The 114141-nt window shown below is 64.3% G+C and carries 109 protein-coding genes (2 of these 109 running past the window's edge); 57 read left to right on the forward strand and 52 right to left on the reverse strand.

Annotated features, from left to right (window positions below; all coding sequences use genetic code 11):
- Positions 1-616: the 5' portion of an ABC transporter substrate-binding protein gene (locus P0652_RS00270; protein WP_284176744.1), read on the reverse strand. The gene continues 602 nt to the left of window position 1, outside the view; only the first 616 of its 1218 coding nucleotides appear in the window; it begins with the start codon at positions 614-616; its stop codon lies off the left edge, out of view.
- Between the two features lie 121 nt (positions 617-737).
- Positions 738-1574, reverse strand: a complete 837-nt coding sequence (locus P0652_RS00275) for a GntR family transcriptional regulator (protein ID WP_284176745.1) — start codon at positions 1572-1574, stop codon at positions 738-740.
- 125 nt (positions 1575-1699) lie between these two features.
- On the opposite strand from P0652_RS00275, the gene P0652_RS00280 reads away from it, so the two are divergent.
- Positions 1700-3100, forward strand: coding sequence for an FAD-dependent oxidoreductase (locus P0652_RS00280; RefSeq protein ID WP_284176746.1), 1401 nt, complete (start codon positions 1700-1702; stop codon positions 3098-3100).
- On the opposite strand, the gene P0652_RS00285 is transcribed toward P0652_RS00280, so the two are convergent.
- The 7 genes from P0652_RS00285 to P0652_RS00315 all read right to left on the reverse strand — a co-directional run bounded on the left by P0652_RS00285 (position 3061) and on the right by P0652_RS00315 (position 10097).
- Positions 3061-4572 (reverse strand): tripartite tricarboxylate transporter permease, encoded by a 1512-nt coding sequence (locus P0652_RS00285; RefSeq protein WP_284176747.1) that lies wholly within the window; start codon positions 4570-4572, stop codon positions 3061-3063. The genes P0652_RS00280 and P0652_RS00285 overlap by 40 nt on opposite strands.
- A gap of 10 nt (positions 4573-4582) precedes the next feature.
- Entirely contained in the window at positions 4583-5080 is a 498-nt protein-coding gene (locus P0652_RS00290; RefSeq protein ID WP_284176748.1) for a tripartite tricarboxylate transporter TctB family protein, read from the reverse strand.
- Positions 5081-5171: 91 nt separating this feature from the next.
- Positions 5172-6167 carry a tripartite tricarboxylate transporter substrate binding protein gene (locus P0652_RS00295; RefSeq protein WP_284176749.1) on the reverse strand — a complete coding sequence of 332 codons (996 nt, stop codon included), beginning with the start codon at positions 6165-6167 and terminating at the stop codon, positions 5172-5174.
- Between the two features lie 150 nt (positions 6168-6317).
- Positions 6318-7718 carry a glucuronate isomerase gene (gene uxaC / locus P0652_RS00300; RefSeq protein ID WP_284176750.1) on the reverse strand — a complete coding sequence of 467 codons (1401 nt, stop codon included), beginning with the start codon at positions 7716-7718 and terminating at the stop codon, positions 6318-6320.
- 9 nt (positions 7719-7727) lie between these two features.
- Positions 7728-8489 carry a 2-dehydro-3-deoxy-D-gluconate 5-dehydrogenase KduD gene (kduD, locus tag P0652_RS00305; RefSeq protein WP_284176751.1) on the reverse strand — a complete coding sequence of 254 codons (762 nt, stop codon included), beginning with the start codon at positions 8487-8489 and terminating at the stop codon, positions 7728-7730.
- A 9-nt stretch (positions 8490-8498) separates the two neighbouring features.
- On the reverse strand, positions 8499-9350 hold the full coding sequence (kduI, locus tag P0652_RS00310; RefSeq protein ID WP_284176752.1) for a 5-dehydro-4-deoxy-D-glucuronate isomerase: 852 nt from the start codon (positions 9348-9350) through the stop codon (positions 8499-8501).
- Between the two features lie 54 nt (positions 9351-9404).
- A complete protein-coding gene (locus P0652_RS00315; RefSeq protein WP_284176753.1) occupies positions 9405-10097 on the reverse strand; it encodes a GntR family transcriptional regulator in 693 nt (230 codons plus the stop codon).
- A gap of 109 nt (positions 10098-10206) precedes the next feature.
- On the opposite strand from P0652_RS00315, the gene P0652_RS00320 reads away from it, so the two are divergent.
- The 4 genes from P0652_RS00320 (at position 10207) to P0652_RS00335 (ending at position 13905) form a co-directional block, all read left to right on the forward strand.
- Complete coding sequence (locus P0652_RS00320) at positions 10207-11028, forward strand: 2-keto-4-pentenoate hydratase (protein ID WP_284176754.1); 822 nt, start codon at positions 10207-10209, stop codon at positions 11026-11028.
- Positions 11029-11082: 54 nt separating this feature from the next.
- Complete coding sequence (locus P0652_RS00325; RefSeq protein ID WP_502947431.1) at positions 11083-12063, forward strand: TRAP transporter substrate-binding protein; 981 nt, start codon at positions 11083-11085, stop codon at positions 12061-12063.
- A 64-nt stretch (positions 12064-12127) separates the two neighbouring features.
- Complete coding sequence (locus P0652_RS00330) at positions 12128-12622, forward strand: TRAP transporter small permease (protein WP_284176755.1); 495 nt, start codon at positions 12128-12130, stop codon at positions 12620-12622.
- A gap of 2 nt (positions 12623-12624) precedes the next feature.
- Complete coding sequence (locus P0652_RS00335) at positions 12625-13905, forward strand: TRAP transporter large permease (protein WP_284177404.1); 1281 nt, start codon at positions 12625-12627, stop codon at positions 13903-13905.
- On the opposite strand, the gene P0652_RS00340 is transcribed toward P0652_RS00335, so the two are convergent.
- Genes P0652_RS00340 through P0652_RS00350 form a run of 3 tightly spaced genes read right to left on the reverse strand, consistent with a single transcriptional unit; the run spans position 13902 to position 17757 of the window.
- Positions 13902-14768 (reverse strand): amidohydrolase family protein, encoded by an 867-nt coding sequence (locus P0652_RS00340; RefSeq protein ID WP_284176756.1) that lies wholly within the window; start codon positions 14766-14768, stop codon positions 13902-13904. The two genes, P0652_RS00335 and P0652_RS00340, sit on opposite strands and share 4 nt — an antisense overlap.
- Before the next feature lie 59 nt (positions 14769-14827).
- Positions 14828-16342, reverse strand: coding sequence for a malonate--CoA ligase (locus P0652_RS00345; RefSeq protein WP_284176757.1), 1515 nt, complete (start codon positions 16340-16342; stop codon positions 14828-14830).
- Between the two features lie 41 nt (positions 16343-16383).
- Positions 16384-17757: a malonyl-CoA decarboxylase gene (locus P0652_RS00350; protein ID WP_284176758.1), complete on the reverse strand. Its 1374-nt coding sequence runs from the start codon at positions 17755-17757 to the stop codon at positions 16384-16386.
- Positions 17758-17822: 65 nt separating this feature from the next.
- Here P0652_RS00350 and P0652_RS00355 point away from each other — a divergent pair, with 65 nt between their 5' ends.
- Both P0652_RS00355 and P0652_RS00360 read left to right on the forward strand, forming a co-directional pair.
- Positions 17823-18491, forward strand: a complete 669-nt coding sequence (locus tag P0652_RS00355; protein ID WP_284176759.1) for a GntR family transcriptional regulator — start codon at positions 17823-17825, stop codon at positions 18489-18491.
- An 80-nt stretch (positions 18492-18571) separates the two neighbouring features.
- Positions 18572-19573 carry a Bug family tripartite tricarboxylate transporter substrate binding protein gene (locus tag P0652_RS00360; protein ID WP_284176760.1) on the forward strand — a complete coding sequence of 334 codons (1002 nt, stop codon included), beginning with the start codon at positions 18572-18574 and terminating at the stop codon, positions 19571-19573.
- 45 nt (positions 19574-19618) lie between these two features.
- On the opposite strand, the gene P0652_RS00365 is transcribed toward P0652_RS00360, so the two are convergent.
- The gene (locus tag P0652_RS00365; protein WP_284176761.1) at positions 19619-20287 is read right to left on the reverse strand and encodes a GntR family transcriptional regulator; all 669 of its coding nucleotides are present in this window, start codon (positions 20285-20287) and stop codon (positions 19619-19621) included.
- A 7-nt stretch (positions 20288-20294) separates the two neighbouring features.
- Positions 20295-23183 (reverse strand): FAD-binding and (Fe-S)-binding domain-containing protein, encoded by a 2889-nt coding sequence (locus tag P0652_RS00370; RefSeq protein ID WP_284176762.1) that lies wholly within the window; start codon positions 23181-23183, stop codon positions 20295-20297.
- Positions 23184-23314: 131 nt separating this feature from the next.
- Here P0652_RS00370 and P0652_RS00375 point away from each other — a divergent pair, with 131 nt between their 5' ends.
- Positions 23315-24505 (forward strand): pyridoxal-phosphate-dependent aminotransferase family protein, encoded by a 1191-nt coding sequence (locus P0652_RS00375; RefSeq protein WP_284176763.1) that lies wholly within the window; start codon positions 23315-23317, stop codon positions 24503-24505.
- A gap of 38 nt (positions 24506-24543) precedes the next feature.
- On the forward strand, positions 24544-25761 hold the full coding sequence (locus tag P0652_RS00380; protein ID WP_284176764.1) for a BaiN/RdsA family NAD(P)/FAD-dependent oxidoreductase: 1218 nt from the start codon (positions 24544-24546) through the stop codon (positions 25759-25761).
- On the opposite strand, the gene P0652_RS00385 is transcribed toward P0652_RS00380, so the two are convergent.
- Both P0652_RS00385 and P0652_RS00390 read right to left on the reverse strand, forming a co-directional pair.
- The gene (locus tag P0652_RS00385) at positions 25762-27573 is read right to left on the reverse strand and encodes an ABC-F family ATP-binding cassette domain-containing protein (protein WP_284176765.1); all 1812 of its coding nucleotides are present in this window, start codon (positions 27571-27573) and stop codon (positions 25762-25764) included. It abuts the gene before it with no gap.
- A gap of 63 nt (positions 27574-27636) precedes the next feature.
- Positions 27637-28038, reverse strand: a complete 402-nt coding sequence (locus P0652_RS00390; protein ID WP_284176766.1) for a DUF2177 family protein — start codon at positions 28036-28038, stop codon at positions 27637-27639.
- A gap of 308 nt (positions 28039-28346) precedes the next feature.
- Between P0652_RS00390 and urtA the strand changes: the two genes are divergently transcribed.
- The 18 genes from urtA to P0652_RS00480 all read left to right on the forward strand — a co-directional run bounded on the left by urtA (position 28347) and on the right by P0652_RS00480 (position 43666).
- Complete coding sequence (gene urtA / locus P0652_RS00395; protein ID WP_284177405.1) at positions 28347-29600, forward strand: urea ABC transporter substrate-binding protein; 1254 nt, start codon at positions 28347-28349, stop codon at positions 29598-29600.
- A gap of 116 nt (positions 29601-29716) precedes the next feature.
- Positions 29717-31333, forward strand: coding sequence for an urea ABC transporter permease subunit UrtB (urtB, locus tag P0652_RS00400; protein ID WP_502947449.1), 1617 nt, complete (start codon positions 29717-29719; stop codon positions 31331-31333).
- Positions 31333-32472: an urea ABC transporter permease subunit UrtC gene (gene urtC / locus P0652_RS00405; protein WP_502947450.1), complete on the forward strand. Its 1140-nt coding sequence runs from the start codon at positions 31333-31335 to the stop codon at positions 32470-32472. The genes urtB and urtC overlap by 1 nt, the downstream gene beginning before the upstream one ends.
- Positions 32473-32475: 3 nt before the next feature.
- On the forward strand, positions 32476-33228 hold the full coding sequence (gene urtD, locus P0652_RS00410; RefSeq protein WP_284176768.1) for an urea ABC transporter ATP-binding protein UrtD: 753 nt from the start codon (positions 32476-32478) through the stop codon (positions 33226-33228).
- A gap of 1 nt (position 33229) precedes the next feature.
- Positions 33230-33925 (forward strand): urea ABC transporter ATP-binding subunit UrtE, encoded by a 696-nt coding sequence (urtE, locus tag P0652_RS00415; protein WP_284176769.1) that lies wholly within the window; start codon positions 33230-33232, stop codon positions 33923-33925.
- Positions 33897-34763, forward strand: a complete 867-nt coding sequence (locus P0652_RS00420) for an urease accessory protein UreD (protein WP_284176770.1) — start codon at positions 33897-33899, stop codon at positions 34761-34763. The genes urtE and P0652_RS00420 overlap by 29 nt, the downstream gene beginning before the upstream one ends.
- A 27-nt stretch (positions 34764-34790) precedes the next feature.
- On the forward strand, positions 34791-35093 hold the full coding sequence (locus P0652_RS00425; RefSeq protein WP_284176771.1) for an urease subunit gamma: 303 nt from the start codon (positions 34791-34793) through the stop codon (positions 35091-35093).
- A gap of 33 nt (positions 35094-35126) precedes the next feature.
- Positions 35127-35723: a HupE/UreJ family protein gene (locus tag P0652_RS00430; RefSeq protein ID WP_284176772.1), complete on the forward strand. Its 597-nt coding sequence runs from the start codon at positions 35127-35129 to the stop codon at positions 35721-35723.
- Between the two features lie 7 nt (positions 35724-35730).
- Positions 35731-36036: an urease subunit beta gene (locus tag P0652_RS00435; protein WP_284176773.1), complete on the forward strand. Its 306-nt coding sequence runs from the start codon at positions 35731-35733 to the stop codon at positions 36034-36036.
- A gap of 1 nt (position 36037) precedes the next feature.
- Positions 36038-36367 carry a GIY-YIG nuclease family protein gene (locus tag P0652_RS00440; protein ID WP_284176774.1) on the forward strand — a complete coding sequence of 110 codons (330 nt, stop codon included), beginning with the start codon at positions 36038-36040 and terminating at the stop codon, positions 36365-36367.
- Entirely contained in the window at positions 36368-38074 is a 1707-nt protein-coding gene (gene ureC, locus P0652_RS00445; protein ID WP_284176775.1) for an urease subunit alpha, read from the forward strand.
- 74 nt (positions 38075-38148) lie between these two features.
- The gene (locus P0652_RS00450; RefSeq protein ID WP_284176776.1) at positions 38149-39027 is read left to right on the forward strand and encodes a protein-methionine-sulfoxide reductase heme-binding subunit MsrQ; all 879 of its coding nucleotides are present in this window, start codon (positions 38149-38151) and stop codon (positions 39025-39027) included.
- A complete protein-coding gene (locus tag P0652_RS00455) occupies positions 39024-39641 on the forward strand; it encodes an urease accessory protein UreE (RefSeq protein ID WP_284176777.1) in 618 nt (205 codons plus the stop codon). Before P0652_RS00450 ends, P0652_RS00455 begins: the two co-directional genes overlap by 4 nt.
- Positions 39634-40320 carry an urease accessory protein UreF gene (locus tag P0652_RS00460; RefSeq protein ID WP_284177407.1) on the forward strand — a complete coding sequence of 229 codons (687 nt, stop codon included), beginning with the start codon at positions 39634-39636 and terminating at the stop codon, positions 40318-40320. The genes P0652_RS00455 and P0652_RS00460 overlap by 8 nt, the downstream gene beginning before the upstream one ends.
- Positions 40321-40345: 25 nt before the next feature.
- Entirely contained in the window at positions 40346-40963 is a 618-nt protein-coding gene (ureG, locus tag P0652_RS00465; RefSeq protein ID WP_284176778.1) for an urease accessory protein UreG, read from the forward strand.
- Positions 40964-41239: 276 nt separating this feature from the next.
- Positions 41240-42241 (forward strand): Ppx/GppA phosphatase family protein, encoded by a 1002-nt coding sequence (locus P0652_RS00470; RefSeq protein WP_284176780.1) that lies wholly within the window; start codon positions 41240-41242, stop codon positions 42239-42241.
- A 43-nt stretch (positions 42242-42284) separates the two neighbouring features.
- Entirely contained in the window at positions 42285-43010 is a 726-nt protein-coding gene (locus tag P0652_RS00475; protein WP_284176781.1) for an RlmE family RNA methyltransferase, read from the forward strand.
- Positions 43007-43666: an HAD hydrolase-like protein gene (locus P0652_RS00480; protein WP_284176782.1), complete on the forward strand. Its 660-nt coding sequence runs from the start codon at positions 43007-43009 to the stop codon at positions 43664-43666. Before P0652_RS00475 ends, P0652_RS00480 begins: the two co-directional genes overlap by 4 nt.
- Here the strand turns inward: P0652_RS00480 and P0652_RS00485 are convergent, their stop codons facing one another.
- The 5 genes from P0652_RS00485 to P0652_RS00505 form a co-directional block, all read right to left on the reverse strand.
- Complete coding sequence (locus P0652_RS00485; RefSeq protein ID WP_284176783.1) at positions 43667-43900, reverse strand: hypothetical protein; 234 nt, start codon at positions 43898-43900, stop codon at positions 43667-43669.
- A gap of 185 nt (positions 43901-44085) precedes the next feature.
- Positions 44086-44778: a hypothetical protein gene (locus P0652_RS00490; protein ID WP_284176784.1), complete on the reverse strand. Its 693-nt coding sequence runs from the start codon at positions 44776-44778 to the stop codon at positions 44086-44088.
- Positions 44775-45344 (reverse strand): hypothetical protein, encoded by a 570-nt coding sequence (locus P0652_RS00495; RefSeq protein ID WP_284176785.1) that lies wholly within the window; start codon positions 45342-45344, stop codon positions 44775-44777. Before P0652_RS00495 ends, P0652_RS00490 begins: the two co-directional genes overlap by 4 nt.
- 106 nt (positions 45345-45450) lie before the next feature.
- Positions 45451-47001 carry a glutamine-hydrolyzing GMP synthase gene (gene guaA, locus P0652_RS00500; RefSeq protein ID WP_284176786.1) on the reverse strand — a complete coding sequence of 517 codons (1551 nt, stop codon included), beginning with the start codon at positions 46999-47001 and terminating at the stop codon, positions 45451-45453.
- 11 nt (positions 47002-47012) lie between these two features.
- Entirely contained in the window at positions 47013-48323 is a 1311-nt protein-coding gene (locus tag P0652_RS00505) for an RsmB/NOP family class I SAM-dependent RNA methyltransferase (protein WP_284176787.1), read from the reverse strand.
- 192 nt (positions 48324-48515) lie between these two features.
- Here P0652_RS00505 and P0652_RS00510 point away from each other — a divergent pair, with 192 nt between their 5' ends.
- Positions 48516-48662, forward strand: coding sequence for a hypothetical protein (locus tag P0652_RS00510; RefSeq protein ID WP_284176788.1), 147 nt, complete (start codon positions 48516-48518; stop codon positions 48660-48662).
- Between the two features lie 79 nt (positions 48663-48741).
- Here P0652_RS00510 and guaB read toward each other — a convergent pair whose 3' ends face one another.
- A complete protein-coding gene (gene guaB / locus P0652_RS00515; protein WP_284176789.1) occupies positions 48742-50247 on the reverse strand; it encodes an IMP dehydrogenase in 1506 nt (501 codons plus the stop codon).
- A gap of 191 nt (positions 50248-50438) precedes the next feature.
- Positions 50439-51614, reverse strand: a complete 1176-nt coding sequence (locus P0652_RS00520) for a hypothetical protein (protein ID WP_284176790.1) — start codon at positions 51612-51614, stop codon at positions 50439-50441.
- A gap of 128 nt (positions 51615-51742) precedes the next feature.
- On the opposite strand from P0652_RS00520, the gene P0652_RS00525 reads away from it, so the two are divergent.
- The 3 genes from P0652_RS00525 to der are packed head-to-tail and all read left to right on the forward strand — an operon-like array spanning position 51743 to position 54507.
- Positions 51743-52330: an NnrU family protein gene (locus P0652_RS00525; protein WP_284177408.1), complete on the forward strand. Its 588-nt coding sequence runs from the start codon at positions 51743-51745 to the stop codon at positions 52328-52330.
- A gap of 44 nt (positions 52331-52374) precedes the next feature.
- The gene (locus tag P0652_RS00530) at positions 52375-53049 is read left to right on the forward strand and encodes a tetratricopeptide repeat protein (protein ID WP_284176791.1); all 675 of its coding nucleotides are present in this window, start codon (positions 52375-52377) and stop codon (positions 53047-53049) included.
- Between the two features lie 9 nt (positions 53050-53058).
- Positions 53059-54507 carry a ribosome biogenesis GTPase Der gene (gene der / locus P0652_RS00535; protein WP_284176792.1) on the forward strand — a complete coding sequence of 483 codons (1449 nt, stop codon included), beginning with the start codon at positions 53059-53061 and terminating at the stop codon, positions 54505-54507.
- 6 nt (positions 54508-54513) lie between these two features.
- Here the strand turns inward: der and P0652_RS00540 are convergent, their stop codons facing one another.
- The 5 genes from P0652_RS00540 to radA form a co-directional block, all read right to left on the reverse strand.
- The gene (locus P0652_RS00540; protein WP_284176793.1) at positions 54514-54873 is read right to left on the reverse strand and encodes a hypothetical protein; all 360 of its coding nucleotides are present in this window, start codon (positions 54871-54873) and stop codon (positions 54514-54516) included.
- Between the two features lie 71 nt (positions 54874-54944).
- Positions 54945-55691, reverse strand: a complete 747-nt coding sequence (locus P0652_RS00545; RefSeq protein WP_284176794.1) for an SDR family NAD(P)-dependent oxidoreductase — start codon at positions 55689-55691, stop codon at positions 54945-54947.
- Positions 55692-55701: 10 nt separating this feature from the next.
- Positions 55702-57183 (reverse strand): amidophosphoribosyltransferase, encoded by a 1482-nt coding sequence (gene purF, locus P0652_RS00550; protein WP_284176795.1) that lies wholly within the window; start codon positions 57181-57183, stop codon positions 55702-55704.
- 32 nt (positions 57184-57215) lie between these two features.
- On the reverse strand, positions 57216-57776 hold the full coding sequence (locus tag P0652_RS00555) for a CvpA family protein (protein ID WP_284176796.1): 561 nt from the start codon (positions 57774-57776) through the stop codon (positions 57216-57218).
- A gap of 148 nt (positions 57777-57924) precedes the next feature.
- On the reverse strand, positions 57925-59367 hold the full coding sequence (gene radA, locus P0652_RS00560) for a DNA repair protein RadA (RefSeq protein WP_284176797.1): 1443 nt from the start codon (positions 59365-59367) through the stop codon (positions 57925-57927).
- 130 nt (positions 59368-59497) lie between these two features.
- Here radA and P0652_RS00565 point away from each other — a divergent pair, with 130 nt between their 5' ends.
- On the forward strand, positions 59498-59722 hold the full coding sequence (locus tag P0652_RS00565; protein ID WP_284176798.1) for a hypothetical protein: 225 nt from the start codon (positions 59498-59500) through the stop codon (positions 59720-59722).
- 10 nt (positions 59723-59732) lie between these two features.
- Here P0652_RS00565 and alr read toward each other — a convergent pair whose 3' ends face one another.
- The 6 genes from alr to rpsF form a co-directional block, all read right to left on the reverse strand.
- Positions 59733-60848: an alanine racemase gene (alr, locus tag P0652_RS00570; RefSeq protein WP_284176799.1), complete on the reverse strand. Its 1116-nt coding sequence runs from the start codon at positions 60846-60848 to the stop codon at positions 59733-59735.
- A gap of 70 nt (positions 60849-60918) precedes the next feature.
- The gene (locus tag P0652_RS00575) at positions 60919-62400 is read right to left on the reverse strand and encodes a replicative DNA helicase (RefSeq protein WP_284176800.1); all 1482 of its coding nucleotides are present in this window, start codon (positions 62398-62400) and stop codon (positions 60919-60921) included.
- Between the two features lie 172 nt (positions 62401-62572).
- Positions 62573-63139, reverse strand: a complete 567-nt coding sequence (gene rplI, locus P0652_RS00580) for a 50S ribosomal protein L9 (RefSeq protein ID WP_284176801.1) — start codon at positions 63137-63139, stop codon at positions 62573-62575.
- Positions 63140-63172: 33 nt separating this feature from the next.
- Entirely contained in the window at positions 63173-64117 is a 945-nt protein-coding gene (locus P0652_RS00585) for a DUF2232 domain-containing protein (RefSeq protein ID WP_284176802.1), read from the reverse strand.
- A 153-nt stretch (positions 64118-64270) separates the two neighbouring features.
- The gene (gene rpsR, locus P0652_RS00590) at positions 64271-64510 is read right to left on the reverse strand and encodes a 30S ribosomal protein S18 (RefSeq protein WP_284176803.1); all 240 of its coding nucleotides are present in this window, start codon (positions 64508-64510) and stop codon (positions 64271-64273) included.
- Positions 64510-64947: a 30S ribosomal protein S6 gene (gene rpsF / locus P0652_RS00595; protein ID WP_284176804.1), complete on the reverse strand. Its 438-nt coding sequence runs from the start codon at positions 64945-64947 to the stop codon at positions 64510-64512. Before rpsF ends, rpsR begins: the two co-directional genes overlap by 1 nt.
- Before the next feature lie 226 nt (positions 64948-65173).
- Here rpsF and P0652_RS00600 point away from each other — a divergent pair, with 226 nt between their 5' ends.
- The 7 genes from P0652_RS00600 to gmk all read left to right on the forward strand — a co-directional run bounded on the left by P0652_RS00600 (position 65174) and on the right by gmk (position 71539).
- On the forward strand, positions 65174-65761 hold the full coding sequence (locus P0652_RS00600; RefSeq protein ID WP_284176805.1) for a uracil-DNA glycosylase family protein: 588 nt from the start codon (positions 65174-65176) through the stop codon (positions 65759-65761).
- Between the two features lie 69 nt (positions 65762-65830).
- Positions 65831-66775 (forward strand): ACP S-malonyltransferase, encoded by a 945-nt coding sequence (fabD, locus tag P0652_RS00605; RefSeq protein WP_284176806.1) that lies wholly within the window; start codon positions 65831-65833, stop codon positions 66773-66775.
- Between the two features lie 46 nt (positions 66776-66821).
- Complete coding sequence (fabG, locus tag P0652_RS00610) at positions 66822-67559, forward strand: 3-oxoacyl-[acyl-carrier-protein] reductase (protein WP_284176807.1); 738 nt, start codon at positions 66822-66824, stop codon at positions 67557-67559.
- A 191-nt stretch (positions 67560-67750) separates the two neighbouring features.
- Positions 67751-67987, forward strand: a complete 237-nt coding sequence (locus P0652_RS00615) for an acyl carrier protein (protein ID WP_284176808.1) — start codon at positions 67751-67753, stop codon at positions 67985-67987.
- 23 nt (positions 67988-68010) lie between these two features.
- Positions 68011-69276 (forward strand): beta-ketoacyl-ACP synthase II, encoded by a 1266-nt coding sequence (gene fabF / locus P0652_RS00620; RefSeq protein ID WP_284176809.1) that lies wholly within the window; start codon positions 68011-68013, stop codon positions 69274-69276.
- Positions 69277-69399: 123 nt separating this feature from the next.
- Entirely contained in the window at positions 69400-70800 is a 1401-nt protein-coding gene (gene mltG / locus P0652_RS00625; protein ID WP_284176810.1) for an endolytic transglycosylase MltG, read from the forward strand.
- Positions 70801-70867: 67 nt separating this feature from the next.
- Entirely contained in the window at positions 70868-71539 is a 672-nt protein-coding gene (gmk, locus tag P0652_RS00630; RefSeq protein WP_284176811.1) for a guanylate kinase, read from the forward strand.
- Here gmk and rsmA read toward each other — a convergent pair whose 3' ends face one another.
- Genes rsmA through lptF form a run of 5 tightly spaced genes read right to left on the reverse strand, consistent with a single transcriptional unit; the run spans position 71540 to position 78148 of the window.
- Complete coding sequence (gene rsmA, locus P0652_RS00635; protein ID WP_284176812.1) at positions 71540-72379, reverse strand: 16S rRNA (adenine(1518)-N(6)/adenine(1519)-N(6))-dimethyltransferase RsmA; 840 nt, start codon at positions 72377-72379, stop codon at positions 71540-71542.
- Between the two features lie 3 nt (positions 72380-72382).
- Positions 72383-73327: a SurA N-terminal domain-containing protein gene (locus P0652_RS00640; RefSeq protein WP_284176813.1), complete on the reverse strand. Its 945-nt coding sequence runs from the start codon at positions 73325-73327 to the stop codon at positions 72383-72385.
- Positions 73327-75897 (reverse strand): LPS-assembly protein LptD, encoded by a 2571-nt coding sequence (locus tag P0652_RS00645; RefSeq protein WP_284176814.1) that lies wholly within the window; start codon positions 75895-75897, stop codon positions 73327-73329. The genes P0652_RS00640 and P0652_RS00645 overlap by 1 nt, the downstream gene beginning before the upstream one ends.
- Positions 75897-76979 carry an LPS export ABC transporter permease LptG gene (gene lptG / locus P0652_RS00650; RefSeq protein WP_284176815.1) on the reverse strand — a complete coding sequence of 361 codons (1083 nt, stop codon included), beginning with the start codon at positions 76977-76979 and terminating at the stop codon, positions 75897-75899. The genes P0652_RS00645 and lptG overlap by 1 nt, the downstream gene beginning before the upstream one ends.
- Positions 76976-78148, reverse strand: a complete 1173-nt coding sequence (gene lptF / locus P0652_RS00655; RefSeq protein WP_284176816.1) for an LPS export ABC transporter permease LptF — start codon at positions 78146-78148, stop codon at positions 76976-76978. Before lptF ends, lptG begins: the two co-directional genes overlap by 4 nt.
- A 192-nt stretch (positions 78149-78340) precedes the next feature.
- Between lptF and P0652_RS00660 the strand changes: the two genes are divergently transcribed.
- Positions 78341-79846, forward strand: a complete 1506-nt coding sequence (locus P0652_RS00660) for a leucyl aminopeptidase (protein WP_284176818.1) — start codon at positions 78341-78343, stop codon at positions 79844-79846.
- A gap of 21 nt (positions 79847-79867) precedes the next feature.
- Entirely contained in the window at positions 79868-80314 is a 447-nt protein-coding gene (locus tag P0652_RS00665) for a DNA polymerase III subunit chi (RefSeq protein ID WP_284176819.1), read from the forward strand.
- A 3-nt stretch (positions 80315-80317) separates the two neighbouring features.
- Here P0652_RS00665 and P0652_RS00670 read toward each other — a convergent pair whose 3' ends face one another.
- Complete coding sequence (locus tag P0652_RS00670) at positions 80318-80941, reverse strand: LysE family translocator (protein WP_284176820.1); 624 nt, start codon at positions 80939-80941, stop codon at positions 80318-80320.
- 33 nt (positions 80942-80974) lie between these two features.
- Positions 80975-82852 carry an ABC-F family ATP-binding cassette domain-containing protein gene (locus P0652_RS00675; protein ID WP_284176821.1) on the reverse strand — a complete coding sequence of 626 codons (1878 nt, stop codon included), beginning with the start codon at positions 82850-82852 and terminating at the stop codon, positions 80975-80977.
- 205 nt (positions 82853-83057) lie between these two features.
- Here P0652_RS00675 and ndk point away from each other — a divergent pair, with 205 nt between their 5' ends.
- The 4 genes from ndk to P0652_RS00695 all read left to right on the forward strand — a co-directional run bounded on the left by ndk (position 83058) and on the right by P0652_RS00695 (position 87379).
- On the forward strand, positions 83058-83480 hold the full coding sequence (ndk, locus tag P0652_RS00680) for a nucleoside-diphosphate kinase (protein ID WP_284176822.1): 423 nt from the start codon (positions 83058-83060) through the stop codon (positions 83478-83480).
- 156 nt (positions 83481-83636) lie between these two features.
- Positions 83637-84518: an EamA family transporter gene (locus P0652_RS00685; RefSeq protein ID WP_284176823.1), complete on the forward strand. Its 882-nt coding sequence runs from the start codon at positions 83637-83639 to the stop codon at positions 84516-84518.
- A gap of 4 nt (positions 84519-84522) precedes the next feature.
- Complete coding sequence (locus P0652_RS00690) at positions 84523-86625, forward strand: molybdopterin-containing oxidoreductase family protein (RefSeq protein WP_284176824.1); 2103 nt, start codon at positions 84523-84525, stop codon at positions 86623-86625.
- 34 nt (positions 86626-86659) lie between these two features.
- On the forward strand, positions 86660-87379 hold the full coding sequence (locus P0652_RS00695; RefSeq protein ID WP_284176825.1) for a helix-turn-helix transcriptional regulator: 720 nt from the start codon (positions 86660-86662) through the stop codon (positions 87377-87379).
- Here the strand turns inward: P0652_RS00695 and purN are convergent.
- Together purN and purM are read right to left on the reverse strand one after the other, a co-directional pair.
- Positions 87365-87991, reverse strand: coding sequence for a phosphoribosylglycinamide formyltransferase (purN, locus tag P0652_RS00700; protein ID WP_284176826.1), 627 nt, complete (start codon positions 87989-87991; stop codon positions 87365-87367). The two genes, P0652_RS00695 and purN, sit on opposite strands and share 15 nt — an antisense overlap.
- 1 nt (position 87992) lies before the next feature.
- Positions 87993-89075: a phosphoribosylformylglycinamidine cyclo-ligase gene (gene purM, locus P0652_RS00705; protein ID WP_284176827.1), complete on the reverse strand. Its 1083-nt coding sequence runs from the start codon at positions 89073-89075 to the stop codon at positions 87993-87995.
- A 154-nt stretch (positions 89076-89229) separates the two neighbouring features.
- Between purM and P0652_RS00710 the strand changes: the two genes are divergently transcribed.
- The 6 genes from P0652_RS00710 to P0652_RS00735 all read left to right on the forward strand — a co-directional run bounded on the left by P0652_RS00710 (position 89230) and on the right by P0652_RS00735 (position 97238).
- Entirely contained in the window at positions 89230-89763 is a 534-nt protein-coding gene (locus P0652_RS00710; protein WP_284176828.1) for a CDP-alcohol phosphatidyltransferase family protein, read from the forward strand.
- 16 nt (positions 89764-89779) lie between these two features.
- The gene (locus tag P0652_RS00715; RefSeq protein ID WP_284176829.1) at positions 89780-90880 is read left to right on the forward strand and encodes an AI-2E family transporter; all 1101 of its coding nucleotides are present in this window, start codon (positions 89780-89782) and stop codon (positions 90878-90880) included.
- Complete coding sequence (locus P0652_RS00720) at positions 90877-91575, forward strand: P-loop NTPase family protein (RefSeq protein WP_284176830.1); 699 nt, start codon at positions 90877-90879, stop codon at positions 91573-91575. The genes P0652_RS00715 and P0652_RS00720 overlap by 4 nt, the downstream gene beginning before the upstream one ends.
- Before the next feature lie 132 nt (positions 91576-91707).
- On the forward strand, positions 91708-93879 hold the full coding sequence (locus P0652_RS00725) for an RNA degradosome polyphosphate kinase (RefSeq protein ID WP_284176831.1): 2172 nt from the start codon (positions 91708-91710) through the stop codon (positions 93877-93879).
- Between the two features lie 34 nt (positions 93880-93913).
- Positions 93914-95410, forward strand: a complete 1497-nt coding sequence (locus P0652_RS00730; protein WP_284176832.1) for a Ppx/GppA phosphatase family protein — start codon at positions 93914-93916, stop codon at positions 95408-95410.
- 79 nt (positions 95411-95489) lie between these two features.
- Positions 95490-97238 carry a methyl-accepting chemotaxis protein gene (locus tag P0652_RS00735; RefSeq protein ID WP_284176833.1) on the forward strand — a complete coding sequence of 583 codons (1749 nt, stop codon included), beginning with the start codon at positions 95490-95492 and terminating at the stop codon, positions 97236-97238.
- Between the two features lie 7 nt (positions 97239-97245).
- On the opposite strand, the gene rnd is transcribed toward P0652_RS00735, so the two are convergent.
- On the reverse strand, positions 97246-98421 hold the full coding sequence (rnd, locus tag P0652_RS00740; protein ID WP_284176834.1) for a ribonuclease D: 1176 nt from the start codon (positions 98419-98421) through the stop codon (positions 97246-97248).
- Between the two features lie 164 nt (positions 98422-98585).
- On the opposite strand from rnd, the gene aspS reads away from it, so the two are divergent.
- Genes aspS through P0652_RS00755 form a run of 3 tightly spaced genes read left to right on the forward strand, consistent with a single transcriptional unit; the run spans position 98586 to position 102861 of the window.
- Positions 98586-100358 (forward strand): aspartate--tRNA ligase, encoded by a 1773-nt coding sequence (aspS, locus tag P0652_RS00745; RefSeq protein WP_284176835.1) that lies wholly within the window; start codon positions 98586-98588, stop codon positions 100356-100358.
- Between the two features lie 23 nt (positions 100359-100381).
- Positions 100382-102133, forward strand: a complete 1752-nt coding sequence (locus P0652_RS00750) for an ABC transporter ATP-binding protein (RefSeq protein WP_284176836.1) — start codon at positions 100382-100384, stop codon at positions 102131-102133.
- Positions 102134-102135: 2 nt separating this feature from the next.
- Positions 102136-102861, forward strand: a complete 726-nt coding sequence (locus P0652_RS00755) for a DUF268 domain-containing protein (RefSeq protein WP_284176837.1) — start codon at positions 102136-102138, stop codon at positions 102859-102861.
- A 12-nt stretch (positions 102862-102873) separates the two neighbouring features.
- Here P0652_RS00755 and P0652_RS00760 read toward each other — a convergent pair whose 3' ends face one another.
- Both P0652_RS00760 and P0652_RS00765 read right to left on the reverse strand, forming a co-directional pair.
- Positions 102874-103635, reverse strand: a complete 762-nt coding sequence (locus P0652_RS00760; protein WP_284176838.1) for an FkbM family methyltransferase — start codon at positions 103633-103635, stop codon at positions 102874-102876.
- A 98-nt stretch (positions 103636-103733) separates the two neighbouring features.
- Positions 103734-104702, reverse strand: a complete 969-nt coding sequence (locus P0652_RS00765) for a hypothetical protein (RefSeq protein WP_284176839.1) — start codon at positions 104700-104702, stop codon at positions 103734-103736.
- A 57-nt stretch (positions 104703-104759) separates the two neighbouring features.
- Here P0652_RS00765 and P0652_RS00770 point away from each other — a divergent pair, with 57 nt between their 5' ends.
- Entirely contained in the window at positions 104760-105497 is a 738-nt protein-coding gene (locus P0652_RS00770) for a hypothetical protein (protein WP_284176840.1), read from the forward strand.
- A 12-nt stretch (positions 105498-105509) separates the two neighbouring features.
- Here the strand turns inward: P0652_RS00770 and P0652_RS00775 are convergent, their stop codons facing one another.
- Complete coding sequence (locus P0652_RS00775; protein WP_284176841.1) at positions 105510-106385, reverse strand: alpha-1,2-fucosyltransferase; 876 nt, start codon at positions 106383-106385, stop codon at positions 105510-105512.
- Positions 106386-106389: 4 nt separating this feature from the next.
- Positions 106390-107118, reverse strand: coding sequence for a class I SAM-dependent methyltransferase (locus P0652_RS00780; protein WP_284176842.1), 729 nt, complete (start codon positions 107116-107118; stop codon positions 106390-106392).
- Between the two features lie 151 nt (positions 107119-107269).
- Between P0652_RS00780 and asnB the strand changes: the two genes are divergently transcribed.
- Positions 107270-109225 carry an asparagine synthase (glutamine-hydrolyzing) gene (asnB, locus tag P0652_RS00785; protein WP_284176843.1) on the forward strand — a complete coding sequence of 652 codons (1956 nt, stop codon included), beginning with the start codon at positions 107270-107272 and terminating at the stop codon, positions 109223-109225.
- Positions 109226-109237: 12 nt separating this feature from the next.
- On the opposite strand, the gene P0652_RS00790 is transcribed toward asnB, so the two are convergent.
- From P0652_RS00790 to P0652_RS00800, 3 genes are read right to left on the reverse strand one after another with little or no spacing between them, the layout of a single operon-like run.
- Complete coding sequence (locus P0652_RS00790; RefSeq protein WP_284176844.1) at positions 109238-110179, reverse strand: glycosyltransferase family 2 protein; 942 nt, start codon at positions 110177-110179, stop codon at positions 109238-109240.
- 60 nt (positions 110180-110239) lie between these two features.
- Positions 110240-110962, reverse strand: coding sequence for a protein tyrosine phosphatase family protein (locus tag P0652_RS00795; RefSeq protein WP_284176845.1), 723 nt, complete (start codon positions 110960-110962; stop codon positions 110240-110242).
- A gap of 3 nt (positions 110963-110965) precedes the next feature.
- Positions 110966-111178: an alkylphosphonate utilization protein gene (locus tag P0652_RS00800; protein ID WP_284176846.1), complete on the reverse strand. Its 213-nt coding sequence runs from the start codon at positions 111176-111178 to the stop codon at positions 110966-110968.
- Between the two features lie 183 nt (positions 111179-111361).
- Here P0652_RS00800 and P0652_RS00805 point away from each other — a divergent pair, with 183 nt between their 5' ends.
- Complete coding sequence (locus P0652_RS00805; protein ID WP_284176847.1) at positions 111362-113647, forward strand: NADP-dependent malic enzyme; 2286 nt, start codon at positions 111362-111364, stop codon at positions 113645-113647.
- A 78-nt stretch (positions 113648-113725) separates the two neighbouring features.
- Here P0652_RS00805 and P0652_RS00810 read toward each other — a convergent pair whose 3' ends face one another.
- Positions 113726-114141 carry the 3' end of an aq_1923 C-terminal domain gene (locus tag P0652_RS00810; protein ID WP_284176848.1) on the reverse strand. The gene runs 1471 nt beyond the window's last position, so only the last 416 of its 1887 coding nucleotides appear in the window; the start codon falls outside the window, past its right edge; its stop codon occupies positions 113726-113728.

Here is a 114141-nt window from a genome sequence, read left to right on the forward strand (position 1 = left end):
TCGGCAACTCGGCCTGGAGCAGCTTCGCCATGCCCGAGCCGAACAGCCCGTCCTCATGAACGATGACAACCGTCTTCGCCGGCTTGCCGGCAGCGTCGTTGAGCTTCACGAGGTTGTCGAGTGCGGAGGCCGTCACCGAGCCGAAGCCCGGGCCGAAGCGGAAGGTGTTCTTCAGGCCACGCTTCACGATCTGGTCTGAAACGCCGACATCGACGAGATAGGGGATGTCATAGCGCGAGGCGGCCTGGCTGGCGGCCAGGCAGATCGGCGAGGCAAAGCCGCCGACAATGGCCGCAACGCCTTCGGCCTGCATCCGCTCGACTTCCTGCGTGCCGCCTTCCGGGTTCGAACGGGCATCGCCGAACACCATTTCCAGCTTTGCGCCGCCCATCGACTTGATGCCGCCGGCAGCATTGAGTTCCTTGAGGGCGATTTCTGCGCCGAGACGGCCGTATTCGCCATCTTGTGCAAGCGCGCCGGTCACCGGTTGGAGGATGCCGATCTTGATGGCCGGCGCCTGCGCCCGCAGCACGGCAGGCATGCTGATTGTGGCAATCGAACCGAGCGCAGCGGTCTTCAGAAGCGACCGGCGGTCAAAGCCGGAAAGTTTCGTCATGGCACGTTCTCCTCTTGGCGGTCCGGCACAGCCGGTTGGGGTTGTCGCGCGGTCAACGGGACCGGTTTCGATCCGGACAGGCCCGAGGGCCTGCCCCGAAGGTGCATGCCCGGCACGCGCGCTAGAGCGGCGTGATGGACGGACGGCGCAGGTTGCCCCGGCCGGGAATTGGCTTGGCCTCGGCCCCGGGCCGGGTCAGGCTCGAGACGGGGGACCAGCGCCGCTCGGCGCCGATACCGGTCCGGGTCATCTCCATCTGGAAGCTGTGCAGGTCCGGCCGGTACAGGGCGGAGAGATACTCGACGCCTCGGCCGTGATCGTCATAGACCACACGGGTCATGCTGAGCAGCGGCGAGCCGATCTCGACCTGGAGAAGTTCGGCGATTTCCGGCCCGGCAAGGGTGGCGGTCACGGTCTGGCTGGCACGGTCCGCCACGACGCCTGACCGCTCCAGCAGCGTCAACAGCGGCGTGCTGGCCAGATCGGCTTCCGAGTAGGTGACGCCGATCCGCTCCGGCACATAGGTCGTCAGATGCGAGAACGGCGTGTCATCAATGTAGCGGACACGGATAGAATGCTGCACGCGCTCGCCATCAGCAAGTTTCAGCGCCACCGAAACAGCCGGCGGCGATGGCTGGTAGCTGAAGGAGAGCAGCTTGGCCCGGGTGGCCCGACCCATCGCCACGAGATGGGCGAGCATGTTCGAGAGATCACCCACCACGCCCTTGCGCGGCCGCGCATCGAGCACGAAAGTTCCGGCCCCCGGCTGGCGGCGGATCAGCCCGTCCTGCTCAAGCCCTTCGAGCGCACGGCGGATGGTCACACGGGAAAGGCGATGCTGGGCCGCGAGTTGCGGCTCCGAGGGCAGGCGATGCCCGGGAGACAGCACGCCCTTCAGGATCTGCTCCTTCAACAGCAGATACAGGCGTTGCGTCTTGGACGGTTCGATAGCAACCACGACCCGACGGCTCCCTGCTGGATTGTCAGATTTCCAGCTTGTATTTGTATTAGATATAGAACATTTTGCTGTCGTCAAGAGCAGACAGCTCAAAGGCTGAAAACAGATTGCGGGAGCAGGACGCCATGGCCAATATCCGGATGATGGAGCCGACGCCCTTCGATGTCGAGACCGGAATTCTGGTCATCGGCGCCGGGGCAGGTGGCCTTGTCACGGCACTGCGTGCGCGCGCCGCCGGAGCGGAGGTGCTGGTCCTCGAACGCGACCCGCTGCCGCGCGGCTCGACAGCCCTGTCTGCCGGGCTGATCCCCGCAGCCGGCACGCGGTTCCAGGCCGCTTCCGGCATCAAGGACAGCCAGGCGGGTTTTGCCGCCGATATCCGGCGCAAGGCCAAGGACAAGGGCGATCCCCGCCGCGTCGAAATGGCCGTCAACGCGATCGGACCCGCGCTTGAATGGCTGGCGGATGCGCATGGTCTGCCCTTCTCGGTGATCGACAATTTCACCTATCCCGGTCATTCGGCCTACCGGATGCATGGCCTGCCCTCACGCTCCGGAGCCGAGCTGATGGACCATCTGCGCGAAGCTGCAGAACGAGCGGGAGTTGATATCGTCACCGAGGCCCGCGCCGAGACATTGCTGGTGGAGCGGGGAGGCAACCGCATCCTCGGTGTCGAGATCGTGCGGCCAGACGGCACGCGGGATCAGGTCGGATGTCATGCGCTGGTTCTCGCCTGCAATGGCTATGGCGGCAACCGCGCGCTGGTTGCGGAACACATTCCCGGGTTGAAGGATGCGCTGTATTTCGGCCATCCCGGCAATCAGGGCGAGGCCGTGCTCTGGGGAAGGCAGCTCGGCGCGCAGCTGGTTGACCTGTCCGGCCATCAGGGTCATGGCTCGGTGGCCGAACCGCATGGCATCCTGTTGACTTGGGCGACTATGACCGAGGGCGGCTTTCAGGTGAATATCCGCGGCGAGCGCTTCTCGGATGAATCCCGCGGCTATTCCGAACAGGCAGCCGCGGTTCTGGCCCAGCCCGAGCGGCTGGCCTATTCGTTCTTCGATACCCGCATTGCCGCTATCGCGCGGCAATTCGAGGATTTCCGCAACATCGAGGCTGCCGGGGCGCTGATCGAGGCGCCGGACCTCGCGGCTCTGGCCCGCCGCCTCGGGCTGCCGGAGACGGCTCTGGCTGCGACGGCCGCCGCCATCGACGAGGCCAGGCGAACCGGCACGCCAGATGCCCTTGGACGGATCTGGACGGAAACAAAGCCCCTGGCCGCGCCCTTCTGCGCGGTCAAGATCACCGGGGCGCTATTCCATACGCAGGGCGGCCTCGGCATCGATGCCGAGGCGCGCGTTCTGGCTGAGGACGGTACGCGCTTAGCGAACCTCTTCGCGGTCGGCGGGGCAGCAGCCGGCGTCTCAGGGCCGGAAGCCTCCGGCTACCTCTCTGGCAACGGCCTGCTGACGGCCGTCGCCTTCGGCTATCTCGCCGGTGACGCCGCGTCGAGGCTCGCCTTGTAGCGCCGCAGCCAGGCGATCAGCGGCCAGAACAGGGCGATGAAGGTCAGGAAGGCCAGACCGGCCGCAATCGGCCGGCTGAGGAAGGGCAGGATCGACCCGTCCGATTTGATCAGCGAGGTCACGAAATTCTGCTCGACCATCGTTCCCATGACGATGCCGAGCACCATGGCCGCTACGGGGAACCCGTTCTCCTCCATCAGGTAGCCGGCAATCCCGAAAAAGGCGACGATCAGCACGGCATAGAGGTTGTTGCCGGCGGCGCTGAAAGCCCCGACCGCGCAGAACACCATGATAACAGGCATGATCAGCGAACGAGGCGCCTTGAGCACATGTTTCGACATGCGGATCATGGCGATGCCGAGCGGGATCATCAGCAGGTTGGCCAGCAGGAAGATGATGTAGAGCGCATACATGCTCGACGCCTTTTCCGTGAAAAGCGTCGGGCCGGGATTGAGGCCCTTCATGTAAAGCACGCCGATGGCGATGGCGGTGATCGTGTCGCCGGGAATGCCGAAGAGCAAGGCAGGGATCCAGCCGCCGGCAAGGGCCGCATTGTTGCTCGCGCCGGCCTCGACCAGCCCCTCGGGATGGCCCGTCCCGAATTTTTCGCGCTCCTTGGAGAAGCGCTTCGACAGGGAATAGGAAACCCAGGCCGCCATGTCGGCCCCGGCGCCGGGCAGGGCGCCGATCAGCGTGCCGACGATATTGCCGCGGATCTGCTGCTTGGGATATCGCTTGGTCAACGCGATCTGCCCCTTGAGGATCGATCCGAGCTTGCGGTCCGGAATGGCCGGTGGGTCCTTCTGGGTCAGCGCGCGCATCACCTCGGCAAGTGCGAACACGCCCACCAGCGCGGCGATCGCATCGATGCCGCCCAGCAGGTCGGTCGAGCCGAAGGTGAAGCGCGGCGTCCCGGCCGGGTTCTCGATGCCGATGCAGGAAACGAGCAGCCCGAGCAGCATGGCCGCGATTGCCTTGACGGGCGACGACCGCGCAACCAGCGTCGAACACATCAGACCAAGGATGGCGAGCCAGAAATATTCGAAGGTCGAGAACGAAAGCGCCACTTCCGCGAGCGCAGGGGCAATCAGAAGCAATGCGATTGTACCGACAATGCCGCCGAGCGCCGAAAACCACAGGCAGATGCCGAGCGCGGTCTCTGCCTGGCCCTTCAGCGTCATCTTGTAGGCTTCGTCTGTATAGGCGGCCGAGGCCGGCGTGCCGGGAATGCGGACAAGGCAACCGGGGATGTCCCCGGCGAAGATCGCCATGGCCGACGACGTGATGATCGTGGCAATGGCGGCGATCGGCGAAAGATAGAATGTCACGGGGACGAGGAGGGCCGTGGCCATGGTGGCGGTCAGCCCGGGCAGGGCGCCGACGACCATCCCGTAGATCGCCGAGGCGATCATCGCGATCATGACGTCCTGCGTGAAGACCAGCGGAAAGGCGGCGAGGAAGCTGCTGCTCATGGGTCGACCTTCACCAGGGCATGGGCAGAGGCCCCGGCGGCAGAGGCACGCGCAGGAGCTTCACGAAGACCAGGTGGATGCCCAGCGCGCCGAAGATCGAAACAGGCAGGATCAGTTGCCGCTTCGCATTGAGCGCGAAGGCGAGGATGGCAATCATCACCGCAGCGACGGGGACGAACCCGACCCGCTCCGACAGGAGGTAATACGCGACCATCAGAGCCGGTGGCAGGAAGGCGAACCAGCGTCGGCGGCGCTGGAAGGCCTCGGCCTCCGGATCGGGCTGTCTGTGCTTCGCGAGTTCCGCCTCGGCCTGTTCCTCGAAGCTGCGGCCGATATGCAGCGCGATCAGGATCCCGACGATCATCAGGCCCGCCCCCACAACCATGGGAAAGGCACTCGGCCCAACCTGCTGCCCGGGCACCGGCGGCAAACGCGAGCCACCCCAGAAGGCGGCCAGCCCGAGCAGTGCAAGGAACACGCCGGAAATCCGGTCGGAGATCCGCATCATCCAGTCCTTTCAGAGGAAGGAAAACTCCGGCAGGGCAGACCGCCGGAGTTCGTATCGCCCTGCTGCGGCAGGGACAGCCGGTGTGCCGGCGTCAGGCCTTCTTGGCGAGGCCGGCCGCCTTCATCGCTTCGGCCATCATCTTGTCGCCATTGGCCATGAAGCTCGTGAAACCGGCGGGATCGGCGAATTTCGTGCCGAAGCCGCGTGCCGCCATGAAGTCCTGGAATTCCTTGGACTCATAGGCCGATTTCAGCGCTGCCACGAGGCGTGTCTGGACAGCGGCCGGCAGGCCTTTCGGCCCCGCGATACCACGCCATGCGCCAACCGAGTACTTGATCCCGAGCGATTCATTGAGCGTCGGCACATCCTTGAACTGCGGGTTGCGTTGATCCGCCATGATGGCGAGGGAACGCGCCTTGCCCGCATCGATCATCGCCCGGGCCTCCGGCACCGAGCAGGTGACGAGGTCGATGCCACCGGCCGCGAGATCCTGCATCGCCGGGGCCGCACCGTTCGAGGGCACCCACGCCACATGGTCCGGCTTCAGGCCCATGGCGCCGAGCCAGCCGATCAGCGCGAGATGCCAGATGCCGCCCTGGCCAGTGCCGGAAGCCTTGAACTTGCCGGCCGGCGCGGCCTTGATCGCATCCGCCAGTTCCTTGACGGTCTTGTAGGGCGAATTGGCCGGAACCTGCACGCCCGGCGGGTCCTCGTTCATCAGGGCAAGAGGGGTGTAGCTGGTCGGGTTGAGATCGGTCAGGCCCTGATGGTGCATCATGGTGATTTCCACTGTGATCATCCCGATCGTGTAGCCATCCGGCGCCGCGGTCGCGATCGCCGAATGCCCCACGACGCCCGAGCCACCGGTACGGTTGACGACGCTGACCGGCTGCTTGAGGTCACGCTCGAGGATCGAGGCGACAATGCGCGCCGTCTGGTCGGTGCCGCCACCGGCACCCCACGGGCAGACCATGGTGATCGGTCGGGCCGGCCAGGCCTGCGCCCGCGCCGGGGCGACCCCGAGGCCGGCAGCAGCGCCGATGGCAGCGCCACCAGCCAGAATCGAACGGCGTGAAATCGGATCCATCGTTTCCTCCTTGAAAAGGCTCCCGGGCCCCGGTTCCAGCCGGAATCCCATCGAGTTCCTGGTGTTTCGTTCCCGCGAGGCCGGATCTTTCGTCCGGCTCTCAAGTGTGATCACAGCATACTGCATTCACGGTTTTGGGTGTCAACCGGCTCAGAGACGGTAAGCCTCCTTGGCGAGCCGGTAGGCCAGATCATGCGCCAGGCCAAAGGCCTCGTCCTCGTCGAGCCGGTGCGTCACGACGCGTTCGGCGAGGAAGGCGCAATCGACGCGCCGGGCCACATCGTGCCGGGCCGGGATCGACGGGAAGGCGCGGGTATCGTCATTGAACCCGACCGTATTGTAGAAACCGGCCGTTTCCGTCGTCAGGTCGCGGAAGCGCCGCATGCCATCGGGTGCATCGAAGAACCACCAGGCCGGCCCGAGCTTCAGGCAGGGATAATGCCCGGCCAGAGGCGCGAGTTCGCGCGAGTAGCTTGTCTCGTCGAGCGTGAAAAGGATGACCGACAGGCGCGGATCATTGCCATGCGCATCGAGCAGCGGCTTGAGCGCGCGCACATAATCGGTGCGCTGGGGAATATCGGCGCCCATATCCCGCCCGAACTGCTCGAAAAGGGCGGCATTGTGGTTGCGGAACGAACCCGGATGGATCTGCAGGACAAGCCCGTCCTCCAGGCTCATCCGCGCCATTTCCGTCAGCATCTGGGCGCGGAACAACTCGGCATCCACGGCGCTGACGCCTGGCTTCAGCACGCGCTGGAACAGGGCGGAGGCTTCATCCGGGGCGAGATTGGCCGTGGCCGCGCTGGCATGGCCATGATCGGAGCTGGTCGCGCCGAAGGTCTTGAAATAGGCGCGGCGCGCCTGATGCGCCCGGAGATATCCAGCCCATGTACCGGTATTCTCGCCGGCAAGCGCACCAAGCTGCTCGACATTCTCGCGGAAGCCGCGGAATTCCGGATCGACCACCGCATCGGGCCGATAGGCTGGCACCACACGGCCCGTCCAGCCGGATTCGCGGATCATCCGGTGCCAGCCGAGATCATCCAGCGCGCCATCGGTAGTGGAAATCACCTCGATCCTCATCCGCTCGAACAGGGCCCGGGGCCGGAAGGCCTCGCTGCGCAACGCGGCCTCGATCACGTCGTAATGATGGTCGGCATTGTCCGGCGTGAGGCGCTCGGTCAGGCCGAACAGCGTCTCGAAGGCGTGGTCGATCCAGATCCGCGTTGGGGTGCCGCGGAACAGGAAATAATGCTTCGCGAAAAGCCGCCAGATCTTGCGCGGGTCCTGCTCGACCGGCGCGCCATCGAGGCGGGGAATGCCAAGATCCTCGAGCCGAACGCCCTGCGAGTGGAGCATGCGGAAAATATAATGGTCCGGCACCACGAAGAGCCGGGCAGGGTCGGGGAACGGCGCGTTCTCCGCATACCAGCGCGGATCGGTATGGCCATGCGGCGAGATGATCGGCAGATCCTTCACCGTGGCATAGAGCGCGCGCGCGACATCACGCGTAGCGGGATCGGCGGGAAAAAGGCGGTCAGGATGGAGCATGGACTTGGCTTACCGGGCTAGCCACCCGCCATCGACGGGCAGGGTGATGCCGTGGATGTAGCGGGCGGCGTCTGAGGCGAGGAACACGGCGGCCCCGCCAAGATCGGCAGGGTCGCCCCATTGCCCGGCGGGAATCCGGGCGAGGATGGCCGAGTGACGCTCCGCATCGTTGCGCAGCGCTTCGGTATTGTTGGTCACGAAATAGCCGGGCGCAATCGCGTTGACATTGATGCCATGTGGCGCCCATTCGCAGGCGAGCAGCTTGGTCAGGCCGGCGAGCCCGCTTTTCGAAGCGGTGTAGGAAGCGACGCGCACGCCCCCCTGGAACGAGAGCAGGGACGCAATGTTGATGATCTTGCCGGCCTTGCGCGGCACCATGTGCCGGCCGGCGGCCTGCGCGAGAAAGAATGCCACCTTGAGATTGGTGTCGATCACGGCATCCCAGTCAGCTTCCGTGAAATCCAATGCATCGGCGCGGCGGATGATCCCGGCATTGTTGACGAGGATATCAAGCTGTCCGGTCCAGCCGAGAACCTCCTCGACAATCTGCGCGGCAGGCGCCGGCGTCGACAGATCGGCCCGGATGGCAAGATGCGCTGCTCCGAGCGCATCGAGAAGGGCCTCTGTCTCGTCCATCGCGGAGCGACCCACCAGGGCAACACGGGCACCGGCGGCGCCGAGGGCGACGGCAATGGCTTGTCCGATACCGGTATTCGCACCGGTGACGATGGCCGCGCGGCCATCAAGGCGAAAGCTTGGGAGAGCAGCCATGGCGACGCCTCAGAACAGCGTCGGTACGGGAACAGCATCCATGTCGGTGAAGGTCTGATTGTCGCCCGCCATCGACCAGATAAAGGCATAGGCTGAAGTGCCTGACCCGCAATGGATCGACCAGGGCGGCGAGAGGATCGCCTCGTGGTTCCGCACCACGAGATGGCGCGTATGGTCCGGGCGGCCCATGAAATGGAACACGGCCTGGCCTTCCGGGAGGTCGTGATAGAGATAGGCCTCCATCCGCCGGTCATGCGTGTGCGGCGGCATCGTGTTCCAGACGGAGCCAATATGCATCGCGGTCCGACCCATCACCAGCTGGCAGGTCGGGAAGGCACCGGGATGCATATATTTCGTCAGCGTACGGCGATTGGCGCTGGCTTCGGCGCCGAGTTCGTCGCCCTGCAAGGCGCCGATCTTCATCAAATGCGCCGGATAGGCATGGTGGGCGGGAGCCGAATTCGCATAGAACAGGGCCGGTTCCTCGGGCCGCGCACTTTCGATCAACACGTTATGCGTGCCCATCGGCAGGTAGAGCGCGTCATGGCGCCCGAGTTCGTAGGTCTTGCCGCCGGCACGCACGCGCCCGGCCCCGCCCAGATTGAACAGGCCGATCTCGCGCCGGGCGAGAAAATCCTCGGCCTTGACCAGCTGGGCCAGTTCCGGACCGAAGGCGAGGGGGCCCTTTGTCGGCATCAGCCCCATCAGGATCATGCGGTCATAATGGGTGTAGACGGCCTTTATCCGGCCTGGCTGGAACAGCCCGGTCACCAGGAAATGCTGCCGCAGCTCCGCTGTTGACATGCCTTCCGCATGTTCCGGATGGATGGCGTGGCGAATTTCGATATCGATGGCGCTCATGGGCAATTCCTAGCTGTTTCCGGTCCCGGATCGGCGGGGTTTGTCCCCGCCGGCTTATTCGAAATAATCGGCCCGCTCCGCCAGAACGCGCGGCAGGTCCCGCAGGATCTCCATCAAATGGTGCCGCATGGCGTAATCGGCTTTTTCCGGGTCCCGCTGGTCGATCGCATCGACGATGGCGCGGTGCTGCTCCACGAGAATGCGCATGGAATCGCGATCCTGCAGGGTGAGATGACGGACCCGGTCCATATGGGCCTTCACATCCAGCACCATCTGCCAGATCATCTCGCAATCGGCGCCGGTGGCAAGGGCGGCATGGAACTGCGAATCCGCTGCCGTGATGGTCATGTAGTCGCCCTCGCTGGCTGCCCGGGCCTGTGTTTCGAGGATCGCGTCGATGCTGCCCCGGATCACGGGGTCGAAACGCTCGCAGGCCCGCTGCACGATGGCGGATTCGAGAGCCTCTCGGGCGATCCGCACCTGCATCATGTGACGGGTGGAAATCCGAGTCACGATCGTGCCGCGCTGCGGCAGGACCTGGACGAGGCCGATCCGGCTCAGCGAGATGAGCGCCTCGCGCACCGGCTGACGGGACACATCATAGCGGGTGGCGATCTCGCCCTCGGACAACCGCGTTCCAGGCGGAAATTCCATCGAGATGATGGCCTGCCGCAAACGATCGGCCACGCCGCGTGTGGCGCTGGGCGCCTTGGAATGGCCGAGGGGAAGTGGGGTCGGGGCGTTCATGATCTGACAGTTATATTCCCTCTTGATCTACCATACAAGTCCATACTATCGTGATGACTGTCAACAAATGAGCTCCCCTTGGGGGTGGCGAGAACAAGCGGGAACGGGGATGCAACGCAGCCTGGCCGAGCAGGGACCGAGCGCGGATGAGGCAATCGCCTCGGCATTCCGTGCCGCGCGCCTTGATGCCCGCGCCTTGCCGGGCTTCCCTGGCATCGTTCCCGCCACATTGGCCGAGGCTTACCGCGTCCAGGATGCCGCGATTGCCGGTTTTCCCGATCAGGTCGCCGGTTGGAAGATCGCCGGTATTGCCCCGGAATGGCGCGACAGGCTGGGCGCCGCCCGGCTGGCCGGCCCCGTCATGAGACGGCAGGTGCGATTTGCCTCGAATGGCACCGAAATGCCGTTCCCGGTCTTCCCGGACGGGTTTGCTGCCGTCGAGGCCGAATTCATCCTCTGCCTCGGCCAGGACATCCCGGACGATCTGACCGCCAGCGAGGATGGATTGCTGCCCTATGTCGGAGCACTGCATGCCGGTGTCGAGACGGCCGGCTCGCCCTTTGCCGGGATCAACGATCTGGGACCCTGCTCGGTGATTTCCGATCTCGGAAACAATTCCGGCATCATTGTCGGCCCGGCCATTTCCGGTTGGGAAAACCGTGACTGGGCCCGGCTCACGGCGCGATGCAGCATCAATGGCGAGCTGGCGGGCGAGGGCAGCGCGGCCCGTGTCATGGATGGCCCGCTGGCCGCTTTCGGCTTTCTTGTCACGCATTTGCGGGCACGCGGCTACGCGCTGAAAGCCGGGGACTACATCTCCACGGGCATGACGACGGGCATCCATCTCGTGGCACCCGGAGATCTCGCGGAATTCGAATTCGCCGGCGGAATCCGTTTTTCCGCGCGGGCGGTATCGGCACGGCCTGTCTAGGCCGGAACGGCAAGGGAGAGGCGGGAACAAACCCGCATTCAAGGAGGAAAGACCATGATTTCTCGTCGTATGTTCAAGGGTGTCGCGCTGGCGGCCCTCATGTCACTGGGCGCCGGTGCAGCTGCGCAGGCGCAGACGCTTCGTTCGACCGACATCCATCCGGATGGCTACCCGACGGTCGAGGCCGTCAAGTTCATGGGCAAACTGCTCGAACAGCGCAGCAACGGCCGCATCAAGATCAACGTTTTCCACTCGGCCCAGCTCGGCCAGGAAAAAGACACGATCGAGCAGACCCGCTTCGGCGTCATCGACATGAACCGCATCAACATGGCGCCGTTCAACAACCTCATCCCGGCGACCAATGTGCCGTCGCTGCCCTTCATCTTCCGCTCGGTCGACCATATGCGGAAGGTCATGGACGGCCCGATCGGCGACAGCATCCTGAAGGAATTCGAGAAGCATGACCTTGTCGGTCTGGCATTCTACGATTCCGGCGCCCGCTCGTTCTACAATTCCAAGCGCCCGATCACGAAGCCGGACGACATGAAAGGCCTGAAGATCCGCGTCCAGCAATCGGACATGTTCATCAGCCTCGTCTCGGCGCTCGGCGCCAACGCCACGCCGATGAATTTCGGCGAGGTCTATTCCGGCCTGCAGACCGGCCTGATCGACGGCGCCGAGAACAACTGGCCGTCCTATGAATCGACCAAGCATTTCGAGGTGTCGAAATTCTACTCGATGACCGAACATTCGCTGTCGCCGGAAGTGCTGGTCATGTCGAAGAAGAGCTTCGACAAGCTCTCCAAGGAAGATCAGGCGCTGGTCAAGGCGGCCGCGAAGGAATCCGTTGCCGAGATGCGCAAGCTCTGGGATGCGCGTGAAAAGGCCTCGGAAGCCAAGGTCAAGGCCGGCGGCGCGGTGGTCAACAGCGTCGAGAAGCAGCCCTTCATCGACGCGATGAAGCCTGTCTACGAGAAGTTCGTAAAGGATCAGGCCCTGAAGGATCTCGTCGCCAAGATTCAGGCCGTGAAGTAAACACAGACTGCGGGCGGCATCCTGACGGGATTGCCGCCCGTTTTTTCTCCCGGGCGAGGTCACCATGCACGCGCATTTGCGAGCACTGTCGCGTTGGCTGGCCAACGCTTCCATCATCATTTCAGCGGTTGGCCTCGTTGGCATGACGCTGGCCGTCGCCTGGCAGGTCTTCGGCCGCTATGTTCTGAACAACAGCCCGACCTGGACCGAGCCTTTGTCCATCCAGTTGATGGGCTGGTTCATCCTGCTCGGCTCCGCCGTCGGCATCCGCGAGAATTACCATCTTGGCTTTGATGTTCTTCGCGTCGTCTCACCGCGTCCGATCCAGCGCATCATGGCCGCGATTTCGATGATCGCCGTCATTGGCTTCGGTACCGCGATGGCCGTCTTCGGCCTCGATCTGGTTATCGGAACCTGGACCGCGACCCTGCCGGTCCTTGGCTGGCCCGGGGGCGTGGATTTCATGCCGCTTGTCGCCGGCGGCATCCTGATCGCGTTCTTCGCGCTCGAACAGCTCTGGCTCGTCATTACCGGGAACGATGAAGGGATGGCATCATGACCATCGAATTGATGATCCTGTTCGGCTCCTTTGTCGCCCTGCTGCTGATCGGCACTCCGATCGCCTTCTGTCTCGGTGTTTCATCGCTGATCACCGTTCTCTACATGGGCATGCCGCCGCTGGTGGTCTTCCAGCGCCTGAATTCGGGCATCTCGGCCTTCTCGCTGATGGCCATCCCCTTCTTCATTTTTGCCGGCGACCTGATGATCCGGGGAGGGATCGCGGAGCGACTTGTCCGCTTTGCCGGGTCGCTGTTCGGGCACATGCATGGCGGGCTCGGGCAGGTGAATGTCGCGGCCTCTACCCTGTTCGGCGGTATTTCCGGCTCGGCCGTGGCGGATGCCTCGGCGATTGGCGGGCTCATGATCCCGCAAATGGAAAAGCGCGGCTATGATCGTTCCTTTGCCGTCAGCCTGACCGCCGTTTCGGCCGTGATCGCCCTGCTGATCCCGCCTTCGCACAACATGATCATCTACTCGCTGTCAGCGGGTGGCTCGATCTCCATCGCCGATCTCTTTACCGCCGGGATTCTTCCCGGCCTCCTGCTCGCGGCCGCTCTCATGGCGACAACCTGGTATCAGGCGAAGAAGAAGGGCTATCACGGCGAGCCCTTTCCCGGCTGGCAGCAGATCGCGGTCTACGCGGTCGCGGCGATCCCCGGCATCATCCTGATCGGCATCATCTTCGGCGGCGTCCGGTCCGGTGTGTTCACGGCCACCGAGAGCTCCTGCATTGCCGCGGTCTATGCCTTCCTCGTGGCTACATTGGTCTATCGCGGAATGGACTGGTCCGGCTTCCTTGAGGCGACCTACGGCGCCGTCCGGACGACGGCCATGGTTCTCCTGGTCATCGGCTGCGCAGCCTCGTTTGGCTGGTTGCTGGCGCTGTTCCAGGTTCCTGCGGCCATGGTCGCCTTCATGAAGTCGATCTCGGACAATCCGATTGTTGTCTTCCTGTTGATCAACCTGCTGCTGCTGTTCCTCGGAACCTTCATGGACATGTCGCCGCTGATCATCATCACGACACCCATCTTCCTGCCGGTCGTGACGGCCTTCGGAATGGACCCCGTGCATTTCGGCGCCGTGCTGATCCTCAATCTCGGGATCGGCCTGTGCACACCGCCGGTCGGTTCGGTCCTCTTCGTCGCCTGCGCGATCGGCCGGATCTCGATCTGGGACGCGATGCGGACGATCTGGCCGTTCTACGGCGCAGCCTTCGCCGTCCTGATGCTGGTCACCTATGTTCCGGCCATTTCGCTCTGGCTGCCGAGCGTGTTCCGCTAACCGCGTATCGGGCGCTTCTGCATCCGCGCCTCGAACAGGGCGCGGGCATTGCCGTGGGCGATCTTCGCGGCAATGTCCGGCGGCAATTGCCGGAGCCAGCCGCGATACTGGGCCATGATGTCGCCATAGCTGGCCCAGCGCTCGTTGATCCAGGTATCGGAGCCAATCAGGAAACGATCCGGATAGCGCGTGAAGAGATCCCGCCATTCCGGCGTCAGCTGTCCGCCCGCGCCGGTAATGCCGGAGCGGTAGGACAACTCGCCCCAGAGATCGGGATGCTTCTTCAGCAGGGCCTCGACGCGCTCGGGCGCCAGCCCGAAGCCGGTATGCGCCCAGATCACCCTGGCCTTCGGATTGTGCCGGTAGAGATGCTCGACCGCCTCCTCGTCCGCATGGGCATGGAGGTAGAGATCGTGCTCGACCGCGAAATTCACCGTCTTGCGGACGACCTCCGTTGCCGCCGCCCGACCACTGAGATGGAATTCGCCGATCCCGATATAGTAGCCGCGCCGGAACTCGGCCTCGATCAGCTCGAAAATGACGGGGTTCGAGAACCAGCTCTGCACATCCGGCCGGACCCGGTAGGGGCGGATGAAGGGCACGACCCAGAGATCGTCGCGCGGGCTCCCGACCAGCGCATGGGTGCCGTCATTCGGCCGGCTTGTCGCGAGGATACCGGTCACGCCATGCTGCCGGAACAGGGCATGCACCTGCTCCAGCGTGAAATAAGGCGTCGGCTCCCAGTTATAGTGCAGATGCGCGTCGAAAATCGGGATCGGCCGCTCGCCCTGGGCGAGGAGCGAGGGGATGCCGAGACCCGCAAGAACGATGACGGCCCGGCTCAGAGATCGCATCCACGACATGGTCAACCTGCTTCCATTTCGAAAACCCGCCCGGACACCATGTCGGCAGCCAGACGCCGTCACCGCGAATAAACATCCTTGTAGGTCTCGCGCAGGATGTTCTTCTGCACCTTGCCCATCGTGTTGCGCGGCAATTCATCCACGATAATGACACGCTTGGGCAGTTTGAATTTGGCCAGCCGGCCCTCAAGTGCCTTCATGATCGCCTGTGAATCCAGCGTCGCGCCCTTGCTGGGCACGACGACAGCCGTGACGCCTTCGCCGAAATCCTTGTGCGGAACGCCGATCACCGCGCTCTCGTTGACACCGGGCATACCATCGATCTCGCCCTCGATCTCCTTCGGATAGACATTGTATCCGCCGGTGATGATGAGGTCCTTGCCGCGCCCGACGATATGGACATAACCGCGCCCGTCGACCTTGCCGAGATCACCGGTGATGAAGAAGCCGTCATCGCGGAACTCCGCCTTGGTCTTCTCCGGGTTTTGCCAGTAACCCTTGAAGACATTGGGCCCGCGCACCTCGATCATCCCGATCTCGTCGGCCCCGAGAAGAGTGCCTGTCTCCGGGTCTGTAATGCGGATTTCCGTGCCCGTCAGCGGGAAGCCGACCGTGCCGGCCCGCCTGTCGCCCTCATAAGGGTTCGAGGTATTCATGTTGGTCTCGGTCATGCCGTAGCGCTCGAGAATGGCCTGTCCGGTCCGCGCCTCGAAATCGCGGTGCGTTTCCGCAAGCAGCGGCGCCGAGCCGGAAATGAAGAGCCGCATATGGGCCGTCGCTTCGCGGGTCAGTCGCGCATCGTCCAGCAGGCGCACATAGAAGGTTGGCACACCCATCATCGTCGTCGCACTCGGCAGGTGCCGGAACACCTCGTCGGCATCGAATTTCGCCAGGAAGATCATCGAGGCGCCGGAAAACAGCACGACATTCGTTGCCACGAACAGCCCATGCGTATGGAAGATCGGCAGGGCGTGGAGCAGCACATCCTTCGCCGTGAAGCGCCAGGTCTCTACAAGGACGCGGGCATTCGACGCGAGGTTCTCGTGGCTGAGCATCGCCCCCTTGGATCGGCCGGTCGTTCCGGACGTGTAGAGGATCGCGCCAAGATCATCCGGACTGCGTGGCACATCGGCAAAATCGGTCGAGGCCGCCGCCGCCTTCGTGGCCAGCGTGCCATCGCCTTTCGTGCCCAGCGTCTCGAGGGCAGCCCCGGCCGCCTTCGCAACCGGGGCAAGCGCCTCCGCCTGCTGGGGCGCGCAGACAAAGACACGCGGCGTCGCGTCGCCCAGGAAATACTCGATCTCCGCCGGCGTATAGGCATTGTTCAGCGGCAGAAAGATCGCGCCGGCGCGGATGGCCGCGAGATAGACCATCAGCGCCTCGATGCTCTTGTCGACCTGCACGGCCACGCGGTCACCCGGTTGGACCCCGAGCGCCACCAGCGCATGGGCATAGCGCGCTGAAAGGGCAAGCACATCGCCATACCGTACCATCCGCCCATCCGCGAGCGTGGCGAAAGGCGTGCCGGCTTCGGGCATGCGCGCGCGGATCTGCGAGAAGAGATGGTTCGACATGGGCGTTGCTCGTTGGTTTGCGGGGTCGCGGGCGCGACCGATTATCGTTTGGCGCTGCGTGCGACTGCCACATCGCGCGAGGCTTGTATACTTTTTGCCGCCTTCAGCATGGCCGGCGAGGCCACCACTTCCTGATGCGTGGCGAAACGCTCGTGGTTCTCCTCGATGGCGCCGAGATCGTAGAGATAGTTGACCATCGCACCATAGCTCTCGCGCCAGCCCTTGGCCGAACGGTCGGCCAGCAGGTTCAGGCGATCGAGCCGCGCGCCGTTGCCGAGATGGAACCGCGCGACGGGATCGACGATCCGTCCCCGGCCGGTCCGGGCCTCGACAAAATACCGCGCAAGAATAGCTTCGAAGCAGGACGGGAGCGATGGAAGACTGGCGGTCTCGGACTGCAGATCCGAAAGGGACGCCATGGCCTGCCGTTCCTCCTCGCTCAGCAGCGGGCTCTCGGTGGACCGGGCCTCGTCCAGCCAGCGCCGGAAGCCCGGCACCGGAGAGAGCGTAACGAAAGTGTCGAGTTGCGGCAATTCGCGGCGCAATTCATCGACCACCTGCTTGATCAGGAAATTGCCGAAGGAAATCCCGGCCAGGCCCTTCTGGCAGTTGGAAATCGAGTAGAACACCGCCGCCTGCGCCTCACCGGGGGGCAAAGGTGCCCGGCCTTCGGCGAGGATCGGGTCGATGGCGGCCGGTTTGTCCCGCGTCAGCGCCACCTCGACGAAGATGAGCGGCTCGTCAACCAGAGCCGGGTGGAAGAAGGCGAAACAGCGTCGATCGACCGGTTCGATCCGCCGGCGCAGGTCGTCCCAGCTCTCGATGGCATGCACGGCCTCGTAACGGATGATCTTTTCCAGGATATGGGCCGGGCTCGACCAGTCGATGCGGCGCAGCACAAGGAACCCCCGATTGAACCACGAAGAGAAGAGATGCACGAAATCACGGTCCAGCGCGGCAAGCTCGGGAACCGATCCCATGGCGTCGAGCAGGTCCTCGCGCATGCGGACCAGCGCATGCGTGTTGCCGGGCGCAAGGTTCAGCCGGCGCAGCACTTCCTGCCGTGGCGGCTCGACCACCTGCAGCAGGGCGTGATGCGTCTCCGCGTTGGGATCGGCATCGTAGGTCGCAAAGGCCTTGCGGATGGCGTCCGGATCATCCGCAAACTTCGTGGCCAGCACCTGAAGCAGCGCGATCCGTTCATCAGCCGGCAGATCCCGGTACCGGCCCATGATTTCGCGGGCAAGGCCGACGCCAGAGGCTTCGCCGCGCGTCGAAAGCAGGGCACGGATGAGCGTCGGCAGGGCACTGGCATCGGCCCGCGCAGCACCGGCACCGAGGCCGAGTCGGTCAGCCAGATGGCGCCCCTGCTCCGCGACAGAGGAGAGGAGGTCCTGCAGGAAGCCGATATTCATGTCAGGATCCCCTCCGCTGAACATGCTGCTTGCATGCGTCGAACACTTCCTTGTATACAAGAATGATGAGCGATGATGCAAGCGCCCTGAGTACGGCCCAGCGTCTCCGGCAGGAGATCGAGAACGACATTGCAGCCGGTCTTCTCATCCCGGGCGAACGGCTTGACGAGGTTTCGCTGGCCAATCGCTTCCAAGTTTCCCGCACCCCGATCCGCGAGGCGCTCCAGCAGCTGGCCATGGCCGGCATGGTCGAGATCCGCCCGCGGCGGGGCGCGGTTGTCGCCAGCCTGACGCCGGAACGGCTCTACGAGATGTTCGAGGTGATGGCGGAACTCGAGGCCATGTGCTGCCGGCTTGCGGCCCGGCGGCTCGGGCCGTCCGATGCCCTTGCGCTGGAACGGGCTCACCGGTCCTGCGAGGCCGTCCGGCATGACCATGACGCCTATTACCGGGCGAACGAAGTGTTCCATCAGGCGATCTACGCCGCCTCCGGCAATACGTTCCTGGCCGAGCAGGCTCGCCTCCTGCAGCGGCGTCTGCAACCCTACCGGCGCCTGCAGCTCCGCGTCCGCAACCGCGTCCAGAACTCGTTCTCCGAGCATGAGCGCATTCTCGCCGCACTGATGGCAGGAGAGGGCGAGGAAGCCGCCGGCATCATGCGACCCCATGTGCAGGTTCAGGGCGAGCGCTTCAGTGATCTTATTGCCAGCCTCAAACTGCTGGGTGCCGCGTAGAGACCAGCACGTTGCAATTTGAATTTTGAATTATAAACTGACTGCAAGACAGGCCGGAAAGGCCGATAAAGGAGGAAACGATGACGAAGCCAACGGGACTCACACGACGTCTGCTGACCACAACCCTCGCTGCGGCCGGCCTGATCGGACTGGCCGGGATCGCCTCTGCCCAGCAGGGCTGGCCAAGCCGGCCGATCACGCTGGTCAATCCTTTCCCCGCCGGCGGGGGCACCGATGCCTTCGCCCGGCCATTGGCGCAGCAGCTGGATACCCAGCTGAACCAGCGCGTGATCATCGAGAACCGCGGCGGGGCAGGCGGCACGGTCGGCGCGGCGGCTGCAGCGAAAATGACGCCGGATGGCTACACCTTCTTCGTCGGCGCGGCCCACCATACCATCGCACCGGCCATCTACCCCAACCTGACCTATGATCTCGAGAAGGATTTCGTGCCGATCGCCGTGATCGCCATGCCGCCGCAGATCATCTCGATCTCGCCCAAGGCGCTGCCCAACGTGAAGACCCTGAAGGACTTCATCGATTATGCGAAGGCCAATCCGGGCAAGGTCAACTTCGCGTCGGCCGGCAACGGCACCACCCACCATCTCGCCGGCGAGCTGTTCAAGAATGTGGCCGGCGTGAACCTTGTCCACGTGCCGTATCGCGGTGCAGGCCCGGCCATGCAGGATCTCGTCGCGGGGCAGGTTCATGTGATGTTTGACGGGCTCGGCACGTCAGCCCCGCAGATCCAGGGCGGAAATCTGGTCGGCCTCGCTGTGGCTGCTTCGAAGCGCTCGGGATCGGTTCCGAATGTCCCGACAGCCGAGGAAGCCGGCGTGAAGGGCTACAACGTATCGACCTGGTATGCCGTCTGGGCCATCAAGGGAACGCCGCCGGATATCGTCGAGCGCATGAGGACCGAAATCCTCAAGGCATTCCAGGCCGAGCAAATCAAGGCCACATGGGCGCGGAACGGCTCGGACATTCCCAACCTGACCGGCGAGGCCTTCGGGAAGTTCGTCCGCAGCGAAATCGAGCGCTGGGGTCAGGTCGTGAAGGCAGCCAATGTCAAGGTGTCCAACTGACAGGAAGCCGATGCACGCGCGCGGGCTCAGCCCCGCGCGCGGGCCTCACACGCCATAGGCCGCGGTGATGACGTCCTTCTTGCCGCGGATATGGTCCCGGACGACACGCGCCAGCCCCTCGCCATCCCGGGCGCGCAGCAATTCCGCCATGATGCGATGCTCGTCCATGGCCCGGCGCCATTGCTCCGGCGTCTTGTGCGCGGTGTAGCGCATCCGCTGGATCCGGCTCGACAGGTTCGAATAAATGCTGGCGAGGGTGGCGTTCCGCGCGGCCTGCATCAGCGCTTCATGAATCTCGCGGTTGAGCGTGAAATAGGATGCCTCATCTCCGCGCTTGTAGGCCTTTTCCATGATCATCGTCTTCGCCTCGATGACGTCGATCTCGGCATCGGTGATGGATCGGCAGGCCAGTTCCGCCGCCGTCGCCTCGAGCCCGGCCACGACCTCGATCATTTCCTCGATTTCGGACTGGCTGACATGGCCCACGCGCGCACCGCGATTGGGCAGCAATTCGAGCAGGCCTTCCGTCGCGAGGATCTTGATGGCCTCACGCAATGGCGTGCGGGAAATGCCGAACCGCTCGCACAATTCGATCTCGTTGATCCGTTCGCGTGGCTCCAGCTCACCGCTGAGGATGAGTTCGCGCAGCCTTTCGGCCACCTCGTCGTGGAGATAGCGGCGGTGAATTCCGTCAACGGCAGCAATGCGGTTCATCGCTGTCTTATACTTTCGCACCAAGCGCCTTGTCGAGGAGCCGGACGACGTGAATAGCCTTGCGGGACGTGCCATCCACGATCTGATGCCGGCAGGAGGTGCCATCGGCCACGATGATCGCCTCCGGAGGCGCTTTCCGGACTGCCGGAAGCAGCGAAAGCTCGGCCATGGCGAGCGAAACATCGATTGTCTCGCTCTGGTACCCGAAGCTGCCGGCCATGCCGCAACAGCTTGATTCGACAACCTCCAGCCGGATACCGGGAATGGCGCGGAGGCAGGTCTCGACAGCCCCCATCGCATCAGCCGCTTTCTGGTGGCAATGCCCGTGCAGCAGGACCGGCACGCCGCCCTGATCCGACAGCGGCAGCGCGATCTGGCCCGCCTTGAGGTCCTCCGCCAGAGCCTCCTCGACCAGCCGCGCGGCACGGCCAATCGCGCGGGCCTTCTCGCCCGGCAGGACAGCGACCATCTCGTCCCGCAAGGTCAGCAGGCAGGAGGGTTCCAGCCCGACGATCCGTGCACCCCTGACAACGAAGGGGTACAGCGCCTCGACCAGCCTCTCGGCTTCCTTGCGGGCCTCCGCCACCTGGCCGAGCGACAGGAAGGTGCGACCGCAGCAGAGCGGGCGCGAGCCACCCGATGGTTGGACCCGGTGCAGGCGATAGCCGGCTGCGAGCAGGACGCGGCGGGCCGCATCGAGATTTTCCGGCTCGAAGTAGCGGTTGAACGTATCCCCGAACAGCACGATGTCCTTGCCGTCACCCCTGAGATCCGAAGGCTGTGCGAAGACATCGCTCTCCTGCCACGGCTTCTGCCATTCCGGCAACGAGCGGCGGGCGGAGAGTCGCGTGAAGCGTTCGAGCAGGGCCGCGAGCCGTGGCATGCGGTTGGGCAGGTTGGCGAGGGCGGGAATCCGGCTGACAAGTGGCGCATAGCGCGGCAGGAAGGCGATCAGCCGGTCGCGCAGGGTCATGCCATGGCGCGCCGTATACTGATTGAGGAACTCGGTCTTCATCCGCGCCATGTCCACGCCGGTCGGGCATTCCCGCTGGCAGGCCTTGCAGCCGACACAGAGCGCCATCGTTTCTTTCATCTCGGGCGAAAGGAACGCATCCGGCCCCAATGCACCGGACAAGGCGAGCCGCATCGAATTGGCGCGCCCGCGGGTCAGATGCTGCTCCTCGCCGGTCACGCGGTAGGAAGGGCACATCGCGCCGCCGGCCAGCTTCCGGCAGGTGCCGTTGTTGTTGCACATCTCCACCGCAGCGGCGAACCCACCCCATTCCTGCCAGTCGAGATTGGCCGGGGCGGGCAGGGTGGTGGCATACCCTTCCGGATAGCGCATCAGGTCGCGGTCATCGAAGCGCAGAGGCCGGACGATCTTGCCCGGGTTGAGCCTGTTCTCCGGGTCGAATGCGTCTTTCACTGTCTCGAAGGCGCGGGTCAGGCGCGGGCCGAACATCGGCTCGACGAATTCGGAGCGCGAGATCCCGTCACCATGCTCACCGGAATAGGAGCCTTCGAAGCGCCGCACCAGTTCGACGGTTTCCTCGGCGATGGCGCGCATCGCCTTCACGCCGGCTTCGGTTTTCATGTTGAGGATCGGCCGCACATGGAGGCATCCGACCGAGGCATGCGCATACCAGGTGCCGCGCGTGCCATGTTTCTCGAAAACCGCCGTTACCGCATCGGTATAGTCGGCGAGCCGGTCGAGCGGCACGGCGCAATCCTCGATGAAGGAGACGGGCTTCCCGTCCCCCTTCATGGACATCATGATGTTGAGACAGGCCTCGCGCACCTCCCAGACCGTCTTCTGCGTGGCCGCATCCAGCACCTCGACCACCGCATCCGGAAAGCCGTGATCAGCCATGCAGCGGTCGAGATCCTTCAGTTTTGCCTGCAGGGCCGCGAGATCCTCGCCGGCGAACTCCACCAGGAGAAGGCAGTTCGGTGTTCCCCGGGTGATCCGGGCCAGCGTGTTCCGGAAGAGCGGGATATCCGCCCCAAGCACGATGACGTTGTTGTCGACCAGCTCGACAGCTGCCGGCCCGAGCGCGACGAGATGCTGTGTCGTTTCCATCGCCGCGCGGAAATTCGGGAAGTGACAGACACCCAAGACCCGGTGCGCGGGCAGGGGCGTCAGCGCAAGGTCTATGGCGGTAAATCCCGCTAGCGTTCCTTCCGAGCCGACCAGCAGATGGGCGAGGTTCGGCCGGGGTTCGATCAGCGCGTCGAGGTTATATCCACCAACGCGGCGTTGCACCTTGGGGTAGCGGAGGCGGATCTCTTCGGCTTCCGATTGCGCCAGCGCGAGCATCCGCGCCCCGAGCGGCGAGGGCGGGCCGGCATCGAAATGCATGGCCGAGGCATCCACCGAGAGTGCGTCGATGGCCCGAACATTGTCGACCATCTTGCCGAAGACCAGCGAGCGCGCGCCGCAGGAATTGTTGCCCGTCATCCCGCCGATCGTGCAGCGCGTGGCGGTAGAGGGCTCGACCGGAAAGAACAGCCCGTCCTTCCTCAGGCGGGTGTTCAGCCGCTCCAGCACCATGCCGGGCTGGACGCGGATCCGCCGGGCGCCGGGGTCGTAGTCCAGCACCGCATTGAAGAAGCGCGAGCAATCGACGATCAGCCCGTTGCCGATCGGCTGGCCGTTCTGCGAGGTGCCGCCGCCCCGGAAGATCACCGGGACGCCGTGTTCCTTTGCGATCACCAGCGTTGCAGCGATATCATCCGCCGTCCGCGGGAAGACCACGCCTTCGGGAATGATCTGGTAGACCGAGGCATCGGTGGCATAGCGCCCGCGCGTGAAACTGTCGAAGCGGACTTCTCCGGAAATGGCCTGGGACAAACGCCGTTCAAGGCCAAGATTGCGCGCGCCGATCGTGCCATGCATGCGATAATTCCTCCCGTCGCCAAGGCTAGCCGATGACGGCTCTTGCGAAAAGTGAATTTATAATACAAAATACAAAACATCGAAATCAGGCCCTGCGCGGCCACCAGACCGAACGGATAGGGAGATACGCCATGGTCGAGACAGGCCGTCATTTTCTGCAGATTCCGGGACCAACCAATACGCCACTGCCGGTCCTTGCAGCCATGGCCAAGCCGACGATCGATCATCGTGGCCCCGAATTCCAGAAGCTCGGCCTCGACGTACTGGCGCGCATCAAGCCGATTTTCGGCACAAGGAACCCCGTCATCATTTATCCTGCATCGGGCACGGGCGCCTGGGAAGCCGCGCTTGTCAACGTGCTCTCTCCGGGCGATCAGGTTCTGATGTTCGAAACCGGCTGGTTCGCCACGCTCTGGAACAAGATGGCGACCAAGCTCGGGATCAGGGCCGAGTTCATCCGCTCGGACTGGCGTGCCGGCGCCGATGCCGCGGCCATCGAGGCGCGCCTCCGCGAGGACAAGGGCCATGCGATCAAGGCAGTCTGCGTGGTCCATAACGAGACCTCGACCGGCTGCGTGACCAACGTCGCGGCTGTGCGTGCCGCCATCGACCGGGCCAATCACCCGGCTCTGCTGATGGTGGACACGATTTCCTCGCTGGCCTCGATCGATTACCGCCATGACGAATGGGGTGTCGATGTTACCGTGGCCGGATCGCAGAAAGGGCTGATGCTGCCGCCGGGCCTTTCCTTCAACGCCATATCGGACAAGGCGCTCGCCGTCTCGAAGACCAATGCCTTTCCGCGTTCCTTCTGGGACTGGCACGAGATGATCGCGATCAACGACAAGGGCTTCTTTCCCTACACGCCTGCCACGAACATGCTTCAGGGCCTCAAGGTGGCGCTCGACATGCTCGAGGCCGAGGGCATGGCGAATGTCTTCGCCCGGCATGATCGCGCCGCCGAGGCCACCCGCCGCGCGGTGCGCCACTGGGGCTTCGAAACCGTGTGCCGCCAGCCCTCGGACTACTCGTCCTCGCTGACGGCGGTCATGCTGCCCGAGGGCCATTCCGCCGATGCCCTTCGCAAGACCATCCTCGAACGCTCGAATATGAGCCTCGGCAACGGCCTTGGCATTCTCGCCGACAAGGTGTTCCGGATCGGCCATCTCGGCGATTTCCATGATCTGATGGTGACCGGCACCCTGTCCGGCGTCGAGATGGGCCTTGCCGCCTGCGGCATCCCGCACCGGCCGGGCGGCGTGCAGGTGGCGATGACCCATCTGCTGGGCAACGGCGCCCCGGTGGCGGAAGCGGCGGAATAGCCGTTGACCCCATGCCCCGGGGCCTGCAAGACCGGGGCATGACATCCGATCCCCTTCTCATCATCGGCGGCGGCCCGGCAGGCCTGATGGCCGCCGAAACCCTGCTGGATGCCGGCCGACCGGTCCATCTTTACGAACGCATGCCCTCGCTCGGGCGCAAATTCCTCATGGCGGGGCGCGGCGGGCTCAACCTGACCCATGCCGAGGATCTTTCCCGGTTCCTCACGCGCTATAGCGAGGTCTCGCCCCTGCTGCTTGAGGCGATCCGGGCCTTCCCGCCCAACGCGATCCGGCACTGGTGCGAGGATCTCGGCCAGCCGACCTTCATCGGCAGTTCCGGCCGCATCTTCCCGGAGGCGATGAAAGCCTCGCCTTTGCTGCGCGCCTGGCTGCGCCGGCTGGAAGCCAAGGGCCTTGTTGTTCATCTCCGCCATCGCTGGCTGGGCTGGAACGAGGCGGGAGACCTCCGCTTCGAAACGCCAGAAGGCGAGATCACCGTGCCTGCTGCACCGACCCTGATGGCCCTCGGCGGCGCTTCCTGGCCACGCCTCGGCGCCGATGGCGGCTGGACCGGCCCGCTCGGCGCGCTCGGCCATGCCATCACGCCGCTGGAGCCCTCGAATGTCGGCATCCGGGTCAAGTGGTCGCCGTTCATGGCCAAGGTGGCCGGCGAGCCGCTGAAGCGCATCGTGGTCCGGATCGGCGGGTTCGAGGCCCCGGGCGAGGCTGTGATCACCCGGCAGGGGCTGGAGGGCGGAGCAATCTACGCCGCGTCCGCCGCCCTTCGCCGCGCTTTGGCCCAGAATCGGACGGCAACGCTCGAAATCGACCTCCGGCCCGATTTCCGGCCCGAATGGATCGCTCATCGCCTGCGCGAGGGACGAAGCAAGGATTCCTGGACCTCGCGCCTGCGCAAGGCGGCAGGGCTCCAGCCCGCAGCCATGGCCCTGCTCAACGAATGCGGGCGTCGGATTGGCCTTGCCCCGGGCGATCATGAGGGCTGGGCCGGCCTCGTACGCGCCGCGCCGGTTCCGGTGGAGGGCTTCTGCGGGCTCGATCGAGCGATCTCGACAGCCGGCGGCGCGGCATTTGATGGCCTCGACCAAAACTGGATGGTCACATTGCGGCCCGGTTTGTTCCTGGCCGGCGAGATGCTCGATTGGGATGCCCCGACGGGCGGCTACCTGCTGCAGGCCTGCTTCGCCTCCGGGCGGGCGGCAGCTCTCGGCATGCTCCGCCACGCAGAAGCCGGTTGATCAGCCTGCTGCTTCCTCGCGCAGGATCTCGAGTTCGAGCCAGCGCTCCTCCATCTTGCCAAGTTCGGCATGGGCCTTTTCGAGCAGGGCCATCGTCTCGTCGAAGGTCTTGCGATCGCGAGCATAAAGCTCCGGATCGTCAAGCCGCACCTGCAGCTTGCCGATCACGACCCGCAGCTTCTCCATGGCGGAGGGCAGGCTTTCCAGCTGGTTGAGCTGCTGCAAAGTCAGCTTCTTGCGGGCTGAAGCAGCAGGCGAGGAAACCGGCCTATCCGATTCGGCCGACTCGGCTTTCGCCGCCTTGGGCTTGTCCAGAACGATCTCCGCACCGCGCTGGGTGAGCATGTCGCTGTAACCGCCGGCATAGACTCGCCATTTCCCGTTGCCCTCCGGCACGATGACACGCTCGACGATCCGGTCGAGGAAATCGCGGTCATGGCTGATCAGCAGCACCGTGCCGGCATAGGAATCGAGCAATTCCTGGAGCACATCGAGGGTCTCGAGGTCGAGATCATTGGTCGGCTCATCCAGAACCAGCAGGTTGGACGGCCGCGCCAGCGCACGGGCCAGCATCAGCCGAGCCCGTTCGCCGCCGGACAGGACTTTCAGTGGCGTCCGCGCCTTTTCCGGCGGAAACAGGAAGTCCTTCATATAGCCAATGACGTTCTTTGGCTGGCCGTTGATCACAAGGGTATCCGTGCCGCCGCCGGTCAACGCGTCAGCGAGGCTCGTTTCCGGATCGAGCGAATCCCGCCTTTGCTCAAGTGAGGCAATGGCAAGCCCGGCCCCGAGCCGGATCAGCCCGGAATCCGGCTCCAGCGTGCCGGTCATCAATGAAAGCAGGGTGGTCTTGCCGGCGCCATTCGGACCGACAAGGCCGATCCGGTCGCCTTTCAGGATCCGGATCGAGAAATCCCGCACGATCGCCCGCTCGCCATAGCGCTTCGCCAGCCCCTCAGCCTCGATGACGAGCTTGCCGCCCTTGTCCTCCTCGGACGCGACCAGCTGCGCCGCGCCGGCCGCGCGGACATGATCGCGCTTCTCGCGCCGCAGGGTATGGAGATTTTCCAGCCGCCGGACATTTCGCTTGCGCCGCGCGGTAACGCCATAGCGCAGCCAATGTTCCTCGTCGGCGATCTTGCGGCCGAGCTTGTGCTGCGCGGCCTCTTCCTCGGCAAGGATCTGATCACGCCAGGCCTCGAAATGGCCGAAACCGCGGTCGATCCTCCGCGTCGTCCCGCGATCGAGCCAGATCGTCGCGCGGGAAAGGCGCTCGAGAAACCGGCGGTCATGGCTGATCAGGACGAGGGCGGCCTGTCGACCGAGCAATTCCTGCTCGAGCCACTCGATTGCCGGCAGGTCGAGATGGTTGGTCGGCTCGTCCAGCAAAAGCACGTCCGGCTGTGGCGCCAGCACGCGGGCAAGGGCAGCCCGGCGTGCCTCGCCGCCTGAAAGGCCGGAGGTCGGCTCCTGCCCGGTCAGGCCCAGCGCCTCCAGCAGGAACCGCGCGGCGTGATCGCCTTCATCCGGCGGAAGATCGGCGGCCGCAAAGGCGAGGGTGGTGGGATAGGCGGAGAAATCCGGCTCTTGCGCCAGCACCCCGATCCGTATGCCTGGCTGGACAAAGCATGTGCCGGCATCGGCTTCGACCTGCCCCGCGGCAACCTTGAGCAGTGTCGACTTGCCTGAACCGTTCCGCCCGACAAGGCAGATCCGCTCGCCGGGCGAAACGGAAAGATCCGCGCCGTCAAGCAGGTTCTTTCCGCCGAAAGTCAGGCGGATACCGGTCAACTGGATCAGGGGTGGCGGCACGGCAGGTTTCCAAGCGAGAAGACGGGCGTTCTACCTGCCGGCCAGCGTCGTGTCGAGGCAAGCTCAGCCGAAATGGCGGGCAATCGCTACGGCACCTGCCGAGGTCACGCCCGAAACGAAGGCGCCCCAGCTCATATCGATCAGCGCGATCCGCAAGGTGAACCCTTCGAGCGTTGCGAGGTTGGTCAGGTCATAGGTGCCATAGGCCACAAGGCCGAAAAAGGCGCCATAGGCAAGCGCCCGGAAAACGCTGCCGCTTTCATGGGCGGGCAGGAGCACGAAAACGGTCAGGCCGATCACGTAGAGGACATAGAACGCCAGGGCTGCGCCGACGTTGAATTCCTTTTTCAGCAGGCCGCCGATCTCCGCCTGATAGAGGTTCTTGGCGACAACGCCGAGCCAAAGGAGATCGATCACCAGCAGGATGATGGCGGCGCTCGCGACAAGGATGAGGGTGGATTTCATGACGGACCTCGCTGTGTGTCTCTACGCATCGGACTGACATCCGGATCTTCCAGCAAATGGGCAGACGGGCTCCCCGGGAGATCAGCCCCGACCGCGGATGAACAATCCGCACAAGTTTCAGGCAGGCGCCCCTTTTTTGTGCATCGCAGCGCGCCGCCTGCCCGAAAAGGCAGCGGCGCCCGGTTGTAATACCCCTGTTTCATCCTGCCCGGTTTTTGGCACGCGAAATGCTGCATTGCATCGTCTCATCCAACGGGGGTTCCAACATCATGACACTGACGCGCCGCTCACTCCTTGCTTCTTCGGCCATGGCGGCTGCCGCCGCGACCTTGCCCGCTATTCCGGCCTTCGCCCAGTCCGGCGACACGATCAAGGTCGGCATCCTGCATTCGCTCTCGGGCACGATGGCGATCTCCGAAACGACCCTGAAGGACGTCATGCTCATGCTCATCGACGAGCAGAACAAGAAGGGCGGTCTTCTCGGCAAGAAGCTCGAGGCGGTTGTCGTTGATCCGGCCTCGAACTGGCCGCTCTTCGCCGAAAAGGCCCGCGAGCTGATCACCCAGCACAAGGTTGCCGCGACCTTCGGCTGCTGGACCTCGGTGTCGCGCAAGTCGGTTCTGCCGGTCTTCAAGGAACTGAACAATATCCTGTTCTACCCGGTGCAGTATGAGGGCGAGGAATCCGAGCGCAACGTGTTCTACACCGGCGCCGCCCCGAACCAGCAGGCCATTCCGGCAGTTGATTACCTGATGTCGAAGGATGGCGGCGAAGTGAAGCGCTGGGTCCTGGCCGGCACCGACTACGTCTATCCGCGCACGACCAACAAGATCCTTGAAGCCTACCTCCTCGCAAAGGGCGTGGCCAAGGAAGACATCATGATCAACTACACGCCGTTCGGTCATTCGGACTGGCAGACCATCGTTGCCGACATCAAGAAGTTCGGCTCGGCCGGCAAGAAGACCGCCGTGGTCTCGACCATCAACGGCGACGCGAACGTGCCGTTCTACAAGGAACTCGGCAATGCCGGCATCAAGGCGACGGACATTCCGGTTGTTGCCTTCTCGGTCGGTGAGGAAGAGCTTGCCGGCATCGACACCAAGCCGCTGGTCGGCCATCTCGCCGCGTGGAACTACTTCCAGTCGGTGAAGAACCCGGCCAACGAAGCCTTCATCAAGCAGTGGAAGGCCTACAAGAAGTCGGACAAGGCCGTGACCAACGATCCGATGGAAGCCCATGTGATCGGCTTCAACATGTGGATCAAGGCCGTCGAGAAGGCCAAGTCGGTCGCCCCGGATGCGGTGATCGATGCGATCGTCGGCGTCGAGGTTCCGAACCTCACCGGCGGCATCTCGAAGATGCTCCCGAACCACCACATCACCAAGCCGGTCCTGATCGGCGAAATCCGCGCCGACGGCCAGTTCGACGTGGTCTGGCAGACCAAGGACCTCGTGCCGGGCGATGCCTGGACCGACCATCTCGAGGGCTCCAAGGACCTCGAGGCCGACTGGGTCAAGCTGAAATGCGGCAACTACAACACCAAGCTGAAGAAGTGCGGCTGATCCTCGCCGCCTGATCCTGCACATCCACCGGCCGGGTTCACCCGGCCGGTTCCCCGGCCTGCCCGCCGGGCTGTCCGAGACCGTGCCTTCGAGAGGCTCCCTTGCGCATCATCTGCTTGCCCCTGATTGCCCTCCGCCGGCTCGCCTCCTGCCTGCTTTTCGGCCTTGTCCTGATCCTTTCGGCCCAGACACAGGGGGCTCTGGCCGGTCCCCTCGACGAGGCTGCCGCGCTTTTCGCCAAGGACAGTTTCACCGATACCGCGCGGGCCATCGAACTTCTGGCAGATTCCGGAGCCGAGCATGCCGGCCCCGCCATCGAGGCACTGAATGACCGGCGCCTCTTCGTCGCCGCTGACCAGTCCGTGTATTTTCGCGACCCGACAGGCGCTTTCATCGCTCTCGCCACCGGTCAGAAGCTTCCGGCGGAACCAGCGGGCGGAACCGGCGTCCGCGTCAACAACCGCATCCGGGGCGCCATCAACACGGCGCTCGGCACGTTGACCCTGCAGTCGCCCGACCCGGCGAAGCGTCGCGCCGCTGCCGAGGCGGTGTTCAAGTCGCGCTCGCCAGACAGCGAGACCGCCTTGCAGGCGGCCATGCAGAACGAAAAGATCGCAGCCATCAGGGAGATCCAGCAAACCGCGCTGGCGGCGATCATCGCCACCTCGCCGAACCGCAGCGATATCGACCGCCTCGCCGCGATCGAGGTTCTGAAGGAACGCGGCGACCGCGAAGCCCTGACACCGCTGAACCAGATCCCGGACAGCGCCAGCGCCAATGTGAAGGATGCCGCGAAGGCCGCTGCCCAGACGATCAATAACCGGCTTGCTACCTGGTCGGCTGTGCAGAATGCCTGGTATGGCGTCTCGCTCGGCTCCGTTTTGCTGCTCGCCGCGATTGGCCTTGCCATCACGTTCGGCGTCATGGGCATCATCAACATGGCCCATGGCGAGATGGTGATGATCGGGGCTTACGCCACGTTCATCATCCAGGAAATCATCCGCCAGAATGCGCCCGGGCTTTTCGAATACTCCCTCGCCATTGCCATCCCCGCCGCCTTCATCATCGCCGGCCTGATCGGCATTGCGATGGAGCGGTTGGTCATCCGGCATCTCTATGGGCGGCCGCTGGAAACGCTGCTCGCCACCTGGGGCATCTCGCTCATTCTCATGCAGGCAATCCGGACCCTGTTCGGCCCGACCAACCGCGAGGTCGGCGCCCCGGCCTTCATGTCCGGCTCCTTCCGGATCGGCCTGATCGATATCACCTATGGCCGCGTCTGGATCGTCGGCTTCGCGCTTGTCGTCTTCTTCGCGGTGCTGGCGCTGCTGCGCTTCACGCCGCTGGGCCTGCAGATGCGCGCCGTGACACAGAACCGCCGCATGGCCGCCTCGATGGGCATCCGCACCGCCCGCGTTGACGCGCTGACCTTCGGCCTCGGCTCCGGAATTGCCGGGCTGGCCGGCGTCGCGCTGAGCCAGATCGACAATGTCAGCCCCAATCTCGGCCAGAGCTACATCATCGACAGCTTCATGGTTGTGGTTTTCGGCGGGGTGGGCAATCTCTGGGGGACGCTGGTCGCGGCTTTGTCGCTCGGGATCGCGAACAAGTTCCTTGAACCCTTTGCCGGTGCCGTGCTCGGCAAGATCGCACTGCTGGTCTTCATCATCCTCTTCATCCAGAAGCGTCCACGCGGCCTGTTCGCGCTGAAGGGCAGGGCGGTGGAACAATGATCACCTCCGCGATCCTTGCCCGGCTCGACCTGCGCGGCCGGCTTTTCCTCGGCGCCATCCTTGCGGCTCTGATCCTCGTGCCGGTGCTGAACCTCGTCGTGCCCGCCGGCTCGCCGCTCCATGTGCCGACCTGGCTGGTCAGCCTGCTGGGCAAATATCTCTGCTACGCCATCCTCGCTCTCGCGCTGGATCTCGTCTGGGGGTATTGCGGCATCCTCAGCCTCGGCCACGGCGCCTTCTTCGCGCTCGGCGGCTATGCGATGGGCATGTACCTGATGCGCCAGATCGGCACCCGCGGTGTCTATGGCCACCCGGTCCTGCCGGATTTCATGGTCTTCCTGAACTGGAAGGAACTGCCCTGGTTCTGGTACGGCTTCGACATGTTCCCGTTCGCCCTGCTGATGGTTTTCCTCGCGCCGGGCATTCTCGCCTTCGTTTTCGGCTGGTTCGCCTTCCGCAGCCGCGTCACCGGCGTCTATCTCTCGATCATCACGCAGGCGCTGACCTATGCCCTGATGCTCGCCTTCTTCCGGAACGATATGGGTTTCGGCGGCAATAACGGTCTGACCGACTTCAAGGACATTGTCGGGTTCCCGGTCCAGGCGCAGGGCACGCGCGTGGCGCTCTTCGCCCTGACGCTGATCGCCCTGGCTGGCAGCTATATTCTCGCCCGCGCCATCGTCACCTCGAAAGCCGGCAAGGTGCTGGTGGCAATCCGGGACGCCGAGAGCCGCACGCGCTTCCTCGGCTTCCGGGTCGAGCGCTACAAGCTCTTCGTCTTTACGCTCTCGGCCATGATGGCCGGTCTCGCCGGGGCGCTTTACGTGCCCCAGGTCGGCATCATCAACCCGAGCGAATTCGCGCCCGGCAATTCGATCGAGGTCGTGATCTGGGTGGCGGTCGGCGGACGCGGCACCCTGGTCGGCGCGGCAATCGGGGCAGTGCTCGTCAATTTCGCCAAGACCACCTTCACCACCGGGGCGCTGGCACCCTACTGGCTGTTCGCCCTCGGGGCCCTGTTCGTGCTGACGACGCTCTACATGCCCAAGGGTGTGATCGGCACCTATGCCGAATGGCGCGAGAAGCGCCGCGAGCGGGCGAGCCTTGCCGCCCATGCCGCCAGCAAGCCGGCGGAGTGAACCATGAACCTGCCGGTCACCTCCTTCCTGCTTTATCTCGACGGCGTCTCGGTCGCCTTCGACGGCTTCCGCGCGATCAATTCGCTCGCCTTGACGATCCTGCCGGGCGAAATGCGCGCGATCATCGGGCCGAACGGCGCCGGCAAGACGACGATGATGGACATCATCACCGGCAAGACCCGGCCGGATACGGGCGATGTGCTGTTCAACGGCTCTGTCGATCTCACCCGGCTGGACGAGGCCGCCATCGCCAATCTCGGCATTGGCCGGAAATTCCAGAAGCCGACCGTCTTCGACATGCATACCGTCGAGGACAATCTCCGCCTCGCGCTCAAGGCCGATCGCCGCGTCTTCCGGACCCTGTTCTGGAAGGACAGCGAGAGTGAACGCGAGAAGATCAACCGCATCCTCGCGACCATCCGGCTTGAACACTTGCGCGACGCCTCGGCGGCCAATCTCAGCCATGGCCAGAAGCAATGGCTCGAGATCGGCATGCTGCTCGCACAGGATCCGAAGCTGCTGCTGGTCGACGAGCCGGTGGCGGGGATGACCGACGCGGAAACCGAAGCCACGGCCCATCTCCTCAAGGAGATTGCGAAGGACCATTCGGTGATCGTCGTCGAGCACGACATGGCCTTCGTCCGCGAGCTCGGCGTCAAGGTCACCGTGCTGCATGAAGGCTCGGTCCTGGCCGAGGGGCCGCTCGACACCGTGAGCGCGGATCCCCGCGTCATCGAAGTCTATCTGGGGCGCTGACATGCTGAGCGTGGAAAATCTCGACCTGCATTACGGCGCGGCCCAGGCGCTCCGGTCGGTGTCGGTGACGGCCGAGCTTGGCAAGGTCACCTGCGTGATCGGCCGCAACGGCGTCGGCAAGACCTCGCTCTGCCGGGCGATTACCGGCCAGCAGAAGGGCTCGCGCGGCAAGATCCTGTTCGATGGCGTCGATATCGGCTCCCTGCCGCCTTCGGAGCGGGCACGCGCCGGCATCGGCTTCGTTCCGCAGGGCCGCGAGATTTTCCCGCTCCTGACGGTCGAGGAAAACCTGAAGACCGGCTTCGCCCCGCTCAAGGTCGGCGACCGCTTCATCCCGGCGGAAATCTACGACCTGTTCCCCGTGCTGAAATCCATGCTCGGCCGGCGCGGCGGCGACCTGTCCGGCGGCCAGCAGCAGCAGCTTGCCATCGGCCGCGCCTTGGTGATGCGGCCGCGCCTCCTCATCCTCGACGAGCCGACCGAGGGCATCCAGCCCTCGATCATCAAGGATATCGGCCGCGCCATCACCCATCTCGCCGGCCTCGGCACCATGGCCATCGTGCTGGTCGAGCAATATTTCGACTTCGCCCGGGAGCTTGCCGACAGCTTCATTCTGATGGAACGTGGCGAGGTCGTCATGGCGGGGGATGCGAAACGGATGGCCGAAGATGATGTCCGGCAACGCCTTGCGCTCTGACGGTGACGCGCTGCGCCTGCCGCCGGCCGTCCGGGTCGAGGCCCGGCTCCGGCTTGGTCTTGCGCATCTCGATGGCCAGTCCCGGCTGACGGAGCGCCACGAGGCCGGTGCCTTCCGCTTCCGCTTCCCGCGCGCTCATGGCCGTTCGCCCGAAGCCGTGCTGGTCAATGTCGCCGGAGGTCTTGCCGGCGGCGATTCCGTCTCGATCGACCTGAGGCTCGGCCCGGGCGCCGAACTGACGCTCTCAAGTGCGACGGCCGAGCGGATCTACCGCTCCGACGGCTCGGCCACACGGCTGAGCAACCGGCTGGACATCGGCCCGGATGCCCGCATGCTCTGGCTGCCGCAGGAAACCATCCTGTTCGAGCAGGCGGCGCTGGAACGGCATTTCGAGATCGATCTCGCCGCAACCGGCCAGCTGGTTCTGGGCGAGATGCTCTATTTCGGCCGTGTCGCCTCGGGCGAAACCTTCACGCGCGGCGCGATCCGTGACCGTTGGCGCCTGCGCCGGGCGGGCCGGCTGGCTCTTGCCGAGGATCTCCGGCTCGATCTCGCCGGTGGCGGGGCCCTGCGCGATCCGGTCGCCCTCGGCGAGCATGTCGCCCTTGGCACGCTCCTTCTTGCCTTGCCCGATCCACAGGACCTTCTGGAAGCGATCCGCGGCAACGTGGCCGAGGAACCCGGCCTCGAAATCGGCACAACCCTTGTCGATGGCCTTGTCTTGCTGCGCGCCGCCGGCAAGGATGCTGCCCTGTTGCGCCGCCAGCTTCTGCGGGTGGCGCGTTTCGTGCTCGGGCGGATCGGCATGCCCTATCCGCGCGCTTTCACCAATGAATGAGACCTTTCAAGTGATTGAGACCTGCCGATGAATCTGACGCCGCGCGAAAAGGACAAGCTGCTGATTGCGATGGCCGCCATCGTCGCCCGCCGCCGGCTGGAGCGGGGCGTGAAGCTCAACCACCCCGAATGCATCGCGCTGATCTCCGATTTCGTGATGGAGGGCGCCCGCGATGGCCGTTCGGTGGCGGAGCTGATGGATGCCGCCGCGAAAATCCTCACCCGCGATCAGGTCATGCCCGGCATTGCCGAGATGATCCACGATATCCAGGTCGAGGCCACGTTCCCGGACGGGACCAAGCTCGTCACTGTCCATGATCCGATACGTTAGGAATGATCAACAACATCCTATGAAGGCTGAGAAATGACCAGGATATCATCGCTTTTCCGCCCCAACGCATTCTCGCGGCTCATGCTCGCCACCGGCCTGACGCTGCTGGCCGCGCCCGCCTTCGCCCATGGCGGGGAAGGTGGAGGCTTTGCCGCCGGCTTCCTGCACCCGGTTGGCGGGGCAGACCATGTCCTCGCCATGCTGGCTGTCGGCCTATGGGCGGCCTTCCGGGGTGGCAAGGCCATTCTCGGCTGGCCGGTGGCCTTCGTGGCGGCGATGCTCGGCGGCTTCGCCCTGGCACCGTTCTTCGGCGCGCTGCCCAACCTCGAGGCCATGATCACCTCGACCGTCATCCTGCTCGGCGGGGCGCTGGCCCTCGGCTTCCGGGCGCCCGTCGTGGCGGGCGCGGCGCTGATCGCGCTGGCGGGTGCAGCCCATGGCTATGCCCATGGCCTTGAAATGCAGGGCAATGCGCTGGCCTTCGGCGGCGGTTTCGCCTTGGCCACAGCGGCTTTGCATGGCGCTGGCATAGCGATCGGCCTCGGCCTGACGCGGCTGGCCTCCTTGCGGCTCCTGCAGGCAGCTGGCGGCCTCGTGGCGGCGGCGGGCCTTGTTCTGGCGATGGCGTGAGGCAGCGATGATCCCCGGTGAAATCTTCCCCAAGGATGGCGACATCGCCCTCAACGAGGGCCGCGAAACGCTGACGCTTACAGTCTCCAATACCGGCAACCGGCCGATCCAGGTCGGCAGCCATTACCATTTCTTCGAGACCAATAACGGCCTCCGCTTCGACCGCGACAAGGCCCGCGGCTTCCGGCTGGATATTCCCGCCGGCACCGCCGTCCGCTTCGAGCCGGGCCAGACCCGCGAGGTCCGTCTCGTCGCCATTGCCGGCAAGCGCGAGGTGTATGGGTTTCAGCAGAAGGTGATGGGGAAGGTGTGAGATGTCAGGTCGTTGGAAAGTAATCTATAAAATTACTTGGCCCAACGGAAAGATATATATTGGATCAGACCTAACCGACTCCATCGGCTACTTCGGTAGCGTTTCAAATTCAGTAGTTGAAAAAGACTTCCCAACAAGGGAATCACGAAAACGCATTCAAATAATGAAAGAGATCATTTTTGAATCTGACCAAATGGAAGATCATGAAATCCGAGTGAAGGAATTCGAATTCATAGAGCTCTTTGGCTCGAACAATCCAGCGAAGGGATACAATCTTCGCCCCCGCTACAGGGAGCCTTCCGCTCAAGATTCCGCACATCAAGGTGATTAAATGGCTTCTATCCCCCGCACCCTTTACGCTGACATGTTCGGCCCGACCACGGGCGACCGGATCCGGCTAGCCGATACCGATCTCATCATCGAGGTGGAGAAGGATTTCACCACCTATGGCGAGGAGGTGAAGTTTGGCGGCGGCAAGGTCATCCGCGACGGGATGGGCCAGAGCCAGGTGACGCGCGCCGCCGGTGCGGTCGATACGGTGATCACCAATGCAGTCATCCTCGACCATTGGGGCATCGTGAAAGCTGATATCGGCCTGAAGGACGGGCTGATCGCCGCCATCGGCAAGGCCGGCAACCCGGATATCCAGCCCGGCGTGGACATCATCATCGGCCCGGGCACCGAGATCATTGCCGGCGAGGGCAAGATCATCACGGCCGGCGCCTTCGACACGCATATCCATTTCATCTGCCCGCAGCAGATCGAGGAAGCGCTGATGGCCGGCATCACCTCGATGCTCGGTGGCGGCACCGGCCCGGCCCATGGCACCCTCGCCACCACCTGCACGCCCGGCCCGTGGCATATCGCCCGGATGATCGAGGCGGCGGATGCCTTCCCGATGAATCTCGGCTTTGCCGGCAAGGGCAATGCCTCGCTGCCGGCGGCTCTGGAGGAGCAGGTGCTGGGCGGCGCCTGTGCGCTCAAGTTGCACGAGGATTGGGGCACCACCCCGGCCGCCATCGACAATTGCCTCAGCGTCGCCGATGCGATGGACATCCAGGTGATGATCCATACGGATACGCTGAACGAGAGCGGCTTCGTCGAGGATACGGTGGCTGCCTTCAAGGGCCGCACCATCCATGCCTTCCATACCGAGGGGGCAGGGGGCGGCCATGCGCCCGACATCATGAAGATTGCCGGGCTGCCGAATGTGCTGCCCTCGTCCACCAACCCGACGCGGCCCTTCACGGTGAACACGATCGACGAGCATCTCGACATGCTCATGGTCTGCCACCATCTCGATCCCTCGATTGCCGAGGATCTCGCCTTTGCCGAGAGCCGCATCCGCAAGGAAACCATCGCGGCCGAGGATATCCTGCATGATATCGGCGCGCTCTCGATGATGTCCTCCGACAGCCAGGCCATGGGCCGGATCGGTGAAGTGATCATCCGGACCTGGCAGACAGCGGACAAGATGAGGAAGCAGCGCGGCAGCCTGCTTGGCGATGGCGTGAACGACAATATCCGCGCCAAGCGCTATGTCGCGAAATACACGATCAACCCGGCCATCGCGCATGGCGTCTCGCGCCATATCGGCTCGGTGGAGAAGGGCAAGCTGGCCGATCTGGTGATCTGGTCACCGGCGTTCTTCGGCGTGAAGCCGGAAATGATCCTCAAGGGCGGCATCATTGCGGCCGCGCCGATGGGCGATCCGAATGCCTCCATCCCCACGCCGCAGCCCATGCATTACCGCTATATGTTCGGCGCCTATGGCAAGGCCCGCACCGGCTCCAGCCTGACCTTCGTCTCGCAGGCCGCGCTGGATGCAGGCCTGCAGGCCAAGCTCGGTGTCGCACGCCGCATGGTGGCGGTGGAGAATGTCCGCTCCGGCATCGGCAAGGCCAGCATGATCCATAACGGCGCCACGCCAACAATCGATATCGATCCCGAAACCTACCATGTCCGGGCCGATGGCGAGCTGCTGGTCTGCGAACCGGCAACGGTCTTGCCGATGGCGCAGCGTTACTTCCTCTTCTGACGTAGCGGATCAGACGGAAGGCCCTGCCGGGATCGTGATTGGCGATTGATGGAAATGAAGGCGATGACAACGGCATGTCCAGAATGACCTTCATGCCCGTGTTCGACCGCCAGGGCCGTTTCTCTTCGCTGAAGGCGGCGGTGCTTATCGCCGTGATCCTTCCCGGCCTCTGGATCAGCTGGCGGCTGGCGGCCGGGCAGATGGGCGCCAAGCCCATTACCGCCGCTCTGCACGAAACGGGGCTGTGGTCGGTCCGCCTTCTGCTGGTGACCCTGCTGATCACCCCGCTCCGGGCCATGACCGGGCAGAACCGGCTGCTGCAGGTCCGCCGCATGCTCGGCGTTTCCGCTTTGGCCTACGCACTGATCCATCTCGGGCTCTACGTGTTCGACCTGAAATTCGACCTCGTGAAGGTGGCGAGCGAGATCGTGCTGCGCTTTTACCTCACGATCGGCTTCGCGGCCCTGATGGCTATGGCGGCCATGGGCGCGACCTCGTTTGACAGCAGCATCCGCAAACTCGGCGCTGAACGCTGGAACCGGTTGCATAGCCTGATCTATCCGCTGGCCCTGCTGACGCTCTGGCATGGCGCGCTGCAGTCCAAGATCGATGCCAGCGAGCATATTGTCATGACAGGTCTTTTCCTTGCGCTGATCGGAGCCCGGTTCCTGCGCCGGCAGGGCAAGCTGACGCCGCTCTGGCTGCTGGGACTCGCCATCGCAACGGCCCTTGCGACAAGCCTTGTCGAATTTGGCTGGTATGCGCTGGCGACCGGCTTTCCGGCCGGGCGCGTCTTCGCAGCCAATCTCTCATGGGATCTCGCACCAAGGCCCGCGCTGATCGCCGGCCTGCTCGCGCTGTCGCTCCCGCTCACGGCATGGGCAACACGATGGTTTTCCTCTGTACCCAAGCCGGGCTATACCGGAGCGAGACAACGAGGAGTGACAGGATGATCCGCGCCGAAACCGTCATCGCCCGGGGGGACTGGACCGGCACGCCGGCCGATACCGTGGTGCTTGACTATGATGACCGCCATCGCCGACGGATCACCATGGAAGGTGTTGGCGGCCTGTCCTTCCTGCTCGATCTGCCCGAGGCGATTGCCCTGCGCTCCGGCGACGCGATCCGGCTGGCCGATGGCCGCCTTGTCGAGGTGGTCGGCGCACCCGAGCCACTGGCGGAGATCCGTGCCGAGAATGCCGAACATCTGCTCCGGCTGGCCTGGCACCTCGGCAACCGCCATCTGCCGGTCCAGATCGCCAATGGCAAGCTGCGCATCCGCCGCGACCATGTGATCGAGGCGATGGTCGAGGGCCTCGGCGGCAAGGTCCGCTCGATCGAGGCGGCCTTCGATCCGGAGGGCGGTGCCTATCTGCAGGCCAACCGTGCGCATCACGATCACGGCCATCACGGCCATGGCCATCACCATCACGACCATGGCCATCAAGACCATGGCCACGATCACGGCCACACGCACGCCCATGGCGAGGGCTGCGGTTGCGGACATGACCACCATCATGATCACCATGAGCATGCCCATCATGGCCATGCCCACAAGCATGACTGAGACTGCCGAATTCCAGCGCCAGCACTGGTTCTCACCGGCCTTCCCGGTCGGCGGCTATGCCTATTCGCATGGAATCGAGAAAGCCGTGGAGACCGGCGATGTCACCGGGGGCGACTCCCTGACCCGCTGGATCGAGGGCATCCTGCGCCTCGGCGCCGGCCGCAATGACGCGATCCTGCTGGCCGAAGCCTGGCGCCGGGCCGGCGGGGAAGGGGGCGGTGCTGACCTTTCCGCTCTCCTCGATCTGGCGGAACTCGGGATCGCGCTCGGGCTTTCGCAGGAACGGCGCCTGGAAACCGCCCAACAGGGCGCGGCTTTCTATGCCCTTGTGGCCTCTTCCTGGCCGCATCCGGGCTGGATTGATTGGCCGGATGGCCGCGAACTGCCTTATCCGGTTGCGGTCGGGATTGCCGGCGCCATCCATCGCCAGCCGCTGAGGCCCTTGCTCGGCGCCTATCTGCAGGCCTTCGCCGCCAACCTGCTTGCGGCCGGCATCCGCCTCGCCGTGATCGGGCAGGCCGAAGCCCAGGCGCGGCAGGCCTCGCTGCTGCCGATTCTCTCTGCCCTGGCCGATGAAACCCTGACGGCTTCGCTCGACGATCTCGGCAGCATCGCCATCCGGGGTGACCTGATGAGCCTGCGCCACGAAACCCAGATAACCCGCCTTTTCCGCTCCTGAGGGCGGAGTTTTCAGGAGACAAGCCATGCATGGTCCGCTTCGCGTCGGGATCGGGGGCCCCGTCGGCTCCGGCAAAACCACATTGACCGCCGCCCTTTGCGCGCAATTGCGCCATCGCTGCGATCTCGCGGTCATCACGAACGACATCTATACTCGCGAGGATGCTGAAATCCTTTCCCGCCTCCAGGCCCTGCCGAGGGAACGGATCATGGGCGTCGAGACCGGCGGCTGCCCGCATACGGCCATCCGCGAGGATTGCTCCATCAACCTTCACGCCATTGCCGAAATGCGGAAGCGCTTCCCGGCGCTCGAGTTGATCCTGATCGAATCCGGCGGCGACAATCTCGCCGCGACCTTCTCGCCTGATCTGGCTGATCTGACCCTCTATGTGATCGATGTCGCGCAGGGCGAGAAGATCCCCCGGAAGGGCGGACCCGGCATCACGCGGTCGGATATGCTGGTCATCAACAAGACAGACCTTGCGCCGCATGTTGGCGCGGATCTCGACGTTATGGCCCGCGATGCGGCGTCCCAGCGGGGAGTACGGCCCTTCGTCTTTACCAATCTCAAGACCGGGGACGGCGTTGCCGAGATCATCCGCTTCATCGAACAGCGCGGCGGTCTCGCGCTGAAAGCTGCCTGAAGCGGAATTCCGGCGTTAGTTACAATCTTTTTGAGGGAAAAGGAAAATTTCCCAAGAGCACAGCTTTTCAATGATGGGCCATAGCGACTACATTGCCGGAGGGGAGGATGACATCGTATGGCCGATCATGACCGGCACGCGCCTATCATGCGCCCGAAAGAGGGCCTGAAGAAAGCGTCATCGGTCGCGCCGTCGACGGAAGCGACGGCCTGTGCGCTTCTTGCCCCGGTCCATCAGCCCTGCGCGCGAGACACGGCACAAACTGCCACACCGTGGATGAGCACACAGCGGGCCCCCCTGCGCTATGCTGCGCTTGATCTTGGCACCAACAATTGCCGCCTGCTGATCGCCCGCCCGGATGGGCCGGCCTTCCGCGTCCTTGATGCCTTTTCGCGCATTGTGCGGCTGGGCGAAGGCGTCTCGCGGACAGGGGAATTGTCCGAGGCGGCCATGGAGCGGACACTGGAAGCGCTTCATATCTGCCGCCGGAAGATGGACGAACGGCAGGTTATCCGTTCCCGCCTTGTCGCCACCGAAGCCTGCCGAGCGGCGCGGAATGGCCCTGAATTCCTTGAGCGCATCGCCCGCGAAACCGGGCTCAATCTCGAATTGCTGAACCGCGAGGGCGAAGCCCATCTGGCTGCCGCCGGCTGCGCGGCCCTGGCGGATGTGCAGGCCTCCAGCGTGGTCCTGTTCGACATTGGCGGCGGTTCAACCGAACTCGTCTGGCTTTCGGTCAAGAATTGCGGCCAGAAGGATATCCGCTCGCGCATCCGGGCCTGGACCTCACTGCCACTCGGCGTGGTCACACTGGCGGAGCGCTATGGCGGCATCCATGTTTGCGGTCGCACCTTCGAGGCGATGGTGCGCGATTCAAGCGAAGCCCTTGCCACCTTCGCCGAGGAAGCGCGCGCCGCCACGGATGAGCCGGGCTTCCACCTGCTCGGCACCTCCGGAACCGTGACGACCCTCGGCGGCATTTTCCTCGGCCTCGAACGGTACGACCGGCGCCGCGTCGATGGCCTCTGGATGAAGAAGGACGAGGTGGACGGCGTGATGCAGGAGCTTCTCGCCATGAGCTATCGCGAACGCGCCGAAAACGGCTGTATCGGCCGCGAGCGGGCGGATCTCGTTCTGGCCGGCTGTGCGATCTTCGAGGCGATCCGCCGGGCTTTCCCGGCCCAGCGGGTCAGGATCGGCGATCGCGGCCTGCGCGAGGGCATGCTGATGGAAATGATGCGCGAGGATGGGGTTCTCCGCCGGGCCGCGCCGCGCTAGACCATTCATCATGGTCGATTCCAAGAAGCCTTCCGGACGCGAAATGGCCGTTCGCCTGCGAACGGCGAACAAGCGCACGACATCACAGCAGAAATGGCTCGAGCGCCAGCTGAATGACCCCTATGTCGCGAAGGCAAAGGCCGCAGGCTACAAGAGCCGCGCTGCCTTCAAGCTGCTGGAAATCGACGAGAAATATCACCTGCTGAAGCCCGGGATGCGCCTCGTCGATCTCGGCGCCGCGCCGGGCGGCTGGTGCCAGGTCGCGGCGGAGCGGATCGGCCTTGCGGATCCGAGTGGCCGGCGGCGTGCCGGCATCTCGGCAGAGGCAGCGGCGCGGGCCCATATCGTCGCCATCGACCTGCTGGAGATTGACCCGCTGCCGGGCGTCGATTTCCTGCAGATGGATTTCACGCTGCCGGAAGTCGACGCGATCCTGAAGGAACGCCTCGGCGGCGAGGCGGATGGCGTCATGTCCGACATGGCCGCCAACACCACCGGCCACAAGAAGACCGACCATCTCAAGATCATCGGGCTGGCGGAAATGGCGGTGGCCTTTGCCGAGGACGTGCTGGCGCCCGGCGGCTTCTTCCTGTGCAAGCTGTTCCAGGGCGGCGAGTCCGGCGAGCTGATCACCGATCTGAAGCGCAAATTCGCCACCGTCCGGCATGTGAAGCCGGCTTCCAGCCGGGCCGGGTCGAGCGAGGTCTATGTGCTGGCCACCGGCTTCCGGGGCCATTCCCCTGCAGCAGGCGAGGACGAGGGGGAATGACCTTCCACGCGCTTGTCGATCTTGACGGCACGATCACCGATCCGCGCCCCGGCATTCTCGGCGCCTATCGCCATGCGCTGACGAGCCTCGGGCTCGAGGCCCCGCCGGCCGATGACCTGCTCTGGGTAATCGGGCCGCCCCTGCGCCATTCTTTCCCGAAGCTTGGCGTGGTGCCGGAGCGGATCAATGATGCGCTGGAGCATTACCGTGCATTCTATCAGGCAGGCGCCATGTTCGACGCGCCGGTCTATACGGGCATGCCGGAAACCTTCGACGTGCTGCGTGCCGAAGGGGTCCGGCTGATCCTCGCCACATCGAAGCCCCATGTAATGGCGCGGCCGATCCTCGAACATTTCCGGCTCGACCATCATTTCCATGCCATCCATGGCTCGGAACTTGATGGCCGGAACGACGACAAGGGCGATCTCCTCGCCCATATCCTGGCCGAAGAGGGCGTCGACCCTGCGAAGGCGGTGATGATCGGCGACCGGCTCTTCGACGTGAAGGCAGCGCAGCGCCATGGCATCCCGTCGATCGGCGTACTCTGGGGCTATGGCGGCCATCACGAGCTGACCGAGGCGGGCGCAACCCATCTCTGCGCGGCGCCGGATGCGCTGGCGGCTCTTGTCACGGCGGTCCGGGCCGGAAGGGCCTGATTACTTCTCGGTATTCTCCGCCAGCCAGGTCTCGATTTCCTCGAGGCTGGCCGAAAACAGGTACTCCTTGTCGCCGAACACGATCTTCATCGTCTCGCCATCACGCAGCATATAGCCGCCATGCGCGAGCACGCGCTTGTCCGGCTTCTGTGCCTTCATCAGATGCAGACCATAGCGGGTCGCGACGCGGCGGACGCGACGTTCAACAGAGGGGAGGGCGTCTTTTCGGCTCATGGCTTTTCGGAACCCGGGGCAGGGCTGGCATCGCCCCTCAATCCGCCTAGCCGACGCGCCCAGAGCTGGAAAGGGAGGAAGAACAGCCGGGCAGGATCCGTCCCCGGAATTCCTTCGGCCTCGGTCCTTATCCGCACCGGATCCGCCACACCAGCGGCCGGATTTGGCCTAACCGCATGGCCGGCCTAGGCCTTGGCGATAGCGATCAGGCGCTCCCGCACAAGCTCGACGCGTCCTTCGGGGCCACGGATATTCCCTGCAAGGAGATCATCGAAGTCAGGCTTCGTGAGTAAGTCAGCCACCGTGCGGGCAACAAAGCCTCGGATCTCAGGAGATGAACCGCGGATTTCGTCAACAAGTTCAGCGCGACCATCGACGACAACCAACACATCCTCCAGATCATGGCTCATGAGGATATCCCCTTGGCCGCGCCCCAGATAGGCTTCCAGTTTCGTGGCCATGAAGAGGGCGGGGACAAGCTTTTTGATTGGGTAGCCGTCCCTCAATTGGATCGTTTCTGCCGAGGCGATGCCCTGCGCGTACCATCGGTTGCTGAAGCCAAGGATGTCCGCGTCATCGGGCATGAAGTCAACCTTCAGACCGTTGAGCGACATCCGGCATGCAACTGTCTCGTCATGCGCCTCCTGAAATCCTTGCGCGCGCAGCTGGGCCTGCAGCTCCGCCCATGCCGCATAGCCTTCCAGATCCACAATCAGATCGACATCATCGGTGGCCCGGATATCTTCCAGAGTGACGGGGTCGGTAATGAACAGGGCAGTCGTGCATCCGCCCACGAAGACGAGACGCTCACGCAGGTCCGGACCGAGCGCATCTGCCACGGTTTGGAGCATGAAAAGCAAGCGACCGCTGACACTCAAGACTTCAGAAGCCCTTCTGCTAGAATTTCATCAGCGAGCTTGATCTCGCGCTGATTTCCCATCCGCAAGGCATCGGCAAGCGCGAGATATTCATACAGTCGCTTGTCTTTGAGAGCGGCTTCCGGGACGCTACCGAACAGGGGCGTAATGGCCTGGCCGAGATCGCGCCCGTCACTCTTGGGCCAGACATAAATCAATTGCCCTGCGCTGATCAGGCGATCCTTGAGCATGGCTGCCGAAAACGCAGTGGGCAAACCCCGCATCATGGCACCGGGTTTCACCGGGAACGCAAACCGTAATCCGTGGATCAGAAAGTTGTAGAGAGAACGCCGTTGAGGCCTGGGTTTGCCTCGTTCTCGATCTTTGATGGCAAGCCCGGAAGCCAGACTACGGTTGATGGAGGCGCTGATTTCCGTTTTGCTGATCCCGAGGGATGCTTCGAGACTTCGAACCGAATAGGGGTCATCATCCGGAGCAGGTGCATGCGGATCGGCGGTGTCGGGATAGCGACTGTGCTCCATCAGGCATTGGAGCTTCAGCAGAACGACGATGTCTTGACTTTTCATCAGATGGCCTCTCGGGTCGTCCTTTGTCCTAGGACAAAGGACAGTAATGCCGCGAAGCTTCTACCGTCAAGACCCGGGCTGAGCAGCCAGGCGTGACTTCGCCCCTTCACTCCCATTCGATCGTGCCGGGCGGCTTCGACGTGACGTCATAGACCACGCGGTTGATGCCCTTGACCTCGTTGATGATCCGCGTCGCGGCCCGGCCGAGGAAGTTCATGTCGAACGGGTAGAAATCCGCTGTCATGCCATCAACCGAGGTCACGGCCCGCAAAGCGCAGACATGGTCATAGGTGCGGCCATCGCCCATCACACCCACGGTACGAACGGGGAGCAGCACCGCGAAAGCCTGCCAGATCACGTCATACAGCCCGGCCTTGCGGATCTCCTCGAGATAGATCGCATCGGCCTCGCGCAGGATATCGAGCTTCTCGCGTGTGATTGCGCCCGGCACGCGGATGGCGAGGCCCGGGCCGGGGAAGGGATGGCGGCCGACAAACGCCTCCGGCAACCCAAGCTCGCGGCCAAGCGCGCGCACCTCATCCTTGAACAATTCACGCAGCGGCTCGACCAGCTTCATGTTCATGCGTTCCGGCAGGCCGCCGACATTGTGGTGCGACTTGATCGTCACCGATGGCCCGCCCGAGAAGGACACGCTCTCGATCACATCCGGGTAAAGCGTGCCCTGAGCCAGGAACTCCGCCCCGCCGATCTTGCCGGCTTCCTTCTCGAAAACCTCGATGAAGAGCCTGCCGATTGTCTTGCGCTTGGTTTCCGGGTCGCTGACGTCGTCGAGCGCCTGGAGGAACAGGGCCGAGGCATCCACATGAACCAGCGGAATGTTGTAGTGCCCGCGGAACAGACTGACGACCTGCTCGCTCTCGCCCTTCCGCATCAGGCCATGATCGACATAGACGCAGGTCAGCTGGTCGCCGATCGCCTCGTGGATCAGCACGGCGGCAACCGACGAATCCACCCCGCCGGACAGGCCGCAGATCACCCGGCCCTTGCCGACCTGCGCCTTGATCTTGGCGATCATCTCGGCGCGATAGGCCCCCATCGTCCAGTCCGATTTCAGCCCGGCAATGCGGTGCACGAAATTGGCCAGCAGCTTCCCGCCATCCGGCGTATGCACCACTTCCGGATGGAACATCGTGGTGTAGATCCGACGGGCTTCGTCGGTGGCGATGGCGAAAGGCGCGTTTTCCGAGGTCGCCTTGACGACGAACCCCTCCGGCAGCTGTGTCACGCGGTCGCCATGGCTCATCCAGACCGGATAGCGTTTGCCGACCTCCCACAGGCCCTCGAACAGGGCAGAGCCCTCCCGGATCTCGATATCCGCCCGGCCGAATTCCGCCGCATGTCCGCCTTCAACCACACCGCCGAGCTGGACGGCGGCTGTCTGCTGGCCATAGCAGATGGCGAGAATCGGAATGCCGGCCTCGAACACCGATTGCGGCGCGCGGGGCGAACCCTCCCGCGTCACCGAATCCGGCCCGCCAGACAGGATCACCGCCTTGGGCCTGAGCCGCGCAAAGGCCTCTTCCGATTTCTGGTAGGGATGGATTTCGCAATAGACGCCTGTCTCGCGCACACGGCGGGCGATGAGCTGCGTCACCTGCGAACCGAAATCGATGATCAGGACTGCATCGTGCGACATGCGTTTTCCAATCAGGCTGTGCGGCTGAGGGCCGCGATGAAAAATCCGTCAGTATTCGTGCGATGCGGCGTGAGCAGCAGGCCGAGGCCGCTGGCATCGCGATGTTCCGCCAGCGCCCCGAGGCCGCGCCTCTGCGCTTCTGCGGGGAGATCCTCGACAGCGAAACCGGGATGCCGCGTGAGAAAGCCCTGGATCTGCTGGCCGTTTTCCTCGTCGAGCAGCGAACAGGTAATATAGACCAGCCGACCGCCGGGCCGGACAAAGCCAGCCGCATGATCGAGCACGGCCTGCTGTTCGCCGACCCGCAGCGCCAGCGAATTCGGCCGCATCCGCCATTTCGCATCCGGATGGCGGCGCCAGGTACCGGCGCCGGTGCAGGGCGCATCGACCAGCACGAGATCCATCTTGCCGGCGAGGTCATCGAGCGGCATCACGCCGTTGCGCGGCGTCCGGACCTGCACGTTCCGCACGCCGGCGCGTGTCAGCCGGTCATGGATCGGCGCGAGGCGCCGCTGGTCGCTGTCGGTCGCGAAGATCTGGCCCTTGTTGTTCATCTCGGCTGCAAGAGCCAAAGTCTTGCCGCCGCCGCCGGCACAGAGATCCAGCACCTGCTGCCCGGCTTCTGCGCCGGCGAGCAGGCTGACCAGCTGAGAGCCCTCGTCCTGGATCTCGACGGCCCCCTTGAGGAAGGCCGGCTCGGACTGGACATGCGGCACGCGGCCTTCCGCATTGGGAAGCAGCCGGAGCCCCAGCGGCGAGAGCGGTGTCGGTTCCGGCAGGAGGTGGCCAAGCGCCTCGAGCGCCTTCAGCCGGATGATTTTCAGCGCATTGACGCGCAGATCAACCGGTGCGCGCGCGGCCATGGCCGCCGCTTCCGCCACGCGCGCCTCGCCGAAGGCCGTGATCATGTTCGGCTCCAGCCATTCGGGGTAATCGCCCAGCACAGGCGCCGGTGCGCCGTCGAGGCTCGCCGCCTCGAGCGCGGCCATCTCGGCCTCCGAAAGCGGGGCAGGGGCAAAGCGCTCACCGGTGCAGAGGGCAGCAATCGCGGCCGGCTCCATGCCGCGCAGGCGCCGCATCATGCCGAAAAGGACGGCGCGGCCGGTCTCGCTGCCGGGTTCGCGCTGGCCCATCATCCAGGCGGAGGAGGCCTTCACACGAAGGGCATCATGCACGAGATTGCCCACGGCATTCCTGTCGCCAGAACCGGCGTAGCGGTTGGCATTGCCCCAATCCTTCAGGATCGAGGCAAGCGGGCGCTTGAATGTGAGGATCTCTTCGAGAAGGCCGATCGCGGCCGACACTCTGGCGGCGGGGGTCATGGCTCCGTAGGCCAAATGGCGGCGGCGAAGTCAAGCACTCTTCGAGGGAACCAAACGGTTTTTGCATTGCATCGCTGCGCCGGCAGTATTTTCTTCACATCATTCAGGCAGTCCCGGCCCCATGCCACGATCCTGCCACGTTTGAGGCGGAGGCGGATCGGGCTCGCCGATTGGCTTATCAGGAGTTCTCCCATGTCGAAGATCCTTCGCGGCGCCGTTGCCGCTGTCCTTCTCTCCGCGCTTGCCGCCTGCGCCACGGCGCCGGCCGCCGATGCCCCGCCGGCTCCGGCCCGCAAGCTCGATGCGAAGACCCAGCTGGAATGCGGCAAGCGCTGCTGAACCTTCGGCCCGCGCCGAAACGAAAAGCCCGCCAAATGGCGGGCTTTTTTGTGCATGGATGCGCAACAGCGGCGGGGGGTCACACCCGCGTCGGGTAATTCGGGCTTTCGCGGGTGATTGTCACGTCATGGGCGTGGCTCTCGCGCAGGCCGGCCGACGAAATCCGGATGAACTCGGCCTTCTCCTGGAATTCGTCGATCGTCTTCGCGCCAACATAGCCCATCGCCGCCTTCAGGCCGCCGGCCAGCTGGTGGACGACATTCGCCACCGGGCCCTTGTAGGGCACCTGGCCCTCGATGCCTTCCGGCACCAGCTTCATCGAATCCTTGATCTCGGCCTGGAAGTAGCGGTCGGCCGAGCCGCGTGCCATCGCGCCGAGCGAGCCCATCCCGCGATAGGCCTTGTAGGATCGGCCCTGATAGAGGAACACCTCGCCGGGGCTCTCGTCGGTTCCGGCCAGAAGCGAGCCGATCATGGCCACGGAGGCGCCGCCGGCCAGGGCCTTGGCGAGGTCCCCCGAGAATTTGATCCCGCCATCGGCGACCACCGGAATGCCGTCCTTGCCGGCCTCCTCGGCCGCTTCCATGATGGCGGAAAGCTGCGGCACGCCGACGCCGGCAACGATGCGCGTGGTGCAGATCGAACCGGGCCCGATCCCTACCTTGATGGCATCCGCGCCGGCATCGATGAGCGCGCGCGCGCCGGCGGCCGTTGCGACATTGCCGGCCACGACCTGCACCGAATTCGAAAGCTTCTTGATGCGGTAGACAGCATCCAGAACCTTCTGGCTGTGGCCATGCGCCGTATCGACAACCACGAGGTCGACACCGGCATCGATCAGCAGCTCCGACCGGCGGAACCCGTCGTCGCCGGTTGTCGTCGCGGCCGCCACGCGCAGGCGCCCCTGTTCATCCTTGCAGGCATTCGGGTTGAGCTTGGCCTTTTCGATGTCCTTCACCGTCAGCAGCCCGACGCAATGATAATCGGTATCGACGACAAGCAGCTTCTCGATCCGGTGACGATGGAACAGCCGCCGGGCTTCTTCCTGCGTCACATCCTCGCGGACGGTGACGAGGTTCTCATGCTTGGTCATCAGTTCGCGCACCGGCTGGTCCATCGCCTCGGCGAACCGCACGTCGCGGTGGGTGAGGATGCCGACCAGCTTGCCCGCCTTGCTGGATTGCCCGATCCCGCCATTCACCACGACCGGCAGGCCGTTGATGCCCTTGGCATGCATGATCGCCAGAGCCTCGCCCAGCGTCGCATCCGGCGAGACGGTGACCGGGTTCATCACGATGCCGCTCTCGAAGCGCTTCACCTGACGGACCTCGTCGGCCTGCTGCTCGGGCGTCAGATTGCGATGGATGACGCCGAGGCCGCCGGCCTGCGCCATGGCAATCGCCAGTCGGGCTTCCGTCACCGTATCCATGGCCGAGGAGATGATCGGCAGGTTGACGGCAATCGACTTGGTGATCCGGCTACGCAGATCGGTCTCGGATGGCAGGACCTCGGAATGTCCGGGCCGCATGAGCACGTCGTCGAAGGTCAGGGCTTCCGGGATGGGGCGGGAAAAATCGCGCGGCATGTCAACGACTCCGAATGGGATCCTGACAAGGCCGGCATCAGGCCGCCCGGGCAGGATCGAGGGGGCTCCCGGGGATGCGAGAAAGCGTCCGTTCGTGGCCGGTTTGAGGCTGAAACGAGGAACGAGATGCCGCTGCGGGAAATTCCGTTGACGAGGGCCGTTAACACGGTTCCCTCCGCAATGGGAAGGGCTCATTCCGCAATGAACGAGGAAATTCGCACCTTTCGCGCCACGAGTTTGCGGTCAGACGTGTGATCACAGCCGGAAATCCGCATCTCGGAGAAAAAGAGCAGCGCCGTATCGCCCGTATCGTCGAAGTTGCGCCCGCGCGCCCTTTCATCGATCAGCACCGGATAGGAGCGGAGAACATCTGCGCCGCACGCATTGTCATAGAGGCTGCGTGTTTCCATCACGACCTGGGGCGCGGACCAGCGCACGAGGTCCGGCGAGGTCGAGGTGAAGAAGCCCGAGCGGTCATACCGCCCGCCAAGCCCATCCGGTTGGCCCTGCTTCGCCTGGTAGATCGCCACGAACAGGCCCGTTCCCTGATACCGCGTGATCGAGCCGACAGGCGCCGGAAAGGGCGGGATCGGCTGGCAGCGCGCCGCCGGAGCCGCAGCTTCATCGGAATAGGGATCCCGGAAACGGGCGGAAAAGGCGCGGCCGTCAAAGGCTCGCCAATCGCCGGCCCCGGCACTCTCCGCACGGAACAGGCAGACGCCGCCGGGCTGGTCGCTGCCGCCCTCCGCGCGTGACCAGCCGGTCGTGCCAATCAACACATGCAACCGCCCTTGATGCCGGATGATATTGGAGGGATTGAAGAAACCCCGATGGCGCCCTTGCCCGGTCTCGGACCGGAAAGGCGTGCCGGCCACGACAGGTCGCTCCGACAACCGGAAAGTAGCGCCACCATCCATGGAGCTGGCCGCGAGGATCGTGTTCCACCAGCAGGCCATATATTGCGGGAAGCGGCAGCGGCCGGCATGGCGATGCGCCTGGAATTCATGGTGGACCAAAGCGGCGATGCGCTCGCCATCCTCGGTCCAGGTGGCGGTGATCCAGCTGCGGTCATCATACCGCGCGGGATCCGGCGTGCCATTGGCGCGGAAAACCACCGGACATTCCGGTTTCAGAGCCAGAAAGGAGCGCCCGGAAAGACGGCGATTCTCGTAATGGAGGCCGAAGGCGCGGATGGTGCCGCCGGCATCGCGATAGGCGCGGAGCGGCGCATCGGGCACGTCATGCCCGTCGCAGGCATGAAGGGCCGGGTCAAACACGACCTGCGGCGCCCCGACGACCGTCACGACAAGCCGCGTCTCGGATGCGATGGCCCAAGTCACGAGAACCTGCGCAAAAACGACACACACCCAGCGGATCACGCTTGCGAAAGACGAATGGTTGCGGTTCAAAACGGGCCAGGGAGCGGGCATAATGTGTCCGTTGCAATCAGGAGGCCAGAGGTGCGGGCTCCGAACGGGAGAATGCCATGACCAAACTGATTCCGCTGCTGCTCGGCCTCGTGATTTTTCTCGGCATGCATGCCTTCTCGCGCAATCGCGCTGCCCGGGCCAATCTGATCGCCTCCAAGGGCGAGGCCTTCTACAAGATGTTCTACTCGCTGGTCTCGGTGCTGGGCTTCGCGCTGATTGTCTACGGCTACGGATTCTACCGCAGCCAGGGCATGATCCCGGTCTGGGATCCGCCGCGCGGCCTCGGCCATCTCGCGCTCCTGCTGGTCTGGCCGGCCTTCATCCTCATGGCCGCCGCCTATCTCCCCGGCAGGATCAAGGCCCGGGCGAAACATCCGATGCTGGCAGGGGTAAAGCTGTGGGCTTTTGGCCATCTGCTCGCCAATGGCGATCTCGGCTCCATCCTGCTGTTCGGCACCTTCCTGGCCTGGGCTGTCTATGCCCGGATCGCCCTCAAGAAGGCCGAACGTGCCGAGGGCGCAGGTGTTGCCGTGGCTGTCGCCGGCTCGTCGCGCAATGACCTGATTGCCATCATTGCGGGAACCGCCGCCACGGCAGCCTTTGTCCTGTGGCTCCATACCCTGCTGATTGGGGTAGCGATTATCGGCCGTTGAGGGTATGAGCCACATTCGCAATCGCTGAAACGGGAAGGATCGGCATGTCGGATGTGTTCCGCGAGGTGGATGAGGAAATCCGCCGCGACAAGGCCACCGAGTTCTGGAAGAAGCACGGCACGAAGCTGGTTGCTGCCGCGCTGCTGATCGTGGCCGCGGTCGGCGGCTGGCGCTATTACGAGCATCGCACCTTCCAGCAGAGCGCCGCTGCGGGCGCCGCTTTCGAGCAGGCCATCGCCGATGCGGGTGCCGGCAAGGGCGACGCGCTGGCGGCTCTGGGCACGTTGGCGGAGCAGAAATCCGGCACCTATCCGGCATTGGCGCGCTTCCGTCTGGCGACAGAACTTGCCCGGACAGCAACGGACGATGCCGGCCTGGCCAATGCCGTCTCGGCATTCGATGCCCTGTCGAAGGATCAGACCCTGCCGGTGGAATGGCGCGAACTTGCGCAGGTGCGCGCTGCGCTGCTGCTGGTCGACAAGGGGCCCTTCGAAGAAGTCGAGAAGCGGCTCGGGCCGCTCTCCGGCGCGAACCAGGTCTATCGGCATTCCGCGCGCGAAGGCATTGCGATCGCAGCCTACAGTGCCGGCCGGTTCGACAAGGCGCTGGACGCGCTTCAGGCCATCATTCTTGATTCGGAAGCGCCGCAGGGTCTGCGTCAGCGGGCCGAACTTCTTCTGGCCGTGGTCCGTTCCGGCCCGGTCGGCGGCAAGCCGTAAGCTGTCGCCATGCCCTTCACGCTCGCGCTCGTGGGTCGGCCGAATGTCGGCAAGTCGACCCTGTTCAATCGCCTTGTCGGCAAGAAGCTGGCGCTGGTGGATGACCGGCCGGGCGTCACTCGGGATCGCCGGGCCGGGGATGCCCGCCTCGCGGATCTCGATTTCACCGTCATCGACACGGCGGGCCTGGAGGAGGCCGAGCAGGGCTCCTTGACGGCCCGGATGCGTGAGCAGACCGAAGCTGCAATCGCGGATGCTGATTGCGTGCTGTTCCTGATCGATGCGCGCGCCGGCATCACTCCGGATGACCGGCATTTCGCCGAGATCGTCCGCCGGAGCACCAAGCCCGTGATCGTCGGGGCCAACAAGGCGGAAGGCAAGGCGGCCGAGCCCGGCATTCTCGAAGCCTATGAACTCGGCTTCGGTGAGCCAGTCCCGCTTTCCGCTGAACATGGCGAAGGGATGGGCGCGCTTTATGACGTGCTCCAGCCGATGGTGGATGCCGCCGTCGAGGAAGACCGGCTGAACGCCATGCCGGATATCCACGAAGCCGACCAGCCGGAATCGGACGAGGATGGTTCCGATGAAGCGGGAGAGGGCGAGGATGACGGCGAGGGTGAGGCCGAGCGGTCAAACCGCGCCGTGCGCATCGCCATTGTCGGTCGTCCGAATGCCGGCAAATCCACGCTGATCAATGCCATGCTGGGCGAGGAACGGCTCCTCACCGGGCCAGAAGCCGGCATCACCCGCGATTCAATCGGCCTCGATTGGGAATGGCGCGGCCGCAAGATCAAGGTGTTCGACACGGCCGGCCTCCGGAAGCGGGCGCGGATCGAGGACAAGGTCGAGAAGCTGGCTGCAGCCGATGCCATCCGTGCGGTGAAATTCGCCGAAGTTGTCGTGGTCCTGCTCGATGCGACCATCCCGTTCGAGAAGCAGGACCTGACGATCGTCGACCTGTGCGAGCGCGAAGGCCGGGCTGTCGTGATCGGGCTCAACAAATGGGATCTCATCGAGACACGCGGCGCGACCTTGTCGCGCCTCAAGGAAGACGCGACACGCCTGCTGCCGCAGATCCGGGGATGCCCCATCGTTCCGCTTTCGGGCCTTTCCGGGCAGGGAATTGACCGCCTCATGGAGGCGGTGATGCAGATCCATGCGGTCTGGAACCGCCGCGTCCCGACATCGAAGATCAACCGCTGGCTGTCCGGCGTGCTGCAAAGCCACCCGCCGCCCGCCGTTTCGGGCCGCCGCATCAAGATCCGCTACATGACGCAGCCGAAATCACGGCCACCGCATTTCGCGCTGTTCGGCAATCAGCTCGACGCCTTGCCGGAGAGCTACAAACGGTACCTCGTCAATTCCATCCGGGAAACCTTCGATCTGCCGGGGGTGCCGATCCGGATGACGATCCGGACCACCGAAAACCCCTTCGACAAGGACAGGTCCTCTCGTTGACCGGTCCTATTCGTTGAGATTCAGGATCGGGGTCACGAACCTGTCCTGGCAAGTATAGCAGCAGGTCTTGCAGCGATTGCGGCCATCCTTGCCAACACCCCAATATTCCTTCGAGCTGCCCCGCACCCAGGCGCCATAGCAGATCTTTTCGCCGGAAACGCAGGAGATCTTGTAGGTCTTCACGTCATAATCCCGGATCACCCAGACTTGGCCGCGCCCGGGCCATTCATGCTTCCGGTTCTGGGAATAGAAGGCAATATCGACTGCGTGCTTGTCGAAAGCGCGGACACGCCAGGTCATGGACTGGGCAGATGCGGCCTGGACCAGGCCGAACAGAACAAGCAACGCAACAACGATACGCTTCATGGAAGCCCCCCGACTTCAGTTTGACCAGTCAAGGGTAGGATACGCCAGAACGGTTTGCGAGCGCTTTTTTGTTATTCAGGCGCGCGGAACGCCATGACTTTCCGCTTCGGGAAATCGAACCATTTGCCTGTTTGCTGCCAGGCTGGCGTCGCCATCTCCACGAGATAGGGTGTGATCTCGTCCGGAGTGGGCAGCGTCATCGGATCCTCGCCCGGCGCCGCTTCCGCGCGCATCCGGGTCCGGGTCCGGCCCGGATTGACCAGCATCACCTTGATCGCCGAGACATTGCGGACTTCCTCCGCCCAATCGCGGCACATCAGGTCCAGCGCGGCCTTGGACGCTCCGTAAAGGCCCCAATAGGCGAAGGCGTTCGAGCCGGCCGAAGAGGAAAGGAACAGGGCCCGGCCTGCATCCGAGGCCCGCAACAGCGGGTCCATCGACCGGATCAGGCGGTAATTGGCGGTCACATTGACAGCCATGACCCGCTCGAAAACCTTGGGGTCGATATGGTTGAGCGGCCCGATCGTGCCAAGCATCGCACCATTGCCGACCAGGATATCGAGCCTGCCCCACCGCTCGTGGATCGTCAGCCCGAGCCGATCAAGCGCGTCGTAGTCGGTCAGGTCGATCGGGACGAGCGTGGCAGTGCCACCAAGTGTGCGGATCTCGTCGTCCAGCTCCTCGAGAGCGCCGACCGTCCGGGCAACGGCGATCACATGCGCGCCGGCCTTGGCAAAGGCCTTGGCCGTTTCACGGCCGATTCCGCGTGAAGCCCCCGAAATGAGCGCAAGGCGCCCCTTGAGAATCTGCTCGGTCATCTGGGTCCGCTCAGCTGGCTTCGGCCAGCAGCGAAAGCTGCTTGGCACCCTCGCTCACCAGATCGGTGATCGGTGTCGGGTAGTCGCCTGTGAAATAGTGATCGGTGAATTGCGGCGCGGCATTGTTGCGGCCGGTTTCGCCCAGCGCGCGATACAGCCCGTCAATGGTAATGAAGGCGAGGCTCTCGACACCCAAATAGGCGCGCATATCCTCGAGGCTCATCTTGGCAGCCAGCAGCTTGTCCTGTTCGGGCATGTCGATGCCGTAGAAATCAGGGAAGCGGATCGGCGGCGAGGCGATCCGGAAATGCACCTCGGTGGCGCCGGCCTCGCGCATCATCTTGACGATTTTCCGTGATGTCGTGCCGCGTACGATGGAATCATCGACAAGCACGAGGCGCTTGCCCTCGATCACGGCGCGGTTGGCCGAATGTTTCAACCGAACGCCGAGTTCGCGGATCGATTGCGTCGGCTGGATGAATGTGCGGCCGACATAATGGTTACGAATGATGCCCAGCTCGTAGGGGATTGCCGAGTCCTGCGCGAAGCCAATCGCCGCAGGCACGCCGGAATCCGGCACCGGCACCACAACATCCGCCTCGACCGGGCTTTCCTGCGCCAGGGTCGCGCCGATCCGCTTGCGGACTTCATAGACGTTCCGGCCACCGGCGATGGAATCGGGCCGGGCGAAATAGACATATTCGAACAGGCAGGGCCGGGGCGTGCGCGGCGCGAACGGACGCAGCGATTCCAGCTCGCCATGCTCGTCGATCACGATCACCTCGCCGGGGTCAACTTCACGCTCGAATTTCGCCCCGATAATGTCGAGTGCGCAGGTCTCGGAGGCGAAGATCGGGTGGCCGTCGAGCCGGCCGAGGACCAGCGGGCGGATGCCGAGGGGATCACGCGCACCGACCAGCTTCTTGTTGGTCATGCCGACAAAGGCATAGGCCCCTTCGATCTGCCCCAGTGCATCGATGAAGCGATCGATGAATCGGTTGCGCTTGGACCGGGCGACGAGATGCAGGATGACTTCGGTATCCGACGTGGCCTGGTAGATCGCACCCTCGGCGATGAGCTGCCGGCGCAATGTCAGGCCATTGGTGAGGTTGCCGTTATGGCAGACCGCAAAACCGCCGCCCGCCAGTTCGGCGAAAAGCGGCTGCACGTTGCGGAGGATTGTCTCGCCTGTTGTCGAATAGCGGGTATGGCCGATAGCCACCGAACCCGGCAGCTGCTCGATCACGCTCGCCTTGGAGAAATTGTCGCCGACAAGTCCGAGGCGGCGCTCGGAATGGAACCGCCGGCCATCGAAGGAGACAATGCCGGCCGCTTCCTGGCCCCGATGCTGGAGGGCATGCAGCCCGAGGGCCGTAATCGTCGCCGCATCGGGGTGTCCGAAGATCCCGAAGACGCCGCATTCCTCGCGCGGATGATCGTCGTCAAGCCAATGATGATCGTCTTCCGCGTCGGGTCTGGCGGCATCCGTCATGGAACAACCTCGCGTTTCGGTCGCGTCGCCTGTCAAGGCTGCCGCGGCGCAGGCGTCTGGGTTTTCAACTCGTCGGTCAGTTGCTTCACCGTCCCGATCGACTCGTCAAGATTTTCCGGCAGCATAGACTTCAGGCGATCGAAGCTCGAGATCAGAATGGGGCGGAACTTCGCGTCGGCAACCCATTGCGGCTGCTGCTTGTCGCCGACGAGCAGCGTGAAGAACCCGAAGCCGATCACCGCCAGCAGGAACCCGCGCGCGACACCGAACAGGAAACCGAGCGTCCGGTCGAGCGCGCCGACGCGGCTGTCGAGGATGAAATCCGAAAGCTTCGACGTGATGATATAGGCAACGAACAGCGCGCCAAGGAAGACCCCGCCCAAAGCGAGCCCGTTGACCAGCAGGGGTGGCTGCTTGACGATATATTGCATCACCAGCGGCGCGGCCTGCGGATAGGCGAGATAGGCCACGATACCGGCCACGACCCACGAGCCGATCGCCAGCACTTCCCGCGTGAATCCGCGGACCATGGCCAGCAGGCCGGAAATCAGCACGATGCCGATGACGACCATATCCAGAATCGAAATGGGCATGGATTCCTCGTGATCTGTTCTTCAGAAGCGTGGGCCGCAGGACAAACCTTGGCAGCGACCATGCAGGCGCGGGTATAATCGCTTCAAAACCTCGCGTCACCCCGCAATGCGAAATTCCCGAGGATTTTCCGCTGCGCTGTGCGAAAAGTCACCAGTCGTCAACACCGGATTGCGCCTTGCCGCCGCCGGCTATGCGCGGCCGTGCGCGGGGAGCACCGCCAGCAATTTCGGCAACGAGATCGGCGATCCGCTGCACCGGACGTGCCGTGAGGCCGGCCTGCCGCGCCGCCTCCGCTGCGCCTTCCGGCACCAGGGCCTCGCCGAAGCCGAGCTTGGCGGCCTCCTTGAGCCGGGCAGGGGCCAGCGGCACGGGGCGGACCAGCCCGGAAAGGCTGATCTCGCCGAACAGGGTCGTTTCTGGCGGAATCGGGAGATCAGCCAGCGAGGAAACCAGCGCGGCGGCGACAGCAAGATCGGCCGCCGGCTCGCTGATCCGGAAGCCGCCGGCGACATTCATGTACACATCATGCTGCCCCAGCCGGACACCGCCGCGGGCCTCGAGCACCGCCAGCACCATGGCGAGGCGGTTCTGATCCCAACCCACCACGGCGCGACGTGGCGTGCCGAGCGCGGTCGGCGTGACCAGCGCCTGGATCTCGACCAGCATCGGCCGCGTGCCCTCCATCCCGGCATAAACAGCCGTGCCGGAAACGCTGGCATCGCGCGCGCCAAGGAACAGGGCGGAGGGGTTGGGAACCTCGACAAGGCCCTGGCTGCCCATTTCGAAAACGCCGATCTCATCCGTGGCGCCGAAGCGGTTCTTCACGGCCCGGAGGATCCGGAAATGATGCGAGGCATCGCCCTCGAAGCTCATCACCGCGTCGACCATGTGCTCGACCACGCGCGGGCCGGCAATCTGCCCATCCTTGGTGACATGGCCGACAAGGATGATTGCCGCTCCGGTTGTCTTGGCGAAGCGGATCAGACCCTGCGCTGCCGCCCGGACCTGCGTAACCGTGCCTGGCGCCGCCTCGACCGCGTCGGTCCACATGGTCTGGATCGAGTCGATGATGACAAGGCGTGGTGGCGTTCCGGCGGAGAGCGTGGCGAGAATGTCCTCGACATGGGTTTCGGCCGCCAGTTCGACCGGGGCCCCGCCGAGGCCCAGCCGCTGAGCCCGGAGTCGCACCTGGCCAGCGCTTTCCTCGCCCGAGATATAGACTGACCGCGCCCCGGCCAGCGCCGTTGCGGCCGCAGCTTGAATCAGCAGCGTGGATTTCCCGATCCCCGGTTCACCGCCAAGCAGGATCACCGATCCGCGTACGAAGCCGCCGCCGGTCACCCGGTCTAGTTCCGCAATCGCCGAAGGCAGGCGAGGGGCATCCATCGGGGTCCCGGACAGGCCCTCCAGTGGAATGACGCGTCCCTTTTTCAGCCGCGCCCCGCCCGAGGCGACCGGCGCCGCATGGGCATCATTCGATACCTCCTCGGCAATGGAATTCCATTCCCCGCAGGCTTCGCAGCGCCCCTGCCAGCGCTGGTAGACCGCGCCGCAGGCCTGACAGATGAAGGAGGTCGTGCGCTTGGCCACAAGGTTCCCCGGCACAATCAACTGTGCCTCACGCAGCTGTGATTCGGCACTAACGAATTGCTATCGCTTGTCTAGCAAGCTTTCAGTCGTGGCGTCCATCCGGGCGTCGATGCCGGGGAGTGTTGCGTCGATGGCGATTGAACTTGTGAATGGATATGCCTGCAGGGATTGCGGGGAAATCGCAATGGCAAAGCGGGGGATCGATCCGCAGCAGCCAAGCGGGATCGAAGGCCTCGGGGAGGCCGCCCGTAACCCTGGTAACGTCGTACCGGACGATACGGTTTCGGCGATCGCAGACGATCCGCGGCCACGCGCGACGCTGGACTATGCCGCCACGCTGGACAAGCTTGTCTGATCGGGCGGACTCAGTCGCCAAGGGTGACACGCCGGTAGCGCTTGCCAAGATTGGTCAGGATTTCATACCCGATCGTACGGCCCGCCACACCGACGCGATCGATATCGAGCGTGTCGCCGATCAGGGTCACGAAATCGCCCGGCCTGAGCGAGGATTCGGGGACATCGGTGACGTCGATCGTGATCAGGTCCATCGAGACATTTCCGGCAAACGGGCATTCCCGCCCGGCCACGATGGCGCTGCCACCGGGATGGTCTGGCCCGTTGCCGGCATTGCGAGGAAAGCCATCCGCATACCCGCAGGAAACGGTCGCAATCCGGCTGTCCCGCCGCGCGACCCAGCGGCCACTATAGCCGACAGCCTCGCCTTCGGGGACGTGAAGGAGCTGGACCACCGGCGCCTCGAGCCGGATGACCGGCTTCATCGGATTGCGCTGGCCCGGCGTCGGATTGCCGCCATAGAGCGCATAGCCCGGTCGCGTGAGCTGGAAGAACGGCACGCCGGGAATGAAATGGCCGGAGGAGTTGCACAGGCTCGCGCCGACGGCCCGGTTCGGGCTTTCCGGTGCCTGGATCACCGCCTGCAGGGCCGAGAACCGGGCGATCTGCGCCTGCGTATCCGCCGACTGCGGCACTTCCGCCGAGGCGAAATGCGTCATGGTCAGCCCGATGCCTAGATCGGCCAGCCGTGTCGACCGCACAAGATCCATCCCCTCGTCAGGCCGCAAGCCGAGCCGGTTCATGGCCGTGTCGACATGCAAGGCAGCTGGCTCCGCGCCTTCAGGCCGCCCACGCCAGGCCGCGATTTCCCCGGCGGAGCCGAGCACCGGCCGCAGGCGGTGCGCGACATAGTCCTGCATCCGGCCGGCGGCAAACCCGTTCAGTACATAAATGGCGACATTGGGCGCCACGGCCCGGGCGCGGATGGCCTCGGAGAGGTGGGCGACAAAAAACGTACGGCATCCCGCCTTTACCAGCGCGGGTACGGCCGTCTCGATGCCAAGGCCATAAGCGTCGGCCTTGACGACAGCGCCGGTCTCCGCCGGCCCGGAAAGCCGGTCAAGCGTCAGCCAATTGGCCCTGAGGGCGGCGAGATCGATCGTGAGGCGGGCGGCATGGTCATCCATTCGTCTATCCTGCCGCGGCCTCGCCTGAATTTCCATCGGGGATTTTGCCGATCCTGCCGCAGATTCCACGTCATTCGAGGCGTTCGGGCAAATAATCCTCTTTTGCCAGCGTCGAGAACCGCGTGACATTCGCGTCGAACTGCAACTGAACCGAGCCCGTCGGGCCGTGACGCTGCTTGCCGATGATGACCTCGGCCTTGCCATGCACGCGATCCATCTCGGTCTGCCATTTGAGATGGTCTTCCGTGCCCGGCTTGGGCTCCTTGTTCTGGAGGTAATATTCCTCGCGGAACACGAACATCACCACGTCCGCATCCTGTTCGATCGAACCGGATTCGCGCAGATCCGCCAGTTGCGGGCGTTTGTCATCGCGCTGCTCGACCTGACGGGAGAGCTGCGACAGCGCCATGATCGGCACATTCAGCTCTTTGGCGAGGGCCTTGAGCCCGGTGGTGATCTCGGTCAGTTCCTGCACGCGGTTCTCGCCCTTCTTCGAAGCACCCGTCAGGAGCTGGAGATAGTCGACCACCAGGAAATCCAGCCCGTATTGCCGCTTGAGCCGCCGCGCCCGCGCCGCGAGCTGGGCAATGGAAATGCCGCCGGACTGGTCGATATGCAGCGGGATCGACTGCATCTCGGCCACGGCCTCGTGCAGCTTGCCGAATTCCTCGGGGCTGATATCGCCGCGGCGGATCTTGAACGAGGGGATGTTGGATTGCTCGGCGACAATACGTGTCGCCAGCTGCTCTGCCGACATTTCGAGACTGAAGAACCCGACAATGCCACCCTCGACCGTCTTCATCAAGCCATCGGCGGCGCGTTCGCCCCGCCAGGCCTTGGCGATATTGTAGGCGATGTTCGTGGCCAGCGCCGTCTTGCCCATGGCAGGGCGGCCGGCCAGGATGACAAGATCGGAGCGCTGCAAGCCACCCATCTTCTGGTCGAGATCATGCAGGCCCGTGGCCGTGCCCGACAGGCCACCATCGCGCTTGAAGGCCTCGCTCGCCATATCGATGGCGATCTTCAGCGCCGAAGCAAAACTCTGGAACCCGCCCTCGAAACGGCCGCTTTCGGCGAGGCCATAGAGCTTGCGCTCGGCATCCTCGATCTGCGCGCGCGGGCTTTCGTCGACAGGCGCGTCATAGGCGCGGTTGACCATGCCCTCGCCGATGCTGATCAGGTTCCGGCGCAGCGCGAGTTCATAGATCGTCCGGCCATATTCGGCAGCGTTGATGATTGTCGTCGCATTGGCGGCAAGGCGGACAAGATACTGCGGCACCGTCATCCCGCCGAGATCGAGATCCGGCAGGTAGGTCTTCAGCGTGATCGGCGTGGCCACCTTGCCGGCCCGAAGCAGCTTGGCGATGACCTCGAAAATCCGGCCATGCAGCGCCTCGAAGAAATGCCCCGGCTCGAGAAAATCCGAAACCCGGTCAAACGCCTCGTTGTTGACGAGAACTGCGCCCAGCAACGCCTGCTCGGCCTCCAGATTATGCGGGGCCAGACGGAGGGTTTCGGCTTCGGGCGCTTCAAGGCGGACGAGGTTCGACATCAAATTTGTCTATTTGTTCTTGGCGCGCATCATTGGCGCTGATCCCATGGAAACCAAGGTGGGCCAAATAAAAAGCCCCCCGGTTTCCCGGGAGGCAATTGTCCCTGATTCCCACAGGAACTCACAGGCCGGCAAAAGAAATATCTTTCCGCTTGACGGCCTGCGGCTCGACTCACATTTCGGCGTTCGGGCCGGCTTCCGCCAGGGCTGCACCGATCTCGAGGCCGAGATCGTCCAGATTGTCGGCTTCGCGCTCGAGAACGTTCTCGCCACGGGCCTGGCGGTCAGCTTCCTCGACCGAGCGGGCAACGTTGATCGTCACCTTGACCGAGACTTCCGGGTGCAGGACGACGGAGACATTGTGCAGGCCCAGCGTCTTGATCGGGGCGTTGAGCGCGATCTGGCTGCGGGCGACCGTGAAGCCACCGGCGGTGAGGATCTCGGCGAGGTCACGCGACGAGACCGAACCGTAAAGCACGCCCGATTCGCCAGCCTGGCGGATCAGCGCGAAGGTCTGGCCGTCGAGCTTGGCGCCGACAGCATCGGCATCCTTGCGGCGCTCGAGGTTCTGGGCCTCGAGTTGGGCACGCTGGGCCGAGAATTTTTCCTTGTTGGATTCCGTAGCGCGGAGCGCCTTGCCACGGGCGAGAAGGAAATTGCGGGCATAGCCGTCCTTCACGCGGACAACTTCACCCATCTGGCCCAGCTTGGCCACGCGTTCGAGCAGGATCACTTCCATGGTTTTACTCCTTTGAGGTCAGATTGCGGGAATTCAAAGCCGCCCGCGGCGGAAATCGGTGATGTGATCGATCATGCCGATCACGAGGAAAATCAGCGCCGGCAGACCGAAGACGATCAGCGCAGCCCAGATGGCGGTGAGCATGAAGGCGCGTGATTCCATGCCGATTGTCCGGACATGCACGACGGCCAGCCCCTGCAGGATAAGCGCGAAGAGCAGCCCCAGCGCCATGATCGATCCGAACAGCCCGACATAGCCATCGCGCATCGAGGCAAAGAGCGCGAGGCCGAGCAGGATCAGCGTGCCACCCGGCAACCGGAAGCGGCGCAGGTCGGGCTTGACGAAAGCCAGCCGACGCGAACGGTCTGCCACGAGCAGCCCAATGGCAGCGCTGGCGATCAGCGTCACCAGCGTGATCAGGGCGGAAAGCGGCATGATGATTGCCGCCATCAGGTCGAAGATCCGGGCCATGTCCCCGGACGGGAGGGCAGGACCGCCACCCGGCATGCCGATCAGCGCGAAGACAGCCTCGACCGAGCGCCGGATCCGCTGCTGGAGCGCGGCAAAATCCGGTTCGATGAGAATGCCGGCGACAACGAACGCCATCGCGATATAGGCGATGAGGATCAGCACCAGCCGGCCGACCTCGATCCCGTCCCTTTCCGGACGGCCGGATAGCGGCGAGAGACGCGCTTCGGACATCCAGGCGAGGCCGAAGACCGGCAGCGAGAAAAGCGTCGCGATGGCAAGCGCAGGCGGTGTGCCGGCAGCAGCCTGAATGATCAGGGCGGCGGAGAGCCCGGCAAGGGCTCCGGCATAGGGGTGCCAGCCGAAAGCAACAATGAACAGCGGCGTCGGCGCGATCAGCGAGAGCAGGGCAGCCTGCATCGTTCCCGGGGTCAGGAAACCCGAGAGGAGCGCGGTGCCGAACCCGGCAATGACCGCAACAAGGAGGGCCTGGGAGAATCCCGCTGGCATCGTGTCCTGCTGTCCCGCGAACCAGCCTCTCGGCTGGCGGTTAGAAGCGAGGTCACGGGCAGGCGACCGATCCTCGCTCCAGCAATACCGCCGGCGGTGTCCCGCCGGAAGCGACATGGCCTGCAAGCAGCCGGCGCTGGGCCGGCTGCCAGATTACTTGATCACGTAGGGCAGGAGCCCGAGGAAGCGGGCGCGCTTGATCGCCTTGGCGAGTTCGCGCTGCTTCTTGGCCGAGACGGCCGTGATGCGCGACGGAACGATCTTGCCGCGCTCGGAAATATAGCGCGAGAGGAGCTTCACGTCCTTGTAGTCGATCTTGGGAGCGCCGGAGCCCGAGAACGGGCAGGTCTTGCGGCGGCGGAAGAACGGGCGGCGGGCTGCAGTGGCGGACATCAGACTTCCTCCTCGGCGCCGTCAAAACCGGCTTCACCGTCTTCGCGGTCCCGGCGACGCGGGCCACGATCGCCGCGATCACCACGATCGCCGCGCTCGCCGCGATCATCGCGGTCACGGCGCTGCAGCATCGCAGACGGGCCTTCCTCGAGTTCCTCGACCTTCACGGTCATGAAACGCAGGACATCTTCGTTGATCGCCATCTGGCGCTCCATCTCGGCAATCGCCGCAGCCGGCGCATCGAGATTGAAGAGAGCGTAATGGGCCTTCCGGTTCTTCTTGATCCGGTAGGCGAGGGACTTGACGCCCCAGTATTCCACCTTGGCAACAGCGCCGCCATTCGCTTCGACGACCGCCTTGTAGGTCTCGGTCATCGCCTCGACCTGTTGCGCCGTCACGTCCTGGCGAGCCAGGAAAACGTGTTCATACAAAGCCATTTGTGAGCCTTCTCTCAAGTTTTGGTTCCGTTGGCGCGAAGCCCTTCGAGCCTCGGAAGGCGCGAGAGATTTTCACGAAGGCGTTGACACAGGAGACCGGGTCCGGGAACCCTACCGCCGCAACGCGACAGCTCTCCGTTCAGCCACCGGCCAAGCAGAAGTGCGCTCGATACGGGATCCGCCGCTGAAAATCAACGCCGAACTTGCCCGGACAGCAGGAAATTCGATGGAGCCATTGCTCGCCCGCATCCGATCCTGCACGATCTGTCCGGACTTGCCGCTCGGGCCGCGCCCTATCCTGCAGGCGGATCCGCGCGCGCGGATCCTGATCGTCGGGCAGGCACCGGGCCGGATCACGCATGCCAAGGGACGCCCGTTTGACGATCCCTCGGGCGAAAGGCTGCGGGGCTGGCTTGGCGTGGACCGCGAGCAATTCTACGATCCCGCGCTGTTCGCCCTCGTGCCGATGGGCTTCTGCTATCCCGGCACCGGGCGCGGCGGAGACCTGCCGCCCCGGCCGGAATGCGCCGCCACCTGGCGCCAGCCAGTTCTCGATGCCCTGCCGAACATCACCCTCACGCTCGTGCTCGGGGATTATGCCCAGCGTTGGCATCTCCCGGAACAGCGCGGCAAGAGCCTCGCCGAACGGGTCAGCCAGTGGCGGAACACGTGGCCACGCCTCGTGCCGATGCCTCATCCCAGCCCGCGCAACCAGCGCTGGTTCCGTCAGCATCCCTGGTTCGAGGCCGAACTTGTGACGGCGCTCAGGGCGGAAACCGCCCGGATCCTCGCCGTTCCGGCGCGTCCGGCTTGACTTCGCGGCAGGGCGGACGCATTCCCGCCTCCCATCGGCCGCGAATGAAAAGAGCTGGAGAAGGCGCGCATGAGCAAGACCGCATTTCTGTTTCCGGGGCAGGGCAGCCAGGCCGTTGGCATGGGCAAAGCCCTCGCGGAAGCCTTTCCGGCCGCGCGCGCCGTTTTCGCCGAGGTGGATGACGCCCTCGGCCAGAAGCTCTCCACCCTGATGTTCGAGGGGCCGGAAGACCAGCTGACGCTGACCGCCAATGCCCAGCCGGCGCTGATGGCGCACAGCCTCGCGGTAATCCGCGTGCTTGAGGCCGAGAAAGGGCTCGACCTCTCCGCCTCTGTCGCCTTCGTCGCCGGCCACAGCCTCGGCGAATATTCCGCCCTCGCGGCTGCCGGCGCGCTGTCGATCAGCGATACCGCGAAGCTGCTCCGCATCCGCGGTGATGCAATGCAGGCGGCCGTCCCGGTCGGCAAGGGCGCGATGGCCGCACTGCTCGGCGCCGAATGGGACCTTGCCACCGAAATCGCCGAGATCGCCGCTACCGATACCGGCCTGATCTGCGATGTCGCCAACGATAATGGCGGCGGGCAGGTTGTCCTCTCCGGCGACAAGGCCGCCGTCGACCGCGCCTGCGAGATCGCCAAGGAGAAGGGCGTCAAGCGCGCCATTCCGCTGCCCGTTTCCGCGCCGTTCCATTCCACCCTGATGGCGCCGGCCGCCTCGGCCATGGAAGCCGCGCTTGCCACGGCAACGATCCGGGCGCCGAAAGTGCCGGTTGTCGCCAATGTCACCGCCGGCCCGGTGAGCGATCCCGAAGCCATCCGCCGCAACCTCGTTCTGCAGGTCTGCGGCTCGGTGCGCTGGCGCGAGAGCATGGTCTGGCTCGGCGGGCAGGGCGTGACCCGCTTCGTCGAATGCGGCTCCGGCAAGGTGCTGACCGGCATCGCCAAGCGGCTGGTGGCTGGCAGTGAGGCGATCAATATCGGCACGCCGGAGGATGTGGCGGAGTATACCGCCTGACTTCTCGCCGCCCCGCAATCCTTTTCCCTCTATTTCGGAGCACCCCATGTTCGACCTCACCGGCAAATTCGCCCTCGTCACCGGCGCTTCGGGCGGCATCGGCGCCGCGATTGCGGAAGCCCTCCATGCGCAGGGCGCGACCCTGACCCTCTCCGGCACGCGGCGCGAGGCGCTCGAGACGCTGGCGGCGAAGCTGGGTTCGCGCTGCCATGTTGTCACGGCCAACCTGTCGGACCGCGCCTCGGTGGAAGCCCTGGTGCCGGAAGCCGAGAAGGCGATGGGCGGGCTCGACATCCTCGTCAACAATGCCGGCATCACGCGGGACAACCTCTTCATGCGCATGAAGGACGAGGAATGGGACCAGGTTCTCGCGGTGAACCTGACCTCGTCCTTCATCCTCGCCCGCGCCGCCGTGAAGGGCATGATGAAGCGCCGCTTCGGCCGGATCATCGGCATCACCTCGGTTGTCGGCGTCACCGGCAATCCCGGCCAGGCGAATTACTGCGCCGCCAAGGCCGGCATGATCGGCATGACCAAGAGCCTCGCTGCCGAAGTGGCCAGCCGGGGCATCACCGTGAATTGTGTGGCGCCGGGCTTCATCGAGAGCGCCATGACGGATGCGCTGAACGAGAAGCAGCGCGAGGCGATCATGGGGTCAATCCCCGCCGGCCGCATGGGCAAGGGCGAGGAGATTGCCTCCGCCGTGGCCTATCTTGCCTCGGTTGAGGCCGCTTATGTCAACGGCCAGACGCTGCACGTCAATGGTGGCATGGCCCGGATCTGATCGGGGCGCTGGGAAGGCCCCGCGCGGATTTCAAGACGGTTTATCCGGGCATTTTTTCCGCTTCTTGCCGCGCTGCACGTTGACTTTCGCTGCCGCGTTTGGAAGGGAAGGCGCCGGGTTGTCGTCTCCGGGTTCCATCCCGCGGGGCGATATTGTCCTGCACAACAGGTGTCTACAGAGAAGGGTTCACCATGAGCGATGTCGCTGAGCGCGTGAAGAAGATTGTCATCGAGCATCTCAGCGTCGATGCCGATAAGGTCGTCGAGGGCGCGAATTTCATTGATGACCTCGGTGCCGACAGCCTCGATACGGTCGAGCTCGTGATGGCGTTCGAGGAAGAATTCGGCGTCGAGATTCCGGATGACGCGGCCGAGACGATCGTGACGGTCGGCGATGCCGTGAAGTTCCTCGAAAAGAACGCGGCCTGAGCCAGAGGCTTCCGGGAAGCGTCATGCTCCGTCGGGTTGTTGTCACCGGCCTCGGAATGGTCACGCCGCTCGGTTGCGGCGTCGAGGCCAGTTGGTCGGGCATCCTCGCCGGAAAATCGGCGGCAAGGCGAATCGAGACTTTCGATGTCTCCGACATTGCCGCCAAGATTGCCTGCATCATTCCTCGGGGCGAGGGGCCGAACGCCTTCCGTCCCGACGAGTGGATGGACCCCAAGGACCAGCGCAAGGTCGATGAATTCATCATCTTCGCGATGGCCGCAGCAAAACAGGCGCTGGATGACGCCGGATGGCATCCGTCCACCTACGACGATCAGGCCGCGACCGGCGTGATCGTCGGCTCCGGCATTGGCGGCCTGACCGGGATCAACGAAACCGCGCTCCTGCTCGCTGAAAAGGGTCCGCGCCGCGTTTCGCCCTTCTTCATTCCCGGCCGGCTGATCAACCTTGCCTCCGGTTACATTTCCATTGCTCATGGCCTCAAGGGCCCCAACCATTCGGTCGTGACCGCCTGCTCGACAGGCGCCCATGCGATCGGTGACGGCGCGCGGATGATCGCCCTGGGCGATGCCGATGTGATGGTCGCCGGCGGAACGGAATCCCCGATCTCGCGCCTTTCCATGGCGGGTTTCGCAGCCTGCCGGGCGCTTTCGACTGCCTTTAACGATGATCCGGCACGCGCCTCCCGGCCCTATGACAAGGACCGCGACGGCTTCGTGATGGGCGAGGGCGCCGGTGTGGTGGTGCTCGAGGAACTCGAGCATGCCAAGGCGCGTGGTGCGCATATCTATGCCGAGATCGTCGGCTACGGCATGTCGGGCGATGCCTATCACATCACATCGCCCTCCGAGGATGGCGACGGCGCCTATCGCTGCATGAAGGCCGCACTCAAGCGGGCAGGCCTCACGCCGGGCGACCTCGATTACATCAACGCCCATGGCACGTCGACGCCGCTCGGTGACGAGATCGAACTGGGAGCCGTGCTGCGGCTGCTTGGCAACCATGCCGGCAATATCTCGATGTCCTCGACGAAATCCTCGACCGGCCATCTCCTCGGCGCAGCAGGGGCCATCGAAGCCATTTTCTCCATTCTCGCGATCCGCGATCAGGTGGCGCCGCCGACCATCAACCTCGACAACCCGTCTGTCGAGACGATGATTGATCTGGTGCCGCACGCGCCGCGCAAGCGTAAGATCGATGTGGCCCTGTCCAATTCCTTCGGGTTTGGCGGGACCAACGCCTCCCTTGTGATGCGTCGTTTCGAGGTTTGAAGGGCATTCGCGGCGGATCCGCCGCACGTAACCCGTTTTCGCCATATTCCGAAGACATAGGCGGAGCATGGCTTTCAGAATCGCAAGGGGCTGAAGTTCCTGCGACCAGTTAAAGGCGTCTCGATGGCACCCAAGCCAGGCAAGGAAACAGGGTCGGAAAGCGGAGCAGCCGAGATCCGTCGGGGCTGGTTCGGCGGCCGTCGCCGGCCAGCCGAAGGCGAAGCGGTGGCCGCGCAGCCGGCACCACCACCGCCGCCCAAGAAGCGCAAGGGCGGGCTCGTCGCCCTGTTCTCCGGTCTGATGACGGCGACGCTGATCGCCGCCGTGGTGATTGCCGGTGGCATCGCCGTCGCACGGAAGGAATTTTCGAGCCCCGGCCCGCTCGTTGCCGACAGGTCGGTGATCATCGAACGCGGCTCCACGACCGAGGATATCGCCGAGCAGCTGGAACGGGAAGGTGTGATCTCGCGGCCGTTCCTCCTGTGGACGGCCCTGTTCCTGCGCGACATCCAATCCAAGTTCTCCTCGGGCGAAGCGTCCAAGAACCGCGCCAAGTCCGGCGAATACCTGTTTCGCCGCCAGGTGACGATGAACGAGGTGATCGACATCATCACGTCCGGCCGGTCGGTCGAGCATACGGTCACCATTCCCGAAGGCCTGACCAGCGAGCAGATTGTCGAACGACTGAAGGAAAATGATCTTCTGGTCGGCGAAATCTCCCAGATCCCGGCCGAGGGCACACTCCTGCCGGATACCTACAAGATCAACCGCGGCACCCCGCGCGAAGCCCTTCTGGCCCGAATGCAGCGCGAGCAACGGCGCGTCCTGCAGGACATCTGGAATCGCCGGTCGAAAGATACGCCGCTGAAGAACCCGCGCGAGCTCGTCACGCTGGCCTCCATTGTCGAGAAGGAAACGGGTCGGGCCGACGAACGCAGCCGCGTGGCCGGCGTTTTTGTCAATCGCCTCAACCGGAACATGAAGCTCCAGTCGGACCCGACGATCATCTATGGCCTCGTCGGCGGCAAGGCGACATTGGGGCGGGGCATCCTGCGGTCCGAAATCGAACGCCCGACACCCTACAACACCTATGTCATCAACGGCCTGCCGCCGGGCCCGATCGCCAATCCCGGCCGCGCGGCCATGGAAGCGACGGCGAATCCCTCGCGGACGAAGGATGTCTTCTTCGTCGCAGATGGCACGGGCGGCCATGCCTTTGCGGAAACCCTCGAACAGCATAACCGGAATGTCGCCCGGTGGCGGCAGATCGAGGCCAGCCGGGCCGGGCAGGGTACGCCAGCGCAGACCGATGGCAATGCTGCTCCGCCGGCTGCACCGCCTCCAGCCACCAACCGGACGGGCCTCGAGGCGCCTGGCCTTGTCAGCCCCGGCACGACCGGCGCGGTCACCGGTTTTGCTCCGGCACAGGCTCCGGCAATCCGGCCCGCGCCCCTTGCGCCCGCATTGCGCCCCGTCAACCCGCAGCAACAGGGTGCCCGCCCGGCACCCGCAGCGCCGCAATGAACGGATAGCCCTCAGAGCCGAATCCGCCTAGGAGACGGTCATTCAGGGCATTTTTCAGCAGGTCATCATGGCGCCCGGGCATCCTTCCTCGACCCAAGCTCCGCTCCGGCGTGGCATCATGTTCGTGATCTCGTCGCCTTCGGGCGCCGGGAAATCCGCCCTGTCGCGCCTGCTCCTGCAGGATGACCCGGAAATCCGCCTGTCCGTTTCGGTCACAACCCGGCCCCGCCGTCCGAGCGAGGTCCACGGCGTCCATTACCATTTCATCGACGTGCCGACTTTTCACCAGATGCGCGAACGTGGTGACCTGCTGGAATGGGCGGAAGTGCACGGAAATTTCTACGCAACGCCACGGCAGCTCGTGGAACAGGCCCTCGGCGAAGGCCGGGATGTGCTGTTCGACATCGATGTGCAGGGCACGTTGCAGCTCTATGAGTGCATGCGCGAGGATGTGGTCAGCGTCTTCATCCTGCCGCCCTCGATCGCCGAATTGCAGAGCCGCCTGAAGCGCCGCGCCGAGGATTCGGATGACGTGATCCTGCGGCGGCTGCGCACGGCCGAAACCGAGATCGCCCGCTGGCAGGATTATGATTTTGTCCTGGTCAATGACGATCTCGAGCGCTGCTTCCACGATCTAAAGCAGGTGTTGGTTGCCGAGCGGCTGAAGCGGCACCGCCAGCCGCACCTCCCGGCACTGACGGAAGCGCTGCTGAAGGATCTCCGCACCGTCCTGTCCTGATCAGCGGGCATCCAGCGCATTGGCCAGCGCAAGGAAGGTCTCGATCGGCAGCGTCTCCGGCCGTTCCGACCCATCGAGGCCGGCCGCCGCGGCAAGCGCCATCGGATCCCCGAGGGATTTGAGGCTCTGGCGGATCATCTTGCGCCGCTGCGCGAAAGCCGTACTCGTGACCCGTTCGAGCGTTTCCAGCCGGCATGGCGCAAGGACCGGGCGGGGCACCAGCCTGACGACCGACGACGTGACCTTGGGCGGCGGGGTGAACGCTGCAGGCGGCAGGTCGAAAAGGATCTTCGTCTCGCAGCGCCAGTTCGCGAGGACACCAAGGCGGCCGTAATCATGCGGGCGCTCGGGCGTGCCGGTGATCCGCTCCGCCACCTCGCGCTGAAACATCAGCGTCATGCTCGAATAGAAGGGCGGCCAGGGCTCGGCGCGCAGCCAGCCGATCAGCAGCATCGTGCCGACATTGTAGGGCAGGTTGGCGACGATCCGCGCCGGCATGCCTTCGAGGTAATCCCTCGGGTCGATCTTAAGGGCGTCGCCCTCGATAATCGTCAATCGCCCGGGATAGGCATCCGCGATCGCTTGCAGGGCCGGCAGGCAACGCGGATCGCGCTCGATTGCAACCACACGAGCGGCACCATGGGCAAGAAGAGCGCGCGTCAGTCCGCCGGGGCCCGGGCCGATCTCGACCACGACATGGTCCTCAAGGCTGCCCGCCGAACGGGCAATCTTTGAGGTAATGTTGAGATCCAGCAGGAAATTTTGCCCGAGCGACTTTCGGGCGTCGAGCCCATATGCCCGGATCACCTCTCGCAGGGGCGGCAAGGTGTCGAGCATCATGAACTACCGGAAACGGATATCGACCTTCTTGCGGAGCGATTCGAGATAGGTCTTCGCATTCGCCGTGATCTTGCGTTCGGAGAGATCAACCGCAACCGCCGAACGCTGCGACGCCGGATTCTCGCGCTCCTTCTTCGAACAGACAGCCACGATCTCGATCCCCTCTCCGGAGGGCGAGGGCGGCGTCATCCGGTCAACCGGCGTACGCTCGAAAAGCTGGCGCAGTTGCGGCGAAAGATCGGAGGACGTCCTCATGATCGGCGGCCGGATCGCAACATCCGGCAGGGAGCGGATCTCGTCGAAGCCCGTCTCGCAGGAATTGAACCGCGCACGGACATTATTGGCTGCTGCCATGCGGCTTGCCGGCGATGTCCCGCGCGCCACGATGAAAACGACCGGGCGCAGCACGTATTCGGTAATCACGCCTTCCTTGCGCCGGCGCGCCTCAACCTCGGTTTCCAGCTCTTCATTGGTAACCTGCGAGCCGCGGCGGGCCTGGTCACGCAGAAGGACAACCCAGGCCAGATCCGCCCGGATCTTTGCCCGCAACGCAGAGGGCTGGATCCCGGCGCGCTGAAGGGCGGTTTCGAACTGCCGCTCCGACATCCGGGCGCCCTTGGCGAGCTTGCTGAATTCCTGCTCGACACCTTCTTCGGTGACGCGGTACCCGATGCGGCGTGCCTCAATCAGCTTCACCTGATCATCGATCAGTTCCTGGATTGCCGCCTTGCGGTCGAGCCGGCGCCGTTCGGTCATCGAGGCGATACGCATTCGCTGCTCGACATCGAAGGTGGTGACGGGTGCATTGTTGACAAGCGCCACCACGGCCTGCGCGGAGACATGTGTCGGCGCGAGAAGGGACGCAGCAGGCAGGATAGCGGCCATGGCCAGCGTCAGCCGAAAGGCCGCCGGCAGGCCGGCGCGCGCCGGAAGGGCAAGGGTAAACATCAGCGTGTCGTCCTCCGCGCAATCGAGGTCTCGCCCAATTCGCGCAACTCGAGACGCATCATGTAAGTGGTGGTCCGCTGGTTCGTACCGGTCAGATAGTCGTTGTAGGTGCGGGAATAGGTCAACGACAGATCCGTGCACTCATCCTTGTAGCCCACCCCCAGCATGGTTCCGGAAACACTCCAGGGCGAGGTATTGCCAGCAGGATTGACGATGTTTTGTGTCAAATATCGGTCAAGGTCGAACAGGACGGAGCCGGTGGCGTAGAAATTGTTCGGAAGGTCGACATTCGTCTTGAGGTACACACCCTCGCGACGCAGCGTGTAACCGAGTTCCGGCTGCGGGGCGATCCGCGAATAAAGTGCGGTCAGATGGACCCTCTCGATGACCCGGGTGGTTCCTTCGACATCCAGACGCTTCAGGCCGAGAGTCTTCTCGTCAAACCGGCCGCGAACGGTGAAAGCGGAATTGAGATTGGGCTGGATCGTCGCTGCCGCGACGAAATGGGATTGCCGGCCTTCAAGGCCGGAATTGCGACCGGTATTGGCAAGGTCATACTGGGCATACGAATTCCGGCCATAGAGATGGATCGACTGGCCGAAAAGCAGGCTGGCATAAGTGCCGTTATTGCCGCTGAAGGAATAGCGACCGCCATAATTCAGGCGCGTCCCGCCCTCGACCCGGTCGTAACCGGAGAACTTGTTGAGCGAGAAGATCGAGTTCTCGTCAAAGACCAGCGACTGGGCATCCTCGTTCGGCAGCTTGCCGATACGCTGCTCGTTCGGGCGCACGATCAGCTGGGCAATCGGCTCGATATGGTGCGTGCCGAAGCTCGACATGGCGAAGAACGGATACCGGTATTCGATGCCGATCGAGGGCATGCCACGAAACAGGTAGTTGTCGGCATTCCCACCAAAGAAGGCGGCCTGCTTGTCGTTGCCATAGCCGGCGCCGCCAAAAGCATCATTTGGCGCGTTGAAGCCCGACTGGCGGACCTGCAGGAAGGCGAGGTCTCCGCGCAGGCCAACGAACGGGGTCCAGACCTGGCCAACCGGATCGATGAACTGCCTGCGCCAGGAAAGATCGACGCTGCCGCGGACATATTGCCCCGCAAAGCCGCGCAGCAGGCATTGCCCGGGCGTGTAACTGCCAACCGCCACGCCGCCGCTATTATAGCGGCAGGCATAATATTGCCCCTCGCTGTTGTTGTAGAGCAGCGTCGTCGGTACGAAATTGCCGCCGGCCAGCGGCAGCGGCTGGTAGAACGCCGCATCGCGGTTGATCGCGGCCATGTTCGCCGTCAGCTTCAGTTCGCCGCCAATCGTGTCGGGCGTGAACCGGCGGTCGAAATCAAAGGAAGGCGCCGCATTGCCAATCTGCGGCTGCCAGTCCGTCGTCGACAGGCCGAGGAAATGATAGGCCGAGAGGTCGAACCAGCTGCGCTCGCCACGCCCCTGGAAATAGACCTTGGAGATCGATTCCGTGAAATAGGTGTTGGTCAGCGAGGATGGCTTCACCTTGTAGTCGGTGAAGTAGAACTTGTCGGTCGCAATCGCGCCATCCCAACCGAAGGTCCATTTCTCGTTGAGGTAGAATTTCCCGCGCGACGAGATGCTGCCGCGGAAGGTCTTGTCGCCGGCACCGGCGAACGGGCGCGAATCAAAGGCGCGGCGGTCCTGCTGGAAGATGCCGTTCACCCGGATATTGTAGGAGCCGTTCTCGGTCCGGTGGCGCCAGAGCGCATCACCATGGAAACCCTGCCGCGAGAAAAAGGACGGCGTGACCGTGAGGTCGTAATTCGGCGCCATGGCCCAGAAGACCGGCAGCGAGGCGCCATAGCCGAGCCGCGTCCGCGAGATGAAGCGCGGCGCCAGCACGCCGGACAGGCGCGACACGGTCGGATCGGGCGAGGCGAAATAGGGGAACCAAGCCACCGGCACGCCCCAGAACTCGATCGAGGCGTTCTCGTAATAGATGCGCTGTTCGGAATTGTTATGGATGATCCGGGCGGCTTTCACCTGCCAGAGCGGCGGCTTTTCCGGATTGTCCTTGCAGGGCTCGCAGGCTGTGAACGTGCCGCGATCGAAGACCGTCTGCTCGCCGCCCGTCCGCTCCGCGCGGGCCGCCGAGAAACGCGTCTTGTTGGGCGTCTCGACGCGCAGCGAGTCAATGAAGCCGTCGCGGAAATCATCCGTCAGGTCGAAGCGGTCGGAAAAGCTCTTCGTGCCATCCGCTTCGGTCAGGCGGGCATTGCCCTCGGCATAGACGCGGCGATTCTTCCGGTCATAGGTGACGCGGTCCGCCTGAAGCGTGCGGCCCTGATAGAGGATCTGCACATCGCCGACCGCGCTGACGCGGTCGCGGTCGCGGTCGTATACGACCTCGCGTGCATCCACCACCATCCGCGACTGTTTGCTGCTCTGCTGGCGCGCGGCAAGGCGCTCGTTGAGTGTCTGGGCCGAGACTTCCGTAGCCAGGACCGGCGCGAACAGGAACACCGCAAGCGCCGCCGGAAGCGCTTTGCGGAACGTTAACCATTCCGGTGGATTATTGCCGAAGATCAGCTGCATCAGCCGTCTTCCTTGTGCAGCAACGTGAGAATGCCGAAGCCACTGGCAACAGCCGGGGCAGCCCAGGCTGCGAAGGCGGCCGAAACCACCCCGGCATTTCCCAGGTCCTCGACGACCTTTGTCGCCACATAGAGGGCAAACCCTGCGCTCACGCCACCCAACACCATTCGAGCCAGACCACCAGATCGTAAAAACTTTAAAGAAAAACAAGCGGCCAGCAAAACCATCGCGACGAGCAGGCCCGGACGGGCCAGCAACGTCTGATAGACAAGGCGATACCGCGTTGCATCGAGGCCGGCAAGTTCCAGCCGCGAGACAATTTCTGGCAGCGACCAGAATGACACAGCCTGCCCTGGCCCAAGGGCTGAACGGACCTCGTCTACCGTGAGGTTGCTGGCCAGCAGATAGGTCTCGTAATTGCCCGGTTCGACATCCAGGGAGACGACGCGCGCCTGCCGGAATCGCCAGAATCCGGACTGCAGTTCCGCTTCCGTCGCCTCGATGCGCTCAAGCAACTGGTTGCGGTCATCCATCACATAGACCGAGGCACCGAGAAGCACGTTGCGTTCCGCATCAAAGGCCGTGGCACGGATGATCGCCTCGCCATCGACAGAGCGTTGGCGCAACCAGACGGCGTTGCCGAGATTCGCGCCCCCACGCCGGAAGATATGGGCTTCCAACGCGTTGGCCTGATCCTTCAGGCTGGTCGAAACGGGGTTGTACACGGTCGTCACGAAAATGCCGGTCAGCAGCGCCACCAGCAGGGCGGGCGTCAGGAATTGCCACGCGGAAATGCCGGCCGAACGGGCAATCACCAGTTCCAGCCGGCGTGAAAGGCCAATGAAAGTCACCATTCCGCCAAACAACATGCCGAACGGGATCACCTGCTCGGCGGTTGCTGGCGTCCGGAACAGGGCGAGCCGGGCCATCGTGCCGGCTCCGGCACCGACGGCATCGCCGGCGCGGCGCATCAGCTCGACGAAATCAAGCATGTAGATCAGCACAAAGACCGTGCCGAACACGACCAGCATCGCTCCGGCGAAACGACGCGCGAAGTAGAACCCGAGGGTTGAGCCGATCATGAAGCCGCCCCGGCACGCTGGGGCAGTCGCCGTTCGATCCAGCCGGAAAGGCGCGCCACCAGCGCGGATTCACGCTGGGTCGTCGGCCAGAAGGTCCGGTAGGCGTAGACCGTGCCGAAAATTGTCGTCGTGATCGGCACGAGATACATCAGCCATACACCGGCCTGGCTACGGACCGCGAGACCCGCTGCAGCGAACCCGGCGATCCGCATCAGGATCAGCGCCGCCACGGCTCCGGCTATTGCTGTGCCACGCCCCTGCCGGGTGGTGCGCGCATTGCCCAGCGCGGCAAAGGCAATCGCCAGCGTGGCGAGCGGGTAGAGCGGGTTGGTCAGCCGGTCATGCAGCTCGGCCCGGAATCGCCCGTAGATTGACCGGACGAAGGGGTCATTGCGGTCGAGGTTCAGCAATTCCCAGGTCCGGCGTTCGCGCGGCTTGTACTGGATGACGCCGCCGCCTTGCTCGAACTGGTCGAGATCGAACACATAGCGCTCGAAGGCGATGATCGCGCTCTCGCGGGCGCCCTGCTGCTGCCGCTGCATCGAGCCTTGCTCGAGCAGGAGATAGGTCGAGCCTTCGACCTCCGTGACCACGCCGCGTGCTGCGAGATAGGTGGCCGAGGTCTTCGGGTCGCGGGAATCGTGGATCATGACGCCGCCCATGGCCCCGCCGGGCAGGCGCTCGCGGTAATGGAACACGATCCCCTGGTCGAGCGTGATGAACTTGCCCTCCTGGATGATCCGCGTGACGACATCGGCGCGGATCTTCGTGATGAGGGTCCGGAGCGAGCGGAAGCTCTCCGGCATGGCGTACAGCGTCATGAATCCGACCGTCATCGAGACCAGGACGGTCAGGATCGCCAGCGGCTTCAGAAGGTTGCGCGGCGGGATCCCGGCCGCATTCATCACGATCAGCTCGCTGTCACCGTTAAGGCGGTTCAGTGTGTAGAGCACAGCCACGAACAGCGCGATCGGGGCAATCACCATGACAAGGGCAGGAAGTCCGTAGAAAGTCACCTGGAAGAAGACGAGCAATGACTGCCCCTTGCCGGTCACGAGGTTCAGCTCGCGCAGCGCCTGCGTCAGCCAGATGATCGCCGTCAGCGCCACCAGCCCCATCAGGAAGGCGAAGCTCGCGATTCGGAAAATGTAGCGCTCGATCAGCGACATCGCATTCCTTTCTCCCAGCCTTCTTGACCCGAAATCGCGGCGTCGGCAAGGCGCGGCAGGAGGAACGCCGGACATCATGTCACAGCCCGCCTGTCATCCGCCTTGCAGTGCGGCGAATTCCGCTCCACCTTCGCTCGTGGGAATCGATAGACGTTCCGGCACAGGCTGCCGGCACAAGGGTAGGGAAACGCCATGTCCAGTGCGCTGAAAGTTGCAATTGCCGGCCTCGACGAGGCCATCGGGGATGTCCTCGTCGTGCTCGTCGGGAAGGATGGCAAGCTTGGTCCGGAAGCCACCAAGCGACTGGGCAAGGCGGGTGCGGCGCGCATAGCGGCGGCTGCAGAAGCCGAGACCTTTGCCGGAAAATCCGGTGCGGGGCTCTCGCTGCCGGCCGAGGCCGGCTTCCGGGACAAGTCCACCCATGTGGTGCTGGTCGGCATGGAGATCGCCGAAGGACAGAAACAGGATTTCCTCAAGCTGGGCGGCCAGATCCTCGGCAAGCTGCCCAAGGGCCGCAATGCCAGCGTGCTCGCGGCCGGGCCCGACGGTGCTGTCGCGCCGGAAGCCGTTGCCGACATGGCCCTCGGGATGAAATTGGCGGCCTATCGCTTTGATCGCTACCAGACCCAGAAGAAGGGTGACGATGCCGACGCCCCCGCAGCCGGGGCCGTCACGCTGCTGGCAGAAAATGCTGCCGCCGCGCGGCGCGAGCTGAAGACACGGGACGCGGTCTATTCGGGCGTGACCCTCGCGCGGGACCTCGTGAACGAGCCGCCGAATGTCCTGACGCCGACCGAATTCGCCAACCGTGCCGCCGCGCTCGAGAAACTCGGCGTCGAAATCGACATTCTCGACGAGAAGGCGATGAAAAAGCTCGGCATGCGCGCCCTGCTCGGGGTCGGTCAGGGCTCGGAACAGGAAAGCCGGGTCGTCATCATGAAATGGCTCGGTGCCAAGGACGAGAAGGCTCCGCCCGTCGCGTTCATTGGCAAGGGCGTTGTCTTTGATACCGGCGGCATTTCGATCAAGCCCGCGCAGGGCATGGAAGACATGAAGGGCGACATGGCCGGAGCGGCCGCCGTGGTCGGGCTGATGCATGCCCTCGCGTCGCGCAAGGCCAAGGCCAACGTCATCGGCGCGATCGGCCTTGTCGAGAACATGCCTGACGGCAATGCCCAGCGCCCCGGCGACATCGTGACCTCGATGTCCGGCCAGACCATCGAGATCATCAATACCGATGCGGAAGGCCGCCTCGTCCTTGCCGATGTGCTCTGGCACGTGAAGCAGAAATACAACCCGAAATTCATGGTCAATCTCGCCACGCTGACCGGGGCGATCATGGCGGCGCTCGGGCAGGAACATGCCGGCCTGTTCTCGAACAATGACGATCTCGCCGCGAACCTGCTCAAGGCCGGCACCGCCACGGGCGAGAAGCTCTGGCGCATGCCGCTCGGCCCGGAATACGACAAGATCATCGACTCGAAATTCGCGGATGTGAAGAATTCCGGCGGTCGCTATGGCGGCGCCATCACGGCCGCGCAGTTCCTGCAACGCTTTGTCGATGGCTGCCCCTGGGCCCATCTCGACATTGCCGGCACGGCCATGTCCTCGCCCTCGACCGACATCAACAAGAGCTGGGGGTCGGGCTTCGGCGTGCGCCTGCTCGACCGGCTGGTGGCCGAGAACTACGAAGGCTGACGGGGCGAGGCGCGGGGCCGCATGGCCGAGATCCTGTTCTACCATCTGCAGGGCCAGCGTCTCGAAGCGGCCCTGCCGCTCCTGCTCGAGAAGGCCCTGGAAAAGGGCTGGAACGCCGTCATCCGCTCCGGATCGGCCGAACGGCTTGCCGTGCTTGACGAAACGCTCTGGTCCTATCGGGAAGACAGCTTCCTGCCTCATGGCCGGGAGGAGGAGGGGGATGCCGAGCATCAACCGATCCTGCTGACCACGGGCGATTGCCTCGCGAACAATCCGGAAGTGCTCTTTCTGGTCGACCGGGCACCCTTGCCTGCGCAATACCCGTTCGAGCGGGTCGTGCTGATGTTTGACGGGGACGATCCGGAAGCCGTCGATCTCGCCCGCTCTGCCTGGAAGACGGTCAAGGCGCTTGGCCATCCCGCTACGTACTGGCAGCAGGATAATGGCCGCTGGGTGAAAAAGGCCTGATCCCTAACGCTGCGCCGTCGCCAGAAGCCCGCCGATCCCTACAAACATGCCGCCGGTTATGCGGTTGAAGGTCCGCGCATGGCGGCTGAGCCAGGGCGCGATCTTCTGCGCGGCGAAGGCCAGCATCAGCTCGTAGAGGATCTCGACGAGAACGAAAGTGCCGCCGAAAATCGCCAGATTCGCGAGAAATCCGGTCCCGGGCACCATGAATTGCGGCAGGAAGGCAGCGAAGAAGATCAGCGCTTTCGGGTTGGAGGCCGCGACAAGGAAACCCTGCTTGAAAAGGCTCGCGCCGCTTTCGGTCCGGCCGGCACCATCGGCAGCCTCGGCGCGCACCAGGGTCGGCGGGGCACGCCACAGGCGGATGCCAAGATAAACGAGGTAGGCTGCGCCAACCCATTTGGCGAGCGTGAAGGCCTGCTCACTGGCCGCCAGCAACGCCCCGAGCCCGGCCAGCGACGCCGCGATCAGGATCAGGAAGCCGAGGCCGCCCCCCAGCACCGTGAAGATGGTCTTGCGGAAGCCATGCTGGACGCCATGGGTGAGCGAAAGGAGCCCGTTTGGGCCGGGCGTGAGCGACAGCCCGATCGCCGCCGCGAAATAGACCAGCCAGATTTCGAAGCTCATGGGGGCACCCGGTACAAGAAAGACTCACAAAGCTTAGCCGACCGCCTCGATCTCCGCCATCACCTCGAGCCACTCCTCCTCGATCGCGGCGAGACGTTCAGCGAGGGCGGCCCTGTCGCGCGCGATCTGTACGGCCCGTTCCGGGCTCTTGGCGAAAGTATCCGGTGCTGCCAGCACCTCATCTGCCCGGGCGAGGAGCGTTTGCAGCTTCTCCATTTGGGCTTCGAGAAGGCGGGACTTTTCCCGGAGCGGCTTGATGTTCTGTCGCTTCTCCGCCGCCTGTCGTCGCTGCTCAGCCTGGCCACTGGCCTCGCGATCAACCGGTCCCTCGGCATTCTGGCTGCCACGGGCGGTGATGATCATCGTCTCGTAGTCGTCGAGATCGCCGTCGAAGGTCTTCACCACACCCTCCGCAACGAGCCAGAGCCTGTCGCAGGAAGCGTCGAGAATGGCACGGTCATGGCTGACGATGATCACCGCGCCCTTGTATTCCGCCAGCGCCTCGACCAGCGCCTCGCGCATCGGAATGTCGAGATGGTTGGTCGGTTCGTCGAGAATGAGCAGATGCGGCCCGTAAAACGCAGCAAGCCCGAGCAGCAGCCGCGCCTTCTCGCCGCCGGAGAGCCGGGCAATCGGCGTATCGGCCTTGTCGACGCCGAAGCCGAGCTGCGCAGTCCGGGCGCGGATCTGCGCTTCGCCGGATTGCGGCGGCATCTTCCGGCGCACCAGCGCATAGGGGGTCTCGGTGGCATCCAGCTCATCGAGCTGATGCTGCGCGAAGTAAGCGACACTGAGCTTCGGCGAGCGGCGGACATCGCCCTGGAGAGGAGCAAGCCGACCGGCAATCAGCTTGACCAATGTCGACTTGCCATTGCCGTTCTGTCCGAGCAGCCCGATCCGGTCATCCTCAGCGATTGACAGCGTAAGATTGCGCAGGACCACCCGCTCGCCATAGCCCGCTACCGCCCGGTCCATGGTGACAATCGGCGGCGAGAGTGGCTTTTCGGGATTGGGCAGGTGCAGGCGGGCTGCTTCCTCGCGGGCGAAGACGGCCACCGGGCCCAGTTTCTCCAGCTGCTTCACACGGCTTTGGGCCTGCTTGGCCTTGCTCGCCTTGGCCTTGAACCGGTCGATGAAGGCCTGAAGATGGGCGCGCTGTGCGGCGACCTTGTCGGCTTCCTTCTCCGCCAGCATCGCCTTTTCGGCCCGTTGGCGGGCGAAGAGCGAGTAATTGCCGCGATAGAAGGTCATCTTGCCGCGATCGAGATGCAGGATCGCATCGCAGACCGAGTCCAGGAATTCCTTGTCGTGGCTGACAACGAGCAGGGTATGCGGATAGCGGCGCAGATGCGATTTCAGCCAGATCGCGCCTTCGATATCGAGATAGTTGGTCGGTTCGTCGAGCAGCAGCAGGTCGGGCTCGAGGAACAGCATCGCCGCGAGGCTGACACGCATCCGCCAGCCGCCCGAGAAATCCGAGCACGGCCGGGCCTGGTCCTCGTGGCTGAATCCGAGGCCGGACAGGATGGCAGCCGCACGGGCCGGCGCGGCATGGGCGCCGATATCCGTCAGGCGGATCTGGATTTCCGCGATGCGGGCCGGGTCGGTCGCGGTTTCCGATTCCGCCAGCAGAGAGGCGCGCTCGGTATCAGCCGCGAGCACATAATCAAGCAGGCTGACCGGCCCGCCCGGGGCTTCCTGCGCGACATGGCCCATCCGCGCACCGCGCGGCAACGAGAACGTACCGCTTTCCGGCGCGATTTCGCCGAGCAGGAGGCGGAACAAGGTCGACTTTCCACACCCGTTCCGCCCGACCAGCCCGCAGCGCGCCCCGTCCGGCAACGTGACCGAGGCGGAATCGATCAAGAGGCGCGGCCCGAGGCGATAGGTGAGTTCGGACAAGGTGAGCATCGGCGCGATATGCCCGAACCTCGGCCGGCTGGCCAGCCTTCCCGTGCAACAGCCTCGCGAAATGATCGGGCAGGGCGGCCGAATGCCTCGCTGGAAGCAGCCGCCGCATGCTGCGCTGCAGAAATCTCGGCTTCCCACCATTGAACGTCACCGCAGGCCCCGCTATAGAGCCGCCGAGACCAATCCGAAGAGGCAAGAGGATTCCATGGCCATTCAACGCACGTTCTCGATCATCAAGCCGGACGCGACCGAGCGGAACCTCACCGGCGCGATCAACGCGGTCATCGAGGAATCGGGCCTGCGCATCATCGCCCAGAAGCGGATCATCATGGCGCGCCGTGAGGCAGAAGCCTTCTACGCTGTCCACAAGGAGCGGCCCTTCTTCGGCGAGCTCGTCGACTTCATGGTCTCCGGCCCGGTTGTCGTGCAGGTTCTGGAAGGCGAGAACGCCGTCCTGCGCTATCGCGATGTGATGGGCGCCACCAACCCGGCCAATGCCGCCGAAGGCACGATCCGCAAGCGTTTCGCCCGTTCGATCGGCGAGAACTCGGTGCACGGCTCGGATTCGCCGGAAAATGCAGCGATCGAGATCGCCCAGTTCTTCTCGGGCAACGAAATCGTCGGCTGACGAACAGCCTCGACGCGGACATTCAAGGCCGGGCTTCTGCCCGGCCTTTTTCGTTTCAGCAGGACGATTGATGGATCGGCGAGAAAGTTTGATTGGTCGAGGGCGCTGAAACGACGGATAACACGGGCATCTCCTGATGGTTTTCGAGGTTTTTCTTTGCCCTTCCGTGATATTTCACTTGCGGTCCTGGTTGTCTTCGTCTGGGGCGTGAATTTCGTCGCCATCAAGATCGGCGTCCAGGATGTTCCGCCCCTGCTGCTGACGGCCCTCCGCTTCTTCTTCACGGCCCTGCCGGCCGTGTTCTTCATCCCGCGGCCAGCGGTCGGCTGGTGGACGCTCGCCGCCTTCGGCATCCTGCTCGGCGTCATCAAGTTCGGGCTGATCTTCTCGGCCGTAAAGCTCGGCATGCCCGCTGGCCTGACCTCGCTCGTCACCCAGGTGCAGGTCTTCTTCACGATGGCGCTCGCCTACCTGCTGCTGGGGGAACGACCGACCCCGTTCCAGGTGCTGGGCGCGGCAATCGGCTTCGGGGGCATCGCCATCGTGGCCGTCGAGCGCTTCCACGGCGCGACCTTCCTGCCTTTCCTGATGCTGATGGGCGGGGCAATGAGCTGGGCCTCGGCCAATATGGTCATCAAGAAGGCCGGGCGTGTGAATATGCTCGCCTTCCTCGTCTGGGCCAGCCTGTTCGCGCCGGCTCCTCTCTTTCTCGCCTCGCTGGCCATCGATGGCTGGCCGGCCATCCAGGCCAGCTTGTCGCCGCCCAGCCTTGCCAGCGTGCTTTCGCTGGCCTTCATTGTCCTGCCCTCGACGCTGTTCGCCTTCGCGGTCTGGAATGACCTGCTCCAGCGCTACTCGACCGGGACGGTCACGCCTTTCGCGTTGCTGGTGCCGGTTTTCGGCCTGCTCAGTGGTAGCGTTCTTCTCGGCGAGGATTTCTCCTTTCTCGCCATGATCGGCAGCGCTGTTGTGTTTGCGGGTCTGATGATCAATGTTTTTGGCGATCGGCTGGGCCGCGCCCGGCCCGCCCTGAGGTAGCCCCATGAACGCACCCGTGACGTCGATCTTCCGCCCCTCGGTCTGCCCCCATGATTGCCCGAGTGCCTGCTCGCTGGATGTCGAGGTGCTGCCGAACAACCGGATCGGCAAGGTCCGTGGCCTTGCCAGCCAGACCTATACGGCCGGCGTGATCTGCGCGAAGGTCGCGCGCTATGCCGAGCGGATCCATCATCCGGAAAGGCTTATGGAGCCGATGATCCGTTCCGGCCCGAAAGGCAGCGGCCAGTTCCGACCGATCAGCTGGGATGAGGCGCTCGACCGTACCGCGGAAGCCTTCCTCGATGCCGAGAAGCGTTACGGCAGCGAGTCCGTCTGGCCGTATTTCTATGCCGGCACGATGGGGCTGGTGATGCGCGATGGCATCAACCGGCTGCGCCATGTGAAGCGCTATTCCGGCATGTATGACACGATCTGCACCAACATGGCCTGGACCGGCTATGTCGCCGGCACGGGCCGCCTTGCCGGGGTCGATCCGCGCGAAATGGCCAAGTCCGATTGTGTTGTCATCTGGGGCACGAATGCCGTGCATACCCAGGTCAATGTGATGACCCATGCCATGCGCGCCCGGAAGGAGCGCGGCGCGCCGATCATCGTTGTCGACGTCTACATGAACGAGACGATGCGGCAGGCGGATATTCCGCTTCTCGTCCGGCCGGGCACCGATGCTGCTCTGGCTTGCGGGATCATCCATGTCCTGCTGCGTGATGGCCTCGCCGACCGGGACTATCTCGCCCGACTGACCGATTTCTCCCCCGAAACCGAGGCGCATTTCGCCGCCCGCACACCGGAATGGGCCGAAGCGATCTGCGGCGTTCCCGCCGCCGAGATCGAATCCGTGGCCAGGCTGCTCGGCGAGAAGCGGCGTTGCTTCTTCCGGCTCGGGTATGGCTTCGCCCGGCAGCGCAACGGCGCGGTCAACATGCATGCTGCGCTGTGCATCCCGACCTTGCTCGGTGCCTGGCAATACGAGGGCGGCGGCGCCTTCCATTCCAATTCCGGCACCTATGGCGTGGCCAAACGGATGATCGAGGGGCTGGACGCGCTTGATCCGAAGATCCGATGGCTCGACCAGTCCCGCATCGGCCCGATCCTGACCGGCGATGCCGAGGCGCTGAAAAACGGCCCGCCTGTCATGGCAATGCTGATCCAGAACACCAATCCGGTCTCTGTGGCTCCGGAGCAGCGCCTTGTCCGCAAAGGGTTTGCCCGGGAGGATCTTTTCACGGTCGTCCACGAGCAGTTCATGACAGAAACAGCCGAAATGGCGGACATCATCCTGCCCGCCACGATGTTCATGGAGCATGACGACCTCTACCAGGGCGGCGGGCATACCCATCTGATGCTCGGCCCGAAGCTGGTCGAGCCGCCGGGCCAGTGCCGGACCAACCATGATGTGATTGTCGCCCTGGCGCAGCGCCTCGGCGCCGAGCATCCCGGCTTCGGAATGTCCCCGCGCGAACATATCGACTGGGCCTTGCAGAACGGCAATCGCGGAACGCTGGCTGAACTCGAGCGCGAAGGTTTTGTCGATACCGACCCGCCTTTCGAATCGGCCCATTTCCTCAAGGGTTTCGGCCATCGCGAGGGCAAATTCCGCTTCTCGCCGGACTGGCGGAAAATCCCGCTGAAGAGCGACGGCCTGATGGGCCCTTGGCAGGATATGCCCGCTTTGCCGGATCATTGGTCCGTCATCGAGGAAGCTACTGCCGAATTCCCGTTCCGGCTGGTCACGGCGCCGGCGCGGTCTTTCCTGAACTCCAGTTTCACCGAGACACCGGGGTCGAAAAAGCGGGAAGGGCAGCCGGCCCTGATGATCCACCCGGAAGATGCTGCCGCGCTCGGCGTAGTCGAGGGGGACCTGCTCCGCGTCGTCAATCCGCGCGGCGATGTCGAACTGGGGGTGAAGCTTTTCGACGGGCTGCGCCGCGGCGTGGTGATCGCCGAGGGTATCTTCCCCAACAAGGCCCATCGCCGGGGCGAGGGGATCAACGTGCTGACCGGCTCCGACCCCACAGCACCGCGCGGCGGGGCGGCCTTCCACGACAACCGGGTCCGGCTGGAAAAGGTGATCCTTGCCTCATCCTGACAGAAGCTGTCAGGATGCCGGCCCATAGAGAGCCATGGCCCGGTCCGAACGCCTGCTGACCCTGACACAAGCCCTGCGCCGCCGGCGTCGCCCGGTCACGGCAGCAACTTTGGCTGCGGAATTGCAGGTTTCGGAGCGGACGATCTACCGCGATGTCGCCAGCTTGCAGGGCACAGGGGTGCCGATCCGGGGCGAGGCCGGTATCGGCTATATCCTCGAGCCGGGCTATGACCTGCCGCCGCTGATGCTGACGCCGGAAGAGGGCGAGGCGCTGATGCTCGGCGCGCGCTTCGTCCGCGAGCGGGGCGACCCGGAACTGCGCCGCATTATCGACGACGCCATCGCCAAGATCGAGGCAGTCCTGCCGGAATCGACCCGCCTTTCCCTGCGGGAAGCGCCGCTCTATGCCCCGCTCTATGGCAGCCTGCCTCTTGACCGGATCTCGACCAGCCAGATGCGGCGTGCCGTGCGCGACAACCGCAAGCTGCGGATCGGCTACCGCGATCCCAACGGGCAGGAAACCGAACGCACCGTCTGGCCGGTCCTGCTCGGCTATTTCGAACGGAGCCGCGTGCTGATCGGCTTCTGCGAATTGCGTCAGGATTTCCGGACCTTCCGGACCGACCGGATCGAGACGATCCAAGTGCTGGAAGAGAGGCCGCCGCTTCGGCGGGCCGTCCTGCTGCGGCAATGGGAGAAGCATGTCGCCGAGCAGGAATGGGGCCGGCAGGATTGCGCCTCAGGCGCGCCGTAGCACCCGCTGCCTCTCGATGGCCAGCGAATCCGACGCCAGCAGACGGAGCGTTTCCGGATAGATCCGGTGTTCCTGTTCCAGTACACGGGCGGCGAGACTGGCCTCGGTATCATCGTCGAGCACCGGCACGGCAGCCTGCAGGATGATCGGGCCCTCATCCATGCCGGGCGTGACGAAATGCGTCGTGCAGCCATGCAGCTTCACGCCTGCTTCCAGCGCGCGGGCATGGGTATCGAGGCCTTTGAAGGACGGCAGGAGGGCAGGGTGGATATTGATCATCCGCCCCAGCCATTGCGTGCAGAATTCGGCCGTCAGCAGCCGCATGAAGCCGGCGAGGCAGACAATCTCGACCCGATGCGCGACCAGCACATCCTGCATCGCAGCATCGAAGGCCGCCCGGTCCTTGCCATAGGCCTTGTGCTCGACGACGGCGGTGGTGATCCCGGCCTCACGGGCGAAAGCAAGACCTCCGGCTTCCGCCTTGTTCGAAAGGACGAGTACGATCTCGGCCGGAAAACCGGGGGTACGCGCGGCCCGGACAAGCGCTTCCATATTGGAGCCGCGCCCGGAAATCAGGATGGCGACGCGCTTCTTCTGCCGGTCGCGCATCATTTCAGAGAGCCAGTGTCCCGCGCGGCCGCACGAGCGGCTCGCCCGTGGCATCGATCAGCGTGCCGACGACAGAGACCTGCTCGCCCGCTTCCTGCAGGCTGGCGGTGACGCGCCCGGCTTCGGCCGGATCGACCACGATCACCATCCCGATCCCGCAATTGAAGGTCCGGAGCATTTCCGTCACGGCCACGCCACCGGTCCGCGCCAGCCAGCCAAAGACGCGCGGCGGGCGGATGGCGCCGAGATCGAGATCGACGCCGAGCCCCTTGGGCAGGACGCGCGGGATATTGTCGATAAAGCCACCGCCGGTAATGTGGGCCAGCGCCTTGATGCCGCCGCCGGCCGGGCCGCGCAGGGCCGCGAGCAGTGACTTCACGTAGATCCGCGTCGGCTCGAGCAGGGCATCGCCGAGGCTGCGCTCCGCCGCGAAGGGAGCCGGCGCGTCCCAGGGGAGGCCGGACAGGGTGACAATCTTCCGCACCAGTGAATAGCCGTTGGAATGGACGCCGGAAGAGGCCAGCCCGAGCAGCACATCGCCGGGGCGGATCTGGTCGAGACGCGGCAGCAGCGCATCACGCTCGGCGGCGCCGACCGCAAAACCGGCGAGGTCGTAATCCTTCTCGGCATAAAGGCCCGGCATTTCTGCCGTCTCGCCGCCGATCAGCGCCGCACCGGCCTGACGGCAGCCCTCGGCAATGCCGCGGACAATGGCGACGCCCAGCTCCGGTGTCAGCTTGCCTGTCGCGAAATAGTCGAGGAAGAACAGCGGCTCCGCACCCTGCACGATCAGGTCGTTGACGCACATGGCGACAAGGTCGATGCCGATCGTCTCGTGCCGGCCGCTCTCGATCGCGATCTTGACCTTGGTGCCGACGCCATCGTTCGCCGCGACCAGAATCGGATCGCGAAAGCCCGCCGCCTTGAGATCGAACAGCCCACCGAATCCGCCGATCTCGGCATCGGCGCCGGGGCGGCGCGTTGCGCGGACGAGCGGCTTGATCTCCTCGACCATGGCATTCCCGGCATCGATATCGACACCGGCTTCGGCATAGGTCAGTCCATTGGTCGGAGGCTGGGTCGCCATCGGAGATACTCGCGGCTTGTCGCAGGTTTGGCTGGGAACAACCGCAACCGGGCGGAAAATGCAACCCCGATTGCCGGCATCCGGGCCGATTGCGGGGGATTTGACGCTTCCGCCGTGCTGAGCCATGAGTATCGGCGGATGGAGCCGCCTCACCATGACCATCGCCAATGCTCTGACCCTCCTGCGTCTCTGCCTGATCCCGCTGATTGTCGTCATGATCGTCGAGGGGCGCTTCGCCTGGGCAACGGTGATCTTCATCATCGCCGGCATTACCGATGCGCTCGATGGCTATCTCGCCCGCAAGCTCGACCAGCGCACGGAGATCGGCGCCTATCTCGACGCCCTTGCCGACAAGGCACTGATCGCCTGCAGCTTCATCGCGCTGGTTTCGGTCAAGATGGTGCCGTTCTGGCTCGTCGTCCTGGTAATCTTCCGCGATCTGATGATTGTGGGAGCCGTGGTGATCGCCTGGCTGATGAACAATCCGATCGCGATCGAGCCGATGCGCGTCTCGAAGGCCAATACGGCCGCCCAGATTGTCGCGGTCAGCACCACGCTGGCCGTAACGGGATTCGCGATTCCGCTGCCGCCGATCGTGCTCACGCTGATCTATGCGCTGGTCGCCACCTTGACGGTGGTTTCCGTCGCAGCCTATTTCGCACGATGGTTCCGGCATATGGCCGAATGATCCTGGGGAGACAGGCATGACCCTGCAGCGACAGATCGGGTTCTGGGTCCTGTGCCTCGCCGGCGTTGCCCTGTTCCTCTACGCCTTTTCGGGGATCCTGATGCCCTTCGTGGCCGCCTTGATCCTCGCTTATCTGCTCGACCCGCTGGTCGACTGGCTGGAGCGGCGCGGCATGAGCCGGCTGGTCGGCACTTGTCTCGTCCTGTTGCTCTTCGTGCTGTTGTTCGTCGTCGTTTTGCTGGCGGTCGTTCCGCTGATGTTCAACCAGCTTTCGGCGTTGATCGCCAAGATGCCCGATTATGTCGGCCGCCTTCAGGTCGTGCTGACCGAACAGGGCGGCGCGCTGATCGAACGCTTCGGCGGCCCCGACCGGCTCAAGGAAATCCAGGGCCAGCTTTCGTCGGGTCTGGGCGATGCCGCGCGCTGGCTCGGGAGCTTTGTGACGTCGCTGCTCTCCGGAGGGCAGGCCATTCTCGGCCTCGTCTCGCTGCTGGTGCTGACGCCGGTCGTGGCCTTCTACATGATCCTCGACTGGGACCGGATGGTCGGAAAGCTCGATTCCTGGCTCCCGCTGGTTCATCGCGACACGATCCGTGACCTTGTCCGCGAGATGGATGCCTCGGTCGCCGGTTTCCTGCGCGGACAGGCGACAATCTGCTTCCTGCTCGGGCTGTTCTACGCGATCGGGCTCAGCCTTGCCGGGCTGAATTTCGGCTTCGTGATCGGCATCATTGCCGGGCTGATCAATTTCATCCCCTTCGTCGGTTCGCTGACCGGCCTTGTCCTCTCGGTCGGTGTCGCCATTGCCCAGTTCTGGCCGGACTGGACGATGGTTGTCGTCGTCATCGGCATCTTTGCCGCCGGGCAGTTCATCGAGGGCAACATCCTGCAGCCGAAGCTGCTCGGCAATGCCGTCGGGCTGCATCCTGTCTGGCTGATGTTTGCACTGCTCGCCTTCGGCTCGCTTTTCGGCTTTGTCGGAATCATGCTCGCCGTACCGCTGGCTGCGATCATCGGCGTGCTCGTCCGGTTCGGCATCCGGCAATATCTCGCGAGCCCGCTCTTCCATGGATACCGCCTCCCGGCGGAACCGCCGACGGAAACCTTCGATCCGTGAGCCGGGACGACCAGTTTCTTCTTCCGCTGGATTCAGCCCCGCGTTTCGGGCGGGAGGATTTCCTTGTCGGGCCCGCCAACGAGGCTGCCTTCGCCCATATCGAGCGCTGGCCACGCTGGCTGTCGCCGGCTGCGATCATCATCGGCCCTCCGGGCAGTGGCAAATCCCATCTCGCCACGATCTTCGCCCAGGAATCGGGTGCGCGAATTCTCCGGGCAGATCATCTCGATCGGGGGGATGTACCCCATCTCGCTCGTTCCCGCGCGCTTGTTCTGGAGGATGCCGATCGCCATCCGGCAGAGGAGGTCGCCCTGTTCCACCTCCTGAACCTCGCGCGGGAAGCTGGCCAGTCGCTCGTGATCACAGCGCGGCTCCCGCCGGATCAATGGGGCATCCGCACGCCGGACCTGCTCTCGCGCCTCCGGGCGCAGCCGCTCCTGACCCTTGCCGAACCGGAGGACAGCCTTCTCGCCGGCCTGTTCGTCAAGCATTTCGCTGACCGGCAGATCCAGGTCGATGCGCAGATCGTGTCTTACGCCCTTGCGCGGATCGAGCGTTCCTACGGGGCTGTCCAGGCCCTTGTTGCCGCGCTCGACCACCAGTCGCTGCTGCGGAAGAAGCCCGTCAGCCGGGCCATGGTGGCCGAGATCCTCGGCAGCCGGATGGCGGACGAAGAAGACGATGACGATACCTGACGCGGCAGGGGCCAAAGCCGGTTTTTTTGCCTCCCGCGTGACAAGGCTGGTGACCTGTCGTTGAACTGTCATATTCTGCGATCAATCCAGAGCGCGAGAATGCCTCCGCAAACAGCAGGACGGACCGCAACCATGCCCATTTCGCAAGATGTCAGCGGCCTGTCGCCGGAAGAGCTGGCGAATCATCCATCGCGTTTCGTGAACCGGGAGCTGTCCTGGCTGCAATTCAACCGGCGGGTGATGGAAGAGGCCGGGAATGCCGGGCATCCGTTGCTGGAGCAACTGCGGTTCCTGTCGATCTCGGCCAACAATCTCGACGAGTTTTTCATGGTCCGCGTCTCGGGGCTGATCGAGCAGATGATTGCCGGGGTCCAGACAACGTCCGACGACGGATTGACCCCCGAACAGGCCCTTGAGTTGATCAATGCCGAGGTCGAAGCGCTGACAGCAGACCAGCAGGATCGCTGGCGGCGGCTGAAAGTGGCGCTTGAAGGCGAACGGATCACCGTCGTCAATCCGATCGACCTGACGGATGAAGACGAGGGCTTCCTGCGCGAACATTTCCTCGCCGCGATCTTTCCGACGCTGACGCCGCTCGCCATCGACCCGGCTCATCCCTTTCCCTTCATCCCCAATCTCGGCTTCTCGCTCGCGCTGATCCTGACCCGCCAGAGCGATGGGCGCAGCCTCCGCGCGCTGATCCGCATGCCGCAGAAGCTGGAGCGCTTCATCCGCCTCCCGGACCGCGATGGCGCTGCCCGCTTCATCTTGCTGGATCAGGCGATGACGCTTTTCATCCCGAGCCTTTTCCCCGGCTATTCGGTCAAGGGGATCGGCGCCTTCCGGGTGATCCGCGACAGCGACATCGAAATCGAGGAAGAGGCCGAGGATCTGGTCCGCACCTTCGAGACCATGCTGAAGCAGCGCAAGCGTGGCGTCGTCATCCGGCTCGAACTCGAAGCCTCCATGCCGGAGGAACTGAGAAATTTCGTGGCGCACGAACTTCGGGTGAAGCCGCGCGAAGTCTTCGTCGTCGACGGCATGATTGCCCTGAATGATCTGTCGCAGCTTGTCGGGATTGACCGGCCGGACATCAAGTTCGTGCCCTATGCCCCCCGCTTTCCGGAGCGCGTGCGCGAGCATGGCGGCGATTGCTTCGCCGCGATCCGCCAGAAGGACCTCGTGGTGCACCACCCCTACGAGAGCTTTGACGTGGTGGTGAATTTCCTCGAACAGGCTGCCACCGATCCGGCCGTCGTCGCCATCAAGCAAACGCTCTATCGCACCTCCTCGAACAGCCCCATCGTCCGGGCACTGTCCGAAGCGGCCGAGGCCGGCAAGAGCGTGACGGCGCTGGTCGAGCTGAAGGCCCGGTTCGACGAGGAAGCCAATATCCGCTGGGCGCGCGACCTCGAACGCGCCGGCGTGCAGGTGGTCTATGGCTTCATCGAGCTGAAGACCCATGCAAAGCTCAGCCTCGTTGTCCGGCGCGAAGCTGGCGGGCTGACGACCTATTGCCATGTCGGCACGGGCAATTACCACCCGATCACGGCCAAGATCTACACCGACCTGTCCTATTTCACGGCCGATCCGATCATCGGGCGGGATGTCGCCCGTGTCTTCAATTTCATCACCGGTTATGCCGAGCCGGCGGAACTCGAGCGGATGGCTGTTGCCCCCGTGACCGCCAAGAAGAAGCTGCTCGAGCATATCGATGCCGAAATCGGGCATGCCCGAGCCGGGCGGCAGGCGATGATCTGGGGTAAATGCAACAGCCTCGTCGATCCGGTCATCATCGACGCCCTGTACAGGGCCAGCCAGGCCGGCGTGCAGATCGACTTCGTCGTGCGGGGAATCTGTTGCCTGCGCCCGGGCATTCCCGGTTTCTCCGAGAATATCCGCGTGAAGTCGATTGTCGGTCGATTTCTGGAGCATTCGCGGATCTATGCCTTCGGCAACGGCTACGGACTGCCGCATGCCAAGGCTGTGGTCTATATCTCCTCGGCAGACCTGATGCCGCGCAATCTCGACAGGCGGGTGGAATCGCTCTGCCCGATCATGAACCCGACCGTCCATGAGCAGGTGCTCGGTCAGATCATGCAGGCCAACCTTCTCGACAACCAGCAGAGCTGGCGGGTCTTGCCGGATGGCTCGTCTTTCCGCATAACGCCGGCCGAGGGTGAGGAACCCTTCAATGCCCATCGCTACTTCATGACAAATCCGAGCCTTTCCGGTCGTGGCACATCGCTCAAACTCTCCAGCCCGCGGGCACTTACCAAGAAAAGAGCCGCAGCAGCGGAATAGCCGATGCGCTCGGCTGGCTGCGCGGAACTGATCGATGCCGATCGCCTCCATCTCGAACGGGCCGGTTGCCGTTATCGATATAGGCTCCAACTCGGTCCGGCTTGTCGCTTATGACAGGCTGAGCCGGGCGCCGGTGCCCATGTTCAATGAGAAGAGCCTGTGTGGCCTCGGCAGGAATGTCGCCGTCACGGGCCTCCTTCCGCCGGATGGGCTGGCGCAGGCGCTGGATGCCCTGAAGCGGTTTCGCGTCCTCTGCGATCTTATGCGGGTCGAGCGGCTCTTCGTCCTGGCAACGGCCGCTGCCCGCCGCGCCAGCAACGGCCAGGAATTCATCGCCAAGGTGGAAGCCATTGTCGGCGAACCTGTTTCGATCCTTGCCGGGCAGGAGGAAGCACGGTTGGCCGCGCTCGGCGTCGTTGCCGGCCTGCACCGGCCGAATGGCATTGCGGGGGATCTTGGCGGCGGCTCGCTCGAACTGATCGATATCGAGCAGGGCGAACTGGGGCAGGGGACCAGCCTGGAACTCGGCGGCCTCACCCTGCGGGATGCTTCGGGCAAGAACCTCAAGAAAGCCGCCAGGATCGTCGCGGATTCGCTCGATCGGGTGTCGATCCTTCCGCAGGCGCGCGGTCGCGATATCTTCGCGATCGGCGGCACCTGGCGGGCCATTGCCCGGCTTCACATGGCCAAGGTCGGCTATCCGCTGAATGTCCTCCACGGCTATGCAGCCAATGCCAAGGCGATCGCGGAATTCTGCCGGGACCTTCAGCGCATCGATGTGAGCACCCTGCCGGCCATCTCGGAGATTGCACGGGAGCGGCGCCCGCTCCTGGTTTACGGCGCCCTGGTGCTGGAAGAAGTTATCGAGCGGTCGGGCGCCGCGCGCTTCATGATCTCGACCAGCGGCGTGCGGGAAGGGGTGCTTTACTCGCAATTGCCGCGGGCCCTGCAGCAGCAGGATCCGCTGCTTGTCGGTGCGCGGGCCCTGAACGAACTTCACGCCCGCGATCCGGACCACGCGGATGAACTCATCGCCTGGACCGATGCTTTCGCGCGGACCGCATGGCCGGAGGAAACCCCGGGCCAGAAACGCATCCGCCATGCAGCCTGCCTTGTCTCGGAAGTCGCCTGGCGCGCGAACCCGGATTACCGGGCAGAGGAAGCGGCACGCATCGTCGCCTATGCCGCGCTGCCGGCCATCGACCATCGCGAGCGGGCATTCCTCGCAAGCGTGCAGCATGCGCGGCATGAGGGCATCAGCGAGACGATGCTGCCGCCGCTGCGCGAGTTGCTCTCGCTCTGGGAGGTCGATCAGGCCCGCGCGCTGGGCTGCCTGATCCGGGTAGCGTTCAATATCTCGGCCGGCCAGCGCGGCGTCCTGCCTTCCACACCAGTAACGGTTGAAAATGGTTCTATGATACAATCAATTCCGGCCCGGTTTTCCGACTTGTCCAACGAACGGCTCGTCGGCCGACTGAAGCAGACGGCGCGAATTCTTGGGCTGGGTTTCGAAGTACAGATTACATCCTGACTGCCGTTTTCGATTCTCAACTTGTTAAGCACATTCTTCGTATCCTGACCCCAAATGGAATCCGCCGAGGGGAAGCAAGATGCGTTTGCAAAAAATCCGACTCGGTCGTTTGTCGCTTCGGGGACAACTGACCCTCGCCATGATCGGCATCGTTCTCGGCACCGTGATCGCTGTCGCTTTCATCGGTCGCGAACGGCTGGTCTCGAAGATCGAGGAGGACATCGCCACCCGGACCTTCTGGGCCCTTCGCGTTGCCACGCGGGTTTTCGCCGAAGGAGCACCGATCTTCATCGTGGAGAAAAACGAAGCGAACGAACCGGAGCGCCTGAAGCTGACTTCGCCGGCCTCCTCCTCGCTCGATAACTTCTCGGCCCGGGAACTGACCCAGATCGTCGATTCGATCAGCGAGGCAAATCGCGGCACCGCAACAATTTTCCGCTGGCGCGACGAGAAGAAGGATTTCGAACGCATTGCAACGACCGTCAAGAAGCCCGACGGGTCACGCGCGGTCGGGACCTTCCTCGGCCAGAATGGCGTCGTCTATCCCTTCATGTTGAAGAATGAGCCCTATCGCGGCATCGCCAACATTCTCGGCGAACCCTACCAGACGGGCTACTTGCCGGTCATCGGCCCGAAAGGCGAGCCGGTCGGCATCCTTTATATCGGCATTGGCAAGATCGCCGAACTTCACGCCTCGACCGGCTATCTCGTGCGGGACCTCGCCATCGGCAGCCTTTTCGTGATGATTGTGGTGATCGGGTTTGCCTTCATGCTGACGGAACGACTGCTCCGTCCGCTCGGCAAGGTTGCCGACGCCACCAATGCTCTGGCTGGCGGGGCGGACCAGATCGACATTCCCTGCCGGGACCGGACCGACCAGATCGGCCAGATTGCCCGAGCAGTGGAGGGGTTTGCCGGAGCCGTTGGTCAACAGCGGGAACAGGAGCGCGCCAGCGTGCTCGAGGCGCAGAAAATGGCCGCGCGCAAGGCAGAAATGGATGCGCTCGTCCAGCAGTTCAGGCATTCGGTGCAGGAAACCCTGAGCAAGCTGCGGTCCGGCGCCGACAAGGTGCTGGGCACGTCGCAGGATATCCGCCAGGTCGTGGCGCAGGCCAGCGATCGTGTCAGTGACGGCGTCACTGCAGCCGAAGACGGTGCCGGCGCGATTGCCGAAGTCGCGACCGCAACGAATCAGTTTGCCAGCTCAATTGCCGAAATCGCTGCACGCTCGAATGATGCCGCTGCAGTGGTCCGCAAGGCCGCCGATACCGGCAAGCATGCCGAGGCCATCGCAACCGAGCTTTCGACGGCCGTCGAAAAGATTTCAACGGCCGTCGCCTTCATTTCGTCGATTGCGAGCCAGACGAACCTGCTCGCGCTGAATGCGACAATCGAGGCGGCCAGGGCTGGTGAAGCCGGCAAAGGATTTGCTGTCGTTGCTTCGGAAGTGAAGGAATTGTCGAACGGCACGTCACGCGCTGCGACCGAAATTGCCGAACTGGTGAAGAGCATCGAGAACGTTACCGGTGCAGTGACAGAGGCAACCCGCGAGATCGGGCAGGGGCTCGGCTCGATCAACGAGACCACGCTGGTCATCGCAGCGGCGGTGACGGAGCAGGAGCAGGTTACGCGGGATATCGCCGGCAATGCCGACGCGGCAGCCCAGCGCGGGGATATTATCCGGTCCGGCTTTGAGGATGTTCGGAAGGCCATCGATAACACCGCGAACGCCGCCAACGCGCTCGAACTGCTCTCGCAGCAATTCGCGGTTTCCTCGGATCAGCTGGTCGACGAGATCGAGACGTTCCTGAAGCGCATGGCGGCTTAAGCGGCCATCAGGGGGCGCGCGGCACCGTGACGACGCGCCCTTTCTCGAGGCCGATCAGCACTTCGCCGCGGATCAACTGCATTGCCAACTGGCCATAAATCTCTCCGCGCCAGCCTTGCAGGATGGGCTGGTCAGGGGCCGGGTTCGCGGCAAGCCGGTCAATATCCTCCGACGAGGCGATGAGCCGCGCGGCCACCTGGTTCCGCTCGGAAACGGATTGCAGCAGCACTTTGAGCAGCTGGACCAGCGCACCGTTTCCGCCCGGTCGCTCCTGCTCGAAGGCCGGTATCGTGTCCGGATCGCGGGCCTTGCCGCGCGCAACGGCCTCAAGAATGTCCTGCCCGGCGCGCGAGCGCTCGAATCCGTTCGGGACCGCGCGGAGGCGGGCAAGGTCCTCGACTGATTTCGGCTGTGCCACAGCGATCTCCACCAGCCCGTCATCCTTGAGGATGCGGCCGCGCGGCACGTCGCGGTTCTGCGCCTCGCGCTCGCGCCACGCTGCCAGTTCCATCAGGACCGCCCGCTCGGCCGGCTTGCGGATCCGCGCCTTGATCCTCATCCAGGCATCAGCGGGATCGACCTCGTAGGTGCGGGGATTGGCGAGAACACCCATTTCGTCCGCCACCCAACCGAGCCGGTTGTTCTTGTCGATCCGCTGCATCAGCTTTTCATAGACCACGCGCAGATGCGTCACATCCGCCGCCGCATAGGTCAGCTGTGCGTCCGTCAGCGGCCGACGCGACCAGTCGGTAAATCGCGAGGATTTGTCGATCTTGGCCTGCGCGAGACCGGCGGCGAGGCTCTCATAGGACACCTGCTCGCCATAGCCACAGACCATGGCCGCAATCTGCGAATCAAAAAGCGGCGCGGGGATCACCCGTCCGAGATTCCAGATGATTTCGATATCCTGCCGCGCGGCATGGAAGACTTTCGTCACCTCCGGGTTGACCATCAGCGCGAAGAACGGTGCAAGATCGAGATTGCTGGCCAGCGGATCGACCAGCACGATCTCGTCGGCACTGGCCATCTGGATCAGGCAAAGCTTCGGATAATACGTCGTTTCGCGAAGGAACTCGGTATCGACCGTCACGAAGGCGTGCTGCGCCAGCCGCTCGCAGGCGGCGGCAAGATCGGCACTGGTGGTGGTCAGGGGCGGAAGGGGAAGCGCGGAAGGATGAGCCATATCCGGCCCTTATCCGAAATCTCGGCGTTTGTCGCGCCCGTCCCGACGGCTTTCCCCGGTTCGCGCTTGACAATCTGCACCGGTCGCCGCTCTTGTCGCGCCCGACGGAAGGCCCGCATGTTGCCCGCGGCGTTCCAGCACGATCGAGCCGAAGACACACCATCATGCACCGTTATCGCACCCATACCTGCGGCGCGCTCCGCGCTTCCGACATCGGCACCGAGGCCCGCCTGTCCGGCTGGTGCCATCGCATCCGTGACCATGGCGGCGTGCTGTTCATCGATCTGCGCGATCATTACGGCATGACCCAGATCGTCGTCGATCCGGACAGCCCGGCCTTCAACGCTGCGGAGAAAGTGCGCTCGGAATGGGTGATCCGCGTCGATGGCAAGGTCCGTCAGCGCCCTGCAGGCACCGAGAACCCGAACCTGCCCACCGGCGCGGTGGAAATGTTCGTCACCGGACTGGAAGTGCTGGGCGCAGCCGCCGAATTGCCGCTTCAGGTCTTCGGGGACACGGATTTCCCGGAGGAAACCCGGTTGAAATACCGCTTCCTCGACCTGCGCCGCGAGAAGCTGCACAGCAACATCATGATGCGCGTGAACGTCGTCGACTCGATGCGCCAGCGCATGAAGGCGGCGGGTTTCAACGAATTTGCCACCCCGATTCTCACGGCTTCCTCGCCGGAAGGCGCGCGCGACTTCCTGGTGCCGAGCCGCATTCATCCCGGCACATTCTACGCGCTGCCGCAGGCGCCGCAGCAATACAAGCAGCTGCTGATGATGGCGGGCTTCGACCGCTACTTCCAGATCGCGCCCTGCTTCCGCGACGAGGATCCGCGGGCTGATCGTTTGCCGGGCGAGTTCTACCAGCTCGACGTTGAAATGAGCTTCGTCGAGCAGAGCGACGTCTTCGCGACGATGGAGCCGGTCATCCGCGGCATCTTCGAGGAATTCGGCGGCGGCCGCCCGGTGACACCATCGCCCTGGCCGCGCATTCCCTATGCCGAAGCCATGGCGAAATACGGCTCGGACAAGCCGGACTTGCGCAACCCCATCGTGATGCAGGATGTTTCGGATGTCTTCCGCGACAGCGGCTTCAAGGTCTTTGCGCGCATCCTCGAGGACGCAAAGAACCAGGTCTGGGCCATTCCCGCGCCGGGCGGCGGCAGCCGCGCCTTCTGTGACCGCATGAATAGCTGGGCGCAGGGCGAGGGCCAGCCGGGGCTGGGGTATATCATGTGGAAGGACGGGCAGGGCGCCGGCCCGATCGCCAACAATATCGGCCAGAACAAGGTCGAGCAGATCGGCAAGCAACTCAGATTGAAGGACGGCGATGCGGCTTTCTTCGTTGCCGGAAACCCGGAAAAATTCGTGAAATTCGCCGGTGCGGCCCGGCTCAAGGTTGGCGAGGACCTGAATCTGACCGACAAGAACCGGTTCGAATTTGCCTGGATCACCGATTTCCCGTTCTTCGAATGGAACGAGGACGAGAAGAAAATCGACTTCTGCCACAACCCGTTCTCGATGCCGCAGGGCGGCCTCGATGCGTTGAAATCGCAGGACCCGCTGACCATCAAGGCCTTCCAGTATGACATTGCCTGCAACGGCTATGAACTGGCCTCGGGCGGCATCCGGAACCACAAGCCGGAAGCCATGGTGAAAGCCTTCGAGATTGCCGGTTATGGCGAGGAGACGGTGATCGAACGCTTCGGCGGCATGTATCGTGCCTTCCAGTATGGCGCCCCGCCGCATGGCGGCATGGCGGCCGGCGTCGACCGCATCGTCATGTTGCTCTGTGATGCACAGAACCTGCGCGAAGTCGCCCTGTTCCCGATGAACCAGCGCGCCGAGGACCTGCTGATGGGCGCGCCGACGCCGCCCAGCAACAAGCAGCTGCGCGAGCTTCATCTCCGCCTGAACCTGCCTGAAAAGTAAGGAGCGGGCCGGCGCCCGGTACGATGGAAGAGCCGAAAAACCAGCGCTATGTCGATCTCCGGCGGTTGGTCTCCGAGACCGGCGGCCGCTTCGTCTGGCGCTATGTTCTCGCCTTCCTGATGCTGGGGATCGTCTCGGCCACGACGGCCGCGACCGCCTGGCTGATGAAGGACGTGATCAATGACATCTTCATCGCCAAGAGCCAGTCGGCGTTGATCTTCGTCGCCACGGCCGTTCTGGTGATCTATGTCACCCGGGGCGCCGCCTCCTACGGGCAGGGTGTGATCCTGGCCCAGATCGGCAATGCCATTGTGGCCGACGGCCAGAAACGCCTCGTCTCGTCATTGCTGGCGCAGGAGGTCCGTGGGATCCAGCAGCGTACCTCGAGCGAGGTTATCGCCAAGCAGGTCCTCTCCGCCGACGCGGCGCGGCAGATCCTGCAATTGCTCGTCACCGTTGTCGGTCGCGATCTTCTGACCCTGATCGGACTGATCGGCGTCATGATCGTGCAGGACCCGCTCGTTTCCTCGGTCGTGCTGCTGGCCTTGCCCGTGGCCGCCATCTTCATTGCGGGCCTCGGCGTGCGCGTCGGGAAGGTTCAGAAGAAGCAGGTCTCGATCGGGGTCACGCTGGCCGACCAGCTGCGGCAGGTGATCCAGGGCTTCCGTGTCGTCAAGGCCTTCGGGGCCGAGCAGCGTCTGGGCGAGCGGCTCGACGCCGTGATCACCGACCAGCAGGCCAATGCCGACCGTGCGGCGAAACTGATGGCCCGAACCCAGCCGATCGTCGAGACCCTGGCGGGCATCGCCGTGGCGCTCGTCATCCTCTATGGCGGCTGGCGTGTGATCAGCCATGGCGCGACGCCGGGCGCCTTCTTTTCCTTCATCACGGCCCTGCTGCTGGCCTATGACCCGGCGCGACGGCTTGCGAGCGCGCGGCTGCAGCTGGAACAGCATTTCGTCGGGCTGCGGCTGTTCTTCGAGATGATCGACGAGGTGCCCGAACAGGTTGAAGGGCAGGGTCAGCCCGTCCGGCCCGGCCCCGGTGCCATCAGCCTCCGCGACGTAACCTTCGCCTATCATCCCGAGGCCGCACCGGTTTTGCGCGAGGTCTCGCTCGAGATTCCCGCCGGGAAAACCACTGCCCTCGTGGGCGGCTCCGGCTCCGGCAAATCGACCCTGCTGAGCCTGATCCTGAAATTCTGGGAGCCCCAATCGGGCGGCCTGACCCTTGACGGCCAGCCGCTCGCGGGACTCGATGCAGCCAGCCTGCGCCATTCGATCGCCTATGTCGGGCAGGACACCTTTCTGTTCGATGGCTCGATCCGCGATAACATCGCCATCGGCAAGACGGGCGCGAGCGAGGACGAAATCCGCGCCGCCGCCCGCGCAGCACAGGCAGATGCCTTCATCGAAGGGCTGCCCCTCGGCTATGATACGCCCGTGGGCGAGCTTGCCGGCCGCCTCTCCGGCGGGCAGAAGCAGCGCATCGCCATTGCCCGCGCCTTCCTGCGTAATGCCCCGATCCTCCTGCTCGATGAACCCACCGCTGCGCTCGATGCGCAATCCGAGGACGCCCTCCGCCAGACGCTGGCCGATCTGTCACGCAACCGTACGACCGTGATGGTCGCCCATCGGCTGGCCAGCATCATGCATGCCGATCGTATCGTGGTGATCGAGCAGGGCCGCGTCATCGAGCAGGGCAGCCATGACGTGCTGCTCGCACAGCAAGGCACCTATGCCGGCCTGTTCCGGCTCCAGATGGGAGGTCGCTGACCATGCAGCCCAAGCAGATTATCCGCGCGCTCCTGAGCCCCTCCTACCTGCGGGATCTGTTCCGCTTCCGCCGGACCTCGCGCGAACTGGGCCGCACGGTGCCGAAATTCTCGAAGATCCGCCCGATCAACGAGGCGACTGGCACAACGGGCTTCGACACGCACTATGTCTATCATACCGGCTGGGCCGCGCGGGTTCTGGGCCGGCTGAAGCCGTCCCATCATGTCGATATCGGCTCGTCGCTGTTTTTCGTCTCGAATGTCTCGGCCTTTGTGCCGATGACGCATTACGATTACCGTCCGCCGGCTTTCGCCATTCCCGGAGCGGATGTCGGGGCAGCGGACCTGCTGGCCCTGTCTTTTGCTGATAACAGTATCCCTTCGCTCTCCTGCATGCATGTGATCGAGCATGTCGGCCTCGGCCGCTATGGCGACACGCTCGATCCGGCCGGCGACGCGCGGGCCTGCGCCGAACTCAGGCGCGTGCTCGCGCCAGGCGGTCACCTGCTTTTCGTGACCCCGGTCGGGCGGCCCGAAATCCACTTCAACGCCCATCGGATCTACAGTTTCGAGGCCGTGATGACGCTTTTCGAAGGGCTCGAACTGGCGGAATTCGCGCTGATCACCGACAAGCGTGATGGGGCCATGCTGGTCATGGACGCGGATCCGGCACGCGTGGCCCGGCAGCGCTATGGCTGCGGCTGCTTCCTGTTCCGCAAGCCGGGCTGAGAAGCTGCGCGGTCAGTCCCGCGTGAAGAGATAGGTGGTCTTGGCTTCGAAAGCCGGGAAGGGCAGGGCACTCAGCCATTCCAGCCACGGCGCCGGCGTCACGCTCTTCTTGTGGACCCGATGGATCCGGAAGCCGCGGAATACATCGAAGACCCGCTTGGTCATCGGGAAAGTCTTGTGCCAGCGCGGATGCCCGCCGGCGGCAAAGCGCGGATGGAACGAGACCAGGACCTTCAGGTTGTCCCGCGCCAGCAGGGGCGCCAGTGTCGGGACGATGGCATATTCGGCGCCCTCGACATCGATCTTCACGAAAACCGGCCCTTCCGCCGGGAGCAGGGCGACAATCTCGGCCGGCGTGATGGTCGGCACCTCCCAGCTCACGGCGGAACCGGTATGATGGACGCTCGACATGGAATCGCCCTGCGCGGTCTTGGCACCCATCCGCACTGTGCCAGCCTCGGGCCAGACCGCCTTCTCGATCACGGTGATCCGGTTGGTCAGAGCCGGGTTGAGCGCGATATTGGCCTTGAATTCGGCGGCCGCGACCGGATCCGGCTCGAAGGAGAAGACCTGCCGGGCACGCGTGGCGGCGAAAAGCGAGACCGGCCCGATCCAGGCGCCGAGATCCAGCACCGTTGTATCCGGCATCAGGTTCCGCGCGATGGCCTCGAAGGTCGAGGCTTCCCAGATCCCGGCATTGACGCGCCCCCAGAACGCATCTTGTGGACCGGAAGACACCTCGAATGTGGAATCATGCAGGCGGATTGTCGGCACGGCGCTTGTCCTTCGCAGCCAAAGGGGCTTCGGAGCGTTCAAAGCAGAAAATGCCCGGCCATGCCACAGGAAATGCCCGGGCTTGGCCCGAGGGGTGATCAGAGGACGGTCAGGGAACGTCCGGCGGCGCGGGCCAGCTTGTCCGCTTCGGGATTGGCGCTTCCTGACAGGATGACCTCCTGCGAAGGATTTGGCGCCAGCACGATGGCAGCCATCTCGCACGCACCACCGACCACCAGCGCGGAGGCTTGCGCCGAAGCACGGACGAGATCACGCAGCGGATCCCGCGCCGGGTCCAGCACCATGATGCCAGCGCCAAGATCGGGCCGTGCAGTGCGAAGCCGCGCCAGCAATGCCGGCGCGCGGCGCGCGGCATCTTCGCAGATCAGGACCGGCCCGGTTTCGGCCGGCGGCTCCTGCAGGTAAAGGCGGGCCAGCCGATCCTGCATCCGGGCCAGAGCGGCCGGGGCAAGCGGCGGAACCGAGATCTCATCGAGTTGCGTCACCCGGATCATCGAAGCTGGCCGGAACAGTTCGACAGGCCGGTGCCGGAACACGCCATCGGAAATCGCATGCTGGAAAGCGAGCGTCCGCCCCATATTGAGCGTGACCAGCAGCAGCGTGTCCGCGTGAACGCCCAGCGCATCAAGCGCGAAGAAACGCGGCAGCAGGCGCGTGACAAAAGCTCCGAAAGAACAATCCGCATCGGCGAAGAGCACCAGCGCCGGTTCGCGCTCGATAATGCGCCCGCCGAGATAGGCGGTCACTTCCGGCAGGCCGCGCGGCGCTTCATGGGGCAGGGCGGCGGGAAGGACCAGCCGCTTGCCGCGCCGGTGCAACTGCCCGCTGCCAGGGTCGATATCAATCTCGCCGGCATGACGCCGCCAGAGCCACGCTGCCGCAGCGGGGTCAGCGCGTTCCACAAGGTCATGGCTGGCGATTCCCGCCGCGTCTGTCCGTGGCCAGAACGGGTAAACCGCCTGGCTGAGATACGAGCGCCATTCCCGCACCGGCTGGCTCGAATAGAGCCGCAGGGCGGCCTGAAACAGCGCTTGACTACCGGACATGGGCCTCTCATGACGAATTCAGCCGCTGTGTAGGCCATGGAAGGTTGGGGGCGCAAGATGGCGCTTGAAGCCATAACGCTCAATGTATTCTCGAACGTGGCCTCGGCGGATGCGCGGGATTGCCTCGCTGCGGAAGCCATCCGCTCTTATTTCGCCTGTTTTGACGGCGAACGGGGTGCCCGGGAGACGAAGATCCGCGTCTTTCTCGATCCGAAGCCATTCCGCGCGAACCATGCCGCATGGATCGATGCGATCCGGCAGGGAACGCCTGGCCTCGAGATGGAGATCGTGGAGACACGTGGCCTGATCGACAGCTTCGTGAAGTCGGTCGAGATGACAACGACGCCCTTTGCGGTGCAGCTGGAACACGATTTCGTTTTCCTGCGTGACCGAATCCCCCATGGCCTGCCGGAGATGGTTGAGGAGATGCGTGCGCATCGCTTCAACTACATCCGCTTCAACAAGCGCCGGAACATCCGTCAGGGCTATGATCTGTTCCTGGAGCCGGTCGAGGGCACGAAAGTTCCGCTCTGCCGCATCAATGGCCGGTCGAACAACCCGCAGATCATTGATGTTGCGTATTACCTCTCGGAGGTCGTGCCGTTGCTCCGGCGGCCGGATGGCGACCGGATCGGGCTGGAGGGCGGGCTCTGCCGCTATATGGGCGGCGGCCAGCTCTATGGACCGCTCGGCTGGCCGAAAACGGTCCAGCATCTCGACGGGCGGGATGTCCGCTTCCGGGATCGTGTCGCCCGCAAACTCTATTTCCTGCGCAACCGGAAAAAGAGTGCCTGACGACAGCCGCGCTCAGAGCATCACCCATCCTTCGGGATAGAGATCACCGATATAGGTCTTGCGCAGCGCTTCCGGAGCCAGCCAGGCCCGCGGCGCGATGACCAGCTTGTCCGGCCGCGGATCGAACCACGCGCTCCACCAGCTGAAGGTGCTGTTGGCGATGATGTGCGCCCGCGCCCGGCTCATCAGATAGAGATCCTCCGGGGCCGAATGGCCCGTCACCGCGCGGTAGGGCGTGCCGGGCGGGATCAGCGCGGGAATGGCGTCCGGTGTGTCGGTGAAGACATAGATCTCGTCGATGGGCCGGGCGGCCCGCGCCAGGGCGATGGCATTCCGGTAATAGGCCATGCCCAGCGTGCCATGGACCGCATTGAAATGCTGCGCAGCCTTGAAATCGCCGACGCGAAGATGGACGGCCAGGCTCTCTGGCGCCATCGACGCCGCGAAGGCGCGGGCCTTCTCGCCAAGTTGAGGCTCGAGCGAGAAAGCGCGGCGGACCTGCTCTTCGGCCGGGGCGAAATACCTTTCGGAATGAAAATAGCCGGAGAGATAGCAGGGCGCGGTCAGTGTCTCGAACCGTGCGTCATAGGCATAGTCGCGCTCGCGGAAGGCGCTGCCGTGCCAGCCGACCGGCGCCTTGGCCCGGCCGAAACTCAGTGCACGCCCGACGCGGTTGATCAGGCGCCCGGCACCGTCGCGCGGCCCGCCGACGATCCGGGCACCATGCGCGAGCCCGTCCAGCCCATAGGCACGGCTGCCGGCCGCCCGGAAGCGCGAAATGTCAAATTCCAGTTCGGTTCCGGTCCGCTGCGCCAGCGCGAAGCCGGCCGCGGCCTGAAAGAGTTGGTTGCCCAGCCCTCCGAGAAGTTCGACGCGGATGACAGCCATGCGCTTATCCCTGCCGGAGGAAGGGCAGGAAGCGCTTCCAGCGGTTGCGGCGCTTTTCGCGCTTGATCACCCGGATATGGTAGAGCCGGGGATGGACGGCATCGATCATGGCATCCGCTGCCTCGGCCGGGAAAAGCGCGGCATGACTCTCGGCGACATAAAGGATCATGTTCTGCTGATACCAGAACTCGACCCGGTCATCCGCCCATACCGCCGATCGCAGCGCCGTACGCGGAACATAGCCTTCCTTGGCGAAACGCCCGGCCCAGTAGGATTGCCATTGCTCGTTCCGGTGCCCTTCGCCACCCTGATTCGGAATGGCAGCCGAGAACAGGACGACCGGCGCCGAACGGCAGAGATAGCGCACAAGCCGGTCTCCGGTCTCGGCCGAGAGATGCTCGGCGACCTCCAGCGAAATTGCCAGATCGACAGGGCGGATTTCCGGCCAGTCGGCCGCCTCGAAATCGATCCGCTCGAACGCATCGGCAGGAATACGCAGCTGTTCGGCGCTGACCCAGGGCCCGTCCAGCCCCCGCAACCCGGCAATGCCCAGATCCTGCGCCGCGCGCAGCCATGTGCCGACGCCGCAACCGACATCAAGCATCGAGGAGGGGCGGAACTGTCCAAGCAGATGGCCGAGGACGATGCCGGCAGATCGCTGCGAGTCTTCCGCGAAGCCCTCGAAGAAGGCCTTGTCATAGTGTTGGTCACGCTCTTCGCTGCTGGTCGCCATCATGTCATCCCGGCCGCTCCGTGCCCGGCGGATCACGCCTGCCGGAACCCATCGCCGCTTTACTTTATGGCGGACTAGGTACAAGGACGCGGGGACAAGTCAACTCGCCGGCCGGAGCCCGTTGCTGGCGGAACAGGCATGGAGATACGGAATGTGCGGGATTTCCGGACTGTTCCGGCAAGGCGGCCTGACGCCGTCGGACCTGCCAGCCCTCAAGCGCATGAACGAAGCCATCCGGCATCGCGGCCCGGATGACGAAGGCATCTGGGCCAGCGAACCACGCGGCATTGCCCTTGGCCAGAGGCGGCTGGCCATCCAGGATCTCTCGCCCGCCGGGGCGCAGCCTATGCGCTCCGCTTCCGGTCGCTACGCGATCACGCTCAATGGCGAGATCTACAATTTCCACGATCTCCGGGCAGAGCTGGAGGAGGCCGGCAAAGCCCCGGCATGGCGCGGCCATTCCGATACCGAAGTGGCGCTGGCCGCTATCGAGGCCTTCGGGCTGGATGGTGCGCTGCTGCGCCTGCGTGGCATGTTCGCCTTCGGCCTGTATGACCACCAAGCCGGCACATTGGCTCTCGCCCGGGACCCGATGGGCGAGAAACCGCTCTTCTGGAGCGAAATTGACGGCGCGCTGACCTTCGCCTCGGAACTGAAGGCGCTGAAAGCGCATCCGGCCTGGCGTGGCGATCTGGACCGGACGGCCCTGACCCAGTTCCTGCGCCACGGCTACATCGTCGCGCCCGCGACGTTCTACCGATCGGCGCACAAGATCCGGCCGGGCAGCTATCGGGTGTTTGGCCCGGGCGAGGGGGGGGCAGGGCGCGAGATCGTTTATTGGGACAGTGTGGCCATCGCCACCACGAGCAAGGCCAACCGCTTCGCCGGCTCCTTTGAAGACGCGACCACCGAACTCGACCGCCTGCTCCATGCCGCGATCCGGCAACAGGTGATCGCCGATGTTCCGGTCGGGGCCTTTCTCTCGGGCGGAATCGACTCCTCCACCATCGCCGCAATCATGCAGGCGCAACGCTCGACGCCGATCGAAACCTTCTCGCTCGGTTTCAAGGAGGCGGAATTCGACGAATCCCGCTTTGCCCGCGATATCGCCCGGCATCTCGGCACCTCCCATAACGAGATCCAGCTGTCCGGTCAGGATGCCTGCGACCTCGTCACCCGCATGCCGGCTACCTATGACGAGCCCTTCGCCGATCCGAGCCAGCTGCCGACCTGGCTGGTCACGCAATTCGCCCGGACAAAGGTCACTGTCGCGCTGTCCGGTGATGCCGGAGATGAATTATTTGCCGGCTATGGACGGTATCATTCGCTCAGTCGGAAATGGGACAGGGGGCTGCGAGGCCAAGCCCATCGGTTGGGCGCGAACCTCTACTACCGCCTTGCCCGTCTCGGGCTGGTCCGCCCGGCCCTGATGCTCGGGCGCACGCATCTCGGCAAGCGCTCGCTGCACGCACTTGAACTTCGGCTCGCCGATCTCGAGGCGCCGATGCGCGCCGGCAATGTGGTGGAGGCCTACGAGCGGACCTTCACCGTAATCGACCCCGCGCATCGGCTCGTGCGCGGCGCCATGCCGGCTTTCGAGCCGCTTGTTGGTATGCTGGCGGGCAGGGAGGGTTGGTCGGCACTGGATCAGGCCACGGTGCTCGACGCCGTCCGCTACCTGCCGGACGATATCCTGGTAAAGGTGGATCGCGCGGCCATGGCCCACAGCCTCGAGACGCGCATCCCGCTGCTCGACCCGGACATCATCCGCTTCGCCTGGTCCCTGCCGGACGAATTGAAGACACGGGGCCGCGAACGCAAGGCATTGCTCCGCGCGGTCCTCGGCCGCTACGTTCCGCGCAACCTCTGGGACCGGCCGAAACAGGGCTTCGGTATTCCCGCCGCAGACTGGCTGCGTGGGCCGTTCCGGTCTCTCGCTTCGGACCTGTTCTCGACAGAACGGCTGAACCGGCAGGGCTTGCTCGACACAACGCTGGTTCAGGCCATCTGGTCTGACTTTCTTGCGGGCGGCCAGCGCCGGGTGAACCTGATCTGGACGCTGTTTATCGCGCAGCTTTACATCGATGCAGAGGAGCGGAATGCCTGATCGGGCACGTGCTCAGCCGCCATCGACCTTGCGATACGGCTCCGGCCGGATGCCGAGCAGATAGGCGAACGAGCCGAGGCCGGATGCCACCTGCTTGGCAGCCTTGAAGGCGAACATCCGGCCCTTGAGCGGCGCAACCAGCGACAATCCGAACCCGACGGGCAATTGCAGGATCCCGCCCAGCACGCGGCCTGTTCCCTTGACGAGGCTGCGCCACGAGGAAGCGGCCTTGCCACGCTGCTTTTCATGCAGCACCGAGATGTTGATCGCGACGCGGAAGGTGCGGTTGAGCTGCCAGCGGAGCTTCATGCGCGAGGCGGGGATAGTCTCCTCGACGACCGCTTCACCCACCCAGATGATCCGCCCGCCGGCCTTGTGGACGCGGCTGAAGAAATCCGTGTCGCTGCCTCCGGTGAAGCGCAAGGCGGTATCAAACCGGAGGTTCAACCCGTCTGCTGCAAAAACCCGGCGGTGCACCATCGTATTGTGCCCCTCGGCCTTGGTCAGCACGGTGCCGGTCGGCCGCTTGTTCACCTCCGGCAGTGCCATCCATTCGGGCGTGCCCACGGGGAAGACCGAGACAACCCGGGCATAATAGACATCCGCCGGGTCCCGCCGCCCCGCCGCAACCAGCATCGCGAGCCAGCCCGGCGTGGCCACCTCGTCATCGTCGATATAGAGCGCCCAGTCATAGCCCTGCTCGACCGCGAACGTTCCGCAGCGGTTCCGGGCGAAAGGCAGGCCGAGTTCCGGCTCGAGCACGGCATGGATCTTCCAGCCGGTCTCCGCAGCCACCTTGTCGACGATCGGCGTGCAATGGAGCGCGGAGTCGTTCTCGATCACCGCGATATCGCAGGTCACGCCCGCCGGCACTTCCTGCGCCGTCACGGAACGCAGGCAGGCTTCCAGCATCTTCGGCCGGGCGCGCGTGCAGATAGTGACGAGAATACGCATTGATGGATCCTTGAAGGGTGTCAGCCGGTGTAATCGAGCCCCGGGACCGGTTCAACAGGCTTACTCGTGGCGCAGGATGACCCGGTCGATGAAATCCGCGATGCCCTGGGCCTGGTAGTCCCGGTCAATGGCTTCGGGATCATACTCATCACGGACCCAGTCCAGGAACGGCTTCGACTCGTCCGGCCAGGCCTTGAGATAGGTCTCGAACACCGTATCCAGCACTCCGGTGCGCGAGGCGCGGATATGCAGGTGCCGGAGGGTGAGCTGGCCCTTCGCCTCTCGGACAGGGCACCCCTCGACCACGGCGAGATAGAGCGCCGAAAGAAAGCCGGCACGGTCCGCGCCGGATTTGCAATGAATCAGCAACGGATACTCGGCCTGTTGCAGCGCATGGCCGGCATCGAGGATGGCCTGCCGGAACGGCGCCGAGCGCGAGAAAAGCGGCAGGGTGAGATAGGTCAACCCGTGCCGTTGTGCCGCCTCGGCGACCAGCGCGTTGCCGCCATGGCGAGGGTCGTGCCGTGCCGTCACGATGGTGCGGATGCCGGCCCGCGCGGCCCGAGCGATATCGCCCGGATAGGGCTGGTTCATCCGAAGGACGCGCGGCGTCACCCAGGCCCGGTTCTTCCAGAACAGGCGAAGGATGCCGAAATCGACAAACAGGAAGTCGAACCATGCTGCGCGCCGCGCCGCCGCATCCACCGGCGGATGCCGGAAGGCCTCACGATCCGGAAAAATCCGGCGCGCCAGCCAGGTGCGGAAGGGCTTGAAGGCAGCCAAGGGTCAGGCCTTCTTGAGAAACTCGGTGCGCAGGACGAGGCCCTTGATCTTCTCGACCCGGCATTCGATGAGGTCAGGGTCATCCGTGAGGTGGATGCCCTTGATCAAGGTGCCGCGTTTCAGGGTCGAGGACGTGCCCTTGACCTTCAGGTCCTTGATGACCTGAACATTGTCGCCTTCCTTGAGCGGCGTGCCATTGCAGTCCCGCACTTCCATGACCCGATTCCTTTTCTGCCGGCGGCCAGCCTGCGCGATTAGGCCGAAATGCGCCGGAAGGGAAGCCGCCCGCCGCCATGCCCCGCCGGAAGGGCGCTCCTGCCGCTGCTGCATCGCTCCCCCCTCGCGCCGCGTGCACCTTTCGTATAACCAGACAGGCAAAGACGGTCGGGGGGAGGAATCATGCCGGTTGAAATGTCGAAGGATCTGCGGTCGGGCGCGCTGGTCTATCATCGCCTGCCCAAACCGGGGAAACTCGAGATCGTGGCCACCAAGCCGCTGGGCAACCAGCGCGATCTGGCTCTGGCTTATTCCCCTGGCGTAGCGGCGGCCTGCGAGGCGATCGTCGAGGATCCCGCCGAAGCCGCCAACCTGACAACCCGGCAGAACCTTGTTGCCGTCATCACCAACGGTACGGCGGTGCTCGGCCTCGGGGATATCGGGCCGCTGGCCTCCAAGCCGGTCATGGAGGGCAAGGCGGTCCTCTTCAAGAAATTCGCCGGGATCGATGTCTTCGACATCGAGATCAAGGAAAAGCGCGTCGCGCAACTGGTGGATATCATCACCTCGCTCGAGCCGACTTTCGGCGGCATCAATCTCGAGGACATCAAGTCCCCGGAATGCTTCGAGGTCGAGGCCATGTGCCGCGAACGCATGAACATCCCGGTCTTCCATGACGACCAGCACGGCACCGCAATCATCGTCGCGGCGGCCATCCTCAATGCGGTCGAACTGGCGGGCAAGAAGCTCGACAAGGTCAAGCTTGTCACCTCCGGAGCCGGCGCCGCGGCACTTGCCTGCCTGAACCTGCTCGTCAGCCTGGGGATCCCGCGCTCGAACATCTGGGTGACGGATATCGAGGGCGTGGCGTACAAGGGCCGCGAGGCGCAGATGGACCGCTGGAAGGCCGTCTATGCGCAGGAAACCGACAAGCGCACGCTGGCCGAGGTTATCGAGGGCGCGGATATTTTCCTCGGCCTCTCGGCCGCCGGCGTCCTGAAGCCGGAACTCCTGAAGAAAATGGCCGCCAAGCCGCTGATCATGGCGCTGGCCAACCCCAATCCCGAGATCATGCCGGAACTGGCGCTGGAAGCCCGTCCCGATGCGATGATCTGCACGGGCCGGTCGGATTATCCGAACCAAGTCAACAACGTGCTCTGCTTCCCCTACATCTTCCGTGGCGCGCTGGATTGTGCCGCCACGACGATCAACGAGGAAATGAAGATGGCCGCCGTGCGCGCCATCGCCGAACTGGCGCGCGAAGCGCCCTCGGACGTTGTCGCCCGCGCCTATGGCGGCGCCTCGCGGAATTTCGGGCCGGAATCGCTCATTCCCTCGCCCTTCGATCCGCGCCTCATCCTCCGCATCGCGCCGGCCGTGGCGAAGGCGGCGATGGAAAGCGGCGTGGCCCGCGCCCCGATCGACGATTTCGCCGCCTATGAGGAGCGTCTGAACCGCTTCGTCTTCCGGTCCGGCTTCATCATGCGGCCGATTTTCCGCGCTGCCCGCGCGGAACCCAAGCGCGTCGTCTATGCCGAGGGCGAGGACGAGCGGTGCCTGCGCGCCGCCCAGACGGTGCTGGAGGAGGGGGTCGCCGTGCCGATCCTTGTCGGCCGCCCGTCGGTCGTCGAACAGCGCCTGCAGCGTTTCGGCCTTTCGATCAAGCCGGGCCGCGATTTTGAGCTGGTCAACCCGGAAGATGACCCGCGCTACCGCGACTATATCCAGACCTATCTGGAAGTGGCCGGCCGCAAGGGCGTTACGCCCGATGCCGCCCGAACGATGGTGCGCACCAACAACACGGTGATCGCCGCCATCGCCGTCAGGCGCGGCGATGCCGATGCGATGATTTGCGGCCTTGAGGGCCGGTTCCAGTCCCGTCTGCGCATCCTGCGGGATGTGATCGGCCTCGCGCCGGGCGTCAAGGAACTGGCGGCGATGAGCCTGATGATCACCAACAAGGGCGCCTTCTTCCTTGCGGACACCCATGTCCACGAGGACCCGGATGCCGCCCAATTGGTCGAGATCGCGCTGCGGGCGGGCACGGAAGTGCGGCGCTTCGGTATCGAGCCGAAGATCGCTCTCGTCTCACATTCGGATTTCGGCTCGCACGATGGAGCCAGCGCCCGGAAGATGCGCGAGGCAGCCCGCATCCTTGCCGAGCGTGCGCCCGATCTAGAGGTCGATGGCGAGATGCAGGCCGATACCGCCCTGTCCGACATCATCCGCGAGCGCGTGCTGCCGCATTCGCGCCTGAAGAGCGAGGCCAATGTGCTGGTCATGCCGAACCTCGATGCGGCCAACATTGCCTACCAGCTCACCAAGGTGCTGGCCGATGCGCTGCCGGTGGGCCCGATCCTCCTCGGTACCGCAATGCCGGCCCATATCCTGCCGCCCTCGACCACAGCGCGCGGCGTGGTCAACATGACGGCGCTCGCGGTTGTCGAGGCGCAGGCTCGCAAGGCCTGAGCCTTCGCCGGCTCCCGAAATGCAAAAGCCGGGCGCGAGCCCGGCTTTTTTCGTGGAAGCGAAGAGGGGAGCCGGCGATCACTTCGCTTCGGCGTCGATCTTGACCTTCTGGAGCAGGGCACCCGGATTTTCACCGGCCGCCATCAGTTCCATCGCCGTCAGCCCGCCGGGCGACTTGGCCCGCAACGTGATGTTCAGCGTGCCAGGAGTGCGGACGAATTTCGTCAGCGCATCCGCAAGCGACGGACCATCCGGATGGCCGCCGAGATACATCCCGATCATGGCCGGGGCGATGGCGGAAAGCTCCATCTTGAACTGGTCGGCAGTTTTCTTCTGGTCCTTGGCGGCCTTGGCGATCAGCTTGTCGATGCCGCCCCGGTTCTCGACCGCGAAGGACAGGCTCTGGGCATTCGCGCCGAGCAGCGTGTACGTCCACGCCGTCATCGGGTTCTCGAAGAGCGGACGGGGAATGTTCCCGACTTCCGCCTTGAGAC

Source organism: Rhabdaerophilum sp. SD176 (assembly GCF_030143245.1).
Taxonomy (GTDB): domain Bacteria; phylum Pseudomonadota; class Alphaproteobacteria; order Rhizobiales; family Beijerinckiaceae; genus Rhabdaerophilum.

Bases quoted from the DNA above. Each gene is read 5' to 3' on its own strand.
- P0652_RS00460 (WP_284177407.1), top strand. From the start codon at position 39,634: ATGACTGAGACTGCCGAATTCCAGCGCCAGCACTGGTTCTCACCGGCC.
- P0652_RS00690 (WP_284176824.1), top strand. From the start codon at position 84,523: ATGAACGCACCCGTGACGTCGATCTTCCGCCCCTCGGTCTGCCCCCAT.
- P0652_RS00555 (WP_284176796.1), bottom strand. From the start codon at position 57,776: ATGCCCATTTCGATTCTGGATATGGTCGTCATCGGCATCGTGCTGATT.
- aspS (WP_284176835.1), top strand. From the start codon at position 98,586: ATGCACCGTTATCGCACCCATACCTGCGGCGCGCTCCGCGCTTCCGAC.
- purN (WP_284176826.1), bottom strand. From the start codon at position 87,991: ATGATGCGCGACCGGCAGAAGAAGCGCGTCGCCATCCTGATTTCCGGG.
- P0652_RS00380 (WP_284176764.1), top strand. From the start codon at position 24,544: ATGACATCCGATCCCCTTCTCATCATCGGCGGCGGCCCGGCAGGCCTG.
- P0652_RS00545 (WP_284176794.1), bottom strand. From the start codon at position 55,691: ATGACCGAGCAGATTCTCAAGGGGCGCCTTGCGCTCATTTCGGGGGCT.
- der (WP_284176792.1), top strand. From the start codon at position 53,059: ATGCCCTTCACGCTCGCGCTCGTGGGTCGGCCGAATGTCGGCAAGTCG.
- P0652_RS00350 (WP_284176758.1), bottom strand. From the start codon at position 17,757: ATGAATATCGGCTTCCTGCAGGACCTCCTCTCCTCTGTCGCGGAGCAG.
- P0652_RS00715 (WP_284176829.1), top strand. From the start codon at position 89,780: ATGACCCTGCAGCGACAGATCGGGTTCTGGGTCCTGTGCCTCGCCGGC.
- gmk (WP_284176811.1), top strand. From the start codon at position 70,868: ATGGCGCCCGGGCATCCTTCCTCGACCCAAGCTCCGCTCCGGCGTGGC.
- P0652_RS00640 (WP_284176813.1), bottom strand. From the start codon at position 73,327: ATGTTTACCCTTGCCCTTCCGGCGCGCGCCGGCCTGCCGGCGGCCTTT.
- P0652_RS00495 (WP_284176785.1), bottom strand. From the start codon at position 45,344: ATGAAAAGTCAAGACATCGTCGTTCTGCTGAAGCTCCAATGCCTGATG.
- P0652_RS00390 (WP_284176766.1), bottom strand. From the start codon at position 28,038: ATGAAATCCACCCTCATCCTTGTCGCGAGCGCCGCCATCATCCTGCTG.
- purF (WP_284176795.1), bottom strand. From the start codon at position 57,183: ATGACGGATGCCGCCAGACCCGACGCGGAAGACGATCATCATTGGCTT.
- P0652_RS00455 (WP_284176777.1), top strand. From the start codon at position 39,024: ATGATCCGCGCCGAAACCGTCATCGCCCGGGGGGACTGGACCGGCACG.
- P0652_RS00330 (WP_284176755.1), top strand. From the start codon at position 12,128: ATGCACGCGCATTTGCGAGCACTGTCGCGTTGGCTGGCCAACGCTTCC.
- P0652_RS00565 (WP_284176798.1), top strand. From the start codon at position 59,498: ATGGCGATTGAACTTGTGAATGGATATGCCTGCAGGGATTGCGGGGAA.
- P0652_RS00440 (WP_284176774.1), top strand. From the start codon at position 36,038: ATGTCAGGTCGTTGGAAAGTAATCTATAAAATTACTTGGCCCAACGGA.
- P0652_RS00345 (WP_284176757.1), bottom strand. From the start codon at position 16,342: ATGTCGAACCATCTCTTCTCGCAGATCCGCGCGCGCATGCCCGAAGCC.
- P0652_RS00790 (WP_284176844.1), bottom strand. From the start codon at position 110,179: ATGCGTATTCTCGTCACTATCTGCACGCGCGCCCGGCCGAAGATGCTG.
- urtA (WP_284177405.1), top strand. From the start codon at position 28,347: ATGGCGGCTGCCGCCGCGACCTTGCCCGCTATTCCGGCCTTCGCCCAG.
- P0652_RS00365 (WP_284176761.1), bottom strand. From the start codon at position 20,287: ATGAACCGCATTGCTGCCGTTGACGGAATTCACCGCCGCTATCTCCAC.
- P0652_RS00600 (WP_284176805.1), top strand. From the start codon at position 65,174: ATGGAGCCATTGCTCGCCCGCATCCGATCCTGCACGATCTGTCCGGAC.
- ureG (WP_284176778.1), top strand. From the start codon at position 40,346: ATGCATGGTCCGCTTCGCGTCGGGATCGGGGGCCCCGTCGGCTCCGGC.
- P0652_RS00280 (WP_284176746.1), top strand. From the start codon at position 1,700: ATGGCCAATATCCGGATGATGGAGCCGACGCCCTTCGATGTCGAGACC.
- P0652_RS00375 (WP_284176763.1), top strand. From the start codon at position 23,315: ATGGTCGAGACAGGCCGTCATTTTCTGCAGATTCCGGGACCAACCAAT.
- P0652_RS00695 (WP_284176825.1), top strand. From the start codon at position 86,660: ATGGCCCGGTCCGAACGCCTGCTGACCCTGACACAAGCCCTGCGCCGC.
- P0652_RS00320 (WP_284176754.1), top strand. From the start codon at position 10,207: ATGCAACGCAGCCTGGCCGAGCAGGGACCGAGCGCGGATGAGGCAATC.
- P0652_RS00505 (WP_284176787.1), bottom strand. From the start codon at position 48,323: ATGACCCCCGCCGCCAGAGTGTCGGCCGCGATCGGCCTTCTCGAAGAG.
- P0652_RS00485 (WP_284176783.1), bottom strand. From the start codon at position 43,900: ATGAGCCGAAAAGACGCCCTCCCCTCTGTTGAACGTCGCGTCCGCCGC.
- P0652_RS00355 (WP_284176759.1), top strand. From the start codon at position 17,823: ATGAGCGATGATGCAAGCGCCCTGAGTACGGCCCAGCGTCTCCGGCAG.
- P0652_RS00725 (WP_284176831.1), top strand. From the start codon at position 91,708: ATGCCCATTTCGCAAGATGTCAGCGGCCTGTCGCCGGAAGAGCTGGCG.
- P0652_RS00710 (WP_284176828.1), top strand. From the start codon at position 89,230: ATGACCATCGCCAATGCTCTGACCCTCCTGCGTCTCTGCCTGATCCCG.
- P0652_RS00805 (WP_284176847.1), top strand. From the start codon at position 111,362: ATGCCGGTTGAAATGTCGAAGGATCTGCGGTCGGGCGCGCTGGTCTAT.
- rpsR (WP_284176803.1), bottom strand. From the start codon at position 64,510: ATGTCCGCCACTGCAGCCCGCCGCCCGTTCTTCCGCCGCCGCAAGACC.
- P0652_RS00585 (WP_284176802.1), bottom strand. From the start codon at position 64,117: ATGCCAGCGGGATTCTCCCAGGCCCTCCTTGTTGCGGTCATTGCCGGG.
- P0652_RS00540 (WP_284176793.1), bottom strand. From the start codon at position 54,873: ATGAAGCGTATCGTTGTTGCGTTGCTTGTTCTGTTCGGCCTGGTCCAG.
- fabD (WP_284176806.1), top strand. From the start codon at position 65,831: ATGAGCAAGACCGCATTTCTGTTTCCGGGGCAGGGCAGCCAGGCCGTT.
- P0652_RS00450 (WP_284176776.1), top strand. From the start codon at position 38,149: ATGTCCAGAATGACCTTCATGCCCGTGTTCGACCGCCAGGGCCGTTTC.
- P0652_RS00430 (WP_284176772.1), top strand. From the start codon at position 35,127: ATGACCAGGATATCATCGCTTTTCCGCCCCAACGCATTCTCGCGGCTC.
- uxaC (WP_284176750.1), bottom strand. From the start codon at position 7,718: ATGCTCCATCCTGACCGCCTTTTTCCCGCCGATCCCGCTACGCGTGAT.
- P0652_RS00660 (WP_284176818.1), top strand. From the start codon at position 78,341: ATGTCCAGTGCGCTGAAAGTTGCAATTGCCGGCCTCGACGAGGCCATC.
- fabG (WP_284176807.1), top strand. From the start codon at position 66,822: ATGTTCGACCTCACCGGCAAATTCGCCCTCGTCACCGGCGCTTCGGGC.
- mltG (WP_284176810.1), top strand. From the start codon at position 69,400: ATGGCACCCAAGCCAGGCAAGGAAACAGGGTCGGAAAGCGGAGCAGCC.
- P0652_RS00295 (WP_284176749.1), bottom strand. From the start codon at position 6,167: ATGGATCCGATTTCACGCCGTTCGATTCTGGCTGGTGGCGCTGCCATC.
- P0652_RS00420 (WP_284176770.1), top strand. From the start codon at position 33,897: ATGATGTCCGGCAACGCCTTGCGCTCTGACGGTGACGCGCTGCGCCTG.
- P0652_RS00755 (WP_284176837.1), top strand. From the start codon at position 102,136: ATGCAGCCCAAGCAGATTATCCGCGCGCTCCTGAGCCCCTCCTACCTG.
- P0652_RS00470 (WP_284176780.1), top strand. From the start codon at position 41,240: ATGAGCACACAGCGGGCCCCCCTGCGCTATGCTGCGCTTGATCTTGGC.
- P0652_RS00325 (WP_502947431.1), top strand. From the start codon at position 11,083: ATGATTTCTCGTCGTATGTTCAAGGGTGTCGCGCTGGCGGCCCTCATG.
- P0652_RS00665 (WP_284176819.1), top strand. From the start codon at position 79,868: ATGGCCGAGATCCTGTTCTACCATCTGCAGGGCCAGCGTCTCGAAGCG.
- P0652_RS00340 (WP_284176756.1), bottom strand. From the start codon at position 14,768: ATGTCGTGGATGCGATCTCTGAGCCGGGCCGTCATCGTTCTTGCGGGT.
- kduI (WP_284176752.1), bottom strand. From the start codon at position 9,350: ATGAGCGCCATCGATATCGAAATTCGCCACGCCATCCATCCGGAACAT.
- P0652_RS00770 (WP_284176840.1), top strand. From the start codon at position 104,760: ATGGCGCTTGAAGCCATAACGCTCAATGTATTCTCGAACGTGGCCTCG.
- rpsF (WP_284176804.1), bottom strand. From the start codon at position 64,947: ATGGCTTTGTATGAACACGTTTTCCTGGCTCGCCAGGACGTGACGGCG.
- ureC (WP_284176775.1), top strand. From the start codon at position 36,368: ATGGCTTCTATCCCCCGCACCCTTTACGCTGACATGTTCGGCCCGACC.
- purM (WP_284176827.1), bottom strand. From the start codon at position 89,075: ATGGCGACCCAGCCTCCGACCAATGGACTGACCTATGCCGAAGCCGGT.
- lptG (WP_284176815.1), bottom strand. From the start codon at position 76,979: ATGATCGGCTCAACCCTCGGGTTCTACTTCGCGCGTCGTTTCGCCGGA.
- P0652_RS00290 (WP_284176748.1), bottom strand. From the start codon at position 5,080: ATGATGCGGATCTCCGACCGGATTTCCGGCGTGTTCCTTGCACTGCTC.
- guaB (WP_284176789.1), bottom strand. From the start codon at position 50,247: ATGCCGCGCGATTTTTCCCGCCCCATCCCGGAAGCCCTGACCTTCGAC.
- P0652_RS00370 (WP_284176762.1), bottom strand. From the start codon at position 23,183: ATGCATGGCACGATCGGCGCGCGCAATCTTGGCCTTGAACGGCGTTTG.
- urtD (WP_284176768.1), top strand. From the start codon at position 32,476: ATGAACCTGCCGGTCACCTCCTTCCTGCTTTATCTCGACGGCGTCTCG.
- fabF (WP_284176809.1), top strand. From the start codon at position 68,011: ATGCTCCGTCGGGTTGTTGTCACCGGCCTCGGAATGGTCACGCCGCTC.
- P0652_RS00530 (WP_284176791.1), top strand. From the start codon at position 52,375: ATGTCGGATGTGTTCCGCGAGGTGGATGAGGAAATCCGCCGCGACAAG.
- P0652_RS00800 (WP_284176846.1), bottom strand. From the start codon at position 111,178: ATGGAAGTGCGGGACTGCAATGGCACGCCGCTCAAGGAAGGCGACAAT.
- P0652_RS00475 (WP_284176781.1), top strand. From the start codon at position 42,285: ATGGCCGTTCGCCTGCGAACGGCGAACAAGCGCACGACATCACAGCAG.
- P0652_RS00360 (WP_284176760.1), top strand. From the start codon at position 18,572: ATGACGAAGCCAACGGGACTCACACGACGTCTGCTGACCACAACCCTC.
- ndk (WP_284176822.1), top strand. From the start codon at position 83,058: ATGGCCATTCAACGCACGTTCTCGATCATCAAGCCGGACGCGACCGAG.
- P0652_RS00750 (WP_284176836.1), top strand. From the start codon at position 100,382: ATGGAAGAGCCGAAAAACCAGCGCTATGTCGATCTCCGGCGGTTGGTC.
- alr (WP_284176799.1), bottom strand. From the start codon at position 60,848: ATGGATGACCATGCCGCCCGCCTCACGATCGATCTCGCCGCCCTCAGG.
- lptF (WP_284176816.1), bottom strand. From the start codon at position 78,148: ATGTCGCTGATCGAGCGCTACATTTTCCGAATCGCGAGCTTCGCCTTC.
- rnd (WP_284176834.1), bottom strand. From the start codon at position 98,421: ATGGCTCATCCTTCCGCGCTTCCCCTTCCGCCCCTGACCACCACCAGT.
- P0652_RS00765 (WP_284176839.1), bottom strand. From the start codon at position 104,702: ATGTCCGGTAGTCAAGCGCTGTTTCAGGCCGCCCTGCGGCTCTATTCG.
- P0652_RS00510 (WP_284176788.1), top strand. From the start codon at position 48,516: ATGTCGAAGATCCTTCGCGGCGCCGTTGCCGCTGTCCTTCTCTCCGCG.
- P0652_RS00425 (WP_284176771.1), top strand. From the start codon at position 34,791: ATGAATCTGACGCCGCGCGAAAAGGACAAGCTGCTGATTGCGATGGCC.
- P0652_RS00780 (WP_284176842.1), bottom strand. From the start codon at position 107,118: ATGGCGACCAGCAGCGAAGAGCGTGACCAACACTATGACAAGGCCTTC.
- urtE (WP_284176769.1), top strand. From the start codon at position 33,230: ATGCTGAGCGTGGAAAATCTCGACCTGCATTACGGCGCGGCCCAGGCG.
- P0652_RS00615 (WP_284176808.1), top strand. From the start codon at position 67,751: ATGAGCGATGTCGCTGAGCGCGTGAAGAAGATTGTCATCGAGCATCTC.
- P0652_RS00735 (WP_284176833.1), top strand. From the start codon at position 95,490: ATGCGTTTGCAAAAAATCCGACTCGGTCGTTTGTCGCTTCGGGGACAA.
- P0652_RS00435 (WP_284176773.1), top strand. From the start codon at position 35,731: ATGATCCCCGGTGAAATCTTCCCCAAGGATGGCGACATCGCCCTCAAC.
- P0652_RS00670 (WP_284176820.1), bottom strand. From the start codon at position 80,941: ATGAGCTTCGAAATCTGGCTGGTCTATTTCGCGGCGGCGATCGGGCTG.
- kduD (WP_284176751.1), bottom strand. From the start codon at position 8,489: ATGGCTGCTCTCCCAAGCTTTCGCCTTGATGGCCGCGCGGCCATCGTC.
- P0652_RS00480 (WP_284176782.1), top strand. From the start codon at position 43,007: ATGACCTTCCACGCGCTTGTCGATCTTGACGGCACGATCACCGATCCG.
- P0652_RS00285 (WP_284176747.1), bottom strand. From the start codon at position 4,572: ATGAGCAGCAGCTTCCTCGCCGCCTTTCCGCTGGTCTTCACGCAGGAC.
- P0652_RS00645 (WP_284176814.1), bottom strand. From the start codon at position 75,897: ATGCAGCTGATCTTCGGCAATAATCCACCGGAATGGTTAACGTTCCGC.
- guaA (WP_284176786.1), bottom strand. From the start codon at position 47,001: ATGTCGCACGATGCAGTCCTGATCATCGATTTCGGTTCGCAGGTGACG.
- rsmA (WP_284176812.1), bottom strand. From the start codon at position 72,379: ATGATGCTCGACACCTTGCCGCCCCTGCGAGAGGTGATCCGGGCATAT.
- P0652_RS00575 (WP_284176800.1), bottom strand. From the start codon at position 62,400: ATGTCGAACCTCGTCCGCCTTGAAGCGCCCGAAGCCGAAACCCTCCGT.
- asnB (WP_284176843.1), top strand. From the start codon at position 107,270: ATGTGCGGGATTTCCGGACTGTTCCGGCAAGGCGGCCTGACGCCGTCG.
- P0652_RS00730 (WP_284176832.1), top strand. From the start codon at position 93,914: ATGCCGATCGCCTCCATCTCGAACGGGCCGGTTGCCGTTATCGATATA.
- P0652_RS00775 (WP_284176841.1), bottom strand. From the start codon at position 106,385: ATGGCTGTCATCCGCGTCGAACTTCTCGGAGGGCTGGGCAACCAACTC.
- P0652_RS00675 (WP_284176821.1), bottom strand. From the start codon at position 82,852: ATGCTCACCTTGTCCGAACTCACCTATCGCCTCGGGCCGCGCCTCTTG.
- P0652_RS00315 (WP_284176753.1), bottom strand. From the start codon at position 10,097: ATGAACGCCCCGACCCCACTTCCCCTCGGCCATTCCAAGGCGCCCAGC.
- rplI (WP_284176801.1), bottom strand. From the start codon at position 63,139: ATGGAAGTGATCCTGCTCGAACGCGTGGCCAAGCTGGGCCAGATGGGT.